At 72.5% G+C, this 93,221-nt stretch carries 77 protein-coding genes and 2 tRNA genes; 58 read left to right on the top strand and 21 right to left on the bottom strand.

What is annotated here, in order from left to right; genetic code table 11:
• Positions 1 to 397: 397 nt before the first annotated feature.
• Positions 398 to 2,230, bottom strand: a complete 1,833-nt coding sequence (locus ABZ404_RS33470; protein ID WP_358991230.1) for a hypothetical protein — start codon at positions 2,228 to 2,230, stop codon at positions 398 to 400.
• Positions 2,231 to 2,539: 309 nt separating this feature from the next.
• On the opposite strand from ABZ404_RS33470, the gene rplU reads away from it, so the two are divergent.
• The 4 genes from rplU to ABZ404_RS33490 all read left to right on the top strand — a co-directional run bounded on the left by rplU (position 2,540) and on the right by ABZ404_RS33490 (position 6,726).
• A complete protein-coding gene (rplU, locus tag ABZ404_RS33475) occupies positions 2,540 to 2,860 on the top strand; it encodes a 50S ribosomal protein L21 (protein ID WP_015033583.1) in 321 nt (106 codons plus the stop codon).
• 14 nt (positions 2,861 to 2,874) lie between these two features.
• On the top strand, positions 2,875 to 3,129 hold the full coding sequence (gene rpmA / locus ABZ404_RS33480) for a 50S ribosomal protein L27 (RefSeq protein ID WP_108955339.1): 255 nt from the start codon (positions 2,875 to 2,877) through the stop codon (positions 3,127 to 3,129).
• Between the two features lie 151 nt (positions 3,130 to 3,280).
• On the top strand, positions 3,281 to 4,720 hold the full coding sequence (gene obgE, locus ABZ404_RS33485) for a GTPase ObgE (RefSeq protein ID WP_358835757.1): 1,440 nt from the start codon (positions 3,281 to 3,283) through the stop codon (positions 4,718 to 4,720).
• 269 nt (positions 4,721 to 4,989) lie between these two features.
• Positions 4,990 to 6,726, top strand: coding sequence for a stealth family protein (locus ABZ404_RS33490; protein WP_358835758.1), 1,737 nt, complete (start codon positions 4,990 to 4,992; stop codon positions 6,724 to 6,726).
• An 86-nt stretch (positions 6,727 to 6,812) separates the two neighbouring features.
• Here ABZ404_RS33490 and ABZ404_RS33495 read toward each other — a convergent pair whose 3' ends face one another.
• Complete coding sequence (locus ABZ404_RS33495; RefSeq protein WP_358835759.1) at positions 6,813 to 9,635, bottom strand: stealth conserved region 3 domain-containing protein; 2,823 nt, start codon at positions 9,633 to 9,635, stop codon at positions 6,813 to 6,815.
• Complete coding sequence (locus ABZ404_RS33500; protein WP_358835760.1) at positions 9,632 to 10,633, bottom strand: hypothetical protein; 1,002 nt, start codon at positions 10,631 to 10,633, stop codon at positions 9,632 to 9,634. The genes ABZ404_RS33495 and ABZ404_RS33500 overlap by 4 nt, the downstream gene beginning before the upstream one ends.
• A gap of 200 nt (positions 10,634 to 10,833) precedes the next feature.
• Here ABZ404_RS33500 and ABZ404_RS33505 point away from each other — a divergent pair, with 200 nt between their 5' ends.
• From ABZ404_RS33505 to ABZ404_RS33535, 7 genes are all read left to right on the top strand, one after another.
• Positions 10,834 to 12,996, top strand: coding sequence for a PIG-L family deacetylase (locus ABZ404_RS33505; protein WP_358835761.1), 2,163 nt, complete (start codon positions 10,834 to 10,836; stop codon positions 12,994 to 12,996).
• Between the two features lie 228 nt (positions 12,997 to 13,224).
• Positions 13,225 to 14,199 (top strand): UDP-glucose 4-epimerase GalE, encoded by a 975-nt coding sequence (galE, locus tag ABZ404_RS33510; protein WP_358835762.1) that lies wholly within the window; start codon positions 13,225 to 13,227, stop codon positions 14,197 to 14,199.
• Between the two features lie 359 nt (positions 14,200 to 14,558).
• Entirely contained in the window at positions 14,559 to 15,686 is a 1,128-nt protein-coding gene (gene proB, locus ABZ404_RS33515; protein WP_358836979.1) for a glutamate 5-kinase, read from the top strand.
• A gap of 241 nt (positions 15,687 to 15,927) precedes the next feature.
• On the top strand, positions 15,928 to 16,413 hold the full coding sequence (locus ABZ404_RS33520; protein ID WP_358836978.1) for a hypothetical protein: 486 nt from the start codon (positions 15,928 to 15,930) through the stop codon (positions 16,411 to 16,413).
• Between the two features lie 471 nt (positions 16,414 to 16,884).
• The gene (locus ABZ404_RS33525; protein ID WP_358836977.1) at positions 16,885 to 18,168 is read left to right on the top strand and encodes a glutamate-5-semialdehyde dehydrogenase; all 1,284 of its coding nucleotides are present in this window, start codon (positions 16,885 to 16,887) and stop codon (positions 18,166 to 18,168) included.
• 137 nt (positions 18,169 to 18,305) lie between these two features.
• Positions 18,306 to 18,878, top strand: coding sequence for a hypothetical protein (locus tag ABZ404_RS33530; RefSeq protein WP_358836976.1), 573 nt, complete (start codon positions 18,306 to 18,308; stop codon positions 18,876 to 18,878).
• A 225-nt stretch (positions 18,879 to 19,103) separates the two neighbouring features.
• Positions 19,104 to 20,177 carry a hypothetical protein gene (locus ABZ404_RS33535; RefSeq protein ID WP_358836975.1) on the top strand — a complete coding sequence of 358 codons (1,074 nt, stop codon included), beginning with the start codon at positions 19,104 to 19,106 and terminating at the stop codon, positions 20,175 to 20,177.
• A 62-nt stretch (positions 20,178 to 20,239) separates the two neighbouring features.
• Here the strand turns inward: ABZ404_RS33535 and ABZ404_RS33540 are convergent, their stop codons facing one another.
• Complete coding sequence (locus ABZ404_RS33540; protein WP_358836974.1) at positions 20,240 to 21,391, bottom strand: M48 family metallopeptidase; 1,152 nt, start codon at positions 21,389 to 21,391, stop codon at positions 20,240 to 20,242.
• Positions 21,392 to 21,499: 108 nt separating this feature from the next.
• Between ABZ404_RS33540 and ABZ404_RS33545 the strand changes: the two genes are divergently transcribed.
• The 7 genes from ABZ404_RS33545 (at position 21,500) to ABZ404_RS33575 (ending at position 25,863) form a co-directional block, all read left to right on the top strand.
• On the top strand, positions 21,500 to 21,724 hold the full coding sequence (locus tag ABZ404_RS33545) for a hypothetical protein (protein WP_358991234.1): 225 nt from the start codon (positions 21,500 to 21,502) through the stop codon (positions 21,722 to 21,724).
• Between the two features lie 89 nt (positions 21,725 to 21,813).
• Entirely contained in the window at positions 21,814 to 21,978 is a 165-nt protein-coding gene (locus ABZ404_RS33550; RefSeq protein WP_190092478.1) for a hypothetical protein, read from the top strand.
• A gap of 38 nt (positions 21,979 to 22,016) precedes the next feature.
• Positions 22,017 to 22,637, top strand: coding sequence for a nicotinate-nucleotide adenylyltransferase (nadD, locus tag ABZ404_RS33555; RefSeq protein WP_358837545.1), 621 nt, complete (start codon positions 22,017 to 22,019; stop codon positions 22,635 to 22,637).
• A 14-nt stretch (positions 22,638 to 22,651) separates the two neighbouring features.
• Positions 22,652 to 24,448, top strand: coding sequence for an LCP family protein (locus ABZ404_RS33560; protein ID WP_358837546.1), 1,797 nt, complete (start codon positions 22,652 to 22,654; stop codon positions 24,446 to 24,448).
• 78 nt (positions 24,449 to 24,526) lie between these two features.
• Positions 24,527 to 24,961: a ribosome silencing factor gene (rsfS, locus tag ABZ404_RS33565; protein WP_358837547.1), complete on the top strand. Its 435-nt coding sequence runs from the start codon at positions 24,527 to 24,529 to the stop codon at positions 24,959 to 24,961.
• The gene (locus ABZ404_RS33570; protein WP_358837548.1) at positions 24,958 to 25,617 is read left to right on the top strand and encodes a histidine phosphatase family protein; all 660 of its coding nucleotides are present in this window, start codon (positions 24,958 to 24,960) and stop codon (positions 25,615 to 25,617) included. Before rsfS ends, ABZ404_RS33570 begins: the two co-directional genes overlap by 4 nt.
• Positions 25,618 to 25,790: 173 nt before the next feature.
• Positions 25,791 to 25,863: transfer RNA gene (locus ABZ404_RS33575), tRNA-Ala, on the top strand.
• Positions 25,864 to 26,035: 172 nt separating this feature from the next.
• On the opposite strand, the gene ABZ404_RS33580 is transcribed toward ABZ404_RS33575, so the two are convergent.
• Positions 26,036 to 26,905: a helix-turn-helix transcriptional regulator gene (locus ABZ404_RS33580; RefSeq protein WP_358837456.1), complete on the bottom strand. Its 870-nt coding sequence runs from the start codon at positions 26,903 to 26,905 to the stop codon at positions 26,036 to 26,038.
• A 181-nt stretch (positions 26,906 to 27,086) separates the two neighbouring features.
• On the opposite strand from ABZ404_RS33580, the gene ABZ404_RS33585 reads away from it, so the two are divergent.
• The 3 genes from ABZ404_RS33585 to ABZ404_RS33595 all read left to right on the top strand — a co-directional run bounded on the left by ABZ404_RS33585 (position 27,087) and on the right by ABZ404_RS33595 (position 28,917).
• Positions 27,087 to 28,448, top strand: a complete 1,362-nt coding sequence (locus ABZ404_RS33585) for an MFS transporter (protein ID WP_358837457.1) — start codon at positions 27,087 to 27,089, stop codon at positions 28,446 to 28,448.
• Positions 28,449 to 28,520: 72 nt separating this feature from the next.
• Positions 28,521 to 28,682, top strand: a complete 162-nt coding sequence (locus ABZ404_RS33590) for a hypothetical protein (RefSeq protein ID WP_358837455.1) — start codon at positions 28,521 to 28,523, stop codon at positions 28,680 to 28,682.
• A 1-nt stretch (position 28,683) separates the two neighbouring features.
• A complete protein-coding gene (locus ABZ404_RS33595) occupies positions 28,684 to 28,917 on the top strand; it encodes a hypothetical protein (protein WP_067158879.1) in 234 nt (77 codons plus the stop codon).
• Here ABZ404_RS33595 and ABZ404_RS33600 read toward each other — a convergent pair.
• Positions 28,886 to 30,118 carry a glycosyltransferase 87 family protein gene (locus tag ABZ404_RS33600; RefSeq protein ID WP_358837454.1) on the bottom strand — a complete coding sequence of 411 codons (1,233 nt, stop codon included), beginning with the start codon at positions 30,116 to 30,118 and terminating at the stop codon, positions 28,886 to 28,888. The genes ABZ404_RS33595 and ABZ404_RS33600 overlap by 32 nt on opposite strands.
• A gap of 117 nt (positions 30,119 to 30,235) precedes the next feature.
• Here ABZ404_RS33600 and ABZ404_RS33605 point away from each other — a divergent pair.
• Positions 30,236 to 30,308: transfer RNA gene (locus ABZ404_RS33605), tRNA-Ala, on the top strand.
• A gap of 61 nt (positions 30,309 to 30,369) precedes the next feature.
• Here the strand turns inward: ABZ404_RS33605 and ABZ404_RS33610 are convergent.
• Positions 30,370 to 31,938: a ferredoxin gene (locus tag ABZ404_RS33610; RefSeq protein ID WP_358832430.1), complete on the bottom strand. Its 1,569-nt coding sequence runs from the start codon at positions 31,936 to 31,938 to the stop codon at positions 30,370 to 30,372.
• On the bottom strand, positions 31,935 to 33,284 hold the full coding sequence (locus ABZ404_RS33615) for a hypothetical protein (RefSeq protein WP_358832429.1): 1,350 nt from the start codon (positions 33,282 to 33,284) through the stop codon (positions 31,935 to 31,937). Before ABZ404_RS33615 ends, ABZ404_RS33610 begins: the two co-directional genes overlap by 4 nt.
• A 416-nt stretch (positions 33,285 to 33,700) precedes the next feature.
• Here ABZ404_RS33615 and leuS point away from each other — a divergent pair, with 416 nt between their 5' ends.
• The 5 genes from leuS (at position 33,701) to ABZ404_RS33640 (ending at position 42,524) form a co-directional block, all read left to right on the top strand.
• The gene (leuS, locus tag ABZ404_RS33620) at positions 33,701 to 36,589 is read left to right on the top strand and encodes a leucine--tRNA ligase (protein WP_358832428.1); all 2,889 of its coding nucleotides are present in this window, start codon (positions 33,701 to 33,703) and stop codon (positions 36,587 to 36,589) included.
• 169 nt (positions 36,590 to 36,758) lie between these two features.
• Positions 36,759 to 37,466, top strand: a complete 708-nt coding sequence (locus ABZ404_RS33625; protein WP_358832427.1) for a hypothetical protein — start codon at positions 36,759 to 36,761, stop codon at positions 37,464 to 37,466.
• A 242-nt stretch (positions 37,467 to 37,708) separates the two neighbouring features.
• Positions 37,709 to 38,554 carry a DegV family protein gene (locus tag ABZ404_RS33630; RefSeq protein WP_358832426.1) on the top strand — a complete coding sequence of 282 codons (846 nt, stop codon included), beginning with the start codon at positions 37,709 to 37,711 and terminating at the stop codon, positions 38,552 to 38,554.
• Between the two features lie 845 nt (positions 38,555 to 39,399).
• Positions 39,400 to 39,891, top strand: a complete 492-nt coding sequence (locus tag ABZ404_RS33635; RefSeq protein WP_358832425.1) for a ComEA family DNA-binding protein — start codon at positions 39,400 to 39,402, stop codon at positions 39,889 to 39,891.
• Complete coding sequence (locus ABZ404_RS33640) at positions 39,888 to 42,524, top strand: ComEC/Rec2 family competence protein (protein WP_358832424.1); 2,637 nt, start codon at positions 39,888 to 39,890, stop codon at positions 42,522 to 42,524. The genes ABZ404_RS33635 and ABZ404_RS33640 overlap by 4 nt, the downstream gene beginning before the upstream one ends.
• 72 nt (positions 42,525 to 42,596) lie before the next feature.
• Here the strand turns inward: ABZ404_RS33640 and ABZ404_RS33645 are convergent, their stop codons facing one another.
• Positions 42,597 to 42,845: a hypothetical protein gene (locus ABZ404_RS33645; protein ID WP_358832423.1), complete on the bottom strand. Its 249-nt coding sequence runs from the start codon at positions 42,843 to 42,845 to the stop codon at positions 42,597 to 42,599.
• A 187-nt stretch (positions 42,846 to 43,032) separates the two neighbouring features.
• Between ABZ404_RS33645 and holA the strand changes: the two genes are divergently transcribed.
• On the top strand, positions 43,033 to 44,019 hold the full coding sequence (holA, locus tag ABZ404_RS33650; RefSeq protein ID WP_358832422.1) for a DNA polymerase III subunit delta: 987 nt from the start codon (positions 43,033 to 43,035) through the stop codon (positions 44,017 to 44,019).
• Between the two features lie 605 nt (positions 44,020 to 44,624).
• Here the strand turns inward: holA and rpsT are convergent.
• The gene (gene rpsT, locus ABZ404_RS33655; RefSeq protein WP_101388267.1) at positions 44,625 to 44,894 is read right to left on the bottom strand and encodes a 30S ribosomal protein S20; all 270 of its coding nucleotides are present in this window, start codon (positions 44,892 to 44,894) and stop codon (positions 44,625 to 44,627) included.
• 205 nt (positions 44,895 to 45,099) lie between these two features.
• Here rpsT and lepA point away from each other — a divergent pair, with 205 nt between their 5' ends.
• Positions 45,100 to 46,965, top strand: coding sequence for a translation elongation factor 4 (gene lepA / locus ABZ404_RS33660; RefSeq protein WP_358832421.1), 1,866 nt, complete (start codon positions 45,100 to 45,102; stop codon positions 46,963 to 46,965).
• 193 nt (positions 46,966 to 47,158) lie between these two features.
• On the top strand, positions 47,159 to 49,045 hold the full coding sequence (locus ABZ404_RS33665) for a long-chain fatty acid--CoA ligase (RefSeq protein WP_358832420.1): 1,887 nt from the start codon (positions 47,159 to 47,161) through the stop codon (positions 49,043 to 49,045).
• A gap of 44 nt (positions 49,046 to 49,089) precedes the next feature.
• On the opposite strand, the gene ABZ404_RS33670 is transcribed toward ABZ404_RS33665, so the two are convergent.
• Together ABZ404_RS33670 and ABZ404_RS33675 are read right to left on the bottom strand one after the other, a co-directional pair.
• Positions 49,090 to 49,671 (bottom strand): response regulator, encoded by a 582-nt coding sequence (locus ABZ404_RS33670; protein WP_358832419.1) that lies wholly within the window; start codon positions 49,669 to 49,671, stop codon positions 49,090 to 49,092.
• Positions 49,672 to 49,681: 10 nt separating this feature from the next.
• Positions 49,682 to 53,833, bottom strand: a complete 4,152-nt coding sequence (locus ABZ404_RS33675) for a HAMP domain-containing protein (RefSeq protein WP_358832418.1) — start codon at positions 53,831 to 53,833, stop codon at positions 49,682 to 49,684.
• Positions 53,834 to 53,943: 110 nt separating this feature from the next.
• Here ABZ404_RS33675 and ABZ404_RS33680 point away from each other — a divergent pair, with 110 nt between their 5' ends.
• Together ABZ404_RS33680 and hemW are read left to right on the top strand one after the other, a co-directional pair.
• The gene (locus ABZ404_RS33680) at positions 53,944 to 55,854 is read left to right on the top strand and encodes a SpoIIE family protein phosphatase (protein ID WP_358832417.1); all 1,911 of its coding nucleotides are present in this window, start codon (positions 53,944 to 53,946) and stop codon (positions 55,852 to 55,854) included.
• Between the two features lie 41 nt (positions 55,855 to 55,895).
• Entirely contained in the window at positions 55,896 to 57,128 is a 1,233-nt protein-coding gene (gene hemW / locus ABZ404_RS33685) for a radical SAM family heme chaperone HemW (RefSeq protein WP_358832416.1), read from the top strand.
• Between the two features lie 516 nt (positions 57,129 to 57,644).
• Here the strand turns inward: hemW and ABZ404_RS33690 are convergent.
• Both ABZ404_RS33690 and ABZ404_RS33695 read right to left on the bottom strand, forming a co-directional pair.
• Positions 57,645 to 58,463: a DUF3097 domain-containing protein gene (locus ABZ404_RS33690; protein ID WP_358834475.1), complete on the bottom strand. Its 819-nt coding sequence runs from the start codon at positions 58,461 to 58,463 to the stop codon at positions 57,645 to 57,647.
• A gap of 47 nt (positions 58,464 to 58,510) precedes the next feature.
• On the bottom strand, positions 58,511 to 59,242 hold the full coding sequence (locus tag ABZ404_RS33695; protein WP_358834474.1) for an MBL fold metallo-hydrolase: 732 nt from the start codon (positions 59,240 to 59,242) through the stop codon (positions 58,511 to 58,513).
• Between the two features lie 177 nt (positions 59,243 to 59,419).
• Here ABZ404_RS33695 and hrcA point away from each other — a divergent pair, with 177 nt between their 5' ends.
• From hrcA to ABZ404_RS33735, 8 genes are all read left to right on the top strand, one after another.
• Positions 59,420 to 60,436 (top strand): heat-inducible transcriptional repressor HrcA, encoded by a 1,017-nt coding sequence (gene hrcA / locus ABZ404_RS33700; RefSeq protein WP_358834473.1) that lies wholly within the window; start codon positions 59,420 to 59,422, stop codon positions 60,434 to 60,436.
• The gene (gene dnaJ / locus ABZ404_RS33705; protein ID WP_358834472.1) at positions 60,437 to 61,573 is read left to right on the top strand and encodes a molecular chaperone DnaJ; all 1,137 of its coding nucleotides are present in this window, start codon (positions 60,437 to 60,439) and stop codon (positions 61,571 to 61,573) included.
• A gap of 276 nt (positions 61,574 to 61,849) precedes the next feature.
• On the top strand, positions 61,850 to 62,926 hold the full coding sequence (locus ABZ404_RS33710; RefSeq protein WP_358834471.1) for a nitronate monooxygenase: 1,077 nt from the start codon (positions 61,850 to 61,852) through the stop codon (positions 62,924 to 62,926).
• A gap of 10 nt (positions 62,927 to 62,936) precedes the next feature.
• A complete protein-coding gene (locus tag ABZ404_RS33715) occupies positions 62,937 to 63,689 on the top strand; it encodes a 16S rRNA (uracil(1498)-N(3))-methyltransferase (RefSeq protein ID WP_358834470.1) in 753 nt (250 codons plus the stop codon).
• Between the two features lie 138 nt (positions 63,690 to 63,827).
• Positions 63,828 to 64,358 carry a hypothetical protein gene (locus ABZ404_RS33720; RefSeq protein ID WP_358834469.1) on the top strand — a complete coding sequence of 177 codons (531 nt, stop codon included), beginning with the start codon at positions 63,828 to 63,830 and terminating at the stop codon, positions 64,356 to 64,358.
• 121 nt (positions 64,359 to 64,479) lie between these two features.
• Entirely contained in the window at positions 64,480 to 64,839 is a 360-nt protein-coding gene (locus ABZ404_RS33725; protein WP_358834477.1) for a histidine triad nucleotide-binding protein, read from the top strand.
• 23 nt (positions 64,840 to 64,862) lie between these two features.
• Positions 64,863 to 65,774 carry a ribonuclease Z gene (locus tag ABZ404_RS33730; protein WP_358834468.1) on the top strand — a complete coding sequence of 304 codons (912 nt, stop codon included), beginning with the start codon at positions 64,863 to 64,865 and terminating at the stop codon, positions 65,772 to 65,774.
• 49 nt (positions 65,775 to 65,823) lie between these two features.
• A complete protein-coding gene (locus ABZ404_RS33735) occupies positions 65,824 to 66,825 on the top strand; it encodes an adenosine deaminase (protein WP_358834467.1) in 1,002 nt (333 codons plus the stop codon).
• A 321-nt stretch (positions 66,826 to 67,146) separates the two neighbouring features.
• On the opposite strand, the gene ABZ404_RS33740 is transcribed toward ABZ404_RS33735, so the two are convergent.
• A complete protein-coding gene (locus ABZ404_RS33740) occupies positions 67,147 to 68,358 on the bottom strand; it encodes an MFS transporter (protein WP_358834466.1) in 1,212 nt (403 codons plus the stop codon).
• A 260-nt stretch (positions 68,359 to 68,618) separates the two neighbouring features.
• Between ABZ404_RS33740 and ABZ404_RS33745 the strand changes: the two genes are divergently transcribed.
• The 6 genes from ABZ404_RS33745 (at position 68,619) to ABZ404_RS33770 (ending at position 74,530) form a co-directional block, all read left to right on the top strand.
• Positions 68,619 to 69,932 carry a glucarate dehydratase family protein gene (locus ABZ404_RS33745; protein ID WP_358834465.1) on the top strand — a complete coding sequence of 438 codons (1,314 nt, stop codon included), beginning with the start codon at positions 68,619 to 68,621 and terminating at the stop codon, positions 69,930 to 69,932.
• A gap of 98 nt (positions 69,933 to 70,030) precedes the next feature.
• Positions 70,031 to 71,158, top strand: coding sequence for a PfkB family carbohydrate kinase (locus ABZ404_RS33750; RefSeq protein ID WP_358834464.1), 1,128 nt, complete (start codon positions 70,031 to 70,033; stop codon positions 71,156 to 71,158).
• A 206-nt stretch (positions 71,159 to 71,364) separates the two neighbouring features.
• Positions 71,365 to 72,381, top strand: a complete 1,017-nt coding sequence (locus tag ABZ404_RS33755) for a PhoH family protein (RefSeq protein ID WP_358834463.1) — start codon at positions 71,365 to 71,367, stop codon at positions 72,379 to 72,381.
• 12 nt (positions 72,382 to 72,393) lie between these two features.
• Complete coding sequence (gene ybeY / locus ABZ404_RS33760; protein ID WP_358834462.1) at positions 72,394 to 72,891, top strand: rRNA maturation RNase YbeY; 498 nt, start codon at positions 72,394 to 72,396, stop codon at positions 72,889 to 72,891.
• Positions 72,888 to 74,180, top strand: coding sequence for a hemolysin family protein (locus ABZ404_RS33765; RefSeq protein WP_358834461.1), 1,293 nt, complete (start codon positions 72,888 to 72,890; stop codon positions 74,178 to 74,180). Before ybeY ends, ABZ404_RS33765 begins: the two co-directional genes overlap by 4 nt.
• Positions 74,177 to 74,530, top strand: coding sequence for an MmcQ/YjbR family DNA-binding protein (locus ABZ404_RS33770; RefSeq protein ID WP_358834460.1), 354 nt, complete (start codon positions 74,177 to 74,179; stop codon positions 74,528 to 74,530). The genes ABZ404_RS33765 and ABZ404_RS33770 overlap by 4 nt, the downstream gene beginning before the upstream one ends.
• Positions 74,531 to 74,551: 21 nt before the next feature.
• Here the strand turns inward: ABZ404_RS33770 and ABZ404_RS33775 are convergent, their stop codons facing one another.
• Positions 74,552 to 75,967 (bottom strand): MFS transporter, encoded by a 1,416-nt coding sequence (locus ABZ404_RS33775; RefSeq protein WP_358834459.1) that lies wholly within the window; start codon positions 75,965 to 75,967, stop codon positions 74,552 to 74,554.
• A 169-nt stretch (positions 75,968 to 76,136) separates the two neighbouring features.
• Here ABZ404_RS33775 and ABZ404_RS33780 point away from each other — a divergent pair, with 169 nt between their 5' ends.
• The 6 genes from ABZ404_RS33780 (at position 76,137) to era (ending at position 82,311) form a co-directional block, all read left to right on the top strand.
• On the top strand, positions 76,137 to 76,958 hold the full coding sequence (locus ABZ404_RS33780; protein ID WP_358834476.1) for a helix-turn-helix transcriptional regulator: 822 nt from the start codon (positions 76,137 to 76,139) through the stop codon (positions 76,956 to 76,958).
• An 83-nt stretch (positions 76,959 to 77,041) separates the two neighbouring features.
• Positions 77,042 to 77,392 carry a cytidine deaminase gene (locus tag ABZ404_RS33785; protein ID WP_358834458.1) on the top strand — a complete coding sequence of 117 codons (351 nt, stop codon included), beginning with the start codon at positions 77,042 to 77,044 and terminating at the stop codon, positions 77,390 to 77,392.
• Positions 77,393 to 78,237: 845 nt separating this feature from the next.
• Positions 78,238 to 78,714 (top strand): hypothetical protein, encoded by a 477-nt coding sequence (locus tag ABZ404_RS33790; RefSeq protein ID WP_358834457.1) that lies wholly within the window; start codon positions 78,238 to 78,240, stop codon positions 78,712 to 78,714.
• A 261-nt stretch (positions 78,715 to 78,975) separates the two neighbouring features.
• Complete coding sequence (locus ABZ404_RS33795; protein ID WP_358836691.1) at positions 78,976 to 80,298, top strand: beta-xylosidase; 1,323 nt, start codon at positions 78,976 to 78,978, stop codon at positions 80,296 to 80,298.
• Between the two features lie 58 nt (positions 80,299 to 80,356).
• Complete coding sequence (locus tag ABZ404_RS33800) at positions 80,357 to 81,316, top strand: DUF916 domain-containing protein (protein ID WP_358836692.1); 960 nt, start codon at positions 80,357 to 80,359, stop codon at positions 81,314 to 81,316.
• 53 nt (positions 81,317 to 81,369) lie between these two features.
• Positions 81,370 to 82,311, top strand: coding sequence for a GTPase Era (gene era, locus ABZ404_RS33805; RefSeq protein WP_358836693.1), 942 nt, complete (start codon positions 81,370 to 81,372; stop codon positions 82,309 to 82,311).
• 342 nt (positions 82,312 to 82,653) lie between these two features.
• Here era and ABZ404_RS33810 read toward each other — a convergent pair whose 3' ends face one another.
• On the bottom strand, positions 82,654 to 83,520 hold the full coding sequence (locus ABZ404_RS33810) for a GNAT family N-acetyltransferase (protein ID WP_358836694.1): 867 nt from the start codon (positions 83,518 to 83,520) through the stop codon (positions 82,654 to 82,656).
• A 28-nt stretch (positions 83,521 to 83,548) separates the two neighbouring features.
• Positions 83,549 to 83,815, bottom strand: coding sequence for a protealysin inhibitor emfourin (locus tag ABZ404_RS33815; protein ID WP_358836695.1), 267 nt, complete (start codon positions 83,813 to 83,815; stop codon positions 83,549 to 83,551).
• A 419-nt stretch (positions 83,816 to 84,234) separates the two neighbouring features.
• Here ABZ404_RS33815 and leuA point away from each other — a divergent pair, with 419 nt between their 5' ends.
• From leuA to ABZ404_RS33835, 4 genes are all read left to right on the top strand, one after another.
• Positions 84,235 to 86,004 carry a 2-isopropylmalate synthase gene (gene leuA, locus ABZ404_RS33820; RefSeq protein WP_358836696.1) on the top strand — a complete coding sequence of 590 codons (1,770 nt, stop codon included), beginning with the start codon at positions 84,235 to 84,237 and terminating at the stop codon, positions 86,002 to 86,004.
• 224 nt (positions 86,005 to 86,228) lie between these two features.
• Positions 86,229 to 86,888, top strand: coding sequence for a TerB family tellurite resistance protein (locus ABZ404_RS33825; RefSeq protein ID WP_358836966.1), 660 nt, complete (start codon positions 86,229 to 86,231; stop codon positions 86,886 to 86,888).
• A gap of 34 nt (positions 86,889 to 86,922) precedes the next feature.
• The gene (gene recO, locus ABZ404_RS33830) at positions 86,923 to 87,672 is read left to right on the top strand and encodes a DNA repair protein RecO (RefSeq protein WP_358836967.1); all 750 of its coding nucleotides are present in this window, start codon (positions 86,923 to 86,925) and stop codon (positions 87,670 to 87,672) included.
• Positions 87,673 to 87,688: 16 nt separating this feature from the next.
• Entirely contained in the window at positions 87,689 to 88,531 is an 843-nt protein-coding gene (locus ABZ404_RS33835; protein ID WP_358836968.1) for an isoprenyl transferase, read from the top strand.
• A gap of 30 nt (positions 88,532 to 88,561) precedes the next feature.
• Here ABZ404_RS33835 and ABZ404_RS33840 read toward each other — a convergent pair whose 3' ends face one another.
• Complete coding sequence (locus tag ABZ404_RS33840; protein ID WP_358836969.1) at positions 88,562 to 89,230, bottom strand: ScbR family autoregulator-binding transcription factor; 669 nt, start codon at positions 89,228 to 89,230, stop codon at positions 88,562 to 88,564.
• 235 nt (positions 89,231 to 89,465) lie between these two features.
• On the opposite strand from ABZ404_RS33840, the gene ABZ404_RS33845 reads away from it, so the two are divergent.
• Together ABZ404_RS33845 and ABZ404_RS33850 are read left to right on the top strand one after the other, a co-directional pair.
• Complete coding sequence (locus ABZ404_RS33845) at positions 89,466 to 90,326, top strand: ScbA/BarX family gamma-butyrolactone biosynthesis protein (RefSeq protein WP_358836970.1); 861 nt, start codon at positions 89,466 to 89,468, stop codon at positions 90,324 to 90,326.
• A gap of 71 nt (positions 90,327 to 90,397) precedes the next feature.
• Entirely contained in the window at positions 90,398 to 91,243 is an 846-nt protein-coding gene (locus tag ABZ404_RS33850; protein WP_358836971.1) for an NAD(P)H-binding protein, read from the top strand.
• A 72-nt stretch (positions 91,244 to 91,315) separates the two neighbouring features.
• Here the strand turns inward: ABZ404_RS33850 and ABZ404_RS33855 are convergent, their stop codons facing one another.
• A complete protein-coding gene (locus ABZ404_RS33855; protein WP_358836972.1) occupies positions 91,316 to 92,551 on the bottom strand; it encodes a cytochrome P450 in 1,236 nt (411 codons plus the stop codon).
• A 60-nt stretch (positions 92,552 to 92,611) separates the two neighbouring features.
• Entirely contained in the window at positions 92,612 to 92,980 is a 369-nt protein-coding gene (locus ABZ404_RS33860; protein ID WP_358836973.1) for a hypothetical protein, read from the bottom strand.
• Positions 92,981 to 93,221 lie beyond the last annotated feature (241 nt).

Genomic DNA, 93,221 nt, shown 5'->3' on the forward strand with positions numbered 1-93,221 from the left:
GTTGCTCGCGCCGTTCCCCGCGCCCCTTCGGGGCGCCCCGGGAATGCCGCGCAGCGGCATGTGAGGGGCGCGGGGAACTGCGCGAGAAGCCCCACCGGCCCGCAGCCGGAATCCGGGCCCTGAAGGGGCGCGGGGAACTGCGCGAGCAACCGACCACCGGGCCGCACCCAAACACCCGGCCGAACAGGGGCGCGGGGAACTGCGCGACCAGCCCCCACCGGCCGCAGGCCAACGACGGCCCCCTTTAGGGGCGCGGGGAACTGCGCGACCAGCCCACCACCGGCCCGCAGGTGAACACCGTGCCCTGGAGGGTCAGCCCACCGGCCCGCAGGTGTACACAGCGCCCCGGGGGGGGGCAGCCCACCGGCCCGCCGGCGAAGGCCGGGCGAACCCGGCGTCAGCCCCGGTGGCGGCCGCGGGTTCGCCACGCCGTGCGCAGTTGGCTCGCCAGGAACAGGGACGCCAGGGTCGGGATGGTCGCCCGGTAGCAGTCCGGGGTCGTCCAGGCGTACGCGGACGCCGGGACCAGGACCGTCAGGGCCGCCACCCGCAGGCCCCACCAGCGGCGGCCGCGGGGGACCGGGATCGCCGGGGTGCCCAGGTCCGTGGAGAGGGAGTCGCGGATGCCGCGCAACACGCCCCGGCGGGCCAGGAGTTGGGCGCCCGGCGCGGTGCGCAGGATCTCGTCGTGGTCGCCGAAGCCCGGCGGGATCGCGGGCAGGCCGAGCGCCGCCACCAGGTCGGCCTGGCGGCCGGCGGGGGAGTCCGCGCCGCGCAGCAGCGCCACCAGCGGCCGGGCGTCGCGGACCGCGAACGCCGCCGCCAGGGCCCGCGCGGTCGCGGAGGCCGCCGCGTGGTCGGTGACGGGAGCCGCCGGGTCCCACTGGTGGGCCGCGGTCTCCGTACCCTTCTGCACGAGCGTGAGCCCGTACCGGGAGCCGCTGCGGCGCAGGACCAGCGCGGGCCACTTCTCGCCCGTGGTGAAGCTGCCGGCCGCCGCCGTCAGCCGGTCCTCGCGGCTGAGCGCCGCGCGCCGGCCGGGGACGGGGTCCGGGACGAGCTCCACGTAACTGGTGCCGGGCCGGGCGGGCGCGATCCGCAGGGAGACCCCGCACATCAGCGCGGCCTCGGCGACGGCGTGCGGGGGCGCGGCGGCTATCGCCAGGGTGCGCGGCTGCCCGGGGCCGGCCGGGGCGGGGGCCGCGGGCGCGGTGTCCGGCCGCCCGGGCCGGGAGAACAGCGGGGTGCGCGAGGCCAGTTGCATCCGCACGCCCGAGCGCAGCTCCACGAACTCGGTGCGCGGCTCGCCCAGATACGCCCACGGATACGTCCGGGCGCCCACCCCGATCGCCCGGAACACCTCCAGCGCCTCCTCCCACCGCTCGTGCAGGATCAGCATCAGGACGAGGTGGTTGCGGAAGTCCGCCGCGTCCGGGTCGCCCGGCTCGTACCAGGTGGACAGCTCCAGGCCGCGTTCGACGGCCGCGTCGATCCTGGCCCGCTCGACGGGGCTCTGGCGCGGGTCGTCGGAGACGACGACGTACTCGACGGCGGCGAGCAGCGGCAGCGCGTGCAGTTTGGAGCCGGGCAGGGCGCTCCCGGCGGCCCGCTCGGCGAAGGCGAACATCTCGCCGTGCGAGCCGTACCACTTCTCGGAGAGGTACTGCAGGGCCGCCGCGTGGCAGCCGTAGTGGTGCGGGGCGCGGGCGACGGCCTCCGCCCAGTACGCGTCGAACACCTCGCGCGAGGCCTGGCTGCCCCGGGCGTGGGTGAGGGCGATCTGCCAGGGCACCGGGTCGGTGGGGTTGAGCCGGGCGGCGGCCGAGGCGACGGGGACGGCGTCGCCGAGCAGCGCGAAGAACGCCTGGAACTGCTCGGCCGCCACGTCCTGGGCGCGTGCGGCGCTGCGCACCTCCCACGCCTGGTGGACGCAGAGCTCGGCCTTGACCAGGACGGCGTCGGGGTCCTCGGGCGACTCGGCGAGCCAGTCCTCCAGCCAGCCGGGGCTGTGCAGGGCGGCGGTGGCGAGCTGGGTGACGTAGGTGCTGCGGCGCTCCCACTCGGCCCGCTCGCGGGTCCCGGCGAGCAGGGCGGCGGCGGGGCCCCGGTCGCCGGCGTGCACGGCTGCGAGCGCGTCGCCCATCGGGCCGTCGGGGGCGTCGAGGGTGACGGCCTCGTCGGGCGGCAGGTCCGCGCCCACGGTCGAGCCGTGGCGGAGCATACGGGGCATGGAGAGCAGCGAACGCAGGTGCACGAGTGATTATTGAATCAGTGACCTTCCGGGGACGGGCCCCGGGTCCGGGTCCGGGTCCGGCGGGGGCGGGCCCGGGCCGGGAGATCGCTGGTTTGACCCCGGGGGAGGCGACCCGTAGCCTTGACCCTCGGCGTGTTTCCATGCGCGCCCGCCTCTGAGCACCTCCCTCCCGGCGACCGTCCGCGGTCGTGGGGAGAGGCCGCTCGTCCATTCCGGATCGTCACGGGCCCGCCCGTGCGAGCGGCTGGCTTCAGAGGTCCCGTCCCGAGTGAGAGAGAGATCCGCGTGTACGCCATCGTGCGCAGCGGTGGTCGCCAGCACAAGGTTGCTGTCGGCGACATCGTTGAGGTTGACAAGATTTCCACTGCCAAGGTTGGCGACACGGTCGAGCTCTCGACCCTGCTCGTTGTCGACGGTGACGCTGTGACCAGCGACCCGTGGGTGCTGGCCGGCATCAAGGTCACGGCCGAGGTCGTGGACCACCACAAGGGTGCCAAGATCGACATCCTTCGGTACAAGAACAAGACCGGTTACCGCCGTCGCCAGGGCCACCGCCAGCAGTACACGGCGATCAAGGTCACCGGCATCCCCGCGGCTGCGAAGTAAGGGACTGAGGAGACATGGCACACAAGAAGGGCGCATCGTCCACCCGGAACGGTCGCGACTCCAACGCTCAGCGGCTCGGTGTGAAGCGCTTCGGCGGTCAGACCGTCAACGCCGGTGAGATCCTGGTCCGCCAGCGTGGCACCCACTTCCACCCGGGCGCCGGTGTCGGCCGCGGTGGCGACGACACGCTGTTCGCCCTGGAGGCCGGCGCGGTGCAGTTCGGCACCCACCGAGGCCGCAAGGTCGTGAACATCGTTCCGGTCGCCTGACCGGTTCCTACGTGAGGCGGACCTCACTTCCCGTACGGGTTCCGTACGGGAAGCAGGTCCGCCTTTCGCGTGTTTCCTTAGAAACACGGCATTACCCAGACATTCCGTACTCCCCCGGCCCTCGCCGGGGGGACCCCCTGGAGGCAAGCCCATGACCACCTTCGTGGACCGCGTCGAGCTGCACGTCGCCGCGGGTAACGGAGGCCACGGCTGCGCCTCCGTTCACCGAGAGAAGTTCAAGCCGCTCGGCGGCCCCGACGGCGGCAACGGCGGCCGCGGCGGCGACGTCATCCTGGTCGTCGACCAGTCGGTGACCACGCTCCTCGACTACCACCACAGCCCGCACCGCAAGGCCACCAACGGTGCGCCCGGCGCCGGCGACAACCGCTCCGGCAAGGACGGCCAGGACCTGGTCCTGCCGGTCCCGGACGGCACCGTCGTCCTCGACAAGGACGGCAACGTGCTCGCCGACCTCGTCGGCCAGGGCACCACCTTCATCGCCGGCCAGGGCGGCCGCGGCGGCCTCGGCAACGCGGCGCTCGCCTCCGCCCGACGCAAGGCCCCCGGCTTCGCGCTGCTCGGCGAGCCCGGCGAGGCCCGTGACGTGGTCATGGAGCTCAAGACCGTCGCGGACGTGGCCCTCGTCGGCTACCCGAGCGCCGGCAAGTCCTCCCTGATCTCCGTGCTCTCGGCCGCCAAGCCGAAGATCGCGGACTACCCGTTCACCACCCTGGTCCCCAACCTCGGCGTGGTCACCGCGGGCTCCACCGTCTACACCATCGCCGACGTCCCCGGCCTCATCCCCGGCGCCAGCCAGGGCAAGGGCCTGGGCCTCGAGTTCCTGCGGCACGTCGAGCGCTGCTCGGTGCTCGTGCACGTCCTGGACACCGCCACCCTGGAGTCCGACCGCGACCCGGTCTCCGACCTCGACATCATCGAGGCCGAGCTCAAGAGCTACGGCGGCCTCGACGACCGGCCCCGCATCGTCGTCCTCAACAAGATCGACATCCCGGACGGCAAGGACCTCGCGGACATGATCCGCGGCGATCTGGAGCAGCGCGGCTACCAGGTCTACGAGGTCTCGGCGGTCGCCCGCACCGGTCTGAAGGAGCTCTCCTTCGGCCTGGCGAAGATCGTGGCCGAGGCGCGTGCCGCCAAGCCCGTCGAGGAGGCCACCCGGATCGTCATCCGCCCCAAGGCGGTCGACGACGCGGGCTTCACGGTCACCTACGACGAGGCGGCCGAGGTCTACCGGGTGCGCGGCGAGAAGCCGGAGCGCTGGATCCGCCAGACCGACTTCAACAACGACGAGGCCGTCGGCTACCTCGCCGACCGGCTCAGCCGCCTCGGCGTCGAGGACCAGCTGATGAAGGCGGGCGCCCGCGCGGGCGACGCCGTCGCCATCGGCCCCGAGGAGAACGCGGTCGTCTTCGACTGGGAGCCGACGATGATGGCGGGCGCGGAGATGCTCGGCCGCCGCGGCGAGGACCACCGCCTGGAAGCCCCCCGTCCCGCCGCGCAGCGCCGCCGCGACCGCGACGCGGAGCGCGACGAGGCACAGCAGGAGTACGACGACTTCAAGCCGTTCTAGGCGCCTTCCTGGAAGCGTTGTCGGTCGGCCGCAGGTCCGCTGCGGCTGAGCGCGCAGTCCCCCGCGCCCCTGGGCAGTCAGGGGGGCGGGGGACTGCGCGAGCAACCCAGCACGGTCCGCGGACGAACGAACCCGGCCGCCCGCCAGAGGGCTTTCGGGAAGGGGCGGGGCGGGGGAAAACCCCGCGTCCGGCGGCCCCCGGGGCGACGGCATACTGGACACGTTCAGCAAACGTACGATGTCCACCGAACGTCAAGGAGTAGCCCCCCGTGCGTAATCCCGAGGCACCGAGACTGCTGGGGGTCTACCGGCGGGCCGTGCCCGAGAGCGTCCGCAAGGCGATCGTCTCGCAGGTCGACGCCGACATGCGGCGCCGCGTGAAGATGCGTATCGCCGGTGGCGCCGCCGTCGCCGAGAAGATGCGCGCCGCCCGCGTCACCAAGCGCTACCAGACCCTCGCCTCCGGCCCCGACCGCGCGGTCGTGCACGTCGGCAAGGACCCCAAGGTCGCGCTCGTCACGCCCGGGGTCACCCCGCTCCAGGCCCGCCGCGCCAACCTCGACGCCGTGCTGCGCGCCCTGCACGCCGCCGGCCTCGACCACTTCTGCGTGCGCGGCCGCTCCGAGACCGCCGCCGCCGTCGCCGTCCGCGAGGACGACCGTACGGCCGTGCTGAAGGTGCTGGAGGCGCTCTGCGGCGACCAGCCCGGCTACGTCACGCACGTCAAGGGCAACAACCCCGTCCCCGAGGCCTCCCTTCCGGGGTACGAGGACGGCACCTGGCGCCGGTTCAGAAGCGCCGGGACCGTCCGGGTCACCTGGTACCGCACGGATCCCACGCACCGCCTGATCCTGGGCAACCGCTACGGCTGCGACGTGGAGTTCTGGCACGAGGAGGACGGGCAGCTGGTGCCGCCGCGCGTCGGCAAGCTCGCCGAGTCGCTCGCCCTGACGGGCGCCACCGCCCGGGTCTCCGAGGCGTACTTCACCCACCTCGCCCCGCGTGAGGCCCCCGACGCGGCCCAGGTCCCCACCCGCGCCGAGTTCGCCATCCACCCCACCGACGAGATCACCTTCCCCATCGACGTCGTCTACACCTGGGTGAACGGCGCCGACCCGGCCTGGCTGCGCCGGCGCGCCGCGTTCACCGGCGAGACCTACCACGCCGAGGCCGCCAACGCCGCGCGCTACCTCAGCCGCGACGAACTGCGCTACTCGCTGCGCTCGCTGCACCTGTACGCGCCCTGGGTACGCAACGTCTACCTCGTCACCGACGACCAGACGCCCGAGTGGCTGGACACCACCCGGCCCGGCATCAAGGTCGTCAGCCACAAGGAGATCTTCCGCGACCCGGCGCTGCTGCCCACCTTCAACTCGCACGCCATCGAGAGCCAGCTCCACCACATCGACGGCCTCGCCGAGCACTTCCTGTACTTCAACGACGACGTGATGCTCGGCAACGAGGTCACCCCGCAGGACTTCTTCCTCTCCAGCGGCCTCACCAAGTTCTTCCCCTCGCCCGCGCTCGTACCGCTGGGCGCGCGGACCCCCGAGGACCCGCCGGTGGCCGCCGCGGGCAAGAACAACCGCCGGCTGATCGAGGAGCGGTACGGGGCGGTGGTCGTGCAGAAGATGAAGCACATGCCGCACCCGCTGCGCCGCAGCCTGCTCACCGAGATCGAGACGGAGTTCGAGCCGGAGTACCGCTACACCGAGGCGAGCCGGTTCCGCTCGGAGGACGACATCTCCATCTCCTCCTCGCTGCACCACTACTACGCGTACCACACGCAGCGCGCGGTGCCCTCCGAACTCCCCTACACCTACCTCGATCTGACGCACCCGTGGACGGAGACGCGGCTGGGCCGCCTCCTCGCCAACCGGGACAAGACGGTGTTCTGCGTCAACGACACGGTCTCCACCGAGCAGGACGTGCACGAGCAGAAGGATCTGATCACGCCGTTCCTGGACGCGTACTTCCCGGTGCCGAGCCCGTTCGAGAAGGACTAGCGCCCACCGGTCGGCGCGACCGGAACGAAGAGGGGCCCGCCCCGGCCGTCCGGCCGGGGCGGGCCCCTCTCTCCGTGTCCGCCGCGTCAGTCGCGCTCGTACCGGGACTTCACCGGGAAGTACGCGCTCAGGAACGCCCGCAGGACGCGGTCCTGCTCCTCCACCGACACCTCCGCGTCGGCGGACTCACCGATGCAGAACGTGTCGTGGCCGCGCTCGGCGAGCAGCCGGGTCAGCACCGTGTGGTGGTCGTAGTTGCCCACGTTGATGTAGCTGCACGAGATCGCGCTCGGCACCGAGCTGCCGGTCAGGTAGCCGTAGTGGTGGTGGAGCGAGGACGTGATCGACAGGTCCGAGTTGGCGCGGAAGGGGTTGGCCGCGGTCCGGCCCACCTCCTCGGGGAACTTGTCCGCGATCTCGGTCAGCACACTGCGGCGCAGCGGGTGCGGCGCGTGCAGGAAGCTGTTGGTCGCCACCCGCCCGAACGCCTTCTCCAGCAGCGCCCGGTTGTTCTTGGCGGCCGCGAAGTAGCCCTCGTCGTCCGGGGACGGCTCGGTCGGCGGGACGGTGGTGGGCGAGCGGAAGAACTTCGCCACCCCGTTGCTCAGGAAGAACGACGACGGCGCCAGCGGACGGCCGATGAACACGTCGTCGTTGAGGTAGAGGAAGTGCTCCGCGAGACCCTCGATGCGGTACAGCTGGCTCTCGATGGCGTGCGAGTTGAACGTCGGCAGCCAGGCCGGGTCCTTGAAGATCTCCCGGTGGCTGACGACCTTGATGCCGGGCTGGGTGGTGTCCAGCCACTCCGGCGTCTGGTCGTCGGTCACCAGGTAGATGGTGCGCACCCAGGGCGCGAACATCTCCAGGGACCGCAGTGAGTAACGCAGCTCGTCGCGGTTGCGGAAGCGCACGTCACCGCTGTCGGCGTCGTTGGTCGGCATGTTGCGGCTGCGGCGCACCGAGTCGCGGCGCTCCTGCCAGGCCGGGTCGGTGTCGTCGACCCAGGTGTAGACGACGTCGATCGGGTAGTCGACGTCCCACATCAGCTGCTTGGTGAACTGTGCGAGCGTCGGGTAGTCGCGCTCGCCGACCCGCAGCTTGGCCGTGGCCTCCAGGTTGGGCAGGCGGCGCCCGAGCAGGGTGGTCAGCCGGGGCGTCTCGCGCCAGCCGTCCTCCTCCGACTCCGCCCAGAACTCCAGACCGCAGCCGTAGGCCGGGCCGTAGCGCAGGGTGCGGCTCTCGGAGGTGATCGGCTTGAACACCCGCAGGCCCGCCACCTCACCGACGCCGTCGAGGCGCTCGGCGAGGACCGCGCCCGGGGCCGCGCCGCGCGGGGTGACCAGCTCGGCGTAGACCGGCTTGCCGTGCAGGGCCGTCGACATGGCCTCCAGGACCCGGCGGCGCATCTCCACGGGCACGGCGACGCGGTGGGCGACACCGACGTCGTGGCGCAGCAGGATGTACGGGATCCCCGCGTCCTCCAGGACCTTGGCGGTGATCTCCAGGTTGATCTGGGCCATGCGCGGGCCGGTGATGTCGTCGCGCTGCTCGGCGAGGCGGCCGGCCGAGCGGATCAGCGTCCCGCTGCGGTCCTGCGCCTGGATCATCACCTCGCGGGCCTTCTGCTCGTCCGCCGAGTTCGACAGGGCCGAGACGGGGGCGGCGACGCTGAAGCTGCGGGTGCCGCCGGCCGCGATGCGCAGCGCCGTGCGGTCGGCGCGCTGGGCGAGGCGCTCGGGGGTGTCGCGGCGGGCCACCAGCTTGGTGAAGAGCTCCTCCCAGCGGGAGGTGATGTCCTCGCCGCCGAACCGCTCGTACACGCCCTTGCGGGCGGCCTTGCCGAAGGCGTGCCGGGTGTCGTCCTCGCCCATCAGCCGGGACATCGCGGCGGCCAGCGAGTCGATGTCGCCGGGCGGCACCAGCAGACCGTCCACGTCGTGGCGGATGATCTCGGCGGGCCCGGTGACGATGTCGTACGCGATGACCGGCACGCCGGCCGCGAACATCTCCAGGAGCACCAGCGGGAACGCCTCGTTGCGCGAGGGCAGCAGGCAGACGCTGGCCTTGGCCCACTCCTGCTCCATCTGCGAGGAGCGGCCCACCAGTTCGATGCGCGAGTGCATGCCCAGGCCCTCGACGAGGCGGCGCAGACGCACCTCCTGCGGGCCGTCGCCGAAGATCCGCAGCTGCCAGTCGGGGAAGTCCGCGGAGATCCGGTGGAAGGCGTGGATGGCGTGGTCCAGCTGCTTCTCCGGGGTCATCCGGGCAGCGAGGACGATCGTCCTGGACTCCAGGTCGGCGCGCGGGCGGTAGCCGTCGGGCACCGCGTTGGGGATCGCGGCCAGCTCCGGCGCGGAGTCGCGCAGCGAGTCGGAGAACCAGTCGTTGGTGCGCTCGGTCAGCGACACCAGCGCGTCCACGCGCGGGCCGTAGACCAGCAGCGGCTCACCGGAGACGCCGCGCAGCTGGGAGGCGCGGTGCTCCTGGTGCACGGTGACGACCCGGGAGGGGGCGAGCTCGGCGGCGGCGGCCAGCAGCGCCGGGGTCGTGGTGATCAGCACGTCCGAGTCGAGGGAGCCGAGGGCGGCCGTCATCTCGATGTCGGAGAGCCGGTCGAACGTCGACTCCCAGGACGGCTTGATGATCTCGCTCGGCAGCGACTCCAGGGTGCGGCAGGCGTTCTCGTCCAGCGAGCTGGGTCGCACCGGGCGTCCGTACGCTTCGGTCCTGTCCACCAGGTAGCGCCGCTTGACCTGCTGGGCGGCCGAGAAGAACGGCTCCGGGCGGGTCTTGAAGACGCTCAGCACCTCGACGTCGTGCCGGGGAGCGAGATGGATCGCCTGGGTGTAGGCGGCCATCTCGGTGCCGCCCATCTCGTCGCCCCAGGTGAGCAGAAACGTGATCTTCATGCAACTTCCTCTGCGCCACGGGGGGCGGTTCCGAATCCGGTACAGGACACGGCGAGCACGCCGGCCGGTGTGACGTAGGCGTGCACCCGCGCGAGCGAACCGTTGTCGAGAGCGACGATACGGAACGGCGTCCGGTAGACCTGCTTGGGGTGACGCACATCGGTCAGCCGCCGGGCGATCTTGATCCGGTTCCCGCCGGCCTTCAGGTGCATGTCCCAGGTGCGGGTCGCGCGGCCGACCGCCATCTCGGCGAGCGGTACGTCGAAGGTGAAGCGGTCACCGTCCCACACCACCGCCGCCGCGGCCGACTTGCCACCGCGCCGCAGCACCGCCTCCGCGGTGTACTCCTCGACGGGGGCCTTGGGCGCGATGAGCCGGCCGTGCACCACGATCCGGTCCCAGCGCAGCTCGAACGAGGCGAGCTCGGCCTGGTGGCGCGGGCCGCGCACGTTCAGCATGGAGCGGCCGTCCACCGAGCGGACCGGACGGAAGACCGCGCCGCTCGTCGGGGACGGCGACGTGGACAGGGTGGGGCCGTCGGAGGTCTCCACCGGAGCCGAGGCGATCTTGGCCCGCAGCTCGCGGCCGTCACTGCCGGTGACGACGACCTCCATCCGCCACATACCGGACGAGAGCACCGGACCACGGGTCGCGGTCTCCGACGGATCGTCATGGCGCAGCGGAACGGTCGCCGTCAGAAGGAGACTTCCGTCACTCTGCGGCTCCTGCTCCAGCTCCACGTGGACGACCTTGCGCCCGCGCGACATCTCCAGATGAGCCGCCCCGACCGCCTCGGCACGGCGCGGGAACGTCACCGCGAAGTTGAGGGTGCGCCCACCGGAGACCGAGAAGTGCACCGGTCGCAGCAGCGGACGCGGCTTGACTCCGTCGATGGCCGGTACGGTATGCATCTGCTCGACACGTCGGCGCATACGTACTGCCGCGCGGCGCGCCCGCTTGGCGGCGCCCACCGCATAGGGCAGCAGTGAGTCACTCACGGTGAACCTAGCTCTCGTCTGGGCTAATGGTCAGCGTTGCATGCTGCCAATAATGCGTAAGATCGGCAAGTTGCTTCGTAATTCTATCGATGCATCACGATTGCATCATCGAGTGGAACCCCATCGGAGTTTCCGCCCTCTCCTCGGGTGGCGGTCTGCTTGATCGCAGATGAACGTGGAACGGGGAGTGGGAGAAAGACATGGGACGCTGGCCGAAGACGGGACGCCAAGTGGCCTCCCGGCGTACCGTGCTGGCTTCGCTGGCGGGGATGGTGGCAGCGGGGGCGATCGCCGGGTGTGACAGCAAGCACCCCTCGGCCCGGGGCGCCGCCGCCGTCACCAGTCAACCACCGAAGCCGGTGTCGCTGCTGCCGGTCGACCACCGCAGCAGCTTCGACACCCCCGGCCGCCCGCTCGCCATGGCGATCGTCGCGCACCCGGACGACGACCTGTTCTTCATGAACCCCGACACGCTCCACACGATCGAGCGGGGCGTCCCCGTCGTCTCCGTGTACGTCACCGGCGGCGGCTCCTTCGGCGTCAACCAGGCACCCGGCGAGCCCAAGGCCCGCCCCGACGTGCCCGCCTACGTCTCCGCCCGCCAGCAGGGCCTGCGCCAGGCGTACGCCCGCATGCTCGGCGCGACCCTGTTCACCCCGTGGACGCGCACCGCGCTCAAGCTGCCCGGCGGACGCGAGGCCGAACTCAACGTCCTGGAGTACGAGGGCCGCCGCGCCGAACTGATCTTCCTCGGCGTGCGGATGCACGAGAAGACCGGCCGCGGCTGGGTCGGCATGACCCAGCTGTGGAACACCCCCGGCGTGGTCCTGCGCACCCAGCCCACCCCCGAGTCGCCGGTCCGCGAGAAGTACACCTACAGCCGCGACGAACTCACCGACGCGCTGCTGTTCCTCCTGCGCAAGTACCGGCCCACGCTCGTACGCACCCTCGACCCGGACCCCGACGCCCAGGTCCACGACAAGCTCCACCCGCGCGGCAGCGACCAGGTCGGCTACTCCGACCACCCCGACCACACCGCCGTCGCCCTCTTCACCTGGCGCGCCCTCGCCCAGTGGGGCCAGGGCAGCAGCGAAGGCACCCGCACCCCCGGCTTCCTCACCGAGGCCTTCCGCGGCTACTACAACCAGCGCTGGCCGTACAACCTCCCCAATGACACGGTCCACCAGAAGACCGAGTACCTCAACGCCTACGGCGGCGCCTCCAGCTGGCAGTGCGGCAACGCCTCGGGCTGCGGCGACTACTCCGTCGGCCTCAACGGCGTCCTGAGGTCCAAGAAGGGCTGGGTCCGCTCCACCCACCGCCGCTACCCGACCGCCGGCCCCAAGGTCGTCATCGACGAGGACGGCCGGATGAGCACCTACGCCGTACTCGGCACCCGCGCCGCCCGCTGGCGCGAGTCCGGCCCCTACAGCGGGGGCTGGGGCGCCGCCGAGGACCTCGGCGGCGGCCCCCTCGCCCCCGCCCTCAGCGCCGTCGTCGCCGCCGACGGCCGCCACCTCGTCCTCGGCCTGCGCTTCACCGGCCTCGGCTCCACCGACAAGGACGACACCCGCGAGATAGTGGTCCTCCAGCAGAAGAGCGCCGGCGGCGCCTTCGAAGAGCGCTGGACCAGCCTCGGCAACCCCGAGACCGACCCCCGCCGCTCCCGCCTCACCGGCCCGCCCACCGCGGTCGCCGCCCCCGACGGCACCATCCACGTCTTCGTACGCAACGCCGCCAAGGGCGTCAGCACCCGCGTCCGCGACAAGCAGGGCACCTGGTCGCCGTGGCAGAAGCTCACCGGCGGCGGACAGATCCAGGAAGGCCTCACCGCCACCGTCGACGGCGACGGCCGCATCCACGTCTTCGGCTCCGCCTTCGGCTGGGTCGAGCACTGGACCCAGAAGAACCCCGGCGGCCCCCTCGTCCGCGGCGTCCGCGGCCTCAAGACCCGGCCCGGCGACGCCCCCGACGCGGTCACCGCCCAGGACGGCTCCGTGCTGCTCGCCTTCCACAAGCCCTCCAGCGACCAGATCAACGTCGCCCAGCTGCGCGGCGGCCAGGCCGGCCGCTGGACCGAACTGCCCGACCAGAAGGTCACCGGCTACGGCCCCGTCGCCCTCGTCGACGGCCAGGACCTCGCCACCGGCGGCGTCATGCTGACCTCCCGCAGCGGCACCGGCTCCATCGAGATGGTCGACAGCGGCAAGCAAGTCACCCTCCACGGCGACGCGTCCTCCGGCTTCATGGTCGGCGCCCCCGCCGTCGTCCAGGGCGCGAGCGAGGGCGTCGCCCTCGTCACGCTCAACCTGAACACCACCCCCGCGGTCACCAGGGTCCCCCCGCGCGCGGGCACCGTCTGAGCGACACACCGGTCCGCCCCGCCCGGCCGGGGCGGACCGGAGGACAGCGGGGGCGCGCGCACAACTCCCGTACGCCTCATATGTCCCGGCCCGCACCCCCGTGCGTCGGTTCGCGCCTCCAGGACCGCCCGCCCGTCCTTACGCCGCCCACACCTTCGTACGAAAAGTCACAGGAGCGGCCGCACCCGCCCCCGCCCCACGCCCCGGACCGCCTCCTAGACTGTCCGTATGACTTGGATGATCACAGGCGGTGCCGGCTACATCGGATCCCACGTGGTGAAGGCCCTCGTCGACGGCGGAGAAAAAGTCGTCGTCCTCGACGACCTCAGCACCGGCGACCCCGCCCGGCTGCCCGAAGGCGTCCTCCTCGAACGCGGCACCGTCCTCGACCGCGCCGTCCTCGACCGCGTCCTGCGCGAGAACGACGTCGACGGCGTCATCCACATCGCCGCCAAGAAGCAGGTCGGCGAATCCGTCGAACGCCCCCTGCACTACTACCGCGAGAACGTCGAAGGCCTGCGGACCGTCCTGGAAGCCGCCGCCGACGCCGGCGTACGCCGCTTCCTGTTCTCCTCCTCCGCCGCCGTCTACGGCATGCCCGACATCGACCTCGTCACCGAGCAGACCGCATGCCTGCCCATGAGCCCCTACGGCGAGACCAAGCTCGCCGGCGAATGGCTCGTCAGCGCCGTCGGCAAGGCCCACGGCATGGCCACCGCCTCCCTGCGCTACTTCAACGTCGCCGGCGCCGCCACCCCCGACCTCGGCGACCCCGGCATCTTCAACCTCGTCCCGATGGTCTTCGAACGCCTCACCGAGGGCAAAGCCCCGCTGATCTTCGGCAACGACTACCCCACCCCCGACGGCACCTGCGTACGCGACTACATCCACGTCGAGGACATCGCCGGCGCCCACCTCGCCGCCGCCCGCCGGCTCGCCGCCGACCCCGAGGCCGCCCTCATCCTCAACATCGGCCGCGGCGAAGGCGCCTCCGTCGCCGAAATGGTCGACATCATCCGCGATGTCACCGGCATCACCGAGCCCGCCCCCGAGGTCGCCCCCCGCCGCCCCGGCGACCCCGCCCGCGTCGTCGCCTCCGCCGAGCTCATCACCAAGGAACTCGACTGGACCGCGCGCCACGACATCCGCGCCATGATCACCTCGGCCTGGGAAGGCTGGCAGCTGCGCCACCCGCGCGACTGACCCCCTCCCGCCCCCTCCCGGACGGCTACGGGGGCCCCGGGCCCCGGCTCCCGGGCCCCGGCTCCTGGGCCCCCGGACCCCGGCCCCCGGACCCCACTGGCCCCGGCCCACCGGGCGGGGGGCGAGTCCGCCCGGCCGGGGCCCGTGGGCCCGTCCACTCGCCGGGTGGGCGGACCCCCGCCCGGCCGGGGGTCCGCCCACCCGGCGGGGACCCGTGGCCTGTCCGCCCCGGCGGGGCCTGCCCGCCCGGCCGGGGGGGGCACGCCCACCCGGCGGAGGGGTCTGCCCACCCGGCGGGGCTCGTCCAACGCTCGAAACGGCCGTGCGCCCCCACCCCGGCCTGACATAGATTTCCCGGTGTGACAGTGGCAAGGCAGTACGTGACCCAGGCCCGCAGGATCGTCGTCAAGGTGGGCTCGTCCTCCCTCACCACCGCCTCCGGCGGCCTCGACGCCGACCGCGTCGACGCCCTCGTCGACGTCCTCGCCAAAGCCCGCAGCGGCGGCGAGAAGGAAATAGTGCTGGTCTCCTCCGGCGCCATCGCCGCCGGACTCGCCCCCCTCGGCCTGCGCCGCCGCCCCACCGACCTCGCCCGCCAGCAAGCCGCCGCCAGCGTCGGCCAGGGCCTCCTCGTCGCCCGCTACACCGCCTCCTTCGCCCGCTACGGCGTACGCGTCGGACAAGTCCTCCTCACCAGCGACGACACCAGCCGCCGCGCCCACTACCGCAACGCCTACCGCACCCTCGACCAGCTCCTCGCCATGGGCGCCCTCCCCGTCGTCAACGAGAACGACACCGTCGCCACCGACGAGATCCGCTTCGGCGACAATGACCGCCTCGCCGCCCTCGTCGCCCACCTCGTCCGCGCCGACCTCCTCGTCCTCCTCTCCGACGTCGACGGCCTCTACGACGGCGACCCCAGCACACCCGGCACCACCCGCATCGGCGAAGTACACGGCCCCGACGACATCGCCCACGTACAGATCGGCAGCGCCGGAAAAGCCGGCGTCGGCACCGGCGGCATGGTCACCAAGGTCGAAGCCGCCCGCATCGCCGCCGCCGCCGGCATCCCCGTCGTCCTCACCTCCGCCACCCACGCCGCCGACGCCCTCGCCGGCCGCGACACCGGCACCTACTTCCACCCCACCGGCCGCCGCTCCGCCGACCGCCTCCTTTGGCTCGCCCACGCCTCCACGCCCCAGGGCCACCTCGTCCTCGACGACGGAGCCGTCACCGCCGTCGTCGAACGCCACTCCTCCCTCCTGCCCGCCGGAATCGCCGCCGTCGGAGGCGAGTTCAGCGCCGGAGACCCCGTCGAACTCCGCGACACCACCGGCCGCGCCATCGCCCGCGGCCTCGTCAACTTCGACGCCAAGGAGATCCCCCAACTCCTCGGCCGCTCCACCCGCGAACTCGCCCGCGAACTCGGTCCCGCCTACGAGCGAGAAGTCGTACACAGGGACGATCTGGTCGTCCTGCACCCCTGAAACGGCTGAAAGTCCGGCCTTCGGACCGACACCTTCACGAAAACCGCCCCGCGACCCTGCCAGGACTGGTCAACTTTGTTGCGGGGTACTCGCGGGGAGACCCACGGGGTGGCCCGCAGGGTGCCCACGGGGAGACCCACGGGGTAACCCGCGGGTGACCTGCGGGGTGGCCCGCCGGGTGACCTGCGGGATGGCCCGCGGGGGGTACGACAACGCATCGCAGCATCACAGGAGGCCGCCGGTGAGACGAGCGCGCCCGGGGGCGGCGCCCCGAGTCGGGGGAACCCACGCCCGCAGGGCCGTGGGGGAGGACGGGCGGACCCTGACCAGCGTGGGCACGGGGACCGACATCACACAGACCGAGGAGCGGGAGAAGCCCGGAGACACCCCCAGGCTCTGGCACATCACCCTCAGCGTCTCCGGCGCCGAAACCCCGCTCAAAGAGGTCCGCCGCGGCCTCGAGCAGCTCGCCCACGACCACCCCTTCTTACTGACCAGCAGATACGCCGGCGACCACGCCGAGATCCGCTACTGGGAAGAAGCCCGCGACCTGCACGACGCGGCGGCCGTCGCCCTGCGCCTGTGGGGCGAACACCGCTCCACCGCCAAACTCCCGCCCTGGGAGATCGTCGGCCTGGAGGTCATCGACCGCGAGACCTACCACCAACGCCTCGCCGAGGGCTACGGCCCCCCTCCGGCCGCACCCGTGGGGGTCCATCCCTTTTGAGGGGTGAGGCCGGAGGGGGCGGCAGGGGACGGGGTGGGGGCTGAGGGGTCGGTGCTGGAGGGGCCGGCAGCGGGCGGGCCGGTGCCGGCCGTGCCGGTGGTGGGCAGTCTGGTTCTGGACGCGCCGGTGGTGGACGTGCCGGTGGTGGCCAGTCTGGTTCTGGATGCGCCGGTAGGGGGCCGCTCGGTTCTGGCTGCGCCGGTAGGGGATGACGCGGTTCTGGACGCGCTGCGGCTGGGGGCATGGCTTTGGACGCGCCGGGTCCGGGGGGGCGTAGCTCTGGACGCGCCGGGTCCGGGTGACTCGCCTTCCGGAGCGCCGCCACCGCCCGCGATCCCCGACGCCCACGGGCCCGTACGACCCGGTCGATACGCCCGACCCGCACCCCCCGCACGACCGGACCGTGAGAGCCCCGTCTCGGCACGTGGAATCCGTGCGGAACACGGCCGCCCGGCGCACTACCCTGCGGACATGAGCGCGTTTTCTCCCGACGAGAACCAGTCCCCGGTCACCCAGGCAGCCCACCGGGCCCGCACGGCCGCCGCCGATATCGCGCCATTGCCGCGCTCGGCCAAGGACGACGCGCTCCTGGCCATCGCCGACGCCCTCGAAGCCCGCACCGAGGAGATCGTCGAGGCCAACGCCCTCGACATCGCCAAGGCCCGCGACGCCGGGACCAGCGAGACCGTCATCGACCGCCTCACCCTCACCCCCGAACGCGTCCGCGCCATCGCCTCCGACGTACGCGACGTCGCGGCCCTCCCCGACCCCGTCGGCGAAGTCGTCCGCGGCTCCACCCTCCCCAACGGCATCGACCTGCGCCAGATCCGGGTCCCCCTCGGCGTCGTCGGCATCATCTACGAAGCCCGCCCCAACGTCACCGTCGACGCCGCCGCCCTCTGCCTCAAGTCCGGCAACGCCGTCCTGCTGCGCGGCTCCTCCTCCGCGTACGAGTCCAACACCGCACTCGTCCGCGTCCTGCGCGACGCCGTCGCCGGCACGGGCCTGCCCGCCGACGCCGTCCAGCTCGTCCCCGGCGAATCCCGCGACTCCGTACGCGAGTTGATGCGCGCCCGCGGCCTCGTCGACGTCCTCATCCCGCGCGGCGGCGCCTCCCTCATCCGCACCGTCGTCGAGGAGTCCACCGTCCCCGTCATCGAGACCGGCACCGGCAACTGCCACGTCTACGTGGACGCCCAGGCCGACCTCGACATGGCCGTCGACATCCTCATCAACTCCAAGGCATCCCGCCCCTCCGTCTGCAACGCCGCCGAGACCCTCCTCGTCCACCGCGACATCGCCGACGCCTTCCTGCCCCGCGCCCTCGACGCACTCGCCGAGGCCGGCGTCACCGTCCACGGCGACCCGCGCGTCCAGGCCTACGCCGACGCCACCAAGGCGACCGTCGTCGCCGCCACCGCCGAGGACTGGGAGACCGAATACCTCTCCTACGACCTCGCCGCCGCCGTCGTCGACTCCCTCGACGCCGCCGTCGCCCACATCCGGCAGTGGACCTCCGGCCACACCGAGGCGATCGTCACCACCTCCCAGGCCGCCGCCCGCCGATTCACCCAGTTGGTCGACTCCACCACCGTCGCCGTGAACGCCTCCACCCGCTTCACCGACGGCGGCCAGTTCGGCTTCGGCGCCGAGATCGGCATCTCCACCCAGAAGCTCCACGCCCGCGGCCCCATGGGCCTGCCCGAGCTCACCTCCACCAAGTACATCGTCACCGGCGACGGACACGTGCGATAACGGGATGGACCCGGCCGGGGGAGCGGGGCGGCCCCGCCCCGCGCGCCGGGCGGGGGGCGGCATCCGGCGTGTCAACCGACGGGGAGAGTTCGGACACTCCCTGCCCAAAACGTCCGCTACGGGGCTAGTCTGAACCCGTGCCGGACGACGTGGGGGGCAAGCCGTTCCCGAACGGCTGGGAGCCCGACGACGACCGCGGAGGCGCGGACGACGCGTTCGCCTCCGTGGTCTTCGACGAGGACTTCGTACGGGCCGCGCAGATCCACGAACCGAGCGCCGTGGAACGGCTGTTGGCCGCCGCGCAAGCCCGCGCCGAAGCCGAAGCGGCCCGAGCCCGCGCCGGCGCGGGAGCCGACGACGACTTCCCCTACCCGGCCCGCGACACCGACGCCTACGGCACCGCCTTCTCCGGCGGCGCCGACGCCGGCCCCTACGGCCCGCACGGCGGCGTACTGCGCCCCTACCGCGGCCGCGCCCGCTGGCACCGCCCCGTCGCCTGGCTGCTCGCCCTGATCATGGGCATCGGCATGGTCGCCCTGGCCTTCGCAGCCGTCTACCGGGGCGGCTCCAACAGCCGCGAGGACCCCGCCCCGCCCCCCGCCACCAGCAACGTGGACAAGTCCGGACCACCCATTCCAGCCACCGCCGGCCCCACCGCCTCGGCGGACTACTCGGCCCCAGCGGTCGCGGCCGTACCCCGACGACCTTGAGGGCGGGGGGGTGGGGGCCCTCCCCCCCGGCCCCCACCCCCTCCCCGCCCACCCCCCGCACCCCACCCACCCCACGCCTGACCAGGCCCTTCCCCCGCGTCGACGGCGATCTGACCGTCTTCTGACCAGGCTCTGACCCCACCCCGCACAACCGCGTGGGAACTCGTCAGAACTTGTCGCGTAGCAGCGCGTTTACCGGCCCCTCCCGCGACCTACCCTGAAGGTATGGCAGGGCGTGGAGAGCCACCCGAGGGGACCCCGGAGGGCCTCCCCGGCGGAGGTGAGGACGAGTACCGATCCGTCGTGTTCGACGAGTCGTTCGTCCGCGCTGCCCGCCTGCAGGAGTTCTCCGCACAGGAACGGATGCGCGAGCACGCGCGCGCGGTGCGCAGCCGGTCCAGCTGGTCCTTCAGGCCCTTCACCAAACAGATAGTCGCGCTGGCCGTCCTCCTCTTCATCGCGTTCGGCACCGCCGTGTACATGGGCCTGCGCCACCCCTACCAGCCCGGTGGCGGCAGCGTCACCGCCGAGCCCCTGCGCATGACCGTCATACCCCTGGCCCCGCAGACCGTCGTCCCCGGCATCGACGTCGCCCGCCTCTTCGACCACAGCCCGGCCGCCCAGTTCCGCACCGGCGCCGACGGAATCAACCTCCCGGCCGTCCGCAGGACCGCCCACTTCTCGGAGAGCCAGATCATCGCCGGTGTCACCACCGCCAAGGAGTATCTGGTCCAGTCCTCCCTCGACCCCCAGGTCCTGACCGGGAAGTCCGTGCACCAGGTGCGAGCTCTGCTCGATCCCGAGCTGGTCACCCAGTTCGACCAGAGCATCGACAACCCCGCCGACGACGGCCGGCACGCCGCCACCGGCTGGCTGGTGCGCTTCGATCCGGCCAAAGTCGCACTGGCCGACACCGGGGTGCGTGTGCAGGGCACCTTCCGCTACGCCGAGTCCGGCCGGGACACCCTCGACGTGACGTCCGACCACACCTTCACGTACGCCCTGCGGCCGGCCGCCTCCGGCCAGGACAAGACCGCCTCGCTCTTCACCGTCCGCCGCGAGCTGCACTTCCGCTTCGACCGCGACGACCTGCGGCTGCACCGGGTCGAGCTGCAGTTCAGCTATGTGGAGGCCGGACCGCAGGCCTGCTCGGCCGATGTCTCCGCACAGCTGCGGCCGCTGCTCGCGGGCGAGCGGACCAGCGCGACCGGCCCGGCGGGCACCGACCCGTACGCGACCGGTCCCGCCACCGCGGCCCTCTGCGGCACCCTCGCCACCAGCGCCCAGCCGACGCCGTAGAAACCCTCGAACAGCTCCAAGCGTCCCCAAGCGTCCCTCGGCCTTCCTGACCCTCGGCCTTCCTAAGCGTCCCGACCCGGCCCCTCCTGTGCCCCGCCCGGTCCCTCACCGTCCGCCACCGGGCCGGAAGGCCGGTCCTGCTGACCGTCCCGCTCCCCGCCCTTCGGCCGGTCCGAGGCGCGCGAGGCGGACCCCGCGCCCGTGAACTTGCCGTACAGCTTGCCGCCCAGGTCCGCCGTGCCGCCGGCTATGTCGCCGACCAGCTTCATCAGCGGGTCCTTGCTCGTGCGGACCGTCTCGGCGTACGAGGCGGCGGACTCGCGGAACGAGTCGGAGACCGACGTGTCCTTGTCCTCCTCACGACGGGGATAGTGGCCGTCCATCAAACGCTGGTAGTCACGGCTCTCGGCCCACTTCTTCAGCTCGGCCGCGCGCACGGTGGTGAAGGGGTGCGAGCGGGGCAGCACGTTCAGGATCTTCAGGACGGAGTCGCGCAGGTCGCCGGCCGCCTCGTACTCCTCGGCCTGCTCCAGGAACGCGTCCACGTTCATCTCGTGGAGGTGGTTGCCGCCGGCTATCTTCATCAGGCCCCGCATCGAGGCCTGGAGGTCCTGGCCGACGAGCAGTCCGGCCCGGTCGGCGGACAGCTCCGACTTGCGGAACCACTCCCGCAGCGCCGTCACGATCGCCATCACCGCCACGTTGCCCAGCGGGATCCAGGCGACCTTCAGCGCCAGGTTGGTGAGGAAGAGCAGGATCGTGCGGTAGACCGAGTGGCCGGACAGGGCGTGGCCCACCTCGTGGCCCACGACCGCGCGCATCTCCTCCTCGTCGAGCAGCTCCACGAGGCCGGTGGTGACGACGATGATCGGCTCGTCAAGGCCGATGCACATCGCGTTGGGCCGGGGGTCCTGCGTCACGTACATCGCGGGGACCTTCTCCAGGTCCAGGAGGTAACAGGCGTCCCGCAGCATCGAGTTGAGGTGGGCGAACTGGGCGTCGCTCACGCGCACGGAGTCGGAGAGGAAGAGCAGGCGCAGGCTGCGCTCCGGCAGCAGCCCGCTGAGCGCCTTGAAGACCGTGTCGAAGCCGCTGAGCCTGCGCAGCGCCACCAGCGCCGACCGGTCGGCGGGGTGTTCGTAGGCCCGGGAGGAGATCCCGGGGAAGCGGCGGCGCTGCCTGCTCGGCACGCTGTCCTGGAAGTCGTCGGTCATGGTGTCCCCCTGTCGGAGAGTCTCGGCTCGTCCCCCTGACGACATCCACCCTAGGCGGTGGGGCTACCGTGGGGCGGGGGCCTGTGGATAACCAAGGAGACACCTGCCATGACGGACGCCGTCACGCTTCTCGCCGCCGCCTCGGACCAGCAGGGACCCGGAAATGTGCTGCGGATCCTGCTGCTGGTGTCGATCTTCGGTGCGGGCGGCCTCGCCTGGCTGCTGCTGCGCGGCTACCGGTCGGACGACGGTGGCGACGCGGCCGCGGCCGAGCCGGACGGCGAGCCGGGCCGGGGCGCGGGCCCCGACGCGGAGGGCGTCGTCAAGGACTGAACGGCTGAGTCGGCGTGAGAGTGCCCGGGCGGCCCGCATACGATGTGCCCGAAGTCTCCGCTCCGACTCCCGGATAGGTCCTGCTGACGATGAGCCTCACCAGCACCGCCGCCACGCATCTGGTCACCCTCGCCGAGGGCGCCGAGCACGGTGGCAACCACGAAAGCCTCAGCCCGTACGTCACCGGTGGCGGCGCGCTGTTCGCGCTGCTGCTCCTGCTGTGGATCACCACGCGCTTCAACCGCGACCGCTGAGTCGGGGCGTTTCCACCGGGCCAGTAGGCTCTGCACGCATGGGAGAGCAGGAAGTGCCTACCGGTCCGGTCAAGCGGCGCATCGGCGTGATGGGCGGAACGTTCGACCCGATCCACCACGGACACCTGGTGGCCGCCAGCGAGGTGGCGTCCCAGTTCCATCTGGACGAGGTCGTGTTCGTACCGACCGGGCAGCCGTGGCAGAAGAGCCACAAAAACGTCTCCGCGGCCGAGGACCGGTATCTGATGACGGTCATCGCGACCGCGTCCAACCCGCAGTTCTCGGTGAGCCGGATCGACATCGACCGCGGCGGCGCGACGTACACCGTGGACACGCTGCGGGATCTGCGCTCCCTCAACAGTGACGCGGACCTGTTCTTCATCACCGGCGCCGACGCGCTCTCGCAGATCCTCACGACCTGGCGTGACGTGGACGAGCTGTTCTCGCTCGCCCACTTCATCGGGGTGACCCGGCCGGGTCACATACTGACGGACGACGGTCTGCCCGAGGGTGGGGTGTCGCTGGTGGAGGTGCCCGCTCTGGCCATCTCGTCGACGGACTGCCGGGCGAGGGTCGCGCAGGGCGACCCGGTCTGGTATCTGGTTCCGGACGGTGTGGTGCGCTACATCGACAAGCGCCAGCTCTACCGCGGCGAGTGAGAGAAGGGCACCCGGTGAACGACCGACAGGACCCCTACGACCCCTATGCGCCGCAGGTGCGGCTTGTCGGTTATGACGAGTACGGCCAGCCGGTGTACCAGCAGGTGCCCCAGCAGGGTTCGTACGACCCGTACGGCCAGGCCCAGCCGCAGCAGACCCAGCAGACCCCCCAGTCCCAGCAGGACCATCAGGCTCACGGGCAGGGGCAGCAGCACGGTCAGCAGGGCGGTTACGGGTACGACCCGTACGCCCAGCAGCAGCCCTCGTACGACTACGACTATGACTACGACCGTAGCTCTGGTTCTGGCTCCGGTTCGGGTCCCGGTGCCGGCTCGGGATACGACGCGTACGGGCAGCCCGCCCAGCCCCCCGTGCCCCAGCAGCACCAGGGGTACGGCTATGACACGCAGCAGTGGGGCCGCGAGCAGCCCCAGGCCCCGGCCGCCCAGGCGTCCGCGCAGGCGCAGGCCCCCGTGCGGGAGGCCGAGCCCGAGCCCGAACCGGTGGCCGAGCAGGTCCCGGTGCTGCCGCAGCAGCGCAAGGACGAACGCGACTACCGCACCGAGCAGTTCTCGTTCATCGAGGAGCCCGACGAGGACTCCGAAGACGTCATCGACTGGCTGAAGTTCACCGAGAGCCGCACCGAGCGGCGCGAGGAGGCGCGGCGCCGCGGCCGCAACCGGGTGGTCGCGCTGGTCGTGGTCCTCGCGCTCGCGGTGGTCGGCGGTGTCGGCTACCTGTGGGCGGCCGGCAAGCTGCCCGGTCTGTCCTCGTCCTCGGACTCCGGGAAGCCGGCGGTCGCGGTCGGGGCGCAGAAGCGGGACGTGATCGTCGTCCATCTGCACAACACGCAGAAGGGCGGCACCTCCACGGCGCTGCTCGTCAACAACGCGACCACCAAGCAGGGCACCACCGTCCTGCTGCCCAACACACTGGCCGTCTCCAACGACGACGGCACCCGCACCACGCTGGGCAAGTCGGTGGACGGCGACGGCTCGCAAGGGACCCGCGAGGCGCTCGGCACCCTGCTCGGCACCAAGATCACCGGCACGTGGCGGCTGGACACGCCGTTCCTGGAGAACCTGGTCGACCTGGTCGGAAACATCGACATCAGTACGGATGCCGACGTGCCCGGCACCAAGGCGGGCTCGGCCCCCGTGGTGAAGAAGGGCGAGGACCAGACGCTGACCGGGCAGATGGCCGTGGCGTACGCCACGTACAAGGGGCCCGGTGAGGCGGAGGCCAAGCAGCTTCAGCGGTTCGGGCAGGTGATGTACGGGGTGCTGCGCAAGATCTCGGACGATCCGAAGGCCGCGACGATCACCGTGCAGACGCTGGCGCAGATCCTCGACCCCTCGCTGCCCGAGGCCGATCTCGGTGGCGCGCTGGCCAAGCTGGCCGAGCACGCCAAGGTCGGGGCCTACAAGACGGCGCTGCTGCCGGTGCAGCAGGACGGCACGCTCAGCGCGCAGGCCGGTGACAGCGTGGTCAAGGACATCCTGGGCGGTTCGGTCACCGCGCCCGACAAGGGTTCGGCGGTCCGTGTGGGCGTCAGCAACGCCAGTGGCACCCCGAAGGCCGCCGAGAAGGCCCGGGTCGCCCTGGTGAACGGCGGTTACGCCGTCATCGACGCGGGTGGCACGGGTACGGCGGCGTCGTCCTCCGTCACCTACGGTGACGCGGGCCAGAAGGCGAAGGCCGAAGAGGTGGCCAAAACGCTGGGGCTGCCGGCCGGAGCGGTCCGGCAGGGCAAGGCCGCGGCCAACGCGGACGTCACCGTGGTGCTCGGCAAGGACTACAAGATCAAGTAATCCTTTCGGGGCTGTCGGCGGTCCGTGAGACCCTGGAGAACGATCTGAATCGATCTGACCGCCGACGAAAGCCAGCTTGTGACCGCCACGGACCGTTCCATCGAGCTCATCACCGCCGCCGCCCAGGCGGCCGCCGACCGGCTCGCGCACGACATCATCGCGTACGACGTCAGCGACGTGCTGTCGATCACCGACGCCTTCCTGCTCGCCTCCGCCCCCAACGACCGCCAGGTCAAGTCGATCGCGGAGGAGGTCGAGGAGCGCCTGAACAAGGAGCTCGGCGCCAAGCCGGTGCGCCGGGAGGGCGACCGCGACGCCCGCTGGATCCTGCTCGACTACGTGGACATCGTCGTGCACGTCCAGCACAGCGAGGAGCGCGTGTTCTACGCCCTGGAGCGGCTCTGGAAGGACTGCCCCGAGCTGCCGCTTCCCGAGGACGCGCTGAAGACCCGCGGCAAGGCCGCCGAGCACGCCCAGCTGCACGGTGGGACGGAGGAGGGTGAGCTGAGCTGAACGGCAGCGACACGAAACCGGGCCGCGGCCGCCGCGTCGTCCTGTGGCGGCACGGCCAGACCGCCTGGAACCTGGAGCGCCGCTTCCAGGGCTCCACGGACATCGAGCTGACCGAGGCCGGTCTCGGCCAGGCACGCCGCGCGGCGCGCCTGCTGGCGGCCCTGAAGCCGGACGCGATCATCGCCTCCGACCTCCAGCGGGCGGCGGCGACCGCCCAGGAGCTGGCCGCCGTGTGCGGGCTGCCGGTGACCCACGACGCCGCTCTGCGGGAGACGTACGCGGGCGCCTGGCAGGGCCTGACGCACGAGGAGATCGTCCAGCGCTACGGCGAGCAGTACGCGGCGTGGAAGCGCGGCGAGCCGGTGCGCCGGGGCGGCGGCGAGCTGGAGACCGAGGTGGCCGACCGTGCCGCCCCGGTGGTGCTCGCGCACGCCGACAAGCTGCCCGACGACGGCACCCTGGTCGTGGTCAGCCACGGCGGGACCATCCGTACGACCATCGGCCGCCTCCTCGGCCTGGAGTCGCACCACTGGGAGGGCCTGGGCGGGCTCTCCAACTGCTGCTGGTCCGTCCTCGGCGAGGGCGCGCGCGGCTGGCGCCTGCTGGAGCACAACGCCGGCACGCTCCCCGAGCCGGTCTTCGGCGACGACGACTGAGGACCGGGCCGACCGGGCCGGAGCCGGCCGTGCCGCGGCGGCCTGCGGGCCGCCGCCGGGCGCGCCGGGGCCCGCCCGGGGGGGTGCGACCACCGGATTTCACTTTCCGGCAGGTCACAGGCTAAAGTTCTTCTTGTTCGCGGCGCGGGAACGCGCGAAACACAGCGAACAGCGGGGCTATAGCTCAGTTGGTAGAGCGCCTGCATGGCATGCAGGAGGTCAGGAGTTCAATTCTCCTTAGCTCCACAGGTAGGGAAATCCCGTCCGGTCGATCCGACCGGACGGGATTTCCGCATTTCCGGGCCGCCCCCGCCGCCCTCCCCGCTCACCCCTCACCCCTCTCGTACGCCCCCCACGGGCCCGCACAGGTGCCCGCGAGGGTGAGGCGGCCGCCCAGCCCCGTGCCCGCGCGGCCGCCTCACGCCCAGATCTTCTCCCGCATGTCCCGCAACGCCGCCGTGCGCGCGCCGCTCTCCTCGTCATTCGGTGTGTAGGTCACGATCCGGCACTCCGGCATCCCGTTGATGGACAGCGACACCGACGTCATCCGTATCTCGCCGACCGCCGGGTGCCGGAAGGTCTTCACCCTCGGGCCCGGCGGCACCACGTCGCCGTTCTTCCACAGCCGCGCGAAGTACGGGCTGGCCTCGGAGAGCCTCGTGATGAACGACTCCCAGGCGGGCTCCCCGGCATGGCGGCCGTACTCCGAGCGCAGGGTCGCCACCATCACCGGCAGCTCCTTCTCCCGGAACAGCACCGGGCAGTTGGGCTCCGGGACGGTGAACAGCGTCCACAGGACATTGCGTATGCCCAGCGACCGGATCTCCGGGATGTCGAACAGGTCCCGGTAGGCGGGGTTGGTCGCCAGGATGTCGTAGCGCCCGTTGTAGACCACCGCCGGATGAGGGTCCAGGGCGTCGATGATCCCCTGGATCTCGGGGCCCACCTCCACCACCAGGGCGTCCCGGTCCAGCTCACAGGGCACGTCCGCCAGGTGGTAGAGGTGCGCGCGCTCCGGCTCGTCCAGGCGCAGGGTGCGCGCCACCGCGTCGAGGACCTGCGGCGAGGCGTTGATCGGACGCCCCTGCTCCAGCCACGTGTACCAGGTCACCCCCACTCCGGAGAGCTGGGCGACCTCCTCGCGGCGCAGCCCCGGCGTGCGCCTGCGCAGGCCCGGAGGCATGCCGACATCGGCCGGTGTGACCCGCGCGCGTCTGCTGCGCAGGAAGGCGGCGAGTTCCGGTCTGCGGCGTCCGTTCGATGCGGCCACTGTCGTCACGTCCCCCATGGTCGATCTCTTCGCCCGCCGCTGCCAGGTGCTGTCAGTACCAGCATCAGCGGGCTCTCGTTACCCGTATCGGAGCACGGTCAGGCTGGCTGCCATGACCACCGCACTCCGTCCGGGCCCAAGTCCCCTACTCAGTAAAGACCGTGCCACTGACAACCGGCCTTCGCTGCTGCTCGCGATCGTGCTCGCGGCGCAGTTCATGGCGCTCCTCGACGTCTTCATCGTCAACGTCGCGGCCCCCACCATCCGCACCGAACTGCACGCGTCCGGCGCCGCGTTGCAGCTGGTCGTCGCCGGGTACACCGTCGCGTACGCGGTGCTGCTGATCACCGGCGCGCGGCTGGGCGACCTGCTCGGGCACCGCCGGCTCTACCTGACGGGCCTCGCCGTCTTCACGGCCGCCTCCCTCGCCTGCGGTCTGGCCGGGACGGCCGGCCAGCTGATCGCCTTCCGGCTGGTGCAGGGCGCCGGGTCGGCGCTGATGATCCCGCAGGTGCTCAGCCTCATCCAGCGCAACTTCACCGGAGAGGCACGCACGCGTGCCCTCGGGGTGTACTCAGCCGTCCTCGCCACCGGCGCCGCCGCCGGGCAGGTGGTCGGCGGAGTCCTGGTCAGCGCCGACCTCTTCGGCGCCAGCTGGCGGCCGGTGTTCCTGGTCAACGTGCCCCTCGGCCTCGCCCTGCTGGTCCTCGGCGTGCGCCTGCTGCCCCGGGAGGAGCACGAGCACCGCGGCGCGGCCCGCTGGGTACGCGACCTCGACCTGCCGGGCCTGGTCCTGCTCGGCGCCAGTGTCTGTCTGCTCACGGTGCCGCTCGTGCTCGGCCAGGAGGAGGACTGGCCGCTGTGGGCCTGGCTGTCGCTGGCCTCCAGCGTGCTGCTCTTCGCCGCCTTCTGGGCGTACGAGTCGCGCCTGGCCCGGCGCGGCGGCGTCCCGCTGATCGCGCCCAGGGTGTTGCGCCTGCCCGGCATGGGCCTCGCGGTCTTCCGGATCGCCGTGGTGATGGCCGTCAACGCCGGCTTCCTGTTCACCCTCACCCTGCACATCCAGGGCGGCCTCGGCTACAGCGCGCTGCGCGCGGGACTGACCTTCGCGCCGACCGCCGTGGTCTTCGGCACGGTCGGGCTGACCTGGCGGCGCTGGCCCGTACGCCGGCAACGGGCCCTGGTGCCGGCCGGCTTCGCGCTGACCGCTCTCTCCACGCTGGCCACCGGCGCCCTCCAGCGCGGCGGCGGCACGGGCGGGCTCGTCGTCTACGTGACGTACGCGGGCGTGGGCGCCGGTCTGGCGCTCGCCTTCAGCCCCACCTTCGCGGGCGCCCTCGCGGGAGTGCGCCCCGAGGACGCCTCGGACGCCAGCGGGCTGCTCGCCACGGTGAACCAGCTGGGCCAGCTGATCGGCGTCGCGGCCTTCGGGACGCTCTTCCTGAACCGGCTCACCACGGGGGCGCACACCTCCGGCGGCGCGCTGTGGGCATGCTCTCTCGCGCTGTCGGCGGCGGCACTGGTGGGAGCGCTGACGGGTCTCGTATCACGACGTCGCTGACCCTCTTGCGCGGCCATGGCAGAATCGTGACGGCCGGAGGGGGACGACGGACCGAACGGGAGGGAGACCGCGATGCCTGCGAGCCGCGACGCCGTCCCGGACCTGTCCGGCACGGCGCGGACAGCGACCCCGGCCGGCCGCCCCTCGCGCGCCTCCTCCCCGGTCGCGCGGCTGCTCGGCGACCGCGGAAGCCTCTCCTACGTGTGCACGGCCCGCGGCCACAGCTGGAGCTGAGATGGGTGCACACAGGCGGAAGTGCGACTGGTGCGGCAGCGGTACGCCGATCGTCCGGGACATGGAACCGGTCAACGCCGACTACCAGTACTGGTGCGAGGAGTGCGCGCGGGCGCTGATCATAAAAGGCGACCCCATCGAGACCTACCGGGAGCTGGAGGGGGAGCCGATCTACGGCCGCCTCCTGGAGGCGCACTGCACCCTCAAGAGGTTCTACTCCTTCGCCACGGCCTGACCCCGGCGGCTTCGCCGCCGAGGCCCGCCCCGAGGGCCACCGCCGCCACGCACACCGCCCCGGCCAGCGGATAGAGCGCCGAGAGCGCCATCTGCCATCCGTACTGCGCCAGTTCGGGGCGGCCCGCCCCGTGCGGCACCCACCACAGGGCGTACGAGCCGAAGACCAGCGCCACCAGGGCGCCGCCGGCGCGGCGGGTCCCGAGAGCCACGAGCCCCGGCACGCACCACACCCAGTGGTGCGACCAGGAGACCGGGCTCACCAGGAGCGCCGTGGCCGCGCAGCACAGCACCGCCTCCGCCCGCCGGTCGCGCAGCTCGGCCCGTACCGCCGCGGCCAGCCCCAGCCCCGCGGTGAGGGCCGCGGCGGCGGCCCACCAGGCGCCCGGCTCCGCGGTGTGCAGCAGCCGGGCCAGCACCCCGCGCAGCGACTGGTTGGCGGTGTCCTCGGCGTGGCCGACCCGGCTCGCCCGGAACACCGTGGACGTCCAGAAGCGGCGCGAGTCGGCGGGCAGCACCAGAGCGGTGGCCAGCGTCGCCCCGGCGAACACCGCCAGCGCCGTCGCCGCCTGCCGCAGCCACGGGTTCCAGCTCACTCCACGCGCGCGTACGAGACCGGTGAGCAGCAGGAACAGGGCGAACAGGGCCGGAGTGAGCTTCACCGCCGCCGCCAGGCCGATGCCCGTGCCCGCCCCCCGGTGGCCGGAGCGCCGGGTCAGGTCCCACAGGACGGCGACCGCGAGCAGCAGATTGATCTGGCCGTAGCGCAGGGTCGTCCACACCGGCTCGCACCACACCGCCAGCGCCGCCACCCACAGTGCCGCGCCGGGCCGCTCCCGTCCCACCAGCCGCAGCGACAGATGGGCGAGCGCGACCAGGAGGGCGAGGTTCGCCGCGGTGGCGAGCGTACGCATCTCCGGCACGCCCAGCAGCGTCAGAGGCGTGAACAGCAGCGCGGCGAACGGCGGGTAGGTGGTGGGCAGCCCCGCGCGCGTGGCGCGCATCGCGTACAGGTCCGCCCCGGCCCGTACGGCTCCGCCCTCCGCCCGGTAGACCATCAGATCGATCATGGAGACCCCGGCGGCCCGCTGGGCGGCCCAGAAGGCGCCGAAGGAGAGCAGACAGGCCGCCGCGGCGAGCGCCACGGGGCGGCGGACGGGGGTGAGACGGGCGGCGGTGTGCGCGAGCACGTTCACGGTCACGAAAGGGGACGTTACCGGCCCTGTCCGTACAGAACGGCAATCGATTTGGTGGAGTGCCGGGGGGACCGTGTAATGTTCTCGATGTCGCCGGGGGAAACCGGGCGGCGAACACAGCAAGGGGCTATAGCTCAGTTGGTAGAGCGCCTGCATGGCATGCAGGAGGTCAGGAGTTCAATTCTCCTTAGCTCCACAGTGAAGAAGGCGGCCACCCGATCCGGGTGGCCGCCTTCTCGCCGTTACGGCTCAGCCGGTCAACCGCGGCCGCTGCCCAGGGCCTTGCGGGCCGGGGCCGCCAGCGCGGGCAGCTCGGCGGGCGCCCCCTCGATCCGCAGCGCCAGCGCGGGGCACCGGCGCACCGCTCGCTGCGCGCGCCCCCGCAGATGCATCGGGACGGTCGCGTCGGCCACCGCCGGGTAGCCGTCGGCGCCCAGCCGGATCAGCTCCGGGATGAGGTCCGCGCACAGCCCGTGCCCCTCGCACAGCGTCCAGTCGACCAGCACCTTCTCGCCGCTGGGGATGCCCTCCTCCTGGTAGCCGTCGCCCGGCAGCGGCAGCAGGCCCAGCGTCGGACGGCCGCAGCCGCTGCCCAGGACGTGCGCCGCCAGGTCGTCGGTGAAGGCGTTGACGGTGGACGCCAGGAAGCGGGCCGAGCCGTCCGGGTGCTTGCAGGCACCGCGCCCCTTGACGGCGCCCGTCACCTCGCGCAGCGCCTCCAGGGCGGCCGGGCCGCCGCCGTTGAGCACGTCCGCCAGACCGCCCGCGGCGGCCGGCAGACCGAGCCGGCACGGGCCGCACTGGCCCGACGTCTCGGCCGCGAGCCAGTTGGCGATCCGCAGCGCCTCGCCCAGCGGGCAGGTCTCCGGGCCGATCGGCAGGATCGCGCCCGCGCCCAGCGCGCCGCCCAGCGCCGCCAGCGAGTCCCGCGAGATGACCGCGTCGTGCGCGGCGGCCGCGTCCAGCCAGCTGCCGTGGTAGCCGCCGGTCAGCACGCCCTGCGGCACCGGCGGCGCCCCGGCCAGCTGGAGCACGTACCGCAGCGGCACGCCCGTCGGCACCTCCACCACCATCGGCCGGGCCACCGCCCCGGAGAGCGTCAGCAGGACCGTGCCGGGCTCGGTGGGCAGCCCCGAGTGGCGGTAGCGGCGCGGGCCGACCCGGGCGGCCACGGCGAGCTGCGCGTACGTCTCCGCGTTGGACAGCAGCGTCGGCGCGCCGCCGATCCCGGTGTCCGAGGCGCGTACCTTGCGCCCCGGCGGCAGCGCGGGGCCGCCGCCCGCCGCCCGGATCACGGACGAGGCCTCGCCGGAGACCATCCGCTCCGGAGTGCGCAGCACGCGCGCGCGGAGCGCGGACCCGCGCCGGTCGGCCAGCCCCCGCTCCGCGAAGGCCGCGCGCATCGAGGCCTCCGTGGAATCCCGGGTCACGGCGACGACCAGGGTGCGGGCTCCGAGGGCCTCAGCGGCCAGCAGAGCGCCGTCCAGGACCAGATGGGGGGCGCGGTTCACCAGGACCGTGTCCTTGCGGCAGGCGGGCTCTCCTTCGCTCGCGTTGACCACCACGACCGGACGCACGCCCCGCCGGATCGCGGACTTGGCGACCGCGCGCAGCTTGCGGGCGAACGGGAACCCGGCGCCGCCGCGTCCGTTGAGCGAGATCTCCTCGGCGAGCTGGGCCAGCTGCTCGCCGGGAACCGGCTCCAGCGGGCCGTGCACCTTCAGGTGCATCTCCAGGCCGAGCCGCTCGACGAGGTCGAACCCCGCGGTCAGTTGCGGGAGTCCGACGACCCGTACCTCGGGGACGTCGGGCAGTGGCGCGTTCACGGGCGGTCTCCTGCGGGGCTGTGCCAGGGCTCACCGGCGACGGGCTGGTGGAACGGGCTGGACTGGGGGGAGGGTTCGGGCTGCGGCGCGGCCGGTCCGGGGAACGGTCCCGGAGCGTCGAAGGCGGCGCCGTTGTCTTCGTAGGGGACGGTCGGCAGGGGCGCGGTCTCGTCGAAGCCGCCGGGATCCGCCCCGCCGTAGGGCGCGGCGCCGTAGGCGGTGGCGTCGTAGGCCGGGGAGCCGTAGTCCGCCGTGCCGCGGGCGGGATCGGTGTAGGCCGTCCCCGAGAGGCCGCTGCCCGCCGGGCCGCCGTCGGTCAGGCCACCGCCGAGGTCCGTGAAGCCGTTCTCCTGGAGCGGCATGTTCTCCGGCGGACGCGGGGTGGGCGTCGGCCAGCTCGGGGCGTACGGGGGCGGCGCGGGGGCCAGGGAGACCGCCCGGTAGGCGGCCGAGATGCCGGGCGCGGGGGCCGCGGCGGGCACGGCACGCCGCCGGCCGGTCCCGCGCAGTTCCTGGCTCTCGTACGGATCGGCCGTGAGCGGGTCGGCCGGGTCGCGCTCGGCGGTGAAGCGGTCGGTCGCGAACGCGTCCGCCGGGTACGGATGCGGCGCGGGCGCCTCGTAGCGGGGGGAGGCGGGATCGGCCGGGTGCGGCTGGGGGGTGGAGGCGTCCGGGGCGATCGCCTGGGCCGCCTCCACGCGCGCGAGGAGCGGCGCCAGCCACCGCACGAGACGGCGGCGCGCCGGGCGCGGCAGCGAGCGGACGACGAGGGCGCCGGCCACACCGGCCAGCGACAGGCTGTAGAGCGTGACGACCCAGCCGGCCGCCTGGCGGCCCGCGTACAGGCCGTGGACCAGCGCGAAGCACCAGGCCGGGTAGGCCAGCATGTGCACCGAGCGCCAGTGGCCCGCCACCCGGTCGGGGTGGGCGAAGGCGCTGCGCAGGGCGCCGGTGGCGGCCGTGACGACCATGAGGACCGCGGCGAGGGAGCCGAGGCCGATCAGTCCGTCGGAGCCGGTCACCCCGAGCCCGAAGGGGATCAGGGCGCCGAGCAGTCCCACATGACCGACCGCGATCTTGACGGTGACGTGGACCAGCAGGAAGCCGATGGAGGACACCGCGGTCGCGCGGTGCACGGCCTGGGCGACGAGCCGGTGGCGCGTCGTCATGAGCAGCCGGTCGGTGGCGAGCAGGCCCCAGACGACCGAGGAGGTCAGGCAGACCAGCGACAGGACGCCGGTGGTGAAGTCCAGCGCGGCACGGAAACCGCCACCGGTCGTGGCGGCGAGCACGGGTATGAGCACCGCCGAGGCGATGAGCATCGCGCCGGACGTTCCTCCTTTCACCCGTCCTTTCAGGGACGGGATTTTCCGTGTCGGGGTGGAGCGGGGACTGTGAGGGTTCATGGGGCGACTCCGAAACGTTCAGCAAAGTGGTCCCGTGGCCGCATGCTAGGTCGCCTCATACCAAGCAGTACGGCGTTTGAGTGGTTGCCCCAGAAGAGGTCGGTACGCGGAGTAACCTCTTCCGGCCGCGCTCGTTGGGGCGCCCCGGGAACGCTCAGTGCGGGCCGTGCGGGGCCTGCGGTACCCTGACGCCATGCGTGCCGTACGCCTTCTGCTTAGCGAGCCGCGCTGATCAGTCCCGACCGATGAGAAGAGCCGGTCGGAATCGGCGCGGCGTCCCCTCCTGTGCGAGGGGCTTTTTCGTTTGGTGAATGTCGCAGCCGCTGGCAGAGACGATCGATGGAGCTTTAAGGATCATGAGCGAGACGAATTCCGCTGCCGCAGAGCCGGTGGCGCCGCACCGCTACACGGCCGCCATGGCCGCCGACATCGAGGCACGCTGGCAGGACTTCTGGGACGCGCACGGCACCTACGCGGCGCCGAACCCCAGCGGTGACCTGGCCGGGGACCCGGCGGTCGTCGCCCGGCCCAAGAAGTTCATCATGGACATGTTCCCGTACCCGTCGGGTGCGGGACTGCACGTCGGCCACCCGCTGGGCTACATCGCCACCGACGTCTTCGCCCGTCACCAGCGCATGACCGGCCACAACGTGCTGCACACCCTGGGCTTCGACGCCTTCGGCCTGCCCGCCGAGCAGTACGCGGTGCAGACCGGCACGCACCCGCGCGTGTCCACCGAGGCCAACATGGAGAACATGAAGGCGCAGCTGCGCCGCCTGGGCCTGGGCCACGACCGGCGCCGCTCCTTCGCGACGATCGACCCGGAGTACTACAAGTGGACGCAGTGGATCTTCGTCCAGATCTTCAACTCCTGGTACGACACCGAGGCGAAGAAGGCCCGCCCGATCTCCGAACTGGTCGCCCAGTTCGAGAGCGGTGAGCGGCAGGCTCCCGGTACGCGCGCGTGGAGCGAGCTGAGCCCCGCCGAGCGCTCCGACGTCCTGGGCGGCTACCGCCTGGCCTACGCCTCGGACGCGCCCGTCAACTGGTGCCCGGGCCTGGGCACCGTCCTGGCCAACGAGGAGGTCACCGCCGACGGCCGCTCCGAGCGCGGCAACTTCCCCGTCTTCAAGGCCAAGCTGCGCCAGTGGAACATGCGCATCACCGCCTACGCGGACCGCCTGCTGGACGACCTGGACGCGCTGGACTGGCCCGAGGCCATCAAGCTGCAGCAGCGCAACTGGATCGGCCGCTCCGAGGGCGCGCGCGTGGACTTCGCCGTCGACACCGTCACGGGCGGCGCCGACGCCATCACCGTCTTCACCACCCGCCAGGACACCCTGTTCGGCGCCACCTACATGGTGCTGGCGCCCGAGCACGAGCTGGTCGACGCGATCGTCCCGGCCGCCTGGCCCGAGGGCACCCACGAGGTGTGGACCGGCGGCCACGCCACCCCGGCCGAGGCCGTCGCCAAGTACCGCGCGTTCGCCGCGTCCAAGTCCGACGTGGAGCGCCAGGCGGACGCCAAGGAGAAGACCGGCGTCTTCACCGGCGCGTACGCGGTCAACCCGGTCAGCGGCGACAAGGTCCCCGTCTTCGTCGCGGACTACGTCCTGATGGGCTACGGCACCGGCGCGATCATGGCCGTTCCGGCGCACGACACCCGCGACTTCGCCTTCGCGCGCGCCTTCGAACTGCCGATGCGCTGCGTCGTCGAGCCGTCCGACGACCGCGGCACCGACGCCGACACCTGGGACGAGGCCTTCGCCTCGTACGACGCCAAGCTGGTCAACTCCGCCAACGCGGAGATCTCCCTGGACGGCCTGGGCGTCACCGAGGCCAAGGCGAAGATCACCGACTGGCTGTCCGAGCGCGGCATCGGCGAGGGCACCGTCAACTTCCGGCTGCGCGACTGGCTGTTCAGCCGCCAGCGCTACTGGGGCGAGCCCTTCCCGATCGTCTACGACGAGGACGGCGTCGCCCACTCGCTGCCCGAGTCGATGCTGCCGCTGGAACTGCCCGAGGTCGAGGACTACTCGCCGCGCACGTTCGACCCGGACGACGCGGACACCTCGCCGGAGACCCCGCTGTCGCGCAACGAGGACTGGGTGAACGTCACCCTGGACCTGGGCGACGGCCGCGGCCCGCGCCCGTACCGCCGCGAGACCAACACCATGCCCAACTGGGCCGGTTCCTGCTGGTACGAGCTGCGCTACCTGGACCCGCACAACAGCGAGAAGCTGGTCGACCCGCGGATCGAGCAGTACTGGATGGGCCCCCGCGAAGGTCAGCCGCACGGCGGCGTCGACCTGTACGTGGGCGGCGCCGAGCACGCCGTGCTGCACCTGCTGTACGCGCGCTTCTGGTCCAAGGTCCTGTTCGACCTGGGGCACGTCTCGTCCGCCGAGCCGTTCCACAAGCTGTACAACCAGGGCATGATCCAGGCGTACGTCTACCGGGACGCCCGCGGCTTCCCGGTGCCCGCAGCCGAGGTCGAGGAGCGCGACGGGAAGTTCTTCTTCGAGGGCGAGCCCGTCAAGCGCGAGCTGGGCAAGATGGGCAAGTCCCTGAAGAACGCGGTCACTCCGGACGAGATCTGCGCCGAGTACGGCGCGGACACCCTGCGCCTGTACGAGATGGCGATGGGCCCGCTGGACGTGTCGCGCCCGTGGGACACGCGCGCGGTGGTCGGCCAGTACCGTCTGCTGCAGCGGCTGTGGCGCAACATCGTCGACGAGGCGACCGGCGAGGTCACCGTCACCGACGCCGAGCCGGACGAGGCGACCCTGCGCGCCCTGCACAAGGCGATCGACGGCGCCGGCGGCGACCTGGCGGAGATGCGCTTCAACACCGCCATCGCCAAGATCACCGAGCTGAACAACCACCTGACCAAGGCGGGCGGCCCGCTGCCGCGCACGGTCGCGGAGCCGCTGGTGCTGCTGGTGGCGCCGCTGGCCCCGCACATCGCCGAGGAGCTGTGGCGCAGGCTGGGCCACCAGGACTCGGTCGTGCACCAGGACTTCCCGGTCGCGGACCCCGCGTACGTCGTCGACGAGACCGTGACCTGCGTCGTGCAGGTCAAGGGCAAGGTCAAGGCGCGCCTGGAGATCCCGCCGAGCATCTCCGACGAGGAGCTGGAAAAGCTGGCCCTGGCCGACGAGGCGGTCGTCGCGGCGCTGGGCGGCGCCGGGATCCGCAAGGTCATCGTGCGGGCGCCGAAGCTGGTGAACATCGTCCCCGCGTGACCGGCTGACGAGCTGAGCGGGCCGACCGGCCGAGCGGCACTGGGGGTTTCCCCTACGGGCAGGTTGGGGGTTGCCGGGGAACCCCCGACCCGCCCGGGCCGTTTACGGTGGGAGGGAGCCGGCGGAGCGCGCCGGTGAAGGCAGGCCGACCGCCGATGAGGGGACGTTCATGGAAGCCGCGATCGCGATCATGGCTCTGCTGTTCGTGGCCTTCGTCGTGCTGGGCGTGTACCTGACGGTGAAGGCGGTCGGTGCCGCCAAGCGCGGCGTGGAGCGCACGGTCACCCAGGCCCGCAAGACCGTCGAGGACACCACCCTCCGCGCCAAGAGCCTCGGCCAGGTCGGGGTCGGCGGCGAGCTCGCGCAGCTACGGCTCTCCCTGCGCACCTCCATGCGGGCCACCCAGGAAGCGCTCCACGCGGGCGTGGAGCAGGACGCGTCCCTGAAGGAGTCGCTGACCCTCTTCGAGCGCCTGAGCGGCCATGGGCACGAGCTGGACGAGGAGCTCAAGCGCCTGGAGCGCGAACCCGACAAGCAGCGCACAGGCAAGCGGATGCCCGAGCTGCGCGAGCGCACCGAGCGGATCACGCACGCGGCGGACTCGCTGCGCTGGGCGGCCCGTGACCGCGCCCGGCAGTTCGCCGAGGACGACCTGGCGGCGCTGAGCGCGGAGATCGAGGTCGAGTCCGGAGCCCTGCGGGACTGGGCCACGAAGGGGCCGACCACAGGAGTCTCCGGCACAGCCCCCGAACCGGCCTCCCCCGCGTCGCCCCCGCCCGCGGAATCCACGGCTCCGGGGCCGCAGGCGATCGGCGCGGTGAAGCCCACGCCCGTGTATCCGTGGCAGAAGACGGCCAAGCCGGAGACGACCAACTGACGGGTCCGGGTACGGGTACGGGCAGGGACCGGGGAACTGGTACCGGCGCGGGGAACAGTACGGGTATGGGTACGAGTACGGTCCGGGGCGCGCGGGGTGGAGCGTGCGAGCGGGATGCGGGCGCCCTGCACGGCCCGCGCCCGGCGCGTGCGCAGGTCCGAACGGGTCAAGGCGGGTCCGAACCGATCATTGAACCGGGGCCGGGCTGCCGTGTGGCGGCCCCGGCGGGTAACCTCCCGCTCATGTCCCGCCATGTCGCGATCGTCACCGATTCAACGGCCTACCTGCCGCCGCAGACGATGGACCGGCACGGCATCACCGCGGTGCCGCTGACCGTCGTCCTCGGCAACCAGGCGCTGGAGGAGGGCACCGAGATCTCGGCCCGCTCCCTCGCCCTGGCCCTGCAGAAGCGCCGTTCCGTGACCACTTCGCGGCCCAGCCCCGATGTGTTCGCCGCCGCCTACCGGGCCGCGGCCGAGTCCGGGGCCACCGGGATCGTCTCACTGCACCTGTCGGCCGAGTTCTCCGGGACCTACGACGCGGCCGTACTGGCGGCGAAGAGCGCTGCCGTGCCGGTACGGGTGGTGGACACCGGGATGGTCGCGATGGCCCTGGGCTTCTGCGCGCTCGCCGCCGCCGAAGTGGCCGAGGCGGCAGGCACCCTCGACGAGGCGGTCGCCGCGGCCGAGAAGCGCGCGGCGGGCACCTCCGCCTTCTTCTACGTGGACACCCTGGACTATCTGCGCCGGGGCGGCCGGATCGGCGCGGCGCAGGCGCTGCTCGGCTCGGCGCTCGCCGTCAAGCCGCTGCTCCAGCTGGACGGCGGACGCATCGAGATGCTGGAGAAGGTGCGCACGGCCTCGCGGGCCATCGCCCGGCTGGAGGAGATCGTCGTCGACCGGGCCGGGACGAGCCGGGTGGACATCGCCGTGCACCACCTCGCCGCGCCCGAGCGAGCGGCGGTGCTCGCGGACCGGCTGAGGGAACGGGTGCCAGGACTCGCGGACCTGCATGTCAGCGAGGTCGGCGCGGTGATCGGCGCGCACACGGGACCGGGACTGCTGGGGGCTGTGGTCTCGCCGCGCTGAGGGCACGGGGCGGCGGGGACTGCGGGGTGCATAGCCTGTCCACCTACCTACCCCGGCGGGTCTGACGACCTTTTTACCCGCGGGTTCGACGGTCCGTCCGCTTGTGACGAAGACCGGCGGGTGCCGGTGTGGACGTCAGTGGCGCCTGGTGTGAGTCACCCGTGAGGGTGGCGGAGTTATCCACAATCGCTGGGTTTTCCACGGGAATTGAGCATGATCAGCGGGTTCGGCCGGAGCTGCCTACCGTCGTTGGCATGGCTATCCGATCACCACGCATCGCAACGAGCGGGCCGGGCCGCGCTTCGGGTTCGGACGGCCGTGTCCGCCATGGTCACGGCCGTCGCCCACGCGGCGCCCAGATCCGTGCCTCTGCCGGAACGGCCGCGCGGCGGCGGGCGGAGGCACTGCTCCCTGCGGCCCCGCCGACAGATCCGCCCGCGCCGGTCGCGGCCGTCGCCGCACCACCCGGACGCGCTCTCTCACCTCCGACCTCCTACCCGCCCCCTGAACTCGAACCTGGACCTGGACCTGGACCTGTTCCGACTCCGTCAACTGCGGCTGCCCGCCCGGCATTCACCCGTGTACGAGAACGGGCCTGGGCGGCTCTGCGGGAGCGGCTGCCCGTGTGGGTGCAGGCGCGGTGCGGGCTCACGCCGAGAAGTCTGGCCGCGCTGAGTGTGGTGCTGGTCGTGGCTGTGGGGTTCGCCGTGCAGCACTTCTGGGCGGGCAGGCCCGAGCCCGTGCGAGTCCCGGAGAGGGTGACGGGACCGGTGCCTCCCGTCGTGGCGCCCTCCGCCCGGACGCCCGGCCCGTCCAACCCGGGGCCGACACCCAGCCCTGTGGCCATGACGATGACGGGGAGCGGGGCGAGTGGGGCACCCGGGCCGTCCCCCGGCGGCGGAATCGTCGTGGACGTCAGCGGCAAGGTGCGGAGCCCGGGGATTCGCCGACTGCCGCCGGGGTCCCGTGTCGCTGACGCGCTGGCTGCGGCGGGCGGGGTCCGGGACGGTGTGGATGTCACCGGCCTCAACCGGGCCCGGCTGCTCATGGACGGCGAGCAGGTGGTCGTGGGCGTGCCGGGCGCGGTGCCCGGCGGGGCCCCGCCCGCGGCTGGCAGCGGCGGGAGCGCCGGGGCGGCTGCCGGGACGCCGGTCAGCCTGGGCTCCGCCACGGTGGAGCAACTGGACGCCCTGCCCGGGGTGGGTCCCGTGCTCGCCCAGCACATCGTGGACTACCGGGCTCAGCACGGCGGCTTCCGTTCCGTCGACGAGTTACGGGAGGTCAACGGGATCGGCGACCGCCGGTTCGAGGATCTGCGCCCCCTGGTGCGGCCATGAACCGCCAAGTGGTCCATTCCGAGTCGGACAGCGCCCTTGGCGCCGCGAACCCCCACCAGGAAGGCCCGCCGGACCTCCGCCTGGTCCCCCCGGCGATCGGAGCCTGGGGTGCCGCCGCCCTCGGGCTCAAGGTCCCTGGAGAGTGGGCGGTAGGGGGAGTTCTGGCACTGCTGGCGGTGGCAGGGGTGCTGCTCGGGCCGACGATTCGGCGCCGGGGGAGAGGTGCTGCCCTTTCCGGGAGCGGGAGCGGGGCCGGGGCCCGCGTCCTTGTCGCCACTCCCGAACCTGCCGCTCCCCGACCTGCCAGTTCCGGACCTGCCACTTCCGAACCCGCCACTTCCGAACCCGCCACCGGAGCCAGGGCTGGTCCCTGGTGGGCGAACCGGGTCGCTGTCGCCGCCGTGCTTCTGTGCGCGGCAGCCGGGACCACCGCCGGCGCGCTGCACGCGGCCGAGGCACGCTGGGGGCCGGTGCCGGAGTTCGCCCGGCAGTACGCGCACGCCACCGTCGAGTTGACCCTGACCTCCGACCCCAAGCCGATACGGGCGCGGGCGGCATGGGGTGGGCGGTCGGTGGTGATCCAAGCCCTGGTCACCCGGGTCGTCGGGCCGGACGGTCGGGCCGAGCAGGTGCGGACACCGGTACTGGTGATCGCCCCGGAGGCGTGGCAGCGACTGCTGCCCTCGACGCGGGTGCGCGTGTCCACCCGGCTCGCGCCACCGAGGCCGAACGACACGTGGGCGGCGGCCGTGGTGCGGGTGCCCGAGCGGGCGGCGCCGCAGGTCGTGGGGGAGCCGACGGCGTTGCAGCGTATGGCGGCCGGGCTGCGGGGCGGCTTGCGGGAAGCGGCCGAAGGGCTGAGCCCGGACGCCCGGGCGCTGCTACCGGGGCTGGTCATCGGGGACACCTCGCGGGTCACGCCCGAGCTGCGGGATGACTTCGAGGCGACCGACCTCACGCATCTGATGGCGGTGTCGGGCAGCAACCTGGTGATCGTCCTGGTGCTGCTGATCGGAACCCCGAGCCGTGCCTCGTTGGCCGAGCGAGGTGGCCTCGCCCCGCGGCTGGGCATCTCGCTGCGGGCGACGGCGCTGCTCGGCGGGCTGGTCACCGTCGCGTTCGTGGTGGTGTGCCGACCGGAACCGAGCGTGCTGCGCGCGGCCGCCTGCGGACTCGTCACCCTGCTCGCCATCGCGACGGGCCGCCGCAGATCGCTGATCCCGGCGCTGGCCGCAGCCGTACTGGTCCTGGTGCTGTACGCCCCGGAGCTGGCGGGGAGTTACGGGTTCCTGCTCTCCGTCCTGGCCACGGGGGCACTCCTGACGATCGCCCCGGGATGGAGCGAGACGCTGCGGAGGCGCGGGGTGCCGAGCAGGCTCGCGGAGGTGCTGGCGGCGGCGGGGGCGGCCCAGGCGGTCTGCGCGCCCGTGGTGGCGGTGTTCGCGGCGCGGGTCAGTCTGGTGGCCGTCCCGTGCAACCTGCTGGCGGAGCTGGCGGTGGCCCCGGCGACGGTGCTGGGGTTCGCGGCCCTGGCCGTGGCACCGGTCGCGATGCCCGCCGCCGAGCTGCTGGCGCGGTGTGCGGGCTGGCCGACGGAGTGGATCGCCGGTATCGCCCGGACCGGGGCGTCACTGCCGGGGGCACAGACGGGATGGCCGGGCGGCTGGGGCGGGGGAGTGCTGCTCGCCGTGGTCACGGCCGGTGTGGTGTTCCTGGTCAGACGGCTGCCGCGCCATCCGTGGCTGGCGGCCGGGTGCGCGGTGCTCGTGTTGCTCGCCGTGGTGAGGCCTGCCCCGCTGACCAGGATCGTCACCGGCTGGCCACCGCCGGGTTGGGTGTTCGCGATATGCGACGTGGGGCAGGGCGACGCCACCGTGCTGGCTTCCGGTGAGGGGGCGGCGGTGGTGGTCGACACGGGGCCGGACCCCGCTCCGGCCGACCGGTGTCTGAGGGCTTTGGGCGTCACCCGGATTCCCCTGCTCCTGCTCACGCACTTCCACGCCGACCATGTGGCGGGGCTGGCCGGGGTGCTGCGGGGCCGGGCCGTCGGGGTGATCGAGACGACGACGTTCGAGGAGCCACCCGAGCAGGCCCGGTTCGTCCGCAGGACCGCGGCCCGGGCCGGGGTGCCCGTGGTCCCGGTGGAGCCGGGGGAGTGGCGTGCGGTGGGCGGCCTCTCCTGGCAGGCACTGTGGCCGCTGCCGCCTCCGACAGTGACCCCGGACGGACCGAACGACGCCAGCGTCACGCTGCTGGTCCGGGTCGGCGGGCTGACGCTGCTGCTCCCCGGTGACCTCGAACCGCCCGCCCAGCAGGCTCTGTTGCGAGCGCATCCGGAGCTGCCGCCGGTGGACGTCCTCAAGGTCGCCCACCACGGCTCCGCCCACCAGGACCCCGCGCTTCTACGGGCGGTCCGGCCCCGGCTGGCGTTGATCTCGGCGGGGAAGGGCAACCCGTACGGCCATCCGGCGCCGTCCACGGTGGCGCTGCTCGCCTCATCCGGGGCGCGGGTGCTGCGGACGGACACGGACGGTGCCATCGCGGTGATGGGGAGGGGGAGTCGCAGCGGGAACGGGAGTGGGAGTGGGCCGGGGGGAGGGTTGGTGGCGGTGCCGCTGGGGCGGGGGCCATGAGTCGCCCGTTGGGGTGGGGTCCATGAATCGTGCTGGGCGGCGCCGGCCGGAAGGGGGGTGGGCGGGACGTCGCTAAGGGGCCTCCAGCCAGCCCTCGTACTCCTCGGCCAGTTCGTTCAGGGCCGCCGGGTCGAGGCGCTGGTGCGGGTCCTCGACCACGACCAGCCACTGGGCGTCCTCGGCGTCGTCCTCGCCGGCCAGGGCGTCACGTACGAGCTGGGGCTCCTCGGTCACGGCGAAGCGGGCGGGGAGTTCCTGGGCCACCTCGTCGGCGGCGTCGCGGTCGGGCAGCACCAGTACGTGTCGGGTCACATCACTCACCTGGACATTCTCCTGCACGGGAGGGGTGGACAGGGACGGGGGCGAGGTGGGGAGGGAAGGGGAGGGTGGACAGGGGCGGGGTGGGGTGGGGGTGGGGGCGGGGGCCCCGGGGGGAGAGGGGGAGAGGGAAGGGCCGCTGGGAGTGGGCGGGCGGGGCTGTCAGTAGGGCGTGGGATGCTGGATGGCGATGGCCACCAGGAAGAATTCCACCGACGATCCGCTCGCTCCCCTCACGCTCGCCGTGGGCCAGGAGGACCTGCTGCTCGACCGTGCCGTACAGCAGGTGGTGGCGGCCGCGCGGGCCGCCGACGCCGACACCGATGTGCGCGATCTCGCCTCCGATCAGCTCCAGCCCGGCACGCTGGCCGAGCTGACCAGCCCTTCGCTGTTCGCGGAGCGCAAGGTCGTGGTCGTACGGAACGCGCACGATCTGTCGGCGGACACGATCAAGGATGTGAAGGCGTATCTCGATGCGCCTGCCGAGGAGATCACGCTCGTGCTGCTGCATGCGGGCGGCGCCAAGGGCAAGGGGCTGCTCGACGCGGCGCGCAAGGCGGGGGCGCGGGAGGTGGCGTGTCCCAAGACGACGAAGCCTGCGGAGCGGCTGACGTTCGTGCGGTCGGAGTTCCGGGCGCTGGGGCGTTCGGCGACGCCGGAGGCGTGCCAGGCGCTGGTCGACTCGATCGGCAGCGATCTGCGGGAGCTCGCGTCGGCGGTGTCGCAGCTGTGCGCGGACGTGGCGGGGACCATCGACGAGGCGGTCGTCGGGCGCTACTACACCGGGCGGGCGGAGGCGTCGAGCTTCACGGTCGCGGACCGGGCGGTGGAGGGCCGGGCGGCGGAGGCGCTGGAGGCGCTGCGGTGGTCGCTGTCGACCGGGGTGGCGCCGGTGATGATCACGAGTGCGCTGGCTCAGGGGGTGCGGGCGATCGGGAAGCTGTCGTCGGCGCGGGGCGGGCGGCCGGCGGATCTCGCGCGGGAGCTGGGGATGCCGCCGTGGAAGATCGACCGGGTGCGGCAGCAGATGCGGGGGTGGACGCCGGATGGGGTCGCGTCCGCTCTGCGGGCGGTGGCGGAGGCGGACGCGGGGGTCAAGGGTGGGGGGGATGATCCCGAGTACGCCTTGGAGAAGGCGGTGGTGGCTGTGGCTCGGGCTGCGCGGCCTCGGGGTTGAGGGGGCGTTTGGTTTGCCCCAGCCCGCCCCTTCCCTAAACCCTCCGGGGGACAGGGGGAGGAAGGTGGTTTCCCGGGGGCTTCGCCCCCGGACCCCGTAGCGGGGGCTCCGCCCCCTGCACCCCAGCGGGGGCTTCGCCCCCTGCACCCCAGCGGGGGCTCCGCCCCCTGCACCCCAGCGGGGGCTCCGCCCCCTGCACCCTTGGCCGAACTTCGCCCCCGGACCCCCAGCGGGGGCTTCGCCCCCTGCACCCCTGGCCGGGCTCGGCCCCCTGCACCCCAGCGGAGGCTCTCCCCCCCCGCACCCCCAGCCGGGGCCCCCTGCACCCCAGCAGGGCCCCACCCCCTGCCCCCGCCTTCGGGGCTCCCGGCTCCCCCCCCAAAAAAAACAAAACCCCGCCCCCGCCCAGCCGGACGGAAACGGGGTCGTGCTCAAAGAGTCGCCGCACCCGCGTGGCGAACGCAGGCCGCGTGCGGCGGTGGTGCTGGGTACCGGGGAGGGAGCGGATGAGAGGGCCCGCTGGGTCCCTTCCGGTGGTCTATCAAGTTGGTCAGCCTGGGAGACTGGCCAGGCGAGCGGCCCGGGGGCCGGTCACTTGGGCCGGGTCAGGCAGCCTTGAGGGCGGCAACCTTGGTGGCCAGCGCCGACTTCTTGTTGGCGGCGGCGTTCTTGTGGATGACACCCTTGCTGACGGCCTTGTCCAGCTTCTTGGAGGCGGTGCGGACAGCCGTGTCGGCCGCCTCGACGTCGCCGGCCAGGACAGCCTCGCGGGCCTTGCGGATCGCGGTCTTGACCTCGGACTTGACGGCCTTGTTACGCAGGCGCGCCTTCTCGTTGGTCTTGTTCCGCTTGATCTGGGACTTGATGTTCGCCACGAAAGAGCCTTTTCAGGTTCGATGTATCAGATGGTTGCGACTCGCCGCTGAGAGGGCGGACGAGGCACAGCTGCCCAGGCTACCAGCAGGCCGACTGGCGGCCCAAACCGAGCGCAGTGCCGTTCCCATGGGACGATGGGGGCTACGTATCGATCCGACATCGCCCGAGACGAGACGCCCCGCGTCTCAAGAATCAGGACCCTGCGTGCCCGCGACTCCTACCAACGTGCCCGAGCCGAGCCGTACCGACCCGGCTCTGATCCGCAATTTCTGCATCATCGCGCACATCGACCACGGCAAGTCGACCCTTGCCGACCGGATGCTCCAGCTGACCGGTGTGGTCGACCAGCGGCAGATGCGTGCTCAGTACCTCGACCGGATGGACATCGAGCGCGAGCGCGGCATCACGATCAAGAGTCAGGCCGTGCGGCTGCCCTGGGCCCCCACCGAGGGGCCGGGCCAGGGCAGCACGCACATCCTTAACATGATCGACACCCCGGGGCACGTGGACTTCACGTACGAGGTGTCGCGGTCGCTGGCCGCCTGTGAGGGGACCGTCCTGCTCGTCGACGCCGCTCAGGGCATCGAGGCGCAGACCCTGGCGAACCTCTACCTCGCCATGGAGAACGACCTCACGATCGTTCCCGTCCTCAACAAGATCGACCTGCCGGCCGCGCAGCCCGAGAAGTTCGCCGAGGAGCTGGCCAACCTCATCGGCTGCCAGCCCGAGGACGTGCTGAAGGTCTCCGCGAAGACCGGGGTCGGCGTGGACGCGCTGCTGGACCGCGTGGTGCGCGATGTGCCCGCGCCGGTCGGTGTGGCCGACGCCCCCGCCCGCGCGATGATCTTCGACTCGGTCTACGACTCGTACCGGGGCGTCGTCACGTACGTCCGTGTCGTCGACGGCCAGCTCAACAAGCGTGAGCGGATCCGGATGATGTCGACCGGTGCCACGCACGAGCTGCTGGAGATCGGGACCAACTCGCCGGAGATGCTGCCCGCCGACGGGCTGGGCGTCGGTGAGGTCGGCTACCTGATCACCGGTGTGAAGGACGTCCGCCAGTCCAAGGTCGGTGACACCATCACCTCCCTGCACCACGGCGCCACCGAGGCGCTCGGCGGGTACAAGGACCCCAAGCCGATGGTCTTCTCGGGTCTGTATCCGCTGGACGGGTCGGACTACCCGGACCTGCGCGAGGCGCTGGACAAGCTCCAGCTCAACGATGCCGCGCTGGTGTACGAGCCGGAGACCTCGGCGGCGCTGGGCTTCGGTTTCCGTGTCGGCTTCCTCGGCCTGCTCCACCTCGACGTGATCCGTGAGCGGCTCGAGCGCGAGTTCGGGCTCGACCTCATCGCCACCGCTCCCAACGTGGTCTACCGGGTGGTTCTGGAGGACGGCAAGGAAGTCACCGTCACCAATCCGAGTGAGTTCCCGGAGGGGAAGATCTCGGACGTGTACGAGCCGGTCGTGCGGGCGACGATCCTCGCGCCGAGCGAGTTCATCGGTTCGATCATGGAGCTGTGCCAGACCCGGCGCGGCACCCTGATCGGGATGGACTACCTCTCCGAGGACCGCGTCGAGATCCGCTACACGCTGCCGCTCGCGGAGATCGTCTTCGACTTTTTCGACCAGCTGAAGTCGAAGACGCGGGGGTACGCCTCGCTCGACTACGAGCCCACCGGCGAGCAGTCCGCCAGCCTCGTCAAGGTGGACATCCTGCTCCACGGCGACAAGGTGGACGCCTTCTCGGCGGTCACGCACAAGGACGCGGCGTACGCGTACGGTGTGCGGCTCGTCGCCAAGCTGCGCGAGCTCATCCCCCGGCAGGCCTTCGAGGTGCCCATCCAGGCCGCGATCGGCTCCCGGGTGATCGCCCGCGAGACCATCCGCGCCATCCGCAAGGACGTCCTCGCCAAGTGCTACGGCGGTGACATCTCCCGTAAGCGGAAGCTGCTGGAGAAGCAGAAGGAAGGCAAGAAGCGGATGAAGATGGTCGGTTCCGTGGAGGTTCCGCAGGAGGCCTTCATCGCGGTGCTGTCCAGCGACGAGTCTGCGAGCAAGAAGAAGTGACCGGCGAGTAGCCGACCGGTGCCGTGACGGACCCCCGCTCTTCCGAGCGGGGGTCCGTTCGTTATGAAACCACCTTCCGCTGCCTCTTACGCGGCGGGGCGGGGGCGCTCTACTCTGATCACGGCCCGATGGTTACTCGCCAGTTAAACAAGAAGCAGCCGCAGCCCTGCCGCAGGCCAGCCCGGAGGACGTCGTGAGCGACACACATACCTTGATCGAGAACCGGCCACCGTCCGTGGCGGCCCTCTTCGTCCAGCGCGTGGAGGCCACTCCGGACCTGGAGGCCTACCGCCATCCGGTCCCGGCCGTCGGCGGCCAGGGGCCCGATGAGTGGAAGTCGCTGAGCTGGGGGCAGGCCGCCGAGCGGGTCTACGCGATCGCGGCCGGGCTCGTCGATCTGGGTGTGACCGCCGAGCAGCGCGTGGCGCTGTCCTCCTCCACCCGGATCGAGTGGATCCTCGCCGACCTCGGGACGATGTGCGCGGGCGGCGCGACCACCACGATCTACCCGCAGACCAACGCCGAGGAGTCCGCCTACATCCTGGGCGACTCCGAGAGCCGGGTGCTCTTCGCGGAGAACGCGGCCCAGCTCGCCAAGGCCCGTGAGCGCCGCGCCGAGCTGCCGGAGCTGAAGCACGTCGTGGTCTTCGACGCGGCCGGCGCCGAGCCCGTCGAGGGCGACCCCGAGGGCTGGGTGCTCACCCTCGCGGAGCTGGAGGCGCGCGGCGCCGCGTATCTGGAGAAGCACCCGGACGCGGTCAAGGAGCGGATCGCGGCGATCACCTCCGACCAGCTGGCCACGCTGATCTACACCTCCGGGACGACCGGCCGCCCCAAGGGTGTGCGGCTGCCGCAGGACAACTGGTCGTACATGGCGAAGGCGATCGCGGCGACCGGGCTGATCAGCGCCGACGACGTCCAGTACCTCTGGCTGCCGCTCGCGCACGTCTTCGGCAAGGTGCTCACCTCCGGGCAGATCGAGGTCGGGCACGTGACGGCCGTCGACGGCCGGGTCGACAAGATCATCGAGAATCTGCCGGTGGTCCAGCCCACCTACATGGCGTCGGTGCCCCGGATCTTCGAGAAGGTCTACAACGGCGTCGCCGCCAAGGCGCGGGAGGCCGGCGGGGCCAAGTACAAGATCTTCCAGTGGGCGGCCGAGGTGGCCCGCGAGTACGCCAAGGCCAGTCAGGACAACTTCCGGCGCACCGGCCGGGCGACCGCCCCCTTCGGGCTCACCGCCAAGCACAAGGTCGCGGACGCGCTGGTGTACGCGAAGATCCGCGAGGCGTTCGGCGGGCGGCTGCGCGCGGCGGTCTCGGGTTCGGCGGCGCTCGCGCCCGACATCGGCTTCTTCTTCTCCGGCGCCGGAATCCACATCCTGGAGGGGTACGGGCTCACCGAGACCAGCGCCGCCTCCTTCGTGAACCCGGGCGAGGCCTACCGGACGGGCACGGTCGGCAAGCCGCTGCCCGGTCTTGAGGTGCGCATCGCGGACGACGGCGAGATCCTGCTGCGCGGCCCCGGCATCATGGAGGGCTACCACAACCTGCCCGAGAAGACCGCCGAGGTCCTGGAGTCGGACGGCTGGTTCCACACCGGTGACATCGGCGAGCTGTCGGCGGACGGCTATCTGCGGATCACCGACCGCAAGAAGGACCTGATCAAGACGTCCGGCGGCAAGTACATCGCGCCGGCCGAGGTCGAGGGCCAGTTCAAGGCGGTCTGTCCGTTCGTCTCCAACATCCTGGTGCTCGGCGCCGACCGGAACTTCTGCACCGCGCTGATCGCCCTCGACGAGCCCGCGATCCTGGGCTGGGCGAAGGACCACGGGGTCACCGGCTCGTACGCCGACGTGGTCGCGAACCCGGAGACGGTGGCGCTGATCGAGGGCTATGTGAAGCGCCTCAACGAGGACCTCCAGCGCTGGCAGACCATCAAGCAGTTCCGGCTGCTGCCGCGCGACCTCGACGTGGAGCACGGCGAGCTGACCCCGAGCCTCAAGCTGAAGCGGCCGGTCGTCGAGCGGGAGTACAAGGACCTGATCGACGAGATGTACTCGGGCTCGCGCGAGGCGTAGCGGCGGCGGGCGGGGGCGTCCAGCAGCGCGCCCCCGCCGAGCGCTCAGCGGCGCCCCCGCCGCATGTCCCGGACGATCGTCTCCAGCGCGGTCAGCCGCAGCCGCAGGTCACCGGCGTCGCCCGGTCCCTCGCGCACCAGCTCGTCCTCGATCGCGGCCAGCAGCTCCGCCATCTCGCCGAGCTGCTTCTGCTCCCGGGCGAGCAGCAGTTCCAGCTGGCGGTTCTTGCGGTGCAGTTCGAGGAAGACGTTCACCTTGGCCCGCAGCACCCACGGGTCGAACGGCTTGGTGAGGAAGTCGGCGGCGCCCGTGGCGTAGCCCCGGAAGGCGTAGTCGCTGTCGCCCTCCGCGCCGGTCAGGAAGATGATCGGCACGTCCTTGGTCTGGTCGAGGCGCTTGAGGTTGGCGGCGGTCTCGAAGCCGTCCATGCCCGGCATCCGTACGTCGAGCAGCACCACCGCGAACGACTGCCGCAGCAGCGCCTTCATCGCCTCCTCGCCCGAACGGGCCCGCACCAGCGGCTCGTTGAGCGTGCCGAGGACCGCCTCCAGGGCGGTCAGGTTGTCCTCCCGGTCGTCGACGAGGAGGATGCTCGCCCGGTCGGCGGACGGTACCGCTGTGCTCATCGTGTCGCCTTTACGTGGTCGGCGGAGCGGTGGCGGGGTCCTCGGGGCCGGCCGGCTGCTTCGGTACGGACGCGCCTGTCCTGCCCGGGGGCGCCGCGCCCTCGCCCTCCGGGTCGAGCAGCGCGCACACCACGGTGAGCAGGCGGTCCACGTCGACGGGCTTGGGCACGTACTCGTTGGCGCCCTGGGCGATGGACTTCTCGCGGTCGCCGGGCATGGCCTTCGCGGTCAGGGCGACGATGGGCAGTTCGGCCCACAGGGGGCTGCGGCGGATGGCCTCGATCGTCTCGTAGCCGTCCATCTCGGGCATCATGATGTCCATCAGGACCAGCTCGACGTCCGGGTTGCGCTCCAGGGCCTCGATGCCCTCGCGGCCGTTCTCCGCGTACAGCACGGGCATCCCGACCCGGCCGAGCACATGGGTGAGGGCGAAGACGTTGCGGATGTCGTCGTCGACGATCAGCACCCGCCGCCCCGGCAGCACCTGTCCCGCGCGGCCCTCCTTCCACTGCTCCAGCCTGGTGGTGGTGGGCCAGACGTCGTCCTGGTCGGCCACCGCAAGGGGCTCGGAGGCGGCAGGCTGGGCCGGGTCGGCGGTGAGCCTCGGGAGCTGGTCCGGTTCGGCGCCCACATGGCCGGGGTGGAGCACCGGCACGTACAGGGTGAAGGTGGAGCCGCGGCCCGGTTCGCTCTCGGCGATGATCCGGCCGCCGAGCAGGCCCGCGATCTCGCGGCTGATGGAGAGGCCGAGGCCGGTGCCGCCGTACTTGCGGTTGGTCGTGCCGTCGGCCTGCTGGAACGCCTCGAAGATCACCGGGAGTTTCTCGGGGGCGATGCCGATGCCGGTGTCGGTGACCTGGAAGGCGATCAGGTCGTCCGTGCCCAGCACCCCGTTGTCCGGGTCCTTGATCCGGTTGACGCGGAGTTCGACGCGGCCGGAGGAGGTGAACTTGATCGCGTTGGAGAGGAGGTTGCGCAGGATCTGCTGGAGCCGCTGCTCGTCCGAGTACATCTCGCGCGGCACGTCCTCGCCGACCGCGACCTCGAAGGCCAGGCCCCGGTCGAGGGTGATGGGGCGGAAGGTGGCGTGGACGTAGTCGAGCACCTTGATGAGCGGCAGCTTCTTGGGCCGTACGTCCATCCGGCCGGCCTCGATCTTCGACAGGTCCAGGATGTCGTTGATCAGCTGGAGCAGGTCGGAGCCGGAGCGGTGGATCGTGCTGGCGAACTGGACCTCCTGGTCGGAGAGGTGGTCGTCCGGGTTGTCGGAGAGCAGCCGGGCCAGGATGAGCAGCGAGTTGAGCGGGGTGCGCAGCTCGTGCGACATGTTCGCCAGGAACTCCGACTTGTACTGGGAGCTGGTCGCGAGCAGGGCGGCCTTCTCCTCCAGCTCGGCGTTGGAGCGCTGGAGTTCGGCCTGCTGGCGCTGGAGTTCGTCCGAGCGCTCCTGGAGCTGGATGGCGAGCCGCTGGGACTCGCTCAGCAGCGACTCGGTACGGGAGTTGGCGATGATGGTGTTGATGGCGACGCCGATGGTGTTCACGAACTGGTCGAAGAAGGCCAGGTGGACGTCGGAGAAGCGGGAGAAGGAGGCCAGTTCGATCACGCCGAGGAGCTTGTCCTCGAAGAGGATCGGGATGATCACGACACTGGCCGGGGACGCCTCCCCGAGACCTGAGTTGATCTTGATGTAGTCCGGCGGCGCCTCCTCCAGCAGGATCCGCTTCTTCTCCAGCGCCGCCTGGCGCACCAGGCCGTGGCCCGGCATGCCGGTGGTGTCGACGGTCGCGCCCTGCGCCGAGCCGTAGCCCGCGATGAAGGCGAGGCCCTTGGTGGTCGACGTCGTACGGGACGGGGTGCCCTCGTTGCCCGGGTCGGCCAGGAAGAACGCGCCGTACTGGGCGTTCACCAGCGGGGTCAGCTCGCGCAGGATCAGGTCCGCGACCTCCATCAGGTCGCGGTGGCCCTGCATCAGACCCGCCAGGCGCGCCAGGTTCGACTCCAGCCAGTCCTTGGCGCGGGTCGTCTCGCGCAGGTTGGACACCATCAGGTTGATGTTGTCCTTCAGCTCCGAGACCTCGCCCCGGGTCTCCACGGTGATCGAGCGGGACATGTCGCCCTGGGCCACCGCCGAGGCCACCTCCGCGATCGCGCGGACCTGGGTGGTGAGGTTCAGGGCGAGCTCGTTGACGTTGGTGGTCAGGCGCTTCCAGGTGCCGTACACGCCCTCGACCCGGGCCTGGCCGCCCAACTGGCCCTCCGAGCCGACCTCGCGGGCGACCCGGGTGACCTCGGAGGAGAACGAGGAGAGCGTGTCCACCATGGTGTTGATGGTGGTCTTCAGCTCCAGGATCTCGCCGCGCGCGTCCACGTCGATCTTCTTGGAGAGGTCGCCCTGCGCCACGGCGGTCGCCACCTGGGCGATGTTGCGCACCTGGGAGGTGAGGTTGTCCGCCATGTAGTTGACGTTGTCGGTGAGGTCCTTCCAGACGCCGGAGACGCCGAGGACCTGGGCGCGCCCGCCCAGCCGCCCGTCCGTGCCGACCTCGCGGGCGACGCGCGTCACCTCGTCCGCGAACGCCCGCAGCTGCTCCACCATCGTGTTGACGGTGTCCTTGAGCTCCAGGATCTCGCCCCGCGCGTCCACGGTGATCTTCTTGGAGAGGTCGCCGTTGGCGACGGCGGTGGTCACCTGGGCGATGTTGCGTACCTGGGAGGTGAGGTTCGACGCCATGAAGTTGACGTTGTCCGTCAGGTCCTTCCAGACCCCCGACACCCCGCGCACCTGCGCCTGGCCGCCGAGGTTGCCCTCGGTGCCGACCTCGCGGGCGACGCGGGTGACCTCGTCGGCGAAGGCGGAGAGCTGGTCGACCATGGTGTTGATCGTCGACTTCAGCTCCAGGATCTCGCCCTTCGCCTCCACGGTGATCTTCTTGCCGAGGTCGCCCTGGGCCACCGCCGTCGAGACGAGCGCGATGTTGCGCACCTGGGAGGTGAGGTTGTCCGCCATGAAGTTGACGTTCTCGGTGAGGTCCTTCCAGACCCCCGAGACGCCCCGGACCTGGGCGCGCCCGCCGAGGTTGCCCTCGGTGCCGACCTCGCGGGCGACGCGGGTCACCTCGTCGGCGAAGGCGGAGAGCTGGTCGACCATGGTGTTGATGGTCGACTTCAGCTCCAGGATCTCGCCCTGCGCGTCCACGGTGATCTTCTGGGAGAGGTCGCCGTTGGCGACGGCGGTGGTCACCTGGGCGATGTTGCGCACCTGGGAGGTGAGGTTCGACGCCATGAAGTTGACGTTGTCCGTCAGGTCCTTCCAGACCCCCGAGACGCCCCGGACCTGCGCGCGCCCGCCCAGCCGGCCCTCGGTGCCGACCTCGCGCGCGACCCGGGTCACCTCGTCCGCGAAGGCGGAGAGCTGGTCGACCATCGTGTTCACGGTGAGTTTCAGCTCAAGGAGTTCGCCGGTCGCCTCGACCGTCACCGTACGGGTGAGGTCGCCGCGCGCCACCGCCGTGGTCACCGCCGCGATGTCGCGGACCTGCGCGGTCAGCCGGGACGCCATGGTGTTGACGGCCTCGGTCACGTCCCGCCAACTGCCGCTCAGCCGCTGCACCTTGGCCCGCCCGCCCAGCCGGCCCTCGGTGCCGACCTCGCGCGCGACCCGGGTCACCTCGCCGGTGAAGAGGGAGAGCTGGTCCACCATCTTGTTGACGGCCCGGCCCAGCCGGCGCAGATCCCCGCGCAACTGGCGGTTCCCGTCGTGGAGGTCGACCCGCTGGGTCAGATCACCGCCCGCCACCGCGTCCAGGACGCGCGTGGCGTTCGCCGCCGGTACGACCAGGGCGTCGATCAGGGTGTTCGCGCTGTCCACCCCGGCCGTCCAGGCGCCCTGCCCCGGGCTCGCCGCCAGCCGCTCGTCCAGCCGGCCGTGGCGGACGACCTCGCGGCGCACCCGTCGCAGCTCGTCCGTGAAGTGCTGGTTGCGCACGGCCACTTGATTGAAGATCGCGGCGAGCTCGGCGGGTATCCCCTCGTGCGTCTCCTGGAGCCGGACCCCGAAGTCCCCGTCCCGCAGCGCCGTCATCGCGGCCAGCAGCGGGCGCAACTCCAGTGCCCGGATCCACTCCCCGCCCTCGGGCGGCGCGGCGCTGTCTCTGTTCATCCCGGTCATCCCGGCCCACTTCAGTGACTCGGTGCTTATGGGCCCGCTCAGTCTGTCACTCTGTCGGTGTCATGAGGTGCGCAATGTGAGAACCGATCAGGAGCCGCACCGTGGGGTCCATTCCAACGCAGCGGGAGAGCGGGAACCGCCCGCCCGGCCCGGTGCCCTCCCCTGGCGCGGCGGAGCCCCGGCCCGCGTCCGCCGCCCGCACCAGCCTGCCCGGCAACCCGCTCGCGCCGTCCGCCGCCCGCCGCTTCGCGCGCGCCGCCCTCGCCGACTGGACCGCCCAGGGCGCGCCCGGCGCCGAGGGGCTGGACGAACGGGCCGCCGACGAGGCGGCCATAGTCGTCAACGAGCTGGTCACCAACGCCGTGGTGCACGCGGGCACCACCGTCGAGCTGGTCTGCCGCCTGGAGCCGCCCGCCGGGGACGAGCCCGGCGCGGTGGTCGTCGAGGTCTCCGACCACCACCCCTCCCGGGTCGTGCGCCACGAGCCGCGCGAGCCGGGCGCGCCGGAGTACGCCCGGGGGCTGCACCTGGTGGCCGCGCTCGCCGAGTGCTGGGGCATCACCTACCGCACCGGCCTCAAGACGGTCTGGGCGCGGCTGCTCCTCGACGCGGAGGGCGCCGCCCCGGGCGAGGAGGGGCCGGGCCGCGAGGAACGGCTCCGGCGCGGACCGCGCGCCGCCGGGACGCCGGCCGCCCCGGGACGCGGCGCCCCCCTCGGGCAGGACCGCGACTGGGTGAACCGGGGCGCCCTCTCCTTCCTGGCGGAGGCGTCCGACCTGCTGGCGGGCCAGTTCGACGAGGACATGATCGCGGCGCTCGCCGGACAGCTCCTGGTGCCCCGGCTCTGCGACTGGTGCGCGATCTGGCTCGACCCGGAGACCGGCGGCCCGGCCGGCGAGCCCCGCCTCGCCCGGGTGTGGCACGCCCGCGAGTCCGGGATCGACGAGCTGCGGGCGGTCCTGGAGAAGGATCCGCCCCGGCTGCCGGAGTCCGCGCGCGGCGGCCCGGTCCCGATGCCCTGGCCGGCCCCGCAGGACGGCGGCGACGGCGCGGCGCTCGCGTACCGGATGGTCGCCGGCGGCCGGGCCGTCGGCGTGCTCATGCTCGGGCGGGCCGGGACGGCGCGCATCCCCGACGAGGTGACCGGGCTGGTCGAGGACTTCGTGCGCCGGGTGGCGCTGGCGATCGGCGCCGCCCGCCAGTACACCCGCCAGGTCACCATCAGCCGGGTCCTCCAGCGCGGACTGCTCCCGGCGGGCGTGGCGGAGATCCCCGGCGTCGACAGCGCGCTGGTCTACCAGCCCAGCGGCGAGGGTGTGGCGGGCGGCGACTTCTACGACCTGTTCCCCGGCGCCGACGGCCGCTGGTGCTTCGCGCTCGGCGACGTCCAGGGCAGCGGCCCCGAGGCGGCGGTCGTCACCGGCCTGGTGCGGCCCTGGCTGCGGCTGCTCGCCCGTGAGGGGTACGCGGTGCACGACGTCCTGGACCGCCTCAACAAGCTGCTCGTCGACGACGGCGTCGAGGCCGCCGAGGCGGCCGCCCGGATGGTCGCGGCGGCGGGCGGCCGCGAGGTGGCCGAGGGCCCGCAGTCCCGCTTCCTCTCCCTGCTGTACGGAGAGCTCGTCCCGGTGCCGCCGGAGAGCGGCGGGGGCGTCCTGTGCACCCTGGCGAGCGCCGGCCACCCGCTGCCGCTGCTGCTGCGGCCCGAGGGGTCGGTGCGGGCGGCGGCCGTGCCGCAGGTGCTGGTCGGGGTGGTGGAGGGGGTGGCGTACGAGAGCGAGAGCTTCCGGCTGATGCCCGGCGACACCCTGCTGTGCGTCACGGACGGGGTGACCGAGCGCCGCTCCGGCCGGCAGATGTTCGACGACGGGGACGGCCTCGCCGCAGTGCTCGCGGGGTGCGTGGGCATGACGGCGACGGGGGTCGCGGAGAGCGTCAAGCGGGCGGTGTACGCGTTCGGCACCACGCCGCCGGAGGACGATCTGGCGCTCCTGGTGCTCCAGGCACGCTGAGGGCGTGCCCGGGGCCGTCCGGGGTGGCGGACAATGGGGGCATGCCTTCCGTACTGCCCGATGGTGAGCCCATGCCCGAGGACGGGGCGCTGCCCGGTTCCGCCCTGGAGGGCGCGGGGGAGCGGCCGCTCGGCTTCTACCTGCACGTTCCCTACTGCGCCACGCGCTGCGGGTACTGCGACTTCAACACCTACACCGCCACCGAGCTGCGCGGCTCCGGCGGCGTCCTGGCGTCCCGTGACAACTACGCGGCCACCCTGACCGACGAGATCCGGCTGGCCCGCAAGGTGCTCGGCGACGACCCGCGCCCGGTCCGTACGGTCTTCGTGGGCGGCGGCACCCCGACGCTGCTCCCCGCCGCCGACCTGGTCCGGATGCTCTCGGCGGTACGCGAGGAGTTCGGCCTGGCGGACGACGCGGAGGTGACGACGGAGGCGAACCCCGAGTCGGTGGACCGGGCGTATCTGGAGGAGCTGCGGGCCGGCGGCTTCAACCGGGTCTCCTTCGGGATGCAGAGCGCCAAGCAGCACGTCCTGAAGATCCTCGACCGTACGCACACGCCGGGCCGCCCGGAGGCGTGCGTCGCCGAGGCGCGGGCGGCGGGCTTCGACCACGTCAACCTCGACCTGATCTACGGGACGCCCGGCGAGTCGGACCAGGACTGGCGCGAGACGCTGGCGGCGGCGGTGGGGGCGGGTCCCGACCACATCTCCGCGTACGCCCTGATCGTCGAGGAGGGTACGCAGCTGGCGCGCCGCATCCGCCGGGGCGAGGTCCCGATGACGGACGACGACGTCCACGCGGACCGCTACCTCATCGCGGACGCGGTGCTGGCCGAGGCGGGCTTCCACTGGTACGAGGTGTCGAACTGGGCCACCACGGAAGCGGGCCGCTGCCTGCACAACGAGCTGTACTGGCGGGGCGCGGACTGGTGGGGCGCGGGCCCCGGCGCGCACAGCCATGTCGGGGGCGTGCGGTGGTGGAACGTGAAGCATCCCGGGGCGTATGCGGCGGCGCTGGCGGGTGGGCGTACGCCGGGGGCGGGGCGCGAGGTCCTCGCGGCGGAGGACCGCCGGGTGGAGCGCATCCTGCTGGAGCTCCGGCTCCGGGAGGGCTGCGAGCTGTCGCTGCTGCGGGAGGCGGGGCTGGCGGCGGCGCGGCGGGCCCTGGGGGAGGGGTTGCTGGAGGAGGGGGCGTTCGGGGCGGGGCGGGCGGTGCTGACCCTGCGGGGGCGGTTGTTGGCGGACGGGGTGGTGCGGGATCTGGTGGACTGACCCGTCCCGGGGTGCGGTGTTCGGCTGCGGGTGAGGGGTGTGTGTGGGTTGCTCGCGCAGTTCCCCGCGCCCCTGTTTGGTCCGGTGTTCGTCTGCGGGGCGGTGGTGGGTTGCTCGCGCAGTTCCCCGCGCCCCTGTTTGGCCCGGTGTTCGTCTGCGGGGCGGTGGTGGGCTGGTCGCGCAGTTCCCCGCGCCCCTTTGGGGCCCGGTGTTTGGCTGCGGGTGTGTGGGGGGTTGCTCGCGCAGTTCCCCGCGCCCCTTTGGGGCCCGGTGTTCGGCTGCGGGTGTGTGGGGGGTTGCTCGCGCAGTTCCCCGCGCCCCTTTGGGGCCCGGTGTTTGGCTGCGGGTGTGTGGGGGGTTGCTCGCGCAGTTCCCCGCGCCCCTGAGGGGGTGCGGGGCAGTCGGAGTGCTGGCCTCGGCCGGGGGCTTTTAGGGGCGCGGGGAACTGCGCGGTCGGCCCCCCGCCGGGGCGCAGACGGAGATAGGCGCTTGGGGCGGAGGCATCCCCCGGAGGGTTTAGGGGAGGGGCGGGGAGGGGGCCGTCACGAAGTCGATCAGCTCCTCCACCCGCCCCAGCAACTCCGGCTCCAGGTCCCGATAACTCCGCACCCCGGAGAGAATCCGCTGCCACGCCGCCCCCGTGTTCACCGGCCACCCCAGCGCCCGGCACACCCCCGTCTTCCAGTCCTCCCCCCGCGGCACCACCGGCCACCCCGCGATCCCCACGGCCGCCGGCTTCACCGCCTCCCACACGTCGATGTAGGGGTGCCCGGCCACCAGCACGTGCGCGCCCGTGACCGCCGCCGCGATCCGGGACTCCTTGGAGCCGGGGACCAGGTGGTCGACCAGGACGCCCAGGCGCGCGTCGGGGCCGGGGGCGAAGTCCGCGACGATCGCGGGGAGGTCGTCGATGCCCGACAGGTACTCGACGACGACGCCCTCGATGCGCAGGTCGTCGCCCCACACCTTCTCCACCAGCTCCGCGTCGTGGCGCCCCTCGACATAGATGCGCCCCGCGCGCGCCACCCGCGCCCGCGCCCCCGGCACCGCCACGGAGCCCGAGGCGGTGCGCGCCGGGCGCGAGGGAGCGGGCGCCGGCGGGCGTACCAGCGTGACCACCTTCCCCTCCAGCAGGAACCCCCGCGCCGCCATGGGGAACACCCGCTTCTTGCCGAAGCGGTCCTCCAGCGTCACCGTCCCCGCCTCGCAGCGGAGCACCGCCCCGCAGAACCCGGTCGTCACCTCCTCGACGACCAGGTCGAGCTCGGCGGGCACCTCGGGGGCCGGGGTCCCCTTCTTCCAGGGCGGAGTCAGGTCCGGGCTGTAGCTGCGCATTCCGATGAGAATACGGGTGGATCATGTGCCCATATGGGTGTACGCCCTTATGACACGCCGAATTCCTCCGCGAGCCCGGCCCGTTGCGCCCGGACGAACGCCGCGTCCACCACCGCCCCGTGCCCCGGTACGTACACCGCGTCCTCGCCGCCCAGGTCGAGCAGCCGGTCGAGGGCCGCGGGCCAGTGGGTGCGGACCGCGTCCGGCCCGGCCTGCGGCTCGCCGGACTCCTCGACCAGGTCACCGCAGAAGACGATCTCGGGTGAGCCGGCGCCACCAGGGCTGCCCGGGACCAGCAGGGCCAGGTCGTGGCCGGTGTGGCCGGGGCCCACGTTCGCCAGCAGCACCTGGCGCCCGCCCAGCTCCAGCGTCCACTCGCCCGTCACGAAGTGCTGCGGGCGCACCAGCAGGTCCGCCGCCTCGGCGGCCCGCGCGGGCGGCACCCCGTGGGTGACGGCGTCCGTCCGCAGGGCGTCCCCGTCCAGGACCCGGTCGATCCCGACCGCCCCGTAGACCTCGGCCCCGGAGAACGCGGCCGTGCCCAGGACGTGGTCGAAGTGGGGATGGCTGAGTGCGATATGCGTCACCCGACGCCTGAGCAGCGCCTGTGCCTGGGCGCGCAGCTCGGCGCCCTCGCGCAGGGTCGAGCCCGTGTCGTACAGCAGGACCGCGTCCTCGCCCGCGACCAGGCCCGCCGTCGCGTCCCACCCCGGCAGCCGGCGGCGGCCCACGCCGTCGCCCAGCCGCTCCCAGCCGAACTCTTCCCAGCGGATGTCCATGACACGACGCTATCCCGGGCGGCCGGGGCGGTGCGTTCGAGCGCGCCGCGAGCGTCACGGGCTGCCGCCCTTGCTAGGGGTGTACCGGTCGGCCGTACACTGGCCGGGGATCGCTGGCACTCGAACGCGCAGAGTGCCAGGGCAGAGCGGCCAGGACGACAGCTGGAGGTGTGCGCGGTGCTCAGTGAACGCAGACTCGAAGTCCTGCGCGCGATCGTCCAGGACTACGTCGGGACCGAGGAGCCGGTCGGCTCGAAGGCCCTGACCGAGCGGCACAAGCTGGGCGTCTCGCCGGCGACCGTGCGCAACGACATGGCCGTACTGGAGGAGGAGGGCTTCATCGCCCAGCCCCACACCAGCGCCGGCCGTATCCCCACGGACAAGGGCTACCGGCTGTTCGTCGACCGGCTCGCGGGCGTCAAGCCGCTGTCGTCGCCGGAGCGGCGGGCCATCCAGAACTTCCTGGACGGGGCCGTCGACCTCGACGACGTGGTGGCGCGCACGGTCCGGCTGCTCGCACAGCTGACCCGGCAGGTCGCCGTCGTGCAGTACCCGTCGCTGACACGGTCCACCGTGCGGCACGTGGAGCTGCTGTCGCTGGCCCCGGCCCGGCTGATGCTGGTGCTCATCACGGACACCGGGCGGGTCGAGCAGCGGCTGGTCGACTGCCCGGCGCCGTTCGGCGAGACCTCGCTGGCGGATCTGCGGGCCCGGCTCAACAGCCGGGTGGTGGGGCGCCGCTTCGCGGACGTCCCGCAGCTGGTGCAGGATCTTCCCGAATCCTTCGAGCCGGAGGACCGAGGAACCGTTTCGACGGTGCTCGCCACCCTGCTCGAAACCCTGGTGGAGGAGACCGAGGAACGGCTGATGATCGGCGGCACCGCCAATCTCACCCGCTTCGGACACGACTTCCCCCTGACCATTCGGCCGGTGCTGGAGGCGCTGGAGGAGCAGGTCGTGCTCCTCAAGCTGCTCGGCGAGGCCAAAGAATCGGGCATGACCGTACGAATCGGGCATGAGAACGCCCATGAAGGGCTGAACTCCACGTCCGTCGTCTCGGTCGGCTACGGTTCGGGCGGCGAAGCCGTCGCGAAACTCGGCGTGGTCGGACCGACCCGCATGGATTACCCCGGAACGATGGGAGCGGTACGCGCAGTGGCACGTTACGTCGGACAGATCCTGGCGGAGTCGTAAGTGGCCACGGACTACTACGCCGTACTGGGCGTACGCCGCGACGCATCGCAGGACGAGATCAAGAAGGCGTTCCGGCGCCTGGCGCGTGAGCTCCACCCGGATGTGAATCCGGACCCGAAGACGCAGGAGCGCTTCAAGGAGATCAACGCCGCCTACGAGGTTCTCTCGGACCCGCAGAAGAAGCAGGTCTACGACCTCGGGGGCGACCCCCTGTCGTCCTCCGGCGGCGGTGGCGCCGGCGGCTTCGGCGCGGGCGGCTTCGGGAACTTCTCGGACATCATGGACGCGTTCTTCGGCAACGCGGCGCAGCGCGGGCCCCGTTCGCGCACCCGTCGCGGCCAGGACGCCATGATCCGGCTGGAGATCGACCTCAACGAGGCGGCCTTCGGTACGACCAAGGACATCCAGGTCGACACGGCGGTCGTCTGTACGACCTGCTCCGGCGAGGGCGCCGCCCCCGGCACTTCGGCGCAGACGTGTGACATGTGCCGCGGCCGCGGCGAGGTCTCCCAGGTCACCCGCTCCTTCCTCGGCCAGGTCATGACCTCCCGCCCCTGCCCCCAGTGCCAGGGCTTCGGGACTGTCGTGCCCACGCCGTGCCCGGAGTGCGCGGGCGACGGCCGCATCCGCTCGCGCCGCACGCTCACGGTCAAGATCCCGGCCGGTGTCGACAACGGCACCCGGATCCAGCTCGCGGGCGAGGGCGAGGTCGGCCCCGGCGGCGGCCCCGCCGGTGATCTGTACGTGGAGATCCACGAGCTGAACCACGACGTCTTCCAGCGCCGTGGCGACGATCTGCACTGCACGGTGACGATCCCCATGACGGCGGCGTCGCTCGGCACCAAGGTGCCGTTGCAGACGCTGGACGGCATGGAGGAGGTGGACATCCGCCCGGGCACCCAGTCGGGCCAGTCCATCCCGCTGCACGCGCGCGGTGTGACGCACTTGCGGGGCGGTGGCCGGGGCGACCTGATCGTCCACGTCGAGGTCACCACGCCGACCAAGCTGGATCCGCAGCAGGAGGATCTGCTGCGCCAGCTGGCGAAGCTCCGTGGCGAGGAACGCCCGACGGGGCAGTTCCAGCCCGGGCAGCAGGGGTTGTTCTCCCGGCTGAAGGACGCGTTCAACGGGCGGTGAGGGGTTCCCTCTCGGGGGCCTCGGCTCGCGGTTCGGCTGCGGGTGCGTGGGGGCTGGTCGCGCGGTTCCCCGCGCCCCTGTTCGGCCCGGTCTTTGTCTGCGGGCCGGTGGCGGGTTGCTCGCGCAGTTCCCCGCGCCCCTTTGGGGGGACCGCCGTCTCCCGGAATGTCGCTCAGCCGGTGACCCCTTGGGGAACCGTGCGGCCAGCCCGGGGGTGAAAGGGCCGGGGGGTCGGGGGGATTCGGTGGCTGGGCGGGGCCGTGGCACGATGCGGGCATGGCTTTGACCGATCTCTGCCGGTATCCGATCGTGCAGGCTCCCATGGCCGGTGGCGTCTCCGCCCCCGGTCTGGCCGCCGCGGTCTGCGAGGCCGGCGGACTCGGGTTCCTGGCCGCCGGGTACAAGACGGCCGACGGCATGTACCAGGAGATCAAGCAGCTGCGGGGGCTCACCGGACGCCCCTTCGGGGTCAACCTGTTCATGCCGCAGCCGCCGCACACCGACCCGGCCGTCATCGAGGTGTACCGCAACCAGCTCGCGGGCGAGGCCACCTGGTACGAGACGCCGCTGGGCGAGGCCGACTCCGGCGGCGACGACGGCTACGAGGCCAAGCTGGCGATCCTGCGCGAGGACCCGGTCGCGGCCGTCTCGTTCACCTTCGGCTGCCCCGAGCGCGAGGTGCTCGCCGCGTTCGCCGCCCTCGGCACGTACACCGTCGTCACCGTGACCACCCCCGACGAGGCGCTGGCCGCGCAGGTCGCCGGGGCCGACGCCGTCTGCGTCCAGGGGACGGAGGCCGGCGGCCACCAGTCCACGCACCGCGACGACCCGCAGGCCGACGGCTCCGGGCTCGGGCTGCTGACGCTGATCACCCAGGTCCGTGAGAGCGTGACGCTGCCGATCGTCGCGGCCGGTGGGCTGATGCGCGGCGCCCAGATCGCGGCGGTGCTCGCGGCGGGCGCGGACGCGGCGCAGCTCGGCACGGCGTTCCTGGCCTGCCCCGAGTCCGGCGCGCACGCCCTGCACAAGCAGGCCCTGACCGACCCCCTCTTCGTCCGTACGGAGCTGACGCGGGCGTTCTCCGGACGCCCGGCCCGCGGCCTGGTCAACCGCTTCATGCGCGAGCACGGACCGTACGCCCCGGCCGCCTACCCCCAGGTGCACCAGATCACCGCCGGGCTGCGGCGGGCCGCCGCGGCGGCGGGCGACGCCCAGGGCATGGCGCTGTGGGCGGGCCAGGGGCACCGGCTGGCGCGGGCGCTGCCCGCCGGGCAGCTGGTGGAGGTCCTGGCGGCCGAAGTGGACGCGGCGCTCGCCGCGCTGGCCGCCGCAACGAGAAACCGCACCACATGAGGAGCACGTCATGACCGCCCCGGTCTTCGTCGTCGAGCGTTTCCCCGCGTCCGGGCCGGGTGGCCGGTACGTCCTGGACGGCCCCGAGGGACGGCACGCCGTCTCCGTGAAGCGGCTCGAACCCGGTGAGGACGTCGTCCTCACCGACGGCCGCGGCACCTGGGCGGACTGCGTGGTCCTGGCCACCGAGGGCAAGGACCGGCTCGTCGTCCAGCTGGACTCGCTGAGGGACGAGCCGCAGCCGCAGCCGCGCATCACCGTCGTCCAGGCACTGCCCAAGGGCGACCGGGGCGAGGTCGCGGTCGAGACGATGACCGAGGTGGGCGTCGACGCCGTGGTGCCCTGGCAGGCCTCGCGCTGCATCACGCAGTGGAAGGGCGACCGGGGCGCCAAGTCCCTCGCCAAGTGGCGCGCCACGGCCCGTGAGGCGGGCAAGCAGTCGCGCCGGGTGCGGTTCCCGGAGGTGCGGGACGCGCTGACGACCAAGCAGGTTGTCGCGTTTTTGGCCACGGCTGATTTCGCCGCCGTGCTGCACGAGGGCAGCGACGTCCCGAGCGAGCCGCTGGCCACGGCCGAGCTGCCCGCGCGCGGGGAGATCGTCCTGGTGGTGGGCCCCGAAGGGGGCGTGTCGCCCGAGGAGTTGGCGGCCTTCGCGCAGGCCGGCGCCCGGCCGTACGTGCTCGGCCCGAGCGTGCTGCGCACCTCCACGGCGGGCACGGCGGCGGCGGCGCTGCTGATGGGGCGCACCGGCCGCTGGTCGTGACGCCGCCGGCGCATGGCTGACCTCCCGCCGGCGTCCGCCTGACCTCCCGTCGGCGTCCGCGTGGCGTCCGCCCGTGCGTCCGGCCGACGTCGTAAAGCCGTCTACCGCGCCCGGCGCCGGGGTGGGACGCTGGCGCGTATGGGGGCAAGGAGATACGTCACGTGGCCGCTGCGCCACCGGCGCGCGTTCGCCGCGCTCGGCCTGGTCGCCGGGGCGGCGGCCGGCGCCGCGGCCTGCGACCCGGTCGGCGGCATGAGCTCGGTCACCGTCTCGGTGACCACCGACAAGGTCGCGACGAGCAAGCTGGAGCACGACGGCTTCAAGGTGCGGTATCTGACCTGCACCGCGAAGGTCGACGGTGGCTCGTCGACCCGTACGCCGTCGGCCGCCTCGACCCGGACGGTCGCCACGGTCGGCTGCCGGGGCCGCACCGACGACAACAAGAAGATCAGCGTCACCGGCAAGGTGACGGAGGAGCGCGAGGACCGCTGCGTGCGGGGCGATCTGACGGCGAAGGTCGCGGACCGCACGGTCTTCCACGCGAGCGTCCTGGGCGACTGCAACGCGCCGCCGCCGAGCCGGAGCACCCCCAGGCCCCCGGGCAAGCCGGGCGGCCGGCCGACGGTGACGGTCACGGTGACCGTGACGGAGACGTTCCAGGGCAAGTGAGGGCCGGGCGGGGCCGGGGCGCGTGGGGTCCGGTGGGCAGACGTCAGTAGCATGCTGCTGACTGATCGATCGTTCCCATCCGTATCCCCCTGTTCCCACCGTGACCGAGGAGCTCAGGACCGTGGCCGGAGAGCCGCAGGCGGACTGCCTGTTCTGCAAGATCGTCTCGGGGGACGTCCCGGCGACCGTCGTCCGGGAGACCGAGACCGTCGTGGCGTTCCGCGACATCAACCCCCAGGCGCCCACGCACGTCCTGGTCATCCCCCGCGCCCACCACCCCGACGCGGCCTCCCTCGCCGCCGCCGAGCCGGCGGTCGCCGCCGACCTGCTGCGCGAGGCCGGGGAGATCGCCGCCGCCGAGAAGATCGACGGCAGCGGGTACCGGATCGTCTTCAACACCGGCAGCGGCGCGGGCCAGACCGTCTTCCACGCGCACGCCCATGTGCTGGGCGGCCGCGGCCTCCAGTGGCCGCCCGGATAGCGGGACGGGACCGGTAACCCCTCTTGTCCGTACGTGAACTGGTGGTGCTCGGCACCGCCAGCCAGGTCCCGACCCGGCACCGCAACCACAACGGCTATCTGCTGCGCTGGGACGGCCGGGGCATCCTCTTCGACCCCGGCGAGGGCACCCAGCGGCAGATGCTGCGGGCCGGCGTGGCCGCGCACGACATCGACCGGATCTGCGTCACGCACTTCCACGGCGACCACTCGCTGGGGCTCGCCGGGGTGATCCAGCGGATCAACCTCGACCGGGTGCCGCACCCGGTCACCGCGCACTACCCGGCGAGCGGCCGGCACTTCTTCGACCGGCTGCGGTACGCGACGGCCTACCGCGAGACGGTCGAGCTGACGCAGGTCCCGGTCGAGGGCGAGGGCGCGGTGCTGGCGGAGACCGAGGCGTACACGCTCGAAGCGCGCCGGCTCTCGCACCCGGTCGAGTCCTACGGCTACCGGCTCACCGAGCCGGACCGGCGCCGGATGCTGCCCGCGCTCCTGGCCGAGCACGGCATCACCGGGCCGGACGTGGGGCGCCTGCGGCGCGAGGGCGTACTGCGCGGGGTGGCGCTCGCCGACGTCAGCGAGGTGCGGCGCGGCCAGCGGTTCGCTTTCGTCATGGACACCCGGCTCTGCGCGTCGGTGCCCGCGCTGGCCGAGGGCTGCGACATGCTGGTCATCGAGTCGACGTTCCTGGACGAGGACGTGCGGCTCGCCGAGGACCACGGGCATCTGACGGCAGGTCAGGCGGCCGGGGCGGCCCGGGACGCCGGGGTGCGCCACCTCGTCCTCACGCACTTCTCGCAGCGGTACGCGGACCCGGCGGACTTCGCGCGCCAGGCGCGGGGGGCCGGGTTCGCGGGGGAGCTGACGATCGCGGCGGACCTGACACGGGTGCCGCTGCCGAAACGTACGCCGTAACCACGTTCACGATCTGGCCGTCCGGCCACCTTTTCCAGGAAGTACCTCCATGCCCCTCCCCAAGGCCGAACTCCACCTCCACATCGAAGGCACCCTCGAACCCGAGCTCGCCTTCGAACTGGCCGCGCGCAACGGTGTGCGGCTGCCGTACGCCGACACCGAGGAGCTGCGCAAGGCGTACCTCTTCGACGACCTCCAGTCCTTCCTCGACCTGTACTACGCGCTGATGGCGGTGCTGCGTACGGAGGACGACTTCGAGGCGCTGGCGGAGGCGTATCTGGCGCGGGCGGCGGCGCAGGGGGTGCGGCACGCGGAGATCTTCTTCGACCCGCAGGCACACACGTCGCGGGGGGTGCCGATCGGGACCGTGATCGAGGGGCTCGGCCGGGCCCTGGACCGCGGCGAGGCCCGCCACGGCGTCACGACCCGGCTGATCCTCTGCTTCCTGCGCGACCGGTCGGCGGAGTCGGCCCTGGAGACGCTGGAGGCGGCGCGGCCGCATCTGCACCGGATCACGGGCGTCGGCCTCGACTCGGCGGAGGTCGGGCATCCGCCGGCGAAGTTCCGCGAGGTGTACGCGATGGCGGACGCGCTGGGGCTGCGGAAGGTGGCGCACGCGGGGGAGGAGGGGCCGCCGTCCTACATCACCGAGGCGCTCGACGTCCTCGGCGTGGAGCGGGTGGACCACGGGCTGCGGGCCCTGGAGGACCCGGAGCTGGTGGCCCGCCTGGTCCGCGACCGGATCCCGCTGACGCTGTGCCCGCTCTCGAACGTACGGCTGCGGGCGGTGTCCTCGCTCACCGAGCATCCGTTGCGGCGGATGATGGACGCGGGGCTGGTGTGCACGGTGAACTCCGATGATCCGGCGTACTTCGGGGGGTACGCCGGGGACAACTTCGACGCGGTGGGGGCGGCGTTGGGGCTGTCGGAGGGGGATCTGCGGGGGCTGGCGCGGAATTCGTTCCTGGCGGCGTTTTTGGGGGAGGGGGAGCGGGAGAGGTATCTGGCGGAGGTCGAGGCGTACGAGTTCCCCACCCCGCCCCTTCCCTAAACCCTCCGGGGGCTGGGGGGGCGGCCTGCGGCCGGGGTGATGTGCGGGTGGGTGACCGCTTTGTCGCGCAGTTCCCCGCGCCCCTACGGTCCTGGTGATCCGCGGGCCCGGTGGGGGCTGGTCGCGCAGTTCCCCGCGCCCCTTAAGGGACGGGGCTGCGCCCCTGCCCCGGGGCCTCCGGGTGCCGGGTGAACCGGACTACCCAGGGGCGCGGGGAACTGCGCGACCAGCCCCCACCCAGCGGCAGACGAATTCCGGGCGGATAAGGGGCGCGGGGAACTGCGCGGTCAGCCTCCCCACCCCGCTCGCCCGCAGGCGCACTCACACCGACAGTCCGAACTCCCCTCCCACCGGCTGCCCCACCAGTTGCCCCACCGGCTGCGCCGCAGGCCGGTCCGCCGGGGACGGGCGCGGGCCGGGGCGGGCCAGGAGTGTCAGGGGGGCGGCCACCACGAGCAGGAGCGCCCCCAGCACCACCCCCATCCCCCCGAACCCCACCCACGCCGACAGCACACTCCCCGTCAGCGGTCCGCACGCCACCCCGAGCGACGACGCCGAGCCCGCCAGGACCGCCCAGCGGCCGCGCGGGTCCAGGGATGCCGCCAGGGCGATCAGGTACGAGAGCACCACCGGGTAGAAGACGTTCCACAGGATCTCGCCGGACGCGAACGACACCAGGCCCCGCGCCGACGCGCTCACCAGCACGCACCCCGCGATCACCACCGTCCCGCCCCCGATCGGCACCGCCCGCCCCAGCCGTGCGCCCAGCGCCCCCGCGCCGGTCACCCCGAGCAGGCCCGCGAGCAGCGCGACCGCGAACACCGCGCCCACCGTCACCTCGGTCAGCCCCGCCTGGGTCAGGCCGATGCGTCCGCTCACGCCCCACAGCGCGTTCTGCGCCAGGGACCAGCACAGCATCGCCGCCGCCAGTACCGCCCCGGTCCGCCGGTGCGGCAGGAGCGAGGAGGGCGCGGCGCCCATGGGGCGCCCGGCGGCGGCCGGGCCCGGCAGACGGCTCGTCGCGGGCCACACCAGCCCCGCCACCCCCGCGATCGCCGCGAACGGCAGGCCGTGGCCGCCCCCGAGGCGCGGGAGCGTCAGATACAGCGCCCCGGCCGTCGCCGAGACCGACAGCAGTCCCAGCGTGGTCAGCCGGTGCGGGTCCGGCCGCGCGGCCATCCCGGACGCCGCCACCGCCGTCGCCGTACCGGACCCGAAGCCGCCGACCACCGCCCCCGCCACCACCAACGGCAGCAGCGAGGTCGACGCGGCGGCGCCGTAACCCGCCAGTGCGAGGAGCAGGCCCAGCCGGGCGAGCCGTCGCTCCCCGTACCGCTCCACGCGCGCCGCCAGCGCGAAGCCCGCCGACGCGGAGCTCAACAGCAGGACGGAGCCGACGAGTCCGGCCCGGGTGGGCGGCAGCCCGAGGCCCGAGGAGAGGCGGCCGACGACGGTGGGGAGCAGATACGCGGCCAGATAGCCGGCCGTGAAGACGGCGACCAGCGGCCAGGCGGCACGAGGGCGTGCGGACATGGGCGTTCCCAGGAGCGGTGCCCGAACGGGCAGAAGGTGGGGGAGGCAGGCAATGAGGGGGGATGCGCCCGGTGTTGTCACGTACGGGAACGCGGCCCAATTTGTATCAAGCCGCCCGAGCCCGTGAAAGCCGGCCCTTGGTGATCTAGGTCACTTGTCTGTTTCCGGCGGTGAGGGGGTGGGTAGGCCCGCTGCCCACGTGTGCCGTTCGGTGGCCTTTTCCTTGACCCTCACTGTTCACATATCTAGTCTTCATTCTCATGGATGTACCGTCGCAGTCGATCCGTCTCGTCGATGTCCGGCTCACCCCCGTCCTCATAGCCGACCCCCCGCTCCTCAACGTCCAGGGCGTCCACCAGCCGTACACCCCCCGCCTCGTCGTCGAAGTCGTCACCGACAACGGGGTCACCGGTGTCGGGGAGACCTACGGCGACACCCAGTACCTGGAGCTGGCCCGGCCGTACGCCGACGCCCTGGTCGCCGCCCGGCACGCGCTCGCGGATCTCAATGGGCTGTTCACGCTGATGAACGAGCTGCCCGTGGACGACGCCCGCGTCGACCACTCCGTGGACGTCGGCGGGCTGCGCGGTGTGCAGAGCGCCGACAAGCTGAGGCTCTCCGTCGTCTCCGCCTTCGAGGTCGCCTGCCTCGACGCGCTCGGCAGGACGCTCGGCGTGCCCGTGCACAGCCTCCTCGGCGGCAAGGTCCGCGACAGCGTGGAGTACAGCGCGTACCTCTTCTACCGGTGGGCCGAACACCCGGGCGGGGCGGGCGAGAAGGACGACTGGGGCGCGGCGCTCGACCCCGAGGGGATCGTGGCGCAGGCCCGGCGCTTCGTGCGCGCGTACGGGTTCGGCTCCTTCAAGCTGAAGGGCGGTGTCTTCCCGCCCGAGCAGGAGAGCGCCGCGATCCGGGCGCTCGCCGAGGCCTTCCCGGGGCGCCCGCTGCGGCTCGATCCGAACGGCGGCTGGAGCACGGCCACTTCGCTCCGCGTCGCCGCCGAACTCGCGGACGTACTGGAGTACCTGGAGGACCCGGCGTCCGGCACGCGCGCGATGGCGGAGGTCGCCGCGGGCACCTCCGTGCCGCTCGCCACCAACATGTGCGTGACCACGTTCCCCGAGATCCGCGAGGCGTTCCTGACCGACGCCGTGCAGGTCGTCCTCAGCGACCACCACTACTGGGGCGGGCTGCGCAACACCCGGGAACTGGCCGCGATCTGCCGCACCTTCGGCGTGGGCCTGTCCATGCACTCCAACACGCACCTGGGCATCAGCCTCGCCGCCATGACCCACGTCGCCGCGACCGTGCCCAACCTCGACTACGCGTGCGACAGCCACTACCCCTGGCAGAGCGAGGACGTCGTCGTGGACCGCCACGTCTTCCGGGACGGGCGCCTGACCGTCTCCGACACTCCCGGGCTCGGCGTCACCCTCGACCGGGACGCCCTCGACCGGCTCCACCGCCGCTGGCTGGCCGACGACGGCACCTTCCGCGACCGCGACGACGCGGCCGCCATGCGCCGGGCCCCCGGGCACGAGCGGTGGCGCGCGCCGGAGCTGCCGCGCTGGTAGACGCGGTCACCCGCCGCGCCCCAGCCCCCCGGCGACGGCTCCCGGCGCGTACGGATCGGGCACACTGGCCCCATCCGTACGCGAACGGGGAGTCCGCCGTGACCACATCCAGCAGAGAGCAGCAGGACCGCGCAGACCGGTGGGGGCACACCGCGGGCGTCGACCCGCTGGGCAAGGTGCGCCGGCCGCGGGACCCGGAGTGCGACGTCTTCCTGACCGGCACGGTCTTCCTCGACATCATCTTCACCGGCCTCGACTCCGCCCCGGTGCGCGGCACCGAGTCGTGGGCGCGCGGCATGGGCTCCAGCCCCGGCGGCGTCGCCAACATGGCCATCGCGCTCGCCCGCCTCGGCCTGCACACCTCGCTGGCGGCGGCCTTCGGCGACGACCACTACGGCGAGTACTGCTGGGACGCCCTGGAGCAGGGCGAGGGCATCGACCTGTCGCTGTCGCGGACCGTGCCCGGCTGGCACTCCCCGGTCACCGTCTCCATGGCGTACGAGGGCGAGCGGACCATGGTCTCGCACGGCCACGAGGCGCCCTGGGAGGAGTCCGCCCCGGCCGCGCCGCCACGCGCGCGTGCCGCGATCGCCTCCCTGGTGCCCGGCCGCACCGAGGAGTGGATCGCCGACGCCGCCCGGCACGGCTCGCGGATCTTCGCCGACGTCGGCTGGGACGACACCGGGCACTGGGACCTGGCGGGGCTGACCGGCCTTGAGCACTGCGAGGCGTTCCTGCCCAACGCGGGCGAGGCGATGCGCTACACCCGCACCGACTGCCCGCGCGCGGCGGCCCGCGTCCTGGCCGAGAAGGTGCCGGTCGCGGTGGTCACCCTGGGCGCGGAGGGCGCGTACGCGGTGGACGGCTCGACCGGGGAGACCGCCGAGGTCCCCGCGATCGCGGTGGAGGCGCTCGACCCGACGGGGGCGGGCGACGTCTTCGTGGCCGGGTTCGTCACCGGGACGCTCGCCGGGTGGCCGCTCGCGGACCGGCTCGCCTTCGCGGGCCTGACGGCCGCCCTGTCCGTCCAGGAGTTCGGGGGCTCGCTCTCGGCGCCGGGGTGGGCGGAGATCGCGGCGTGGTGGCAGGCCGTGCGCATCCGGTCGGGGCAGGACCCCGCGGCCCTGCGCCGGTACGAGTTCCTGGAGGGACTGCTGCCGGGGGCGGCCCGCCCGTGGCCGCTGCGCCGGGCCGTACCGACGATCGGCTTCCGCCGCCCGGCTTGAGCGGTTCGTCCGCGGGTCGTGGCGGGTCGTGGCGGGCCGGTCGCGCGCGGTCCGCGGGCGGGGAGGCGGCGGCGGGAGTCACGGCGCTTCCCGGTGCGAAAACCCCTCGGCGCTGTCAGTGCCAGGTCGTACGCTTGGTAGTCCAGAGGTTGTCGAGCAGCGAGAACCCTGCAACAGGAGGTATGCGCAGGCCACAGAGCCGGCCCATGACTCAGACACCCACACAGCCGCAGGCGAGTGCCCAGATCGAGGTCCCTGCCAAGCACCCGATGGTGATGCTGCTCGGATCCCGGGACTCGCTGCTGCGCGTGATCGAGAAGGCCTTCCCGGCGGCCGACATCCATGTCCGGGGCAATGAGATCAGTGCCACGGGGGCCCCGGCGGAAGTCGCGCTCATCCAACGCCTGTTCGACCAGATGATGCTGGTGCTCCGCACCGGTCAGCCGATGACGGAGGACGCAGTGGAACGCTCGATCGCCATGCTCAGGGCGAGCGAGAACGGCAGAGCGGAGGACGGCCACGAGACCCCGGCCGATGTCCTGACCCAGAACATTTTCTCCAGCCGTGGTCGCACGATCCGCCCCAAGACCCTCAACCAGAAGCGGTACGTCGACGCGATCGACAAGCACACGATCGTCTTCGGCATCGGCCCCGCCGGTACCGGAAAGACCTATCTCGCCATGGCCAAGGCGGTCCAGGCCCTGCAGTCCAAGCAGGTCACCCGGATCATCCTGACCCGCCCCGCCGTCGAGGCGGGCGAGCGCCTCGGCTTCCTGCCGGGCACGCTCTACGAGAAGATCGACCCGTATCTGCGCCCGCTCTACGACGCGCTGCACGACATGCTCGACCCCGACTCCATCCCCCGGCTGATGGCGGCCGGCACGATCGAGGTCGCCCCCCTGGCGTACATGCGCGGCCGTACACTGAACGACGCGTTCATCATCCTGGACGAGGCGCAGAACACCAGCGCCGAGCAGATGAAGATGTTCCTCACCCGTCTCGGCTTCGACTCGAAGATCGTCATCACGGGTGACATCACCCAGGTCGACCTGCCGAACGGCACGAAGAGCGGTCTGCGCCAGGTCCAGGAGATCCTGGAGGGGGTCGAGGACGTCCACTTCTCCCGGCTGTCGTCCCAGGACGTCGTCCGGCACAAGCTCGTCGGCCGTATCGTCGACGCGTACGAGAAGTACGACAGCCAGCAGGACCGCAACGGGAAGTAGTCAGAGCGCACCATGTCGATCGACGTCAACAACGAGTCCGGAACCGAGGTCGACGAGCAGGCGATCCTCGACATCGCCCGCTACGCGCTCACGCGGATGCGGATCCACCCGCTCTCCGAGCTCTCGGTGATCGTCGTGGACGCCGAGGCGATGGAGCAGCTGCACATCCAGTGGATGGACCTGCCGGGACCGACCGATGTCATGTCCTTCCCGATGGACGAGCTGCGTCCGCCGATGAAGGACGACGAGGAGCCCCCGCAGGGGCTCCTCGGTGACATCGTGCTCTGCCCCGAGGTCGCCAGGCAGCAGGGCGAGGACGCGCCGACCCGGCACTCGATGGACGAGGAGCTCCAGCTCCTGACCGTCCACGGCGTGCTCCACCTGCTCGGGTACGACCACGAGGAGCCGGACGAGAAGGCCGAGATGTTCGGCCTCCAGGCGGCCATCGTGGACGGCTGGCGGGCGGAGAAGGGCCACACCGGTCCCTCCCCGGCGCCGACCGTCTCATGACCGGGCAGCTGCTCTTCGGCGCCGTCGCGCTGGTCGTGGTGGCCTGGCTGGCCGCCTGCGCGGAGGCCGGCATCGCCCGTACGTCCTCGTTCCGCGCGGACGAGGCCGTACGGTCGGGGCGGCGCGGCGCGGCGAAGCTCGCCCAGGTGGCCGCCGACCCCACCCGCTACCTCAACGTGGCCCTGCTCGTCCGGGTCGCCTGCGAGATGGCGGCCGGGGTGCTGGTCACCTATGTCTGCCTGGAGGACTTCGCAGAGACCTGGACGGCGCTGGTCGTCGCCATCGCGGTGATGGTGCTCGTCTCCTACGTCGCCGTCGGCGTCTCGCCGCGCACGATCGGCCGCCAGCACCCGCTCAACACGGCGACGGCCGCCGCGTACGTCCTGCTGCCGCTCGCCAGGATCATGGGCCCGGTGCCGCAGCTCCTCATCCTCCTCGGCAACGCGCTCACACCCGGAAAGGGCTTCCGCAAGGGCCCGTTCGCCTCCGAGGCCGAGCTGCGGGCCATGGTCGACCTCGCCGAGCAGGAGTCGCTCATCGAGGACGACGAGCGCCGGATGGTGCACTCGGTCTTCGAGCTCGGCGACACGTTGGTGCGCGAGGTGATGGTGCCGCGCACCGACCTCGTCTGCATCGAGCGCTACAAGACCATCCGCCAGGCGCTCACGCTCGCGCTGCGCTCGGGCTTCTCCCGCATCCCGGTGACCGGGGAGAACGAGGACGACATCGTCGGCATCGTGTATCTGAAGGACCTGGTCCGCAAGACGCACATCAACCGGGACTCGGAGGCCGACCTGGTCTCCACCGCGATGCGCCCGGCCGCCTTCGTCCCCGACACCAAGAACGCGGGCGACCTGCTGCGCGAGATGCAGCAGGACCGCAGCCACGTCGCCGTCGTCATCGACGAGTACGGCGGCACGGCCGGGATCGTCACCATCGAGGACATCCTGGAGGAGATCGTCGGGGAGATCACCGACGAGTACGACCGGGAGCTGCCGCCGGTCGAGGAGCTGGCGGACGGCTGCTTCCGGGTCACCGCGCGGCTCGACATCGGCGACCTGGGCGAGCTGTTCGGGCTCGACGCGTTCGACGACGAGGACGTGGAGACGGTCGGCGGACTGCTCGCCAAGGCGCTCGGCCGGGTGCCCATCGCGGGTGCCACGGCCACCGTCGACCTGCCGGACGGGCGGGCGCTGCGGCTGACGGCCGAGTCACCCGCGGGCCGCCGGAACAAGATCGTGACCGTGCTGGTGGAGCCGGTGGCCGTCAAGGAGGAGGAAGAGGCGTGACCCCTCAGGAGCTCAGGGAATTCTGCCTGGCGTTCAACGCCGCGACCGAGGAGTTCCCCTTCGGCTCGGGGACCTCCGTCTTCAAGGTCCTCGGCAAGATGTTCGCCCTGAGCAATCTGGGCGGCACCCCGCTCACCGCCAACCTCAAGTGCGACCCGGACGAGGCGGTGCGGCTGCGCGCGGAGTACCCGGCGATCGTGCCGGGCTGGCACATGAACAAGCGCCACTGGAACACGGTGGACATCGATCAGCTCCCGGACCGGATGGTCCGGGAGCTGATCGAGGACTCGTACGACCTGGTGGTCGCGGGACTGCCGAAGGCCGAACGGCTGCGGCTCGACCGGCCGTGAACGGCCAGGGCGTGTTGCGCCCTAGGCCCGGCGGCGGCCAAGGCCCACCGCCACCAGGGCCGCCGCCGCGACCACGATCACCGCGTCCACCAGCAGCACCGTCCGCACCCCCGAGAACAGGTCGTCCCCGGTCGTGGCCAGGACGCCCAGCAGCGGGATGCCGATGGTGATGCCGACCTGCTGGGTCGTGGTGACCAGCCCCGTCGCCAGGCCCTGCTCCTCGTCGGGGACCCCACTGGTGACGGTCACTCCGTACGAGATGATCGCGCCCAGGTGGCACATGCTGGCCAGGGAGACCCCGACGGTGGCGAGCAGCGCGCCCGACTCGCGGCCCGCCGCCAGCAGCAGGGCGATGAACAAGCCCTGGCCGAGCAGCGAGAGGACCAGGGTGCGGCGGGCGCCGAAGCGGCCGATGATCCGGGCGGCGAAGCCGCCGGCGACCGCCGACAGGACGCCCTGGACGCCGAAGACCAGACCGGTCCTGAAGGACGACAGGCCCAGGACCTCCTGGAGGTAGAGGGTCAGGACGAAGACGACGGTCGACATCATCGAGAAGGTGACCAGCCCGCCCAGGTTGCCCCACGCCACCGTGCGGCGCCTCAGCATCGGCAGGGAGACCAGCGGGGCCTGCGCCCGCGACTCGACGACCACGAACGCGGCGAGCAGCGCCAGACCGGCGATCAGGGTGCCCCGGACGTCCGCGCCGCCGAAGCCGCGCTGGGCCGCCGTCGACAGGGAGTAGATCAGGGCGAGCAGACCGCCGGTGACGGTGACCGCGCCGGGCACGTCGAGACGGGGCCGGTCGGGGGTGCGGGATTCGGGCAGCAGACCGGGCGCCAGGGCGAGGACGACCAGCGCGGCCACCGTGAGCAGGCCCATCGTCGAGCGCCAGCCCAGCGTGTCCGTCATGACCCCGCCGAGCACCATGCCCACGGTGAAGCCGAGCGAGAGCAGGGTGCCGCTGATGCCCAGGGCCCGGTCGCGCTGCGGGCCCTCGGGGAAGGTCGTGGTCAGCAGCGACATCCCGGTCGGCACGATCACCGCCGCGCCCAGCCCCTGGAGTGCCCGCCCGGCCAGGAACGACGCCGGGTCCCAGGCGAGGGTGGCGAGCAGCGAGGCGGCGCCGAAGAGGGCGAGTCCGGTGAGGAACAGCTTCTTGCGGCCGTACAGGTCGGCGATCCGGCCGAACAGGAGCAGGAAGCCGCCGGAGGGCAGCGCGAACGCGGTGACCGCCCACTGGAGCGCGGACCGGCTCAGACCCAGGTCCTCGCCGAGGACGGGCAGCGCCACGTTCAGTACGGAGAAGTCGAGCGCCACCATGAACTGGGCGGCGCAGAGCACGAACAGGACCAGCTTCGCGCGGCCGGAGAGCCGGGCGTCTTGGGGGTCCGCTGCGGTGGCCGGCGTGGCCGGCGCGGTGGGGGTGTCGATTGCCATGGCCACAGCCTGGCCGCGCGCCAACCGCCGTGGAGAGTGGGAACTTATCCTGTTGGCGGCACCACCAGGCAGCGGCCGGGGTGCCGACCAGCAGCCGACGAGGGGGAGTACGGACGTGGCCACGCCGATCGGCAAGTCGCTGCGGCGCACCGAACTGCGCGAGTTCCTGATGAACCGGCGGGCCCGGATCAGCCCGGCCGCCGCCGGGCTGCCCGACGGCGGTGCCCGCCGCCGCACCCCGGGCCTGCGCCGCGAGGAGGTCGCGGTGCTGGCGGGGGTGGGGGTCTCCTGGTACCAGTGGCTGGAGCAGGGCAGGGACATCACGGTCTCCCCGCAGGTCCTGGACTCCGTGGGCCGCGTCCTGAAGCTGACCAGCGCCGAGCGGCGGCATCTGTACGTGCTGGCCGGGCTCAACCCGCCCGCGCCCGAGGTGGATCCGGCCGACGCCGACATGTGCCAGGGCCTCCAGCGGCTGATCGACGCCTGGATGCCGTTCCCCGCGCACATCATGGACGCGTACTGGAACACGGTGATGTACAACGACGCCGCCGCCATGGTGCTCGGGATGCGCCCGGAGATCGTGCAGAACTGCCTCGTCGCCTTCTTCACCGACCCGGTCTACCGCTCCCGCGCCAAGGGCTGGGAGGAGATCGCCGCGCTGGTGGTCGCCCAGTACCGGGCGGCCTGCTCGGAGCGGCCGGGCGACGAGGGCTTCCAGGAGGTCGTCGAGGAGGCGTCGCGGCTGTCGGAGGAGTTCGCGCGGCTGTGGGGGCAGCGGGACATCCTGCCCGGCGGCCAGATCAAGAAGGAGTTCCAGCACCCGGTGGTGGGGACGCTGTTCGTGGAGTCCACCCAACTGCGGGTGCCCGCCCGGCCGGACCTGGCGATCGTGCTGCACAACCCGCTGCCGGGGACCGACACGGCCGCGAAGCTGGAGTGGCTGGCCTCGCCGGAGGGGCGGCGGGGGTCGATGTATCCGGTGGCGGGCTGAGCGGCCCTGCGGGGGCCTGCGGGGCCGTGCGGGGTGGGGGTTGCGTTGTGGGCCCGGCCGGGCCCACTCCTTATGCTCTGGCTATGACTCTGAGTACCGAACTCGATCCCGAGGACCGCAAGATCATCACGCTGGCGCGCAGCGCCCGGGCCCGCAACGGGGTGGCCGAGGGCGCGGCCGTACGGGACGAGACCGGGCGTACCTACGTCGCCGGGACCGTGGAGCTGGACTCGCTCAAGCTCTCGGCGCTGCGCACGGCGGTCGCGATGGCCGTGGCGAGCGGGGCGAAGTCGCTGGAGGCGGCGGCGGTGGTGACCGAGGCGGGGACGGCCTCCGAGGAGGACCGGGCCGCGGTCCGCGACCTCGGGGGGGCGGGGACGCCGGTGCTGGTGGCGGGGCCGGACGGGGAGCTGCGCGCCCGGGTCGAGGGCTGACCCGCGTTTTGCCCGGGGTTCGTCTGCGGGCTGGTGGTGGGTTGCTCGCGCAGTTCCCCGCGCCCCTGTTGTGCCCGGGGTTCGTCTGCGGGTGGTGGTGGGTTGCTCGCGCAGTTCCCCGCGCCCCTTCAGGGCCCGGTGGTTGTCTGCGGGTCGTGGTGGGTTGCTTGCGCCGTTCCCCGCGCCCCTTAGGTGGGCCGTCGGCTCCTGGGGGTGCGGCTGGGCCGGGTCCCTTTTGTCTGCGGGTGGTGGTGTGCTGGTCGCGCAGTTCCCCGCGCCCCTTCAGGCCCGGTGGTCGTCTGCGGGTCGTGGTGGGTTGCTCGCGCAGTTCCCCGCGCCCCTTGGGGAGACGGCCGTTTCCCAAAAGCTCTGCTCAGCCGGCAACCCCCTAGGGGCGCGGGGAACTGCGCGATCAGCCCCCACTGGGCAGCAGGCGAACCCCGGGCGTCAAGGCGCCCCCGCCGGGCCGCAGGCGAACCCCGGGCGTCAAGGCGCCCCCGCCGGGCCGCACACGAACTCCGGGCGTAAGAGTGGCTTCGCGGTGGTGGCTGGATGTTGTGTGGGGGAGCGGTGGTTTTCGGTCGATGCCGGAGAAACCCCCGACCCCCCTTGCGCCCCCGCACCCCCCGCGCATCAATGAACAGCAGTCCATCCGACGGACCGTCAGATACGGCAGCCGGGCAGGGGGCGCGAGCCGCGGCCCCCGGGCCGCGTCGGCCGCCCTCCTCCCGCGTGGCGTGCGCACCCCGCCCGCGGACGGTTTCACGCGCATGCGCTGTGCACATGCGCTTCCATGCGGCACTCCGCCATCTCTCCCGGTACGGGAAGTACGGGAAGGGGAACCGATGTTACGCAAGAGGTCACTGGTGCTCACGGCGCTCACCGCCGGCGCCCTGTCCACCGGTGCGCTGGTGCTGGCCCCGACGGCCGCGGCCGTCTCCCCGGGGTCGGCCACCGAGGTCTACGACTGCGGTTTCTACGGCGGCGGTGAGGCGACGCTGACGGCCACCCAGAACGGCACGGCCGCCACCGTCACCCTCACCTCCGCCGAGATCACCACCCCGCTCGCCGTGGGCAAGGACACCATCACCACGACGCTGACCATGGCCAAGGCCGGGGGCGGCACGCTGGTCTTCAGCGGGAAGCGCAACCCCGCCATGGCGGCCGGCAGCGGGGTCACGGTCGGCCCGCTCAGCGGGACCGTCTCGCCCGGCCTCTCCGCCAACGCCCACCCCGGCACGGTCAAGATGGTGGTCTTCGGGATCCCGGTGACCTGCAACTCCACCGCCGCCCAGGCGCCCGGGCCGTTCGTCTTCAGCTGACCCCGGGCACACGTCGAGCCCCCCACGTCCCACCGGACCGGCGCCGCGGTCCCGCGGCGCCGGTCCTCCCTGTTCACGCAAGGGCGGCGAGCGCCCGTGATCCCTTGGCTGACCTGCGGGAACGCGGATCTTGACAGTATCTGATGGCCCATCAGTCAAGGGATTTCGATTCCATTGACTTCTTTTCGCGCCCCCAGGTCAATGGCTCCCTGCCGGCGCAGCCGAGCCGCTGCTGCGCCACGACCGCAGAGGGGGGCAGTCATGCCTTCAGCACGAAGACGGCGCCGCTGGGCCGCCGTACTGGGAGCCGCGGCGCTCATGGCCGGGACCGGGGCGCTCGTCGCCCCGGCGCAGGCCCTGGCCGCGACGCCCGTCGACTTCGCCACACACTGCGTACCACCGCCCATCGCCGGTATCCCGGCGATCGACGGCACCACGTCCGCCCAGATCACCGTGGACAAGGCCGCGCCCAAGGTCGGTGACACGGTCACCGTCACGTACACGGTCACCAAGCCCGCCGCCGGCAACCCGGTGGACCTGGCGCTGCCCGCCGACATCATGACCCCCACCGGAAAGGTCACCCTGGGCGGCGCCCAGAGCGGCGACGTCACGGTCGCCGGGCCCAAGAAGAACGACCCGGTACCGGGGAAGGGCGCGTTCCCGCCGTTCTCCATGACCGGGACGTTCACCGTCACCGCACCCGGCGCGATCACCCTGTCGCCCGGCGACTACAACATCCACACCAGCTACATCATGGAGCTGGACACCCCCTGCACGGTCACCAACCCGCCCGCGCCCGTCTCCGAGACGGTGACCGCGACCGGCGGCGGCCAGACCAACCAGCGGGCCGTCCAGCTCGGTACGGCCTCCGGCAAGCCCGGCGCGGGCGTCACCGTCACCGGGTCGAAGTTCACCGCGGGCGCGGCCGTGACGGTCGCGGGCCGGGCCGGGGCGGCGGAGACCGCCGACAGGACGACCGTGACGGCGGACGCCCAGGGCGCGTTCTCCACCACCCTCACGGTCAACGACAAGGCGACCAGCGGCATCGTCGCCTACGAGGGAGCGAGCTGGAGCGACGACAAGGGGGCGGGACCGGCGGCGTACACCGTCGTCGACGACACCCCGACGCCGCCGAACAGCCAGAAGCTCACCTCCGCGGTCAAGGCGGGCACGCTCTCCATGACCCAGGCCGGCGACGCCGTCACCCTGGACGCCGTCGACTTCGGCAAGGGCGGCTTCTCCCGCGGCTCGCTCCGGACGGTGACGGTCCAGGACTTCCGCGGCGGCCCCGCGGGCTGGTCCCTGACCGGCAAGGTCACCGACTTCACCGGCCCCGCCGGAGCGAAGATCGATGCCTCGAAGCTCGGCTGGACCCCGGTCTGCGCCACCAAGGCCGGTTCCCCGTCGACCTGCGCGGCGGGCTCGCCCGGCACCGTGGGCAGCGCGGGCGCGACCCTCGCGACCACGCCCAACGCGGCGCTCACCGGCGGTGAGTTCACCGTCGACGCCCGGGTCTCGCTGAACGTACCCGCGTTCACCGCGCCCGGCGCGTACTCCGGCGTGCTGACCCTCACGCTGGCCTGATCCACCCGTGGGCCGGGCGCGCACCCGGCCGGCCCACCCGTCCCCGGGGGAGCGCACCGTGCGCAGACCGTCCGTCCCGCTCCTGATCGCCGCCCTCATCGCCGCCGCCGTCGCCGCCCTGGCGGCCCCGGGCACGCCCGCGCGCGCCGCCGACAACGGCGACTGGGCCGTCTTCCCGGTCTCCTCCGGCGCGGACCGGCGCCCGTACTTCTACCTCTCCGCGAGCCCCGGCACCACCCTCGCCGACCAGGTCACCGTCACCAACAAGACGGCCGCGCCGATGACCTTCCGGCTGTACGGGGCCGACGCGTACAACACCGAACGCGACGGCGGGTTCGCGGTGCGCACCCAGCGCGAGCCGCAGCACGGCGTCGGCGCCTGGACCAGGACCGGCCGGCCGGCCGTCACCGTCCCGGCGCACGCCTCGGTCACCGTGCCCTTCACGCTCACCGTCCCCGCCGACGCCGAGCCCGGCGACCACCCCGGGGCACTGGTCGCCCTGGACGAGAAGGTCGCGGCCGGGCGCGGGGAGCTGGCCATGGGGGTGCGCCAGGCCGTCGGGGCGCGCGTCTATCTGCGCGTCACCGGGCCCACCGTGCCCGCGCTCGCCGTCGAGGACGTCACGCTTGCCCAGCACCGGCCGCTGGTGCCCGGCACCGGCACGAGCCGCACCACGATCGCGTACACCCTGCACAACCGGGGCAACGTCACCCTCGACCCGAAGGTGGAGCTGAGGGCGACGGGCCTGTTCGGACGTACGCTGCTCAGCCGCGCGCTCACCAAGGTCCCGGCCGAGCTGCTGCCCGGCCAGAAGGTCCGCCTCAGCGAGCCGTGGGCCGGGTCGCCGCAGCTGGACCGGGGTGACGTACGGCTCACGGCGAGCGCCAAGGGCGTCACGGGATCGGGCGGCGCGTCCTTCCTCGCACTGCCCTGGCCGGCCCTCGCGGCGCTGGTCGCGGCCGTGGCGGCGGGCGTCCTGGGGTGGAGGTTGCGGCGGGCGCGGGGGCGGCGCGGCTGAGCCGTGGGGGCGCGCGTGCAGCGGGGGCGTGCCGATCGGGGAGAATGGGCGGCATGAGCGCTCGTACTGTTGAGAACAACGCCCCCCACCGGGCCGGCTTCGCCTGCTTCGTCGGCCGTCCCAACGCCGGCAAGTCCACCCTCACGAACGCTCTGGTCGGACAGAAGGTGGCGATCACCTCCAGCCGTCCGCAGACGACGCGGCACACCGTGCGCGGCATCGTGCACCGCCCCGACGGACAGCTGATCCTGGTCGACACTCCGGGCCTGCACAAGCCGCGCACGCTCCTGGGCGAGCGGCTGAACGACGTGGTCCGCACGACCTGGGCCGAGGTCGACGTGATCGGCTTCTGCCTGCCGGCGGACCAGAAGCTGGGGCCGGGCGACAAGTTCATCGCCAAGGAGCTCGCCGGGATCAAGAAGACCCCGAAGATCGCGATCGTCACGAAGACCGACCTCGTCGACTCCAAGGCGCTCGCCGAGCAGCTGCTCGCCGTGCAGCGGCTCGGGGAGGAGCTGGGCTTCGAGTGGGCGCAGATCGTGCCGGTCTCGGCCGTCGGCGACCAGCAGGTCCAGCTGGTGGCGGACCTCCTGGTCCCGCTCCTGCCCGAGGGCCCCGCGCTCTACCCCGAGGGCGACCTCACGGACGAGCCCGAGCAGGTCATGGTGGCCGAGCTGATCCGCGAGGCGGCGCTGGAGGGGGTACGGGACGAGCTTCCGCACTCCATCGCGGTGGTGGTGGAGGAGATGCTGCCGCGCGAGGACCGGCCCGCCGACCGGCCGCTGCTCGACATCCACGCGAACGTGTACATCGAGCGGCCGAGCCAGAAGGGGATCATCATCGGGCCCAAGGGGAAGCGGCTCAAGGAGGTCGGGATGAAGTCGCGCAAGCACATCGAGGCGCTGTTGGGGACGCCGGTGTTCCTGGACCTTCATGTGAAGGTGGCGAAGGATTGGCAGCGGGACCCGAAGCAGCTGCGCAAACTGGGGTTCTGACCCCCTCCCCGCCCCTTCCCCAAACCCTCCGGGGGCGGGGGCTGGGCGGACGAACGCTCCTCCCCAGGGGCTACGCCCCCGACCCCCGAGCGGGGCCTGCGGCCCCCGCACCCCTTCTTTTCCTTCGTCTGCGGACCGCCCGTGGCTGGGCGCGCAGTTCCCCGCGCCCCAAAAAACAGGCACCTCCGGCCGCGCCGTGACGTACGGGGGGCGCTTCAGGGGCGCGGGGAACTGCGCGATCAGCTCCCACCGGCGCGCGGGTGAAAGAGGCGCCGTAGTGGGGGGAAGGGCCGCAGGCCCGCCCGGGGCGGGCTCCCAGTCCGGGGTGGGGTGGAGGGGGCCTCAGCCCTCCGCGATCAGTGCCGTCCCCACTCGTACGAACCCCAACCTCCCGTACATCCGCGCCACATCCTCGTCCCCCGCCGACAGGAACACCGTCGACGCGCCCCCCGCCCGCGCATCCCGCACCAGTCGTGCCGTGACCGCCTCGCCCAGGCCACGGCGGCGTGCGGCCGGTAGCGTTCCGACGCCGACGATCTCCGTCACCGGGCCCAGCGGCTGGTGCATGCCCGAGCAGAGCGGGAGGCCGTTCTCGAAGGCCGCCGCCACCGCCGTGAGACCGGCCCGGATCCGCTCCGCGACCTGCGCCGCGCGCCCGTCCCCCGCCCGCGCCGCGATCTCGGCCGTCAGCTCGGCCGGCCCGGCCGCCCCCACCGCCGTACCGGGCGCCGCGAACGCCAGGTGCGGCACCACCAGGGCCGCGTGCAGCAGCGGGTCCTCCGCGCCGACCATCCGTACCAGGGGATGGGCGGGCGCGTCCGGCGCGTCGGGGGAGAGCACCATCAGCGGATGGGCGTGGACCGTGAGGCCCGACGCCTCCACGGCCGCCCGCAGCCCGGGCGCCACCTCGTGCACCCACTCGAAGGCCTCGGGTATCCCGAGCCCCCGCTGGCGCGCCCGTACCCGGTCGACGTCCGCCGCCGACACCGGCCCGGTGTGGCCGGGCGTGGGCCGGGCGTAGAACGGCCAGCCCACCCCGTCCCGTACGAACAGGGTCAGCGGACCGAAGTCCTCCGCACGGGCCGACGTACGCGGCACCGCGTCGTAGTAGCCCTCCAGGAGGTGGAGGCCGAAGGGGGCCGGGAGCCCCGGGGACCGGGAGGAGCCCGGGGAGGGGGAGTCCGGCCCGTCCGGTGTGCTGGTCTTCATGCGCGCATCAAAGCAAGCCCGCCGCCCGCTACGCACCCTCTTTCAGGACCCGCGACACCAGCGTCCGCTGGGCCTCGGACAGCCGGGGGTCCGCGCAGTGCACCGTGCGGCCGTCGACCGTGATCTCGTAGTGGAAGCCGTCGGGCACGCCCGGGGACGGCTCCGTCCGGGCGTCGGCGAGGGCCGCCTCGGCCAGGGCCTGCCACTCGGCCGCGTCGGGCCGGCCCGAGGTGTCGACCTCCGCCCGGCGCTCGATGCCGGCGAATCCTCCTGTGCGGGTCACCTGGATGCGCATGCTCCCTGTCTAGCAGCGCACCGGCCCCGGCGCACCGCCCCCGGGCCGGCCAGGAGCCGCCGGGGACGGCCGGGAGCCGCCGGGGGCCGTCACGGGCGGCCCCGGCACCTTTTCGTCGCCCTCTGCCGCCTCGCGTCCCACCTGGGCGTACACCGTCGCCGGAACGGGACTTTGGTCCCTGGTCCCCTCGGCCACGTCCCGCATACTGAAACGGGACCGGCGCTTTCGGCGCCTCTCGGCTAGGCTGCGGCACATCATGCGTTTCGGGCTGCTTCTCCTTAGCTGCCGCGGCGAGGGGCTGTAGTCGTAGGCCGACCCCCTCCCCGCGGGATCTGGTGCTGCTTCGACCAGTCGGCCTCCCCCAAGCTCCCAGCGAGCAGGGGGACCCCCAGCCCGAAGGCCCCGAGGAGCCCTACGCGATGTCCGAGAACCCTGTGTCTGTCGGTCGCCCGACGCCCGTCACCAACGCGACCCACACCCAGAAGCCGTCCGGGATGCCGATCCACAAGTACGGCTCGTACGAGGCCGTGCCCATCCCCGACCGCACCTGGCCCGAGAAGCGGATCACCAAGGCGCCCCGCTGGCTCTCCACCGACCTGCGCGACGGCAACCAGGCGCTGATCGACCCCATGAGCCCGGCCCGCAAGCGCGAGATGTTCGACCTGCTGGTGCGCATGGGCTACAAGGAGATCGAGGTCGGATTCCCGTCGTCGGGGCAGACCGACTTCGACTTCGTACGCTCGATCATCGAAGAGGGCGCGATCCCCGAGGACGTGACGATCTCCGTCCTGACCCAGGCCCGCGAGGACCTGATCGAGCGGACCGTGGAGTCCCTGCGCGGCGCCCACCGCGCCACCGTGCACCTGTACAACGCCACCGCCCCCACCTTCCGCCGGGTCGTCTTCCGCGGCTCCAAGGACGACATCAAGCAGATCGCGGTGGACGGCACCCGGCTGGTGATGGAGTACGCGGAGAAGATCCTGGGCCCGGAGACGACCTTCGGGTACCAGTACAGCCCGGAGATCTTCACCGACACCGAGCTGGACTTCGCCCTGGAGGTCTGCGAGGCGGTCTGCGACGTGTGGCAGCCCGAGGAGGGCCGCGAGATCATCCTCAACCTGCCCGCCACGGTGGAGCGTTCGACGCCCTCCACGCACGCGGACCGGTTCGAGTGGATGAGCCGCCATCTGACCCGCCGCGAGTTCGTCTGCCTGTCCGTGCACCCGCACAACGACCGCGGTACGGCCGTGGCCGCCGCCGAGCTGGCGATCATGGCCGGGGCCGACCGCATCGAGGGCTGTCTCTTCGGGCAGGGCGAGCGGACCGGCAACGTCGACCTGGTCACCCTGGGCATGAACCTGTTCAGCCAGGGCGTCGACCCGCAGATCGACTTCTCGCAGATCGACGAGATCCGCCGCACCAGCGAGTACTGCAACCAGATGGAGGTCCACCCGCGCCACCCCTACGCGGGCGACCTGGTCTACACCGCCTTCTCCGGCTCCCACCAGGACGCCATCAAGAAGGGCTTCGACGCGATGGAGGCGGACGCCGCCGCCCGGGGCGTCACCGTGGACGACATCGAGTGGGCCGTCCCGTACCTGCCGATCGACCCGAAGGACGTCGGCCGCTCCTACGAGGCCGTCATCCGGGTCAACTCCCAGTCCGGCAAGGGCGGTATCGCGTACGTCCTGAAGAACGACCACAAGCTGGACCTGCCGCGCCGGATGCAGATCGAGTTCTCCCGGATCATCCAGGCGAAGACCGACGCCGAGGGCGGCGAGGTCACGCCCGGCCAGATCTGGTCGGTCTTCCAGGACGAGTACCTGCCGAATCCGGCCAACCAGTGGGGCCGTATCCAGCTGCGTTCCGGCCAGACCACGACCGACAAGGACGGCCGGGACACCCTGACCGTCGAGGCGGTCGTGGACGGCGTGGACACGGTCCTGACCGGCACCGGCAACGGTCCGATCTCGGCCTTCTTCGAGGCGCTGGCCGCCGTCGGCGTGGACGCGCGGCTGCTGGACTACCAGGAGCACACGATGAGCGAGGGCGCGTCCGCGCAGGCCGCCTCGTACATCGAGTGCGCCATCGACGGGCAGGTCCTGTGGGGGATCGGCATCGACGCCAACACCACGCGCGCCTCGCTGAAGGCGGTCATCTCGGCCGTCAACCGCTCGGCCCGCCGGTAATTCCCGGCGCCCCCGGGCGCCGATCGGCGCCCCACCGGCCCCCGGCGGCCGGTGGGGCGCCGTCTTTGCGCCACTCCTCGCCCCAGGGTGCTGACGCCGCCTCGCCGATGTGGCTAACATCACGTCAACGCGGCAATGTTGCCGGTCCGTTACGGAGGTGTGCGGTGGTGCTAGGCCGGGGACACAACGCGACGAACCCTCGCGCCGCGGGCATCCTCGAACGCGTGTGGACGGTGCGGACCGCCTGGACCACCGTGGGCGACGGGGAGTTCTTCTGCCCGGAGTGCGGGGGCGACCGCAACTTCCGCCGCCGCACCGGCCGTCGGCGCCTGGCCGTCCTCGGCGTCCCGCTGCTGCCGCGCGGCGCCGCAGGGCCCGTGGTGGAGTGCGCGGCCTGCGAGACCCACTTCGGGACGGACGCCCTCGACCACCCGACCACCACCCGCTTCTCGGCGATGCTGCGCGACGCCGTGCACACCGTCGCCCTCGCCGTCCTCGCCGCGGGCGGCACCTCCTCCCGTACGGTCACCTCGACCGCCGTCGCCACGGTCCGCGCCGCCGGGTACGACGACTGCACCGAGGAGCAGCTGATCACCCTGATCGAGGCGCTGGCCGCCGACACGGGGCGCTTCCTCACCGACACCGAGGCCGACCCGTGCGGCGCGGCCCTCGCCATCGAGCTGCACGAGTCGCTGGAGCCGCTGGCCCCGCACCTGGCCCCGGCCGGCCGCGAGTCGATCCTGCTCCAGGGCGCCCGGATCGCGCTCGCCGACGGCCCCTACCGCCCGGCCGAGCGCGAGGTCCTCACCACGGTGGGCGGCGCGCTCCAGCTGTGCGCGGACGACGTGGCCCGCCTCCTGGCGGCGGCCCGCACCCCGTCCTGACCGAGCCCGCCGCGCGCGGTGAAACAATGGCCCCATGAGTCTGTTCCGGGACGACGGCATCGTGCTGCGGACCCAGAAGCTCGGTGAGGCCGACCGGATCATCACGCTTCTGACCCGCGGGCACGGGCGGGTGCGCGCCGTCGCCCGCGGAGTGCGCCGCACCAAGTCCAAGTTCGGCGCGCGCCTGGAGCCGTTCTCCCATGTGGACGTGCAGTTCTTCGCGCGCGGCAGCGAGCTGGTCGGGCGCGGCCTGCCGCTGTGCACCCAGAGTGAGACGATCGCCCCGTACGGTGGCGCGATCGTCACGGACTACGCCCGGTACACCGCCGGCACCGCGATGCTGGAGACGGCGGAACGGTTCACCGACCACGAGGGCGAGCCCGCCGTGCAGCAGTACCTGCTGCTGGTGGGCGCGCTGCGCACCCTCGCGCGCGGCGAGCACGCCCCCAACCTGGTCCTCGACGCCTTCCTGCTGCGCTCGCTCGCGGTCAACGGCTACGCGCCGAGCTTCGAGGACTGCGCGCGGTGCGGCATCCACGGCCCCAACCGGTTCTTCTCCGTCGCGAGCGGCGGTGTGGTCTGCGCGGACTGCCGGGTGCCGGGCAGCGTCGTACCCTCTGCGGAGGCGGTCGGACTGCTGAGCGCGCTGCTCACGGGGGACTGGGCGACGGCGGACGCGAGCGAGCCCCGGCACGTGCGCGAGGGCAGCGGCCTCGTGTCGGCCTATCTGCACTGGCATCTGGAGCGCGGACTGCGCTCCCTGCGGTACGTAGAGAAGAACTGAGGGAGACGAAGGCCACATGGCACGACGCGGAATCCTGGGCGGCCGCTCACGGCGCGAGTACACGACCCCCGAGCCGCACCCCTCGGGTGCGCGCCCGCCGAAGATCCCCGGCGAGCTGGTCCCCAAGCACGTGGCGGTCGTCATGGACGGCAACGGGCGCTGGGCGAAGGAGCGCGGGCTGCCGCGCACCGAGGGCCACAAGGTCGGCGCGGAGCGCGTCCTCGACGTGCTCCAGGGCGCGATCGAGATGGGGGTCGGCTCGATCTCGCTGTACGCCTTCTCCACCGAGAACTGGAAGCGCTCGCCCGACGAGGTGCGCTTCCTGATGAACTTCAACCGCGACTTCATCCGCAAGACCCGCGACCAGCTGGACGAGCTGGGCATCCGGGTGCGCTGGGTGGGCCGGATGCCCAAGCTGTGGCGCTCGGTGGCCAAGGAGCTCCAGGTCGCCCAGGAGCAGACCAAGGACAACGACCGGCTCACGCTGTACTTCTGCATGAACTACGGCGGCCGGGCGGAGATCGCCGACGCGGCGAAGGCGCTCGCCGAGGACGTGAAGGCGGGGCGGCTCGACCCGTCGAAGGTCAGCGAGAAGACCTTCGCCAAGTACCTCTACTACCCCGACATGCCGGACGTGGACCTGTTCCTGCGGCCCAGCGGCGAGCAGCGCACCTCCAACTACCTTCTCTGGCAGAGCGCCTACGCCGAGATGGTCTTCCAGGACGTGCTGTGGCCGGACTTCGACCGCCGGGACCTGTGGCGCGCCTGCCTGGAGTACGCGCAGCGCGACCGCCGCTTCGGCGGGGCGCTGCCCAACCTCGACATCCCGCGCCAGGACGGTGCCACCGCGTCCGAGTGACCCGCGCCGGGGCGCGGCCGGCCGGGTCGCTCAGACCGCGGCCGCCGCGCACTCGGGGGCGTCCGCCGACTCCAGCTCGGCGGTGAGCCGCGCGCCGCGGTCCTCGGAGAAGTCCAGGGCCGCGAGCACCGACGGCACCGCGATGCTCGCCATCACATGGCGTTGCAGGACCGCGTGGCGGTGCGCGAGGTCCTGGTAGTCGCTGAGCGTCTGGGACATCATCTGGAGCCCGGCGAAGGCCCCCACGTACAGCTCGGCCGTGTCGGAGATGACCACGTTGGGCATCAGCTCGCCGCGCTGCTGTGCCTGGCTCAGCACCTCCTGGTTCGCCTCGCTCCAGTGCCGGAACGGGCCGGTGCGGTCGAGCCCCGTCGCCTGCTGGTCCAGGGTCAGACGGATGCTGGCCCGGACCAGGTGGTCGGTGCGCAGGCGGTGGGCGAGCACCGAACCGGCGTCGATCAGCTCCTGGAGCTTGACGGGCTGCGGCGGCAGCGAGGGGCCGGAGCCCTGCTCGTTGAGGACCCCGTGCGCGAGCGCTTCCTTCGACTGGAAGTGGAAGTAGAGCGCGCCCTTGGTGACCCCGGCCGTCTTCAGGATGTCCGTGATCGTGGCGGCCTGGAACCCCTGCTGCTCGAAGATGATGGCCGCGGCCTCCAGGATCGCCCTCCTGGTGCGGATCGCACGGTCCTGCTTCGCCACGCTGCCTCCTCGTGTTGCGCCGCGATGTCGACGCTGTGAACCTTCGGGACCGGTGCCCCGCACTTGAAAAAAACCGTCTAGTTTGTATCTTAACCGTTGGACCGCATGACTACGTTTCTTCGTACATGCCTCGGGGGGAGCCATGTCGAAAACAGCAGCAGTATTGACCAGCGCCATACCCATAACCGGGGCCGGGCCCACCACCATGACGCAATCGCACCCGGTTTCACCGGAATTGGTTCACAGGGCGAGGCCGGCCGACGCCTTTCCGCACGGCTGGCGCAGACGGGACGGAGACACCTTCTCGGTCACCGCGCACTGGCCGCACGACCACGTCTTCTTCGAGCCCGTCGCACGGGATCTGCACGACCCGATGCTCGTCGTTGAGACGATGCGGCAGTCCGCGATGCTGATCGTGCACGCCGGCTACGGGGTGCCGCTCGACTGGCACTTCATGCTCACCGACCTCGAATATACCGCCAACGACGGCCAGTTGGACGTCGGCGGTCAGCCGGCGCTCATCGACGTGGAGCTGGAGTTCACCCGTCTCGAATGGCGCGGCGGCAAGCTCTCGAGGCTCAAGGTCCACTGGGTGCTGCGCCGCCTGGGACGCCTGGTGGCCACCGGTTCCGGGCAGGCCCGGGTGCTGAGCCCCGGCGTCTACCGGCGCCTGCGCGGCGACCGCACGGCCCCCGGCACCACCGGGTACCTTCCGCTGCCCGTCCCCGCCGACCTCGCGGGCCGCACCCGCGCCGCCGACGTGGTGCTGTCGCCGTGCCCGCAGGAGCGCGTCTGGCGGTTGCGCGTGGACACCACGCACCCCACGCTGTTCCAGCGCCCCAACGACCACGTGCCCGGCATGCTCCTCCTGGAGGCGGCCCGCCAGGCGGCGAGCGCGGCCCTGGGGCCCGCGCCGTACGTCCCGATCGCCGGTGACATAGCGTTCCACCGGTACGCGGAGTTCGACAGCACCTGCTGGATACAGGTCACCGACGCGGCGCCCCGGCGCCCCGGTATGACCAGCGTGCAGGTCACCGGCCACCAGGACGACAGCCTGGTCTTCCTCGCCACGCTCTCGGCGCCGCGCGTCGACTGACGGGCGCGACGGGGACAGGGCGCGGGACGGGCCGAGGGACCGGCCGCAGGCGGAGAAGGGGACGACGAACGGTGATTCTGGTGACCGGCGCGACCGGGACCGTGGGGGGCGAGGTCGCCCGACTGCTCGCCCCCGCCCATCCGCTGCGCATCCTGGCCCGGCGGCCCGAGCGGGTGACGGCCACCGGTCCGGCCGTCGAGGTGGTCCGCGGTGAGTACGCCGACCGCGCCGGCCTCGACCGCGCCCTGACGGGCGTCCGGGCGGCCTTCCTGGTCACCGGCAGCATCGGCGACCCCGACGACCTGCGGTTCGCCGAGGCCGCCCGCGCGGCCGGGGTGCGCCATCTGGTCAAGCTCTCCGCGCTCGCCGTCACCGACCCGGCCGCCGACGACCTCATCACCCGCCGCCAGCGCGAGAACGAGACGGCCGTACGGGAGTCCGGGCTCGCCTGGACACTGCTGCGGCCCCGCGCCTTCATGACCAACACCCTGTCCTGGGCGCGCTCGGTGCGCGAGGAAGGTGTGGTGCGGGCGCTGTACGGGGACGCGCCCAACGCGACCGTGGACCCGCGCGACATCGCGGAGGTGGCGGCGCGGGTGCTCACCGAGCCGGGCGTCCACGAGGGCCGCGCCTACGCGCTCTGCGGCCCGGCGGCCGTCACCGCCGCCGAGCAGACCGCGCTCCTCGCCGAGGCCCTGGGCCGGCCGCTCCGTTTCGAGGAGCTCGGCGTCGAACAGGCCCGCGCCGCGCTCCTGGCGCGCTATCCGCGTCCGGTGGCCGAGGCGCTGCTGCACAGCGCCGAGCGCCAGCGGGCCGGGGCGAAGGCCGGTGTCTCCGGGGACGTCCAGGAGCTGACGGGCCGCCCGGCGCGCTCGTACGCCGGGTGGGCCCGCGACCACGCGGCCGCCTTCGCCTGACCCGGCCGCGCCGCCTCCCGTACGGGAAGGGGCCCGCCGCGGCCGGGCGGCCGGGCCCCTCCTCCCGTGCCCTCAGCGGTTGTTGAGCAGCAGCGGCACTTCCCGGTGGCCGTTGGAGATGAACGACGGAAGCTGGGCGAGCCGGTCGGCCGGGGTCGCCAGCGCCACGTCCGGGAAGCGCTCGAAGAGGGCCGACAGCGCCATCGTCGCCTCCATCCGGGCCAGCGGCGCCCCCAGGCAGTAGTGGACGCCGTGCCCGAAGGCCAGGTGCTCGCGGCGCAGCGGACGCGACGGGTCGAAGCGGTCGGCGCTCTCGCCGTGCACCTCGGGGTCGCGGCCGGGCCCGGCGAGCGCGATCAGGATCGGCTCGCCCCGGGGGATCACCACACCGCCGATCTCGATGTCCTCCACGGCGTACCGCAGCGGCACATGGCCGGCCGGCGGTTCCCAGCGCAGGGTCTCCTCGATCACGTCCTCCCAGGAGACTTCGCCGCGCCGGACGCGGGCCAGCTCCTCGGGGTGGGTGAGCAGGGCGCACACGGCCTGGTCGATCAGGTTGACCACGGTCTCGAACCCGGCCGAGATCATCAGCAGCAGCGTGTCCACCAGCTCGACCTCGGTGAGGCCGCTGCCGTCCTCGTCGTCGTGGGTGGCGATCAGACCGCTGGTCATGTCGTCGCCGGGGTTGGCGCGCTTGAAGGCGATGAACTCGTTGAGCGCCACGTACAGTTCGCGGCCGGTCGCCTCGGCCTCCTCGGGGGTCACCTCGGTGAGGAAGGTGATGTCGATGAGGCGGCAGAGCCGGTCGCGGGAGCTCTCCGGGACCCCGAAGAGCTCACAGATCACCTGGACGGGCAGCGGGCTCGCGAACGCCCGGCGCAGGTCGACCGGCCGGCCCTGCGGGGTGTCGGCCAGCTTGTCGAGGAGGTCGGAGACGATCCGCTCGATCGTCGGGCGCAGGGCCGCCGTCTGGCGCGCGGTGAACGCCCTCGACGTCAGCTTGCGCAGCCGGCTGTGCTCCTCCCCGTACGCGGTGATCATGCTGCGGACGGATATCCACAGGGCCAGCGGCCAGGTGCGCGGGATGTCACCGTTGATCCAGGCGGGCCAGTGGCGTTCGGCGTCCTTGGAGACGCGGGGGTCGGTCATCAGGCTCTTGGCGGCCTCGGCGCTGGTGACCGACCAGGCGGGCACGCCGCCCGGCAGCTCGACCCGGGTGACCGGGCCGTGCGCGCGGATACGGGCGATCTCGCCGTGGAGGTCGGTCCCGGAGGCGTCGAGGGCGAAGGGGCATTGCTGCTGGGGCATGGAGGTGCTCCGTAAGGACGGGATGGGGGTGTGGATCGGTGCCGTGTACGTGTGTGCCGACTACTGTCGGCGCAGGGGAAGAGGGGCGTCGACAGGGATGCCGTTCCCCGGCGCGCTCTCGACGGTGGGACAGCCGTGGGCGCCACCGGCGCCGAGGGCCCGGGCCGGGTCGCGCGGGGCGCCGGGCAGGGGGGTGTCGGGCAGCGGGGCGGAAGCCGTGGGGCGGTGTGCGGCGCCCTTGATACGGGGGCCGTCGGCGGCCCGGGTGGCGGGCGACACCGTACGGGCGGGCGCGACTGCGATGGCCCCTGTGGCCGCGGGGGTGGCTTGGGGGGTGGCTTCGGCGCCGGCGGTGTGCGCGGTGGCGCGTGCGTGGTGCGTCGCGCGTGCCGGCCGCGACGGCGCGACGGTATCCAGCCGTGCGCTCACTATGCGTCCTCCCCCCCCACTTGCTCGGACGAGAGGACATTAACGAACCGGACCCCCGGTTTGCCATGGGGGGTCCGGTGGAGGGTCCTGGCCTGGTCGGCCGATGTCGGATGAGGCGTCAGGTGAGGTGTCAGATGAGGTCAGTTGGTGACGGTCCAGGTGTCGTTGCCGGTGAGGAGGGTGGTGAGGTCGCCTTTGCCGTGTTGTTCGATGGCTTGGTCGAGTTGGTTGGTCATTTGGG

The organism is Streptomyces sp. NPDC005878 (assembly GCF_040629815.1).
Classification (GTDB): domain Bacteria; phylum Actinomycetota; class Actinomycetes; order Streptomycetales; family Streptomycetaceae; genus Streptomyces.

Coding starts and splice junctions, on each gene's coding strand:
- ABZ404_RS33470 (WP_358991230.1), bottom strand. CDS start 2,230: ATGCCCCGTATGCTCCGCCACGGCTCGACCGTGGGCGCGGACCTGCCG.
- rpmA (WP_108955339.1), top strand. CDS start 2,875: ATGGCACACAAGAAGGGCGCATCGTCCACCCGGAACGGTCGCGACTCC.
- obgE (WP_358835757.1), top strand. CDS start 3,281: ATGACCACCTTCGTGGACCGCGTCGAGCTGCACGTCGCCGCGGGTAAC.
- ABZ404_RS33495 (WP_358835759.1), bottom strand. CDS start 9,635: ATGAAGATCACGTTTCTGCTCACCTGGGGCGACGAGATGGGCGGCACC.
- ABZ404_RS33505 (WP_358835761.1), top strand. CDS start 10,834: ATGGGACGCTGGCCGAAGACGGGACGCCAAGTGGCCTCCCGGCGTACC.
- galE (WP_358835762.1), top strand. CDS start 13,225: ATGACTTGGATGATCACAGGCGGTGCCGGCTACATCGGATCCCACGTG.
- ABZ404_RS33525 (WP_358836977.1), top strand. CDS start 16,885: ATGAGCGCGTTTTCTCCCGACGAGAACCAGTCCCCGGTCACCCAGGCA.
- ABZ404_RS33535 (WP_358836975.1), top strand. CDS start 19,104: ATGGCAGGGCGTGGAGAGCCACCCGAGGGGACCCCGGAGGGCCTCCCC.
- ABZ404_RS33540 (WP_358836974.1), bottom strand. CDS start 21,391: ATGACCGACGACTTCCAGGACAGCGTGCCGAGCAGGCAGCGCCGCCGC.
- ABZ404_RS33545 (WP_358991234.1), top strand. CDS start 21,500: ATGACGGACGCCGTCACGCTTCTCGCCGCCGCCTCGGACCAGCAGGGA.
- ABZ404_RS33550 (WP_190092478.1), top strand. CDS start 21,814: ATGAGCCTCACCAGCACCGCCGCCACGCATCTGGTCACCCTCGCCGAG.
- nadD (WP_358837545.1), top strand. CDS start 22,017: ATGGGAGAGCAGGAAGTGCCTACCGGTCCGGTCAAGCGGCGCATCGGC.
- ABZ404_RS33580 (WP_358837456.1), bottom strand. CDS start 26,905: ATGGGGGACGTGACGACAGTGGCCGCATCGAACGGACGCCGCAGACCG.
- ABZ404_RS33590 (WP_358837455.1), top strand. CDS start 28,521: ATGCCTGCGAGCCGCGACGCCGTCCCGGACCTGTCCGGCACGGCGCGG.
- ABZ404_RS33595 (WP_067158879.1), top strand. CDS start 28,684: ATGGGTGCACACAGGCGGAAGTGCGACTGGTGCGGCAGCGGTACGCCG.
- leuS (WP_358832428.1), top strand. CDS start 33,701: ATGAGCGAGACGAATTCCGCTGCCGCAGAGCCGGTGGCGCCGCACCGC.
- ABZ404_RS33625 (WP_358832427.1), top strand. CDS start 36,759: ATGGAAGCCGCGATCGCGATCATGGCTCTGCTGTTCGTGGCCTTCGTC.
- ABZ404_RS33630 (WP_358832426.1), top strand. CDS start 37,709: ATGTCCCGCCATGTCGCGATCGTCACCGATTCAACGGCCTACCTGCCG.
- ABZ404_RS33635 (WP_358832425.1), top strand. CDS start 39,400: ATGACGATGACGGGGAGCGGGGCGAGTGGGGCACCCGGGCCGTCCCCC.
- ABZ404_RS33640 (WP_358832424.1), top strand. CDS start 39,888: ATGAACCGCCAAGTGGTCCATTCCGAGTCGGACAGCGCCCTTGGCGCC.
- holA (WP_358832422.1), top strand. CDS start 43,033: ATGGCCACCAGGAAGAATTCCACCGACGATCCGCTCGCTCCCCTCACG.
- ABZ404_RS33670 (WP_358832419.1), bottom strand. CDS start 49,671: ATGAGCACAGCGGTACCGTCCGCCGACCGGGCGAGCATCCTCCTCGTC.
- ABZ404_RS33675 (WP_358832418.1), bottom strand. CDS start 53,833: ATGAACAGAGACAGCGCCGCGCCGCCCGAGGGCGGGGAGTGGATCCGG.
- hemW (WP_358832416.1), top strand. CDS start 55,896: ATGCCTTCCGTACTGCCCGATGGTGAGCCCATGCCCGAGGACGGGGCG.
- ABZ404_RS33690 (WP_358834475.1), bottom strand. CDS start 58,463: ATGCGCAGCTACAGCCCGGACCTGACTCCGCCCTGGAAGAAGGGGACC.
- ABZ404_RS33695 (WP_358834474.1), bottom strand. CDS start 59,242: ATGGACATCCGCTGGGAAGAGTTCGGCTGGGAGCGGCTGGGCGACGGC.
- ABZ404_RS33710 (WP_358834471.1), top strand. CDS start 61,850: ATGGCTTTGACCGATCTCTGCCGGTATCCGATCGTGCAGGCTCCCATG.
- ABZ404_RS33715 (WP_358834470.1), top strand. CDS start 62,937: ATGACCGCCCCGGTCTTCGTCGTCGAGCGTTTCCCCGCGTCCGGGCCG.
- ABZ404_RS33720 (WP_358834469.1), top strand. CDS start 63,828: ATGGGGGCAAGGAGATACGTCACGTGGCCGCTGCGCCACCGGCGCGCG.
- ABZ404_RS33735 (WP_358834467.1), top strand. CDS start 65,824: ATGCCCCTCCCCAAGGCCGAACTCCACCTCCACATCGAAGGCACCCTC.
- ABZ404_RS33740 (WP_358834466.1), bottom strand. CDS start 68,358: ATGTCCGCACGCCCTCGTGCCGCCTGGCCGCTGGTCGCCGTCTTCACG.
- ABZ404_RS33745 (WP_358834465.1), top strand. CDS start 68,619: ATGGATGTACCGTCGCAGTCGATCCGTCTCGTCGATGTCCGGCTCACC.
- ABZ404_RS33755 (WP_358834463.1), top strand. CDS start 71,365: ATGACTCAGACACCCACACAGCCGCAGGCGAGTGCCCAGATCGAGGTC.
- ybeY (WP_358834462.1), top strand. CDS start 72,394: ATGTCGATCGACGTCAACAACGAGTCCGGAACCGAGGTCGACGAGCAG.
- ABZ404_RS33765 (WP_358834461.1), top strand. CDS start 72,888: ATGACCGGGCAGCTGCTCTTCGGCGCCGTCGCGCTGGTCGTGGTGGCC.
- ABZ404_RS33775 (WP_358834459.1), bottom strand. CDS start 75,967: ATGGCAATCGACACCCCCACCGCGCCGGCCACGCCGGCCACCGCAGCG.
- ABZ404_RS33780 (WP_358834476.1), top strand. CDS start 76,137: ATGAACCGGCGGGCCCGGATCAGCCCGGCCGCCGCCGGGCTGCCCGAC.
- ABZ404_RS33785 (WP_358834458.1), top strand. CDS start 77,042: ATGACTCTGAGTACCGAACTCGATCCCGAGGACCGCAAGATCATCACG.
- ABZ404_RS33790 (WP_358834457.1), top strand. CDS start 78,238: ATGTTACGCAAGAGGTCACTGGTGCTCACGGCGCTCACCGCCGGCGCC.
- ABZ404_RS33795 (WP_358836691.1), top strand. CDS start 78,976: ATGCCTTCAGCACGAAGACGGCGCCGCTGGGCCGCCGTACTGGGAGCC.
- era (WP_358836693.1), top strand. CDS start 81,370: ATGAGCGCTCGTACTGTTGAGAACAACGCCCCCCACCGGGCCGGCTTC.
- ABZ404_RS33810 (WP_358836694.1), bottom strand. CDS start 83,520: ATGAAGACCAGCACACCGGACGGGCCGGACTCCCCCTCCCCGGGCTCC.
- ABZ404_RS33815 (WP_358836695.1), bottom strand. CDS start 83,815: ATGCGCATCCAGGTGACCCGCACAGGAGGATTCGCCGGCATCGAGCGC.
- leuA (WP_358836696.1), top strand. CDS start 84,235: ATGTCCGAGAACCCTGTGTCTGTCGGTCGCCCGACGCCCGTCACCAAC.
- recO (WP_358836967.1), top strand. CDS start 86,923: ATGAGTCTGTTCCGGGACGACGGCATCGTGCTGCGGACCCAGAAGCTC.
- ABZ404_RS33835 (WP_358836968.1), top strand. CDS start 87,689: ATGGCACGACGCGGAATCCTGGGCGGCCGCTCACGGCGCGAGTACACG.
- ABZ404_RS33855 (WP_358836972.1), bottom strand. CDS start 92,551: ATGCCCCAGCAGCAATGCCCCTTCGCCCTCGACGCCTCCGGGACCGAC.